This window comes from Sphingobium sp. BYY-5, assembly GCF_022758885.1.
Taxonomy (GTDB): Bacteria; Pseudomonadota; Alphaproteobacteria; order Sphingomonadales; family Sphingomonadaceae; genus Sphingobium.
On record NZ_JALEBH010000002.1, the window covers coordinates 691,439 to 806,781 of the forward strand.

102 protein-coding genes, 8 pseudogenes and 1 other annotated feature (2 of these 111 running past the window's edge) are annotated in these 115,343 nt (G+C 60.5%); of the genes and pseudogenes, 70 read left to right on the plus strand and 40 right to left on the minus strand.

All coding sequences use genetic code 11. The annotated features are described in order from the left end of the window. From MOK15_RS19105 to MOK15_RS19150, 10 genes and pseudogenes are all read left to right on the plus strand, one after another. On the plus strand, positions 1–1,758 hold the 3' portion of the coding sequence (locus MOK15_RS19105; protein WP_242933295.1) for an efflux RND transporter permease subunit. It extends 1,380 nt beyond the left edge of the window; only the last 1,758 of its 3,138 coding nucleotides appear in the window; the start codon falls outside the window, past its left edge; it ends in the stop codon at positions 1,756–1,758. 62 nt (positions 1,759–1,820) lie between these two features. Then, positions 1,821–2,009 (plus strand): hypothetical protein, encoded by a 189-nt coding sequence (locus MOK15_RS19110; RefSeq protein ID WP_242933296.1) that lies wholly within the window; start codon positions 1,821–1,823, stop codon positions 2,007–2,009. Beyond that, on the plus strand, positions 2,006–2,386 hold the full coding sequence (locus MOK15_RS19115; protein WP_242933297.1) for a helix-turn-helix domain-containing protein: 381 nt from the start codon (positions 2,006–2,008) through the stop codon (positions 2,384–2,386). The genes MOK15_RS19110 and MOK15_RS19115 overlap by 4 nt, the downstream gene beginning before the upstream one ends. A gap of 426 nt (positions 2,387–2,812) precedes the next feature. Beyond that, positions 2,813–3,441: pseudogene (locus MOK15_RS19120) on the plus strand (tyrosine-type recombinase/integrase); the annotation flags it as partial. 119 nt (positions 3,442–3,560) lie between these two features. After that, complete coding sequence (locus tag MOK15_RS19125) at positions 3,561–4,283, plus strand: TetR/AcrR family transcriptional regulator (RefSeq protein WP_242933298.1); 723 nt, start codon at positions 3,561–3,563, stop codon at positions 4,281–4,283. Between the two features lie 84 nt (positions 4,284–4,367). Next, a complete protein-coding gene (locus MOK15_RS19130; RefSeq protein ID WP_242933299.1) occupies positions 4,368–5,189 on the plus strand; it encodes a TauD/TfdA family dioxygenase in 822 nt (273 codons plus the stop codon). Between the two features lie 21 nt (positions 5,190–5,210). After that, positions 5,211–6,071 (plus strand): SDR family NAD(P)-dependent oxidoreductase, encoded by an 861-nt coding sequence (locus tag MOK15_RS19135; protein WP_242933300.1) that lies wholly within the window; start codon positions 5,211–5,213, stop codon positions 6,069–6,071. Between the two features lie 37 nt (positions 6,072–6,108). Then, positions 6,109–6,657, plus strand: coding sequence for a nuclear transport factor 2 family protein (locus MOK15_RS19140; RefSeq protein ID WP_242933791.1), 549 nt, complete (start codon positions 6,109–6,111; stop codon positions 6,655–6,657). Between the two features lie 150 nt (positions 6,658–6,807). Further along, positions 6,808–6,948 (plus strand): annotated as a pseudogene (locus MOK15_RS19145) (IS110 family transposase); the annotation flags it as partial. Beyond that, a pseudogene (locus MOK15_RS19150) lies at positions 6,945–7,562 on the plus strand (3'(2'),5'-bisphosphate nucleotidase CysQ); the annotation flags it as partial. The pseudogenes MOK15_RS19145 and MOK15_RS19150, both read left to right, overlap by 4 nt. A gap of 880 nt (positions 7,563–8,442) precedes the next feature. On the opposite strand, the gene MOK15_RS19155 reads toward MOK15_RS19150, so the two are convergent. After that, positions 8,443–10,260: a cupin-like domain-containing protein gene (locus MOK15_RS19155; RefSeq protein WP_242933301.1), complete on the minus strand. Its 1,818-nt coding sequence runs from the start codon at positions 10,258–10,260 to the stop codon at positions 8,443–8,445. 67 nt (positions 10,261–10,327) lie between these two features. Further along, the gene (locus tag MOK15_RS19160) at positions 10,328–13,633 is read right to left on the minus strand and encodes an autotransporter outer membrane beta-barrel domain-containing protein (RefSeq protein WP_242933214.1); all 3,306 of its coding nucleotides are present in this window, start codon (positions 13,631–13,633) and stop codon (positions 10,328–10,330) included. Positions 13,634–14,318: 685 nt separating this feature from the next. Here MOK15_RS19160 and MOK15_RS19165 point away from each other — a divergent pair. The 3 genes from MOK15_RS19165 to MOK15_RS19175 all read left to right on the plus strand — a co-directional run bounded on the left by MOK15_RS19165 (position 14,319) and on the right by MOK15_RS19175 (position 18,490). Then, positions 14,319–14,516: a hypothetical protein gene (locus MOK15_RS19165; protein ID WP_242933302.1), complete on the plus strand. Its 198-nt coding sequence runs from the start codon at positions 14,319–14,321 to the stop codon at positions 14,514–14,516. After that, entirely contained in the window at positions 14,506–16,584 is a 2,079-nt protein-coding gene (locus MOK15_RS19170; protein WP_242933303.1) for a recombinase family protein, read from the plus strand. Before MOK15_RS19165 ends, MOK15_RS19170 begins: the two co-directional genes overlap by 11 nt. A gap of 232 nt (positions 16,585–16,816) precedes the next feature. After that, complete coding sequence (locus MOK15_RS19175; protein WP_242933304.1) at positions 16,817–18,490, plus strand: hybrid sensor histidine kinase/response regulator; 1,674 nt, start codon at positions 16,817–16,819, stop codon at positions 18,488–18,490. Here the strand turns inward: MOK15_RS19175 and MOK15_RS19180 are convergent, their stop codons facing one another. The 5 genes from MOK15_RS19180 to MOK15_RS19200 all read right to left on the minus strand — a co-directional run bounded on the left by MOK15_RS19180 (position 18,491) and on the right by MOK15_RS19200 (position 23,863). After that, positions 18,491–19,120 carry a response regulator transcription factor gene (locus MOK15_RS19180; protein WP_242933305.1) on the minus strand — a complete coding sequence of 210 codons (630 nt, stop codon included), beginning with the start codon at positions 19,118–19,120 and terminating at the stop codon, positions 18,491–18,493. 301 nt (positions 19,121–19,421) lie between these two features. Continuing rightward, positions 19,422–20,368 (minus strand): IS630 family transposase gene (locus tag MOK15_RS19185; RefSeq protein WP_242933306.1). Its coding sequence is split into 2 segments (ribosomal slippage): positions 19,422–20,029 and positions 20,029–20,368, totalling 948 coding nucleotides; the frame shifts between segments, so codons are not numbered across the junction. A gap of 409 nt (positions 20,369–20,777) precedes the next feature. After that, the gene (locus tag MOK15_RS19190) at positions 20,778–21,965 is read right to left on the minus strand and encodes an IS91 family transposase (protein WP_242933307.1); all 1,188 of its coding nucleotides are present in this window, start codon (positions 21,963–21,965) and stop codon (positions 20,778–20,780) included. Positions 21,966–21,974: 9 nt separating this feature from the next. Further along, positions 21,975–22,844 carry a tyrosine-type recombinase/integrase gene (locus tag MOK15_RS19195; protein ID WP_242933308.1) on the minus strand — a complete coding sequence of 290 codons (870 nt, stop codon included), beginning with the start codon at positions 22,842–22,844 and terminating at the stop codon, positions 21,975–21,977. Positions 22,845–22,981: 137 nt separating this feature from the next. Then, a complete protein-coding gene (locus tag MOK15_RS19200; protein ID WP_242933309.1) occupies positions 22,982–23,863 on the minus strand; it encodes a LysR family transcriptional regulator in 882 nt (293 codons plus the stop codon). Positions 23,864–24,003: 140 nt separating this feature from the next. Here MOK15_RS19200 and MOK15_RS19205 point away from each other — a divergent pair, with 140 nt between their 5' ends. The 5 genes from MOK15_RS19205 (at position 24,004) to MOK15_RS19225 (ending at position 30,421) form a co-directional block, all read left to right on the plus strand. Then, on the plus strand, positions 24,004–25,143 hold the full coding sequence (locus MOK15_RS19205; protein ID WP_242933310.1) for a TIGR03364 family FAD-dependent oxidoreductase: 1,140 nt from the start codon (positions 24,004–24,006) through the stop codon (positions 25,141–25,143). Further along, positions 25,140–25,985 carry a phosphonoacetaldehyde hydrolase gene (gene phnX / locus MOK15_RS19210; protein WP_242933311.1) on the plus strand — a complete coding sequence of 282 codons (846 nt, stop codon included), beginning with the start codon at positions 25,140–25,142 and terminating at the stop codon, positions 25,983–25,985. Before MOK15_RS19205 ends, phnX begins: the two co-directional genes overlap by 4 nt. Beyond that, positions 25,982–26,875, plus strand: coding sequence for a DUF5690 family protein (locus tag MOK15_RS19215; protein WP_242933312.1), 894 nt, complete (start codon positions 25,982–25,984; stop codon positions 26,873–26,875). Before phnX ends, MOK15_RS19215 begins: the two co-directional genes overlap by 4 nt. Positions 26,876–27,075: 200 nt before the next feature. After that, positions 27,076–29,655 carry a TonB-dependent receptor gene (locus MOK15_RS19220; RefSeq protein ID WP_242933313.1) on the plus strand — a complete coding sequence of 860 codons (2,580 nt, stop codon included), beginning with the start codon at positions 27,076–27,078 and terminating at the stop codon, positions 29,653–29,655. A 274-nt stretch (positions 29,656–29,929) separates the two neighbouring features. After that, on the plus strand, positions 29,930–30,421 hold the full coding sequence (locus MOK15_RS19225) for a hypothetical protein (protein WP_242933314.1): 492 nt from the start codon (positions 29,930–29,932) through the stop codon (positions 30,419–30,421). Positions 30,422–30,685: 264 nt separating this feature from the next. Here MOK15_RS19225 and MOK15_RS19230 read toward each other — a convergent pair whose 3' ends face one another. Continuing rightward, positions 30,686–31,003 carry a hypothetical protein gene (locus MOK15_RS19230; protein WP_242933315.1) on the minus strand — a complete coding sequence of 106 codons (318 nt, stop codon included), beginning with the start codon at positions 31,001–31,003 and terminating at the stop codon, positions 30,686–30,688. On the opposite strand from MOK15_RS19230, the gene MOK15_RS19235 reads away from it, so the two are divergent. Next, a complete protein-coding gene (locus tag MOK15_RS19235; protein ID WP_242933316.1) occupies positions 31,002–31,277 on the plus strand; it encodes an alpha/beta hydrolase in 276 nt (91 codons plus the stop codon). The genes MOK15_RS19230 and MOK15_RS19235 overlap by 2 nt on opposite strands. Positions 31,278–31,379: 102 nt before the next feature. Further along, positions 31,380–31,910 carry a VOC family protein gene (locus tag MOK15_RS19240; RefSeq protein ID WP_242933317.1) on the plus strand — a complete coding sequence of 177 codons (531 nt, stop codon included), beginning with the start codon at positions 31,380–31,382 and terminating at the stop codon, positions 31,908–31,910. Between the two features lie 98 nt (positions 31,911–32,008). Here the strand turns inward: MOK15_RS19240 and MOK15_RS19245 are convergent, their stop codons facing one another. The 4 genes from MOK15_RS19245 to MOK15_RS19260 form a co-directional block, all read right to left on the minus strand. Then, the gene (locus MOK15_RS19245; RefSeq protein ID WP_242933318.1) at positions 32,009–32,590 is read right to left on the minus strand and encodes a DUF308 domain-containing protein; all 582 of its coding nucleotides are present in this window, start codon (positions 32,588–32,590) and stop codon (positions 32,009–32,011) included. 112 nt (positions 32,591–32,702) lie between these two features. Then, on the minus strand, positions 32,703–33,344 hold the full coding sequence (locus tag MOK15_RS19250; RefSeq protein ID WP_242933319.1) for a DUF1109 domain-containing protein: 642 nt from the start codon (positions 33,342–33,344) through the stop codon (positions 32,703–32,705). Next, positions 33,334–33,837 carry a sigma-70 family RNA polymerase sigma factor gene (locus MOK15_RS19255; protein ID WP_242933320.1) on the minus strand — a complete coding sequence of 168 codons (504 nt, stop codon included), beginning with the start codon at positions 33,835–33,837 and terminating at the stop codon, positions 33,334–33,336. Before MOK15_RS19255 ends, MOK15_RS19250 begins: the two co-directional genes overlap by 11 nt. A 244-nt stretch (positions 33,838–34,081) precedes the next feature. After that, on the minus strand, positions 34,082–34,975 hold the full coding sequence (locus MOK15_RS19260; protein ID WP_242933321.1) for a LysR family transcriptional regulator: 894 nt from the start codon (positions 34,973–34,975) through the stop codon (positions 34,082–34,084). 96 nt (positions 34,976–35,071) lie between these two features. On the opposite strand from MOK15_RS19260, the gene MOK15_RS19265 reads away from it, so the two are divergent. From MOK15_RS19265 to MOK15_RS19275, 3 genes are all read left to right on the plus strand, one after another. Beyond that, on the plus strand, positions 35,072–35,401 hold the full coding sequence (locus MOK15_RS19265) for a nuclear transport factor 2 family protein (protein WP_242933322.1): 330 nt from the start codon (positions 35,072–35,074) through the stop codon (positions 35,399–35,401). Further along, positions 35,398–36,186: an SDR family oxidoreductase gene (locus MOK15_RS19270; protein ID WP_242933323.1), complete on the plus strand. Its 789-nt coding sequence runs from the start codon at positions 35,398–35,400 to the stop codon at positions 36,184–36,186. The genes MOK15_RS19265 and MOK15_RS19270 overlap by 4 nt, the downstream gene beginning before the upstream one ends. A 161-nt stretch (positions 36,187–36,347) precedes the next feature. Then, positions 36,348–36,914, plus strand: a complete 567-nt coding sequence (locus MOK15_RS19275) for a DNA-3-methyladenine glycosylase I (protein ID WP_347567235.1) — start codon at positions 36,348–36,350, stop codon at positions 36,912–36,914. Positions 36,915–36,947: 33 nt separating this feature from the next. Here the strand turns inward: MOK15_RS19275 and MOK15_RS19280 are convergent, their stop codons facing one another. After that, on the minus strand, positions 36,948–37,841 hold the full coding sequence (locus MOK15_RS19280) for a LysR family transcriptional regulator (RefSeq protein WP_242933324.1): 894 nt from the start codon (positions 37,839–37,841) through the stop codon (positions 36,948–36,950). Between the two features lie 108 nt (positions 37,842–37,949). Between MOK15_RS19280 and MOK15_RS19285 the strand changes: the two genes are divergently transcribed. The 10 genes from MOK15_RS19285 (at position 37,950) to treF (ending at position 45,088) form a co-directional block, all read left to right on the plus strand. Continuing rightward, positions 37,950–38,351 (plus strand): heme-binding protein, encoded by a 402-nt coding sequence (locus MOK15_RS19285; protein ID WP_242933325.1) that lies wholly within the window; start codon positions 37,950–37,952, stop codon positions 38,349–38,351. A gap of 41 nt (positions 38,352–38,392) precedes the next feature. Beyond that, positions 38,393–39,205, plus strand: a complete 813-nt coding sequence (locus MOK15_RS19290) for an SDR family oxidoreductase (RefSeq protein WP_242933326.1) — start codon at positions 38,393–38,395, stop codon at positions 39,203–39,205. Positions 39,206–39,265: 60 nt separating this feature from the next. Then, positions 39,266–39,796: a nuclear transport factor 2 family protein gene (locus MOK15_RS19295; protein WP_242933327.1), complete on the plus strand. Its 531-nt coding sequence runs from the start codon at positions 39,266–39,268 to the stop codon at positions 39,794–39,796. Between the two features lie 48 nt (positions 39,797–39,844). Next, positions 39,845–40,306 carry a VOC family protein gene (locus MOK15_RS19300; RefSeq protein WP_242933328.1) on the plus strand — a complete coding sequence of 154 codons (462 nt, stop codon included), beginning with the start codon at positions 39,845–39,847 and terminating at the stop codon, positions 40,304–40,306. A gap of 71 nt (positions 40,307–40,377) precedes the next feature. Continuing rightward, positions 40,378–41,028 carry an SDR family NAD(P)-dependent oxidoreductase gene (locus MOK15_RS19305; RefSeq protein WP_242933329.1) on the plus strand — a complete coding sequence of 217 codons (651 nt, stop codon included), beginning with the start codon at positions 40,378–40,380 and terminating at the stop codon, positions 41,026–41,028. A 27-nt stretch (positions 41,029–41,055) separates the two neighbouring features. Next, positions 41,056–41,817 carry an SDR family NAD(P)-dependent oxidoreductase gene (locus MOK15_RS19310; RefSeq protein ID WP_242933330.1) on the plus strand — a complete coding sequence of 254 codons (762 nt, stop codon included), beginning with the start codon at positions 41,056–41,058 and terminating at the stop codon, positions 41,815–41,817. A gap of 40 nt (positions 41,818–41,857) precedes the next feature. After that, positions 41,858–42,163, plus strand: a complete 306-nt coding sequence (locus tag MOK15_RS19315) for a putative quinol monooxygenase (RefSeq protein ID WP_242933331.1) — start codon at positions 41,858–41,860, stop codon at positions 42,161–42,163. 203 nt (positions 42,164–42,366) lie between these two features. Beyond that, the gene (locus MOK15_RS19320; RefSeq protein ID WP_242933332.1) at positions 42,367–42,786 is read left to right on the plus strand and encodes an SDR family NAD(P)-dependent oxidoreductase; all 420 of its coding nucleotides are present in this window, start codon (positions 42,367–42,369) and stop codon (positions 42,784–42,786) included. 320 nt (positions 42,787–43,106) lie between these two features. Continuing rightward, entirely contained in the window at positions 43,107–43,517 is a 411-nt protein-coding gene (locus tag MOK15_RS19325; RefSeq protein WP_242933333.1) for a hypothetical protein, read from the plus strand. Next, the gene (gene treF, locus MOK15_RS19330) at positions 43,514–45,088 is read left to right on the plus strand and encodes an alpha,alpha-trehalase TreF (protein WP_242933334.1); all 1,575 of its coding nucleotides are present in this window, start codon (positions 43,514–43,516) and stop codon (positions 45,086–45,088) included. The genes MOK15_RS19325 and treF overlap by 4 nt, the downstream gene beginning before the upstream one ends. A 76-nt stretch (positions 45,089–45,164) precedes the next feature. On the opposite strand, the gene MOK15_RS19335 is transcribed toward treF, so the two are convergent. Beyond that, positions 45,165–47,567: a TonB-dependent receptor gene (locus tag MOK15_RS19335; protein ID WP_242933335.1), complete on the minus strand. Its 2,403-nt coding sequence runs from the start codon at positions 47,565–47,567 to the stop codon at positions 45,165–45,167. A 333-nt stretch (positions 47,568–47,900) separates the two neighbouring features. On the opposite strand from MOK15_RS19335, the gene MOK15_RS19340 reads away from it, so the two are divergent. After that, a complete protein-coding gene (locus MOK15_RS19340) occupies positions 47,901–48,269 on the plus strand; it encodes an IS5 family transposase (protein ID WP_242933336.1) in 369 nt (122 codons plus the stop codon). Between the two features lie 31 nt (positions 48,270–48,300). After that, on the plus strand, positions 48,301–48,651 hold the full coding sequence (locus MOK15_RS19345) for an AAA family ATPase (RefSeq protein WP_242933337.1): 351 nt from the start codon (positions 48,301–48,303) through the stop codon (positions 48,649–48,651). A 214-nt stretch (positions 48,652–48,865) separates the two neighbouring features. On the opposite strand, the gene MOK15_RS19350 is transcribed toward MOK15_RS19345, so the two are convergent. Next, positions 48,866–49,549, minus strand: coding sequence for a CDP-alcohol phosphatidyltransferase family protein (locus MOK15_RS19350; RefSeq protein WP_242933338.1), 684 nt, complete (start codon positions 49,547–49,549; stop codon positions 48,866–48,868). A gap of 177 nt (positions 49,550–49,726) precedes the next feature. Here MOK15_RS19350 and MOK15_RS19355 point away from each other — a divergent pair, with 177 nt between their 5' ends. Continuing rightward, positions 49,727–49,942 carry a hypothetical protein gene (locus MOK15_RS19355; protein WP_242933339.1) on the plus strand — a complete coding sequence of 72 codons (216 nt, stop codon included), beginning with the start codon at positions 49,727–49,729 and terminating at the stop codon, positions 49,940–49,942. 331 nt (positions 49,943–50,273) lie between these two features. Here the strand turns inward: MOK15_RS19355 and MOK15_RS19360 are convergent, their stop codons facing one another. Beyond that, positions 50,274–50,645, minus strand: a complete 372-nt coding sequence (locus MOK15_RS19360) for a helix-turn-helix domain-containing protein (protein WP_242933340.1) — start codon at positions 50,643–50,645, stop codon at positions 50,274–50,276. A 167-nt stretch (positions 50,646–50,812) separates the two neighbouring features. Between MOK15_RS19360 and MOK15_RS19365 the strand changes: the two genes are divergently transcribed. From MOK15_RS19365 to MOK15_RS19375, 3 genes are all read left to right on the plus strand, one after another. Next, entirely contained in the window at positions 50,813–51,211 is a 399-nt protein-coding gene (locus MOK15_RS19365; RefSeq protein WP_242933341.1) for a DoxX family protein, read from the plus strand. A 22-nt stretch (positions 51,212–51,233) separates the two neighbouring features. Continuing rightward, entirely contained in the window at positions 51,234–51,971 is a 738-nt protein-coding gene (locus MOK15_RS19370; protein WP_242933342.1) for an SDR family oxidoreductase, read from the plus strand. Positions 51,972–52,106: 135 nt separating this feature from the next. Continuing rightward, the gene (locus MOK15_RS19375; protein ID WP_242933343.1) at positions 52,107–52,493 is read left to right on the plus strand and encodes an MAPEG family protein; all 387 of its coding nucleotides are present in this window, start codon (positions 52,107–52,109) and stop codon (positions 52,491–52,493) included. A 59-nt stretch (positions 52,494–52,552) separates the two neighbouring features. On the opposite strand, the gene MOK15_RS19380 is transcribed toward MOK15_RS19375, so the two are convergent. Then, positions 52,553–53,692, minus strand: a complete 1,140-nt coding sequence (locus MOK15_RS19380; RefSeq protein WP_242933344.1) for an alpha/beta hydrolase — start codon at positions 53,690–53,692, stop codon at positions 52,553–52,555. Between the two features lie 19 nt (positions 53,693–53,711). After that, the gene (locus MOK15_RS19385) at positions 53,712–54,896 is read right to left on the minus strand and encodes an MFS transporter (protein WP_242933345.1); all 1,185 of its coding nucleotides are present in this window, start codon (positions 54,894–54,896) and stop codon (positions 53,712–53,714) included. A gap of 135 nt (positions 54,897–55,031) precedes the next feature. Here MOK15_RS19385 and MOK15_RS19390 point away from each other — a divergent pair, with 135 nt between their 5' ends. The 4 genes from MOK15_RS19390 to MOK15_RS19405 all read left to right on the plus strand — a co-directional run bounded on the left by MOK15_RS19390 (position 55,032) and on the right by MOK15_RS19405 (position 61,387). Continuing rightward, positions 55,032–55,925 carry a LysR family transcriptional regulator gene (locus tag MOK15_RS19390; protein WP_242933346.1) on the plus strand — a complete coding sequence of 298 codons (894 nt, stop codon included), beginning with the start codon at positions 55,032–55,034 and terminating at the stop codon, positions 55,923–55,925. Positions 55,926–56,309: 384 nt separating this feature from the next. Next, positions 56,310–58,325, plus strand: coding sequence for a TonB-dependent receptor (locus MOK15_RS19395; protein WP_242933347.1), 2,016 nt, complete (start codon positions 56,310–56,312; stop codon positions 58,323–58,325). A gap of 2 nt (positions 58,326–58,327) precedes the next feature. Then, positions 58,328–59,512, plus strand: a complete 1,185-nt coding sequence (locus MOK15_RS19400) for a PepSY-associated TM helix domain-containing protein (protein ID WP_242933348.1) — start codon at positions 58,328–58,330, stop codon at positions 59,510–59,512. Positions 59,513–59,812: 300 nt separating this feature from the next. Next, positions 59,813–61,387: a hypothetical protein gene (locus tag MOK15_RS19405; RefSeq protein WP_242933349.1), complete on the plus strand. Its 1,575-nt coding sequence runs from the start codon at positions 59,813–59,815 to the stop codon at positions 61,385–61,387. Between the two features lie 328 nt (positions 61,388–61,715). On the opposite strand, the gene MOK15_RS19410 is transcribed toward MOK15_RS19405, so the two are convergent. The 7 genes and pseudogenes from MOK15_RS19410 to MOK15_RS19435 form a co-directional block, all read right to left on the minus strand. Beyond that, positions 61,716–62,969: a DUF3526 domain-containing protein gene (locus MOK15_RS19410; protein WP_242933350.1), complete on the minus strand. Its 1,254-nt coding sequence runs from the start codon at positions 62,967–62,969 to the stop codon at positions 61,716–61,718. After that, entirely contained in the window at positions 62,966–64,408 is a 1,443-nt protein-coding gene (locus MOK15_RS19415) for a DUF3526 domain-containing protein (protein ID WP_242933351.1), read from the minus strand. The genes MOK15_RS19410 and MOK15_RS19415 overlap by 4 nt, the downstream gene beginning before the upstream one ends. Next, the gene (locus MOK15_RS19420; RefSeq protein WP_242933352.1) at positions 64,405–65,142 is read right to left on the minus strand and encodes an ATP-binding cassette domain-containing protein; all 738 of its coding nucleotides are present in this window, start codon (positions 65,140–65,142) and stop codon (positions 64,405–64,407) included. The genes MOK15_RS19415 and MOK15_RS19420 overlap by 4 nt, the downstream gene beginning before the upstream one ends. A 301-nt stretch (positions 65,143–65,443) precedes the next feature. Then, on the minus strand, positions 65,444–66,088 hold the full coding sequence (locus MOK15_RS19425; protein ID WP_242933353.1) for a hypothetical protein: 645 nt from the start codon (positions 66,086–66,088) through the stop codon (positions 65,444–65,446). After that, positions 66,085–66,966, minus strand: a complete 882-nt coding sequence (locus MOK15_RS19430; protein WP_242933354.1) for a hypothetical protein — start codon at positions 66,964–66,966, stop codon at positions 66,085–66,087. The genes MOK15_RS19425 and MOK15_RS19430 overlap by 4 nt, the downstream gene beginning before the upstream one ends. A 76-nt stretch (positions 66,967–67,042) precedes the next feature. Beyond that, complete coding sequence (locus MOK15_RS21935) at positions 67,043–67,174, minus strand: hypothetical protein (protein WP_278254327.1); 132 nt, start codon at positions 67,172–67,174, stop codon at positions 67,043–67,045. 337 nt (positions 67,175–67,511) lie between these two features. Continuing rightward, positions 67,512–67,667 (minus strand): annotated as a pseudogene (locus MOK15_RS19435) (IS3 family transposase); the annotation flags it as partial. Between the two features lie 109 nt (positions 67,668–67,776). On the opposite strand from MOK15_RS19435, the gene MOK15_RS19440 reads away from it, so the two are divergent. Next, complete coding sequence (locus MOK15_RS19440) at positions 67,777–68,427, plus strand: LysE family translocator (RefSeq protein ID WP_242933355.1); 651 nt, start codon at positions 67,777–67,779, stop codon at positions 68,425–68,427. Between the two features lie 208 nt (positions 68,428–68,635). Here MOK15_RS19440 and MOK15_RS19445 read toward each other — a convergent pair. Then, positions 68,636–69,602, minus strand: a pseudogene (locus MOK15_RS19445) (IS701 family transposase); the annotation flags it as partial. 281 nt (positions 69,603–69,883) lie between these two features. Here MOK15_RS19445 and MOK15_RS19450 point away from each other — a divergent pair. The 4 genes from MOK15_RS19450 (at position 69,884) to MOK15_RS19465 (ending at position 73,045) form a co-directional block, all read left to right on the plus strand. Beyond that, positions 69,884–70,786: a LysR family transcriptional regulator gene (locus tag MOK15_RS19450; RefSeq protein ID WP_242933356.1), complete on the plus strand. Its 903-nt coding sequence runs from the start codon at positions 69,884–69,886 to the stop codon at positions 70,784–70,786. A 124-nt stretch (positions 70,787–70,910) separates the two neighbouring features. Then, on the plus strand, positions 70,911–71,882 hold the full coding sequence (locus MOK15_RS19455) for an alpha/beta hydrolase (RefSeq protein WP_242933357.1): 972 nt from the start codon (positions 70,911–70,913) through the stop codon (positions 71,880–71,882). Between the two features lie 63 nt (positions 71,883–71,945). Then, positions 71,946–72,575, plus strand: a complete 630-nt coding sequence (locus tag MOK15_RS19460; RefSeq protein WP_242933358.1) for a pyridoxamine 5'-phosphate oxidase family protein — start codon at positions 71,946–71,948, stop codon at positions 72,573–72,575. Continuing rightward, positions 72,575–73,045: a nuclear transport factor 2 family protein gene (locus tag MOK15_RS19465; RefSeq protein ID WP_242933793.1), complete on the plus strand. Its 471-nt coding sequence runs from the start codon at positions 72,575–72,577 to the stop codon at positions 73,043–73,045. The genes MOK15_RS19460 and MOK15_RS19465 overlap by 1 nt, the downstream gene beginning before the upstream one ends. A 362-nt stretch (positions 73,046–73,407) precedes the next feature. Here MOK15_RS19465 and MOK15_RS19470 read toward each other — a convergent pair whose 3' ends face one another. Beyond that, positions 73,408–74,259 carry a LysR family transcriptional regulator gene (locus MOK15_RS19470; RefSeq protein ID WP_242933359.1) on the minus strand — a complete coding sequence of 284 codons (852 nt, stop codon included), beginning with the start codon at positions 74,257–74,259 and terminating at the stop codon, positions 73,408–73,410. Between the two features lie 113 nt (positions 74,260–74,372). On the opposite strand from MOK15_RS19470, the gene MOK15_RS19475 reads away from it, so the two are divergent. The 3 genes from MOK15_RS19475 (at position 74,373) to MOK15_RS19485 (ending at position 78,031) form a co-directional block, all read left to right on the plus strand. Beyond that, a complete protein-coding gene (locus MOK15_RS19475; RefSeq protein WP_242933360.1) occupies positions 74,373–75,434 on the plus strand; it encodes an alkene reductase in 1,062 nt (353 codons plus the stop codon). A 27-nt stretch (positions 75,435–75,461) separates the two neighbouring features. Further along, positions 75,462–76,424 carry an NADP-dependent oxidoreductase gene (locus MOK15_RS19480; protein WP_242933361.1) on the plus strand — a complete coding sequence of 321 codons (963 nt, stop codon included), beginning with the start codon at positions 75,462–75,464 and terminating at the stop codon, positions 76,422–76,424. Positions 76,425–76,708: 284 nt separating this feature from the next. Continuing rightward, complete coding sequence (locus tag MOK15_RS19485) at positions 76,709–78,031, plus strand: Gfo/Idh/MocA family oxidoreductase (protein WP_242933362.1); 1,323 nt, start codon at positions 76,709–76,711, stop codon at positions 78,029–78,031. 238 nt (positions 78,032–78,269) lie between these two features. On the opposite strand, the pseudogene MOK15_RS19490 reads toward MOK15_RS19485, so the two are convergent. From MOK15_RS19490 to MOK15_RS19510, 5 genes and pseudogenes are all read right to left on the minus strand, one after another. Then, a pseudogene (locus tag MOK15_RS19490) lies at positions 78,270–78,857 on the minus strand (transposase); the annotation flags it as partial. A gap of 17 nt (positions 78,858–78,874) precedes the next feature. Next, on the minus strand, positions 78,875–80,380 hold the full coding sequence (locus MOK15_RS19495) for an MFS transporter (protein ID WP_242933363.1): 1,506 nt from the start codon (positions 80,378–80,380) through the stop codon (positions 78,875–78,877). Between the two features lie 229 nt (positions 80,381–80,609). After that, positions 80,610–80,789 carry a hypothetical protein gene (locus tag MOK15_RS19500; RefSeq protein ID WP_242933364.1) on the minus strand — a complete coding sequence of 60 codons (180 nt, stop codon included), beginning with the start codon at positions 80,787–80,789 and terminating at the stop codon, positions 80,610–80,612. Positions 80,790–80,799: 10 nt separating this feature from the next. Then, a complete protein-coding gene (locus MOK15_RS19505) occupies positions 80,800–82,401 on the minus strand; it encodes an alpha-glucosidase (protein ID WP_242933365.1) in 1,602 nt (533 codons plus the stop codon). Continuing rightward, positions 82,398–84,164: an alpha-amylase family glycosyl hydrolase gene (locus MOK15_RS19510; RefSeq protein ID WP_242933366.1), complete on the minus strand. Its 1,767-nt coding sequence runs from the start codon at positions 84,162–84,164 to the stop codon at positions 82,398–82,400. The genes MOK15_RS19505 and MOK15_RS19510 overlap by 4 nt, the downstream gene beginning before the upstream one ends. Positions 84,165–84,371: 207 nt before the next feature. On the opposite strand from MOK15_RS19510, the gene MOK15_RS19515 reads away from it, so the two are divergent. Beyond that, positions 84,372–85,394 carry a substrate-binding domain-containing protein gene (locus MOK15_RS19515; RefSeq protein ID WP_242933367.1) on the plus strand — a complete coding sequence of 341 codons (1,023 nt, stop codon included), beginning with the start codon at positions 84,372–84,374 and terminating at the stop codon, positions 85,392–85,394. A gap of 102 nt (positions 85,395–85,496) precedes the next feature. Here MOK15_RS19515 and MOK15_RS19520 read toward each other — a convergent pair whose 3' ends face one another. Beyond that, positions 85,497–88,277, minus strand: a complete 2,781-nt coding sequence (locus tag MOK15_RS19520) for a TonB-dependent receptor (RefSeq protein ID WP_242933368.1) — start codon at positions 88,275–88,277, stop codon at positions 85,497–85,499. A 731-nt stretch (positions 88,278–89,008) separates the two neighbouring features. Here MOK15_RS19520 and MOK15_RS19525 point away from each other — a divergent pair. Then, a complete protein-coding gene (locus MOK15_RS19525; protein WP_242933369.1) occupies positions 89,009–89,464 on the plus strand; it encodes an MFS transporter in 456 nt (151 codons plus the stop codon). 3 nt (positions 89,465–89,467) lie between these two features. Here MOK15_RS19525 and MOK15_RS19530 read toward each other — a convergent pair whose 3' ends face one another. The 3 genes from MOK15_RS19530 to MOK15_RS19540 form a co-directional block, all read right to left on the minus strand. Continuing rightward, positions 89,468–89,608 carry a hypothetical protein gene (locus MOK15_RS19530; RefSeq protein WP_242933370.1) on the minus strand — a complete coding sequence of 47 codons (141 nt, stop codon included), beginning with the start codon at positions 89,606–89,608 and terminating at the stop codon, positions 89,468–89,470. A 68-nt stretch (positions 89,609–89,676) separates the two neighbouring features. After that, the gene (locus tag MOK15_RS19535; RefSeq protein ID WP_242933371.1) at positions 89,677–91,365 is read right to left on the minus strand and encodes a PQQ-dependent sugar dehydrogenase; all 1,689 of its coding nucleotides are present in this window, start codon (positions 91,363–91,365) and stop codon (positions 89,677–89,679) included. Positions 91,366–91,458: 93 nt separating this feature from the next. Next, the gene (locus MOK15_RS19540) at positions 91,459–92,187 is read right to left on the minus strand and encodes a FadR/GntR family transcriptional regulator (RefSeq protein WP_242933372.1); all 729 of its coding nucleotides are present in this window, start codon (positions 92,185–92,187) and stop codon (positions 91,459–91,461) included. A gap of 184 nt (positions 92,188–92,371) precedes the next feature. Between MOK15_RS19540 and MOK15_RS19545 the strand changes: the two genes are divergently transcribed. The 3 genes from MOK15_RS19545 to MOK15_RS19555 are packed head-to-tail and all read left to right on the plus strand — an operon-like array spanning position 92,372 to position 97,018. After that, positions 92,372–95,056 carry a TonB-dependent receptor gene (locus MOK15_RS19545; protein WP_242933373.1) on the plus strand — a complete coding sequence of 895 codons (2,685 nt, stop codon included), beginning with the start codon at positions 92,372–92,374 and terminating at the stop codon, positions 95,054–95,056. A 24-nt stretch (positions 95,057–95,080) separates the two neighbouring features. After that, a complete protein-coding gene (locus tag MOK15_RS19550; protein WP_242933374.1) occupies positions 95,081–96,760 on the plus strand; it encodes a beta-xylosidase in 1,680 nt (559 codons plus the stop codon). Between the two features lie 18 nt (positions 96,761–96,778). After that, entirely contained in the window at positions 96,779–97,018 is a 240-nt protein-coding gene (locus MOK15_RS19555) for a hypothetical protein (protein ID WP_242933375.1), read from the plus strand. Positions 97,019–97,054: 36 nt separating this feature from the next. On the opposite strand, the gene MOK15_RS19560 is transcribed toward MOK15_RS19555, so the two are convergent. Further along, positions 97,055–98,283 (minus strand): IS3 family transposase gene (locus MOK15_RS19560; protein ID WP_242931456.1). Its coding sequence is split into 2 segments (ribosomal slippage): positions 97,055–97,995 and positions 97,995–98,283, totalling 1,230 coding nucleotides; the frame shifts between segments, so codons are not numbered across the junction. Further along, positions 97,888–98,002, minus strand: a sequence feature (AL1L pseudoknot). It overlaps the preceding gene by 115 nt. Before the next feature lie 74 nt (positions 98,284–98,357). Between MOK15_RS19560 and MOK15_RS21940 the strand changes: the two genes are divergently transcribed. The 6 genes and pseudogenes from MOK15_RS21940 to MOK15_RS19585 form a co-directional block, all read left to right on the plus strand. Further along, positions 98,358–98,492 carry a hypothetical protein gene (locus MOK15_RS21940; protein ID WP_278254328.1) on the plus strand — a complete coding sequence of 45 codons (135 nt, stop codon included), beginning with the start codon at positions 98,358–98,360 and terminating at the stop codon, positions 98,490–98,492. Between the two features lie 27 nt (positions 98,493–98,519). Continuing rightward, positions 98,520–98,918, plus strand: a pseudogene (locus tag MOK15_RS19565) (MFS transporter); the annotation flags it as partial. Between the two features lie 16 nt (positions 98,919–98,934). Then, a complete protein-coding gene (locus MOK15_RS19570) occupies positions 98,935–99,372 on the plus strand; it encodes a hypothetical protein (RefSeq protein WP_242933808.1) in 438 nt (145 codons plus the stop codon). Beyond that, positions 99,369–100,547: an L-rhamnonate dehydratase gene (locus MOK15_RS19575; protein WP_242933794.1), complete on the plus strand. Its 1,179-nt coding sequence runs from the start codon at positions 99,369–99,371 to the stop codon at positions 100,545–100,547. The genes MOK15_RS19570 and MOK15_RS19575 overlap by 4 nt, the downstream gene beginning before the upstream one ends. A gap of 5 nt (positions 100,548–100,552) precedes the next feature. Continuing rightward, entirely contained in the window at positions 100,553–101,416 is an 864-nt protein-coding gene (locus MOK15_RS19580; RefSeq protein WP_242933376.1) for an NAD(P)-dependent oxidoreductase, read from the plus strand. A 92-nt stretch (positions 101,417–101,508) separates the two neighbouring features. Next, positions 101,509–101,856 (plus strand): annotated as a pseudogene (locus tag MOK15_RS19585) (transposase); the annotation flags it as partial. Positions 101,857–102,068: 212 nt separating this feature from the next. Here MOK15_RS19585 and MOK15_RS19590 read toward each other — a convergent pair. Beyond that, positions 102,069–103,586 (minus strand): serine hydrolase domain-containing protein, encoded by a 1,518-nt coding sequence (locus MOK15_RS19590; protein ID WP_242933377.1) that lies wholly within the window; start codon positions 103,584–103,586, stop codon positions 102,069–102,071. Between the two features lie 744 nt (positions 103,587–104,330). Between MOK15_RS19590 and MOK15_RS19595 the strand changes: the two genes are divergently transcribed. Then, the gene (locus MOK15_RS19595; protein ID WP_242933378.1) at positions 104,331–104,618 is read left to right on the plus strand and encodes an addiction module antidote protein; all 288 of its coding nucleotides are present in this window, start codon (positions 104,331–104,333) and stop codon (positions 104,616–104,618) included. On the opposite strand, the gene MOK15_RS19600 is transcribed toward MOK15_RS19595, so the two are convergent. Beyond that, positions 104,615–105,508: a phage portal protein gene (locus MOK15_RS19600; protein ID WP_242933379.1), complete on the minus strand. Its 894-nt coding sequence runs from the start codon at positions 105,506–105,508 to the stop codon at positions 104,615–104,617. The two genes, MOK15_RS19595 and MOK15_RS19600, sit on opposite strands and share 4 nt — an antisense overlap. Positions 105,509–105,872: 364 nt before the next feature. Between MOK15_RS19600 and MOK15_RS19605 the strand changes: the two genes are divergently transcribed. Together MOK15_RS19605 and MOK15_RS19610 are read left to right on the plus strand one after the other, a co-directional pair. Beyond that, a complete protein-coding gene (locus MOK15_RS19605) occupies positions 105,873–106,208 on the plus strand; it encodes a DUF6481 family protein (RefSeq protein ID WP_242933380.1) in 336 nt (111 codons plus the stop codon). A gap of 161 nt (positions 106,209–106,369) precedes the next feature. Beyond that, positions 106,370–107,032, plus strand: coding sequence for a spermidine synthase (locus MOK15_RS19610; RefSeq protein WP_347567236.1), 663 nt, complete (start codon positions 106,370–106,372; stop codon positions 107,030–107,032). Positions 107,033–107,206: 174 nt separating this feature from the next. Here MOK15_RS19610 and MOK15_RS19615 read toward each other — a convergent pair whose 3' ends face one another. Beyond that, the gene (locus tag MOK15_RS19615; RefSeq protein WP_242933381.1) at positions 107,207–107,536 is read right to left on the minus strand and encodes a hypothetical protein; all 330 of its coding nucleotides are present in this window, start codon (positions 107,534–107,536) and stop codon (positions 107,207–107,209) included. A gap of 382 nt (positions 107,537–107,918) precedes the next feature. On the opposite strand from MOK15_RS19615, the gene MOK15_RS19620 reads away from it, so the two are divergent. The 5 genes from MOK15_RS19620 to MOK15_RS19640 all read left to right on the plus strand — a co-directional run. Continuing rightward, positions 107,919–110,393: a TonB-dependent receptor gene (locus tag MOK15_RS19620; protein ID WP_242933382.1), complete on the plus strand. Its 2,475-nt coding sequence runs from the start codon at positions 107,919–107,921 to the stop codon at positions 110,391–110,393. Positions 110,394–111,116: 723 nt separating this feature from the next. Next, complete coding sequence (locus tag MOK15_RS19625) at positions 111,117–111,578, plus strand: RNA polymerase sigma factor (protein ID WP_242933383.1); 462 nt, start codon at positions 111,117–111,119, stop codon at positions 111,576–111,578. 7 nt (positions 111,579–111,585) lie between these two features. After that, positions 111,586–112,506 carry a FecR domain-containing protein gene (locus MOK15_RS19630; protein WP_242933384.1) on the plus strand — a complete coding sequence of 307 codons (921 nt, stop codon included), beginning with the start codon at positions 111,586–111,588 and terminating at the stop codon, positions 112,504–112,506. A 111-nt stretch (positions 112,507–112,617) separates the two neighbouring features. Further along, positions 112,618–115,137 (plus strand): TonB-dependent receptor, encoded by a 2,520-nt coding sequence (locus tag MOK15_RS19635; protein WP_242933385.1) that lies wholly within the window; start codon positions 112,618–112,620, stop codon positions 115,135–115,137. 20 nt (positions 115,138–115,157) lie between these two features. Beyond that, positions 115,158–115,343, plus strand: partial view of an alkaline phosphatase D family protein gene (locus MOK15_RS19640; protein ID WP_242933386.1) — the 5' portion only. The gene runs 1,434 nt beyond the window's last position; only the first 186 of its 1,620 coding nucleotides appear in the window; its start codon is at positions 115,158–115,160; its stop codon lies beyond the right edge, outside the window.

Consider the following 115,343-nt stretch of genomic DNA (forward strand, 5'->3'; position numbering starts at 1 on the left):
ATGCCAGTCGGCTTCGCGCAGTCGACGGCCGGCGAATATGCCGGCAACATCTTCTGGGTGGTGGGCTTTGCCCTCATCGCCTCCTGGTTCGTGGCGGTGATCTTCACACCCTATATGGGCGTCAAGCTGCTGCCCAATATCAAGCCGGTCGAGGGCGGCCATGCCGCGATTTACGAAACGCCGCGCTATCAGAAGGTTCGCAGGCTCATAGGCTGGGCGGTGCGGCGCAAGAAGCTGGTGGCGCTGGCGACGCTGGGCGCGTTCTTCGTGGCTGGTGCGGGCATGCCGCTGGTCAAGAAACAGTTCTTCCCGGCGTCCGACCGGCCCGAATTGCTGGTCGAGGTGCAGATGCCCAAGGGTACGGCCATCGCCAATACGAGCGAGTCCGCCCGTCAGATAGAAGACTGGCTCCGCAAGCAACCCGAGGCGAAAATCGTTACGGCCTATATTGGTCAGGGCGCGCCCCGCTTCTTCATGGCCCTGTCGCCCGAACTTCCCGATCCTTCTTTCGCCAAGATCGTCGTGCGCACCGACAAGGAAGACGATCGTGACGCCCTCAAGTGGCGCCTTCGTCAGGCCGTGGCCGACGGTCTCGCACCCGCAGCCCGCGTGCGAGCGACGCAGTTGGTCTTCGGGCCGCCCTCGCCCTTCCCGGTCGCGTTCCGCGTCAACGGACCCGATCTCGCGACGGCTCGCACCATCGCGGCCAGGGTCCAGGACGTCCTGCAAGCCGATCCCATGATGCGCACAGTCAACAGCGACTGGGGCGAACGGGCGCCCGCTCTGCGCTTCGTGCTCGACCAGGACCGCCTGCGCGCATTCGGCCTCACGTCAAGCGATGTAGCGCAGCAGCTTCAGTTCTTCTTGACTGGCGTCACTGTAAGTCAGGCCCGCGAAGACATCCGCACGGTCGATGTGGTCGTGCGCTCAGCAGGAGCCGGTCGGCTCGATCCGGCGCGTATCGGCGATTATACGCTCACCGGCGCGGGCGGGCAGCGCATCTCCATCAGCCAGATCGGCCGGATGGAAGTCCGCATGGAGGACCCGATTCTCCAGCGCCGCGACCGGGTGCCGACAATCACCGTGCGCGGCGACATCGCCGATGGCCTTCAGCCCCCCGACGTATCGACGGCAATGATGAAGAAACTGCAGCCGATCATCGACGATCTGCCTTCAGGCTATCGCATCGACATGGCGGGCTCGATCGAGGAAGCGGGCAAGGCCAATGCCGCGCTGGCGCCGATCTTCCCGATCATGATCGTGCTGATGATGGTCGTCATCATCCTCCAGGTGCGCAGCCTGTCGGCGATGTGGATCGTGCTGCTCACTGCGCCGCTCGGCCTGATCGGTGTCGTGCCGACGCTTCTTGTGACGGGGCAGCCGTTCGGGTTCAACGCGATCCTGGGACTTATCGCACTCGCGGGCATCCTGATGCGCAACACGCTGATCCTAATGGGCCAGATCCACGACAACGAGCATGCCGGTTTGACCCCGTTCGATGCGGTAGTCGAGGCGACGGTCCAGCGATCCCGCCCAGTGATCCTTACGGCGCTCGCCGCTGTGCTTGCGTTCGTGCCGCTTATCAGTTCGGTGTTCTGGGGGTCCATGGCAGTGACGCTCATCGGCGGCACGCTGGGCGGTACGGTCCTCACCCTCCTGTTCCTGCCCGCGCTCTACGCGCTATGGTATCGCATCACGCCACCATCGCATGATGATCGATCTGCAGCGCCGTCCACTACACCCGCTGCAGCGACGTAGGCACGCCCGGCATGAACAGCGGAATCCTCAAGGTTAAGATCCGATCGGTCGGGAGATGGGCCATGGCCATAAGTGAACTGCTGCGCGGAGCATCGATCAAGGCGAAGCGCTATCTCGAAGCGCTCGCCTGGATGGCGGACTATGATCCGATCGAGGAGCAGCGGCGCTGGATAGCGGGACTGGAAGAGCGCATCGAGGCAGGGCTGCCGTCGGCGCAAGAACAGTTTGCGAACCGGCCTACGCAGACATGAGACGCTGGGGCCACACCGATGATCCGCTGCTGATGGCCGTGGGTATTCTATCTGCCAAATGGATCCTGCGCATCATGAGCGTGCTCACGCAGGGACCGGCGCGGTTCTCGGGGAGCAGGGCTGCCATTCCGGCGGTCTCGGCCAACATATTGACAGCGCGCCTGCGCGATCTCGAAGAGGCGGGCATCATCTGCAAGGAGATGCTTCCACCTCCGGCCAACTGCCAGGTCTATGCGCTGACCGATCTTGGCGAAGCGGCACGCCCGGTCCTGGTGGCGATTGAACAATGGGCTTCGTGTTTCGCGGACGCGGAGTACCGGCGGGGTCAAGCGGTCAAGGACTCCGGAGCAGCATCGCACAGCCGCTCTGCATCATGATTACCCAACTTTCGGCCCCGAGGAGCAGGCCATACAAAAGACTATACTAGCCAGGATCACCGAGATACATGTAAGATTCCGCGCCGTCCGGGCTAGCCGCTCAGTCCACCATCCTGTTCCACAGACAAGCTCAAGCACGTCGCCAGTCAGATCGGCTCCTGGCGGCGAAGCTTCCACCTCAGCTACCTTGGTGTGCCAGCGGGCTATTGCCTCAGGCCCTCGATCGAGAAGGTATTCGTGAGTGGCAGCTATTCTGTCATGGGTGCTTCAAGCCGGACGGTCAGCGGCCGGCCAGTCTTGAACGTCCAAGTCGGAAAGCGGGCGGTCAGTTCCTGGGAATCGAAAATCGGAGGCCGAGCGGCCGACTTCGTCGGTTTGCCTTTCGCGCGTTCTTTTCGTGGCCATCATGGCCGTAGGAGAAGTGTCATGGGATTATCTGAGTTTGATCCCGCCGCTCGCGAACGAGTTTCGTGGAATGCGGGACGTAAAGTTGGCGCGAAGAGAGCGCTCAAACCATGTCAAATTTGGGCAATTCGTTTCTTTCTTGATCAACATCGACGGCTTTGAGATCGGGCGTTTTTCGATCTCGCCATCGACAGCAAATTGCGCGGTTGCGATCTAGTGAAAATCCGGATCAGCGACATTGTTTGCGATCGAAAAGTCCGGACGAGGGCTACCGTCGTCCAGCAAAAGACGGGTAGGCCTGTTCAATTTGAGTTGATGGACGATGCTCGTACAAGCCTCCTCAAATGGCTCGAACTGCGAGGCGGCTCCTTGGAGGATTACGCCTTTCCAAGCCGCACCAACCATACAGCCCACATAAGCACCCGACAATATGTCGGTTTGGTAGGTGAATGGGTTACAGGAATTAGTTTGCCTGGCGAGGATTATGGAACCCATTTGCTGAGGCGGTCAAAGGCATCGATCATTTACAAGGCGACCGGCAATCTCCGTGCCGTCCAGATACTGCTCGGACACACGAAAATTGAAAGCACAGTCGATATCTCGGGGTCGATGTAGAGGATGCTTTAACGCTCGCAGAAGGCACAGAAATCAGAGATCGGCTGGCTCCTCACATTCGCGGGGAGCCAGCACCGGAAACGGTGACGAGTCGCTCAATTGGCTGCCGTGCGTGATTGCGCTCCGCCTTTGCGCCGAATAATTTGCGTATGCTGTGAAGCCGCGTGCGGCCTTTGTAGCAACGTTAAATCTGGGATTGGAATATTTTGCTTTGGCCAAGCGCGTTTCAGAAGAAACCACTATAAAGGCGACGCCGCAAAAGCGACGCTTTGGCACGGATAAATCGGCCACCCGCTCGCAGTTGCTCGACGCTGCGCTGGCGCTGATGGTGGAGGAAGGATATGCCGCCGTCAGTGGTCGAAAGGTGGCGGCGCGCGCGGGATTGAATGCCTCGCTCATCCACTATTATTTCCCTACGTCCGATGATCTGCTGGTGGCCGCCTACAGGCGCGGTGCCAAACAGAGCCTCGAACGCCATCAGGCGGCGGCACAGTCGGATGATCCACTGCGTGCTTTATGGACACTCAGCATCGACCCCAGCCGCACGGCCCTCGCCATGGAGTTTATGGCGCTGGCAAATCACCGGAAGGTCATAGGCGAAGAAATTGCGCGCTATGCCGAACATATCCGCGCTGTCCAGATTGCGGCGATTGAACGGTATCTGGAGCATAGCCCCACCAACCTTGGACCATGCACAGCTGCCGCAGCCACCGTCTGGCTGGCCGCGATGGCGCGCTTGCTGGTGATGGAGGAAGGGGTCGGCATCTTGTCGGGCCATGACGATGCACGCCAGCTGATGGATTGGCTCCTCACCAGACTCAGCCACCGCCCCGACGATGAATCGCGCGACGGCGCGGAGCAACCGGCCACTTCTTGACCGATACTGTCATGCGAAGCTAAGCATGTGCTTAGCACGACATGCGTGTGGCGGCGTTACCGCTGCCCAGACGGGAGAGTAAAGATGCCGATTGCGGAACAAGCCGGCTTTGAGGTCAGAAATCTTGCGCCGCGTATCGGCAGTGAAATCGTGACGGACGTGCAGACGCTGCTCAGCGGCGCTTGCTCCGCGCAAATCCGCGCATTGCTGGAGGAGCGTGGCGTGGTGGCCATTCGCAGCCTCAACCTGACGGACGACCAGCAGATAGCCTTCACCAAAACGATCGGCACGATTGTTGAGGAAAAGGCCTTCAAGATCACGATGGACCCCACGGAAAATCCGGTCGCCGAATATATCAAGGGTGCGTTCTACTGGCATATTGATGGGACGATGGGAGACGTTCCGATCTTCGCATCGTTGATGAGCAGCCGCAAATTGTCGGATACGGGCGGCCAGACCGAGTTTTCTAACACCTATGCGGCCTATGACGATTTGCCCGAAGCAGAGAAAGTAGCGCTGGAAAAGCTCAAGGTCGTCCACATGTTCGAAGTGGCGCAGCGCTATGTGCAGCCTGAACCAAGTCACGAATTGTTGAAAGCTTGGCAGACATTCCAGCCCAACGTGTTGCCTTTGGTTTGGACCCATGGCTCAGGTCGTAAATCGCTGGTACTCGGTTCCACAGCATCGCATGTTGAGGGTATGGACCTTCGCGATGGGTGGGCATTGCTGACCCGCCTACGCGATTATGCGACGCAGCCCCAGTTCGTTTATCGACATGAATGGACGCTTGGCGATCTGGTGATCTGGGACAATACAGGGACCATGCACCGCGCGCTGCCTTACGCCATGGACAGCGGGCGAATGATGCATCGCACGACCCTGGCCGGTGAAGAATCCTTCGCCTGACATGATATCGGGGAAAATGTCATGACAGCCCGTCCCGTAGCCATAGTGACCGGCGCCAGTCGCGGCGCAGGGCGCGGCATTGCGATCGCCTTGGGCAGTTACGGCTGCACGGTCTATGTGACTGGTCGGTCCGAGAAAGCAGGCGATCATTCGCTACCGGGTACGATTTGGGAAACAGCCGATGCGGTAACCCAAGCCGGGGGCAAGGGCATTGCCGTGCGCATCGATCATGCCGATGACTCGCAGGTGGAATCGCTTTTCTCCCAGGTTTCGGAAACCGAAGGCCGTCTCGATATCCTCGTCAACAATGCGTGCGCCTTGCATGACGATCTGACCGCCCCCGGCAATTTCTGGGAAAAGCCGCTCGGCATTGTCGAGATGCTCAATGTGGGCTTGCGGAGCGCCTATGTCGCCAGTTTCCATGCGGCCCCCCTGATGGTGGCCAAACGGCACGGCCTCATCACGTTCACATCCGCATCGGGTGCCGCCCATTATTCCTTTGGCCCCGCCTATGGGGCGCACAAGGCGGGACTGGACAAGTTCGCGGCCGACATGGCCGTCGATCTCTGGCCATTCAACGTCGCTGCCCTTTCGATATGGATGGGGGCGCTGCTAACGGATCGCTTGCGCATGGTCATCGCCTCCGACCCGATCAAATATAAGGATCTGGAAGCGGCGACCGAAACGCCCGAATTCACCGGACATGCGATCTGGGCATTGTATTCCGATCCCGGTCTGATGGACATGAGCGGACAGACCGTGATCGGGGCCGAGATGGCCGTGAAATATGGCTTTGCCGATCGAGAGGGCAGACAGCCCCGTTCCTGCCGCGACACGCATCAGGTTGCGCCAAGGCAGCAATATCCGCTCATCTTACGGTAGCGTAGAATATCATCGAAGGAGGATCGCTGTGGACGATATGCAATTGGCGCACCTTGGTCGTGACGTCGCCTATCTCAAGGACAGGCTGGCAATCCAGGATCTTATTGCACTTCATGCGCGCGGCCATGACCGGCATGACGTCGATCTGCTTACCAGCGCCTATCATGAAGATGGCGTCGATGAACATGGCCACGCCATCAACCCCGGTCCGCTTTATGCCCAGTGGTCCAACGCCGTCCATGCCGCCGGTTCGGATCAGCATCTCCATAATATCACAACCCACCTTTGCGATATTGATGGCGATGTCGCGCATTGCGAAAGCTATGTGATGGTGTCGCTGCTTGATCCCGGCGCAAAGACGGCGCGGATCATCAATGGCCGCTATATCGATCGGGTCGAGCGCCGTGATGGCGAATGGAAAATCGCGCTGCGCCGCTCAACCGTGGACACGCTCATCACGGGAGACGCTTCGATCCTCCAGCATCCCAGATTTATCGAACAAGGCTATATTAAGGGCGTCCGAGACAAAACCGACATCTCCTATCAAAAGCCGTTATCGCTCGATACGCCTGTTACCCTATGGTGATGCCGTTTCGTAGCTGGACTGCTGCAGTGTTGTCGCGCCTGCTACCGGCTAGTATTGATCGCACCGTGCTAAAAGCGATGGGGTGGACGCTCCCTGACGGCATCGATGTGCCAGAGTGGAGGTGTTGAAACACCACAGTAGGAGGCGTCCGTGACCGAAGTTAGCACAGTTGGTATCGATTTGGCCAAGTTGGTTTTTCAGGTTCATGGGTCAGACCCGAGCGGTAACATGATGTTTCGCAAGAAGCTGCGGCGCGATCAGGTTCTGGCATTCTTCTCCACATTGCCGCGGGTGACCAGACCGCCATCCAGTTCCTCGTCCACGCCCTGCGCCCCAGCAGCGGCCCGATGATGGGTTGCGGCCCGAGGAGGAAAAGGACAGTGCCGAGCGCCTGAGCCTGAGCTGCGTGTGGATCGTCGACCCGGTCGACGGCACCCGCGAGTACGGCGAGGAGCGTACCGATTGGGCGGTCCACGTCGGCATGGCGGTGAATGGCGAGCCAGTGCTCGGCGCCGTGGCGCTGCCGGGTTGCGACGAGGTTTTGCGCTCGGACAAGTCGGGCTAAGTGCCGCCCGCGCTTGAGACCCTGCGTATGGTCGTCAGCCATACCCGTCCTGCCAGTGAAGCAACCGAAGTGGCGGCCAAGCTGGGCGCCGAACTGGTGCCGATGGGCTCAGCCGGTGCCAAGGCGATAACGATCCTGCGTGGCGAAGCCGACATCTACCTCCGCTCGGGCGGGCAGTATGAATGGGACAGCTGCACTCCCGTTGCGGTGGCGCTGGGCTGAGGACTGCATGCCTCGCGGATCGACGGTTCGCCGCTGGTCTACAACCAGCAGGACGTCTACATGCCCGACCTGCTGGAAGGAACATGCCGAACGGGTCCTGGCCGAGATCGCAGCTTTACCCCCGGGGCTAGCGATACGGCCTCGCCACCACTCGATTACTCGTAGTTCATCAGCCTTCAATATAATAGACGAGGACTGCTGGTTCATCAGCCACGGCCCACGTCCAGGCTCTTCGGGAACGGTGGTGTCAGGCTCAGGACCAGAGCTCCGCTGACGGCACAAGCAATTGCGCCGTAAATCAAGAACGGCCCATAGCCCCGAGTTGATCATAGATCACCCCTGCCATAAGGGGACCGAGACCTGCGGCGAGCGCCATCAGCGCAGACATGAAGCTATACAGGGTACTTGATCGCATGCCTGCATAACCTGCGGTCAAGTACCCTGTGATCTGCGTCTTTGTGCCCTGCGCGTAACCATTCACGATCATGGCGACGATGATGAATGAGTAGGTTCTGATACCGTAGGGGTCACCAAAATCCTCTCCCAGAGGGTTTCAGGAAGTGCCGGGATCGGCGGATTTCTGCGGTTTTTCGTGGTATAGATATCCCATGCGGAGCGGTCTTGGACCACCGGATACCAGCATGTTGATGGTATGTCTGATGGTAGCGCGGCCCTCCCCCAAAAGGAGATCAGAGCTGATCTTCCTCGCGCTGATTTCCATAAACTATTGAAAATGGGTGCTTTAGAAGGCGCAATTGCTGTTCGAATCCGATATGGATGGCGGGAAATTAGGCCGAGTTCTGTACAACTGACCCACGGGGGGAGTGAGATAGCCGCCCTTTATCCACACATGACCCCGAGGACAGATCCCACCTCAGTTGATCTAAAGGCGTCAGCCGGTCAATCATTCAGCCTATCGTGGTCTCCATCGAACCGGCTGAGATGCCACGGGCAAAGTGGCCCATCTACAGATTCGGTGTCGATCGGCTGATCGATCGTCAGAGGACCTGATAGGACTGGTATGTCGAGCAAAAATCGTTGTCGAACAGGAAGTTTGTGAACGTCACGGTCATGCTGAAATCCAGCGCGCGGACATGGTGCCACCATCCGACCGGAATGAACAGCAACTCTCCCGGCGCGAGATCGTGGCAAAAGATATCGACGTTCTGCATCCTTGGGAAACGGTCATAGTCGACCTTCTCAAGATCGACTTCGCTGTAGACATGGAGATGATTATACAGATTGGCGACCTGCAACCCGTCAGCCAGATGCACGCGCTTGCGCCCGGTGATCTGCGCCATGAAATTATTGGTCAGGTCATGATGCGTCGGCGTGACCGTGCCGGGCGGCCCGATCCAGAAGAAACCACGATTAGCCGGATTGCCGCCGTCGAGATATTCGGGGATCTGGACGATCCCGTCCCACAATTCGCTCAGGGCTGATGCATTGGCGCCGCCATTTCTGGCGGTCATGTAGATGTCGTTGCTTTCTCCCATGGCCATGATGCGCGCCATGAACGCATCAAAAGCCATCGTCGTGCCATGGCTGTCGGCCTGCATTTCATAATGCGGGTTGGCGCTGCGATTGACCTGAACCTCGACCTGGCGACCGGCAAAGGTGCAGACAAGCTGCTCAGGCGTCCAGCCGAGCGCCGGCCAGTCCTCCATCATCCCGGTGATGACCACCGGCCGGTTGGCGCTGTAATAGTCGTTGAGGAATGTCGCGCGGTCGAGCTTGTGACGGCGCTCGATCCCGGCGTTGTCGCGCGCGCCCATCGCACGCACTCTTTGCTGCACGTCCAGGGTCCAGTCGCGTTTGGCGACACGGCTGGCCAGACGCCGCGCCGCCTGCAGATAGGGGCTGCGATAGGCCTTGTCGATTTCGCGCCGCGCTTCGCCTGGATGGAAATTATGAGCGACCAGGGCCGGCAGCAGCCCTTCCGGCGAAGCGCCCAGCGCGAGATTCTCGCCGATCCAGGCCCGCCAGCCATCATTGAAAACGTCATGGACGACTTCCTCCGGCAAGGCGGCATCGCAGGACGGCATGATATTCCTGGGCCTTTCCCTTCCCGGATTTGCAACGGGCGACCACCATAGCAGAAGAATATTGTCCATATGGCCCGTGTCGATGAGCCATTTCACCACGGCATGGGGCGCTTCGGGGATTCGTTCGACAGTGACCCCCGCTATGCCGCTGAACCGGCGCGCATGAACCTCATCCATGTTGAGGCCACCCTCCGCCTCCGCGCCTGTACCGAACAGGATGTGGACAGGGGGATGAGGCAGACCGGCAAGCAAGGCGGTCAGGTCGTCATATCGCCTGGCAGGAGGATGACGATCGAGCGTCTCCATGACGCTGAGCCAGCGCAGGTCACCGTCGCGCCGCGCCCAGTCGCTGCGAAGATAGGATAGCGGGCCAAAGGCAAGCACCTGGTCCACGCCCAGCAGCGCGCCAAACAGGATCGCCGCATAGCCACCCATCGATTGCCCCACGGTGCAGATCGAACTGGGGCGCAGATCGGCAATGATATGGCGCAGCGATGCCGCGACCGCATCGACATCCCGTCCCAGTCCGTCCACCCCATGCTGATACCAGAAATTGGCGGTATCGCGGATCAGGATCAGGTTGAGCGGCTGGCCGGTCGTCGCCTCCAGCTTGCGGAGGCGGCCGACGAAATCGAATTTGGGAAGAGCTGCCCAATCGACGAAGCCGAAGGTGATGATGAGCGGCGCCCCTTCATGCGGGGCGTCGATGATATAGCCGATGTCGGGATCGGCTTGCGCATTCGCGAATTGCCTGTTGTCGGATCGTATCATCGTTCGGAACTATCAGCCGGAATGTGCCGGGAATGCGCCATGGACGCATTCCCGGCAGGAACCCCCGTCAGAAGCGGATGCTCAGCCGCCCCGTAACGCCATGGGCCGTTATGCCGGACCCGAAATCCCCATTATAGGAGATCGTGGCCGAAACATTGTCCGATGTCTGGAAACCCAGCCCGGCCCGCACGGTCGCCGCATCCTTGGCAATCGGCGCGCCCGCGATCAGGAACGATCCGGTGGTGTCAGGCAGGGTCATCGTCGCAAACGGCGTGGTGTCCTTGAAGGCATGGCGCCATCCCAGGCCGCCAAATGCGATCGCCTGCACATTGGCCAGGCTGAACTCGCTCGACCCGCGCATACCCAGGGTCGTGAATAGCGTGTTCATGCGCTGCGACTTCACGGCCAACGCGGCGGCCCCGCCATCGGTCACCACACTCTTCTCGGCAAAATCGTCGAGATCGAGCCGCACATAGGCGATATTGGCATAAGGCTCGATCGTGACGTTGCCTGTGCGATGCCGCCATGCAAGCTCGCCGAACGACTGGAAGCTGTTGCCCTTGTAATCCGCCTTCAGGCGATCGCTCAAGCCGGGGAAGGCCACGATCCTGTCGGTCGAAACATCATGCCATGTATAGGACAGGCCCGCGCGCAGCGACACATTGTCCCATTGCGCACCACCGTAAAGGCCAAGGTGGATATTATCGCTCTTGCCCTTCGATAACTGCCGCCGGACGTTGAAATCGTCACGGCTGTAGCCCGCAAACGCGCCCAGCCGCGCATTCGATCCAACTGCGCCATCAAGCCCCAGCAGCAGGCCGCCGGTAGAATTGCGCACACGGGTTCCATTTCCATCCTGGCCCAGGCGGCTCCAATTGCCCAGCCCCTGGCCCCATATGGCGAGTTCGGGCTGCGCTGCCTTGTCGCGCGCATAGTCGTTATAGCCATAGTCGAGCGCGGCGACTTCCTTCGGCTCGGCCTCTTCCAGCGTGCTGTGCAGCCGGTCGAACGCGGCTTCCCGCAGGGACTGGCTTTGCATCAGCAACGTCGATTGCGCCGAGGCATGGACACTGCCCGACAAGCTGTCGAACGCGGCACGCGCTTCGGACGCATCGAGCACAAGTAGGGCATTATACAGCGCAAGTGATGGTCCACTCTGCTTGAGCGTGTTGAGCGCGATGGCCGTGTTGTACTGGTTCGCCGTTTCCGCAACATCCTGGAAAACAAGCGGTGGTGTGGGCGTCGGAGTTGGTGTTGGCGTTGGCGTCGGAGTGGGCGTCGGTGTGGGCGTAGGGGTTGGCGTCGGAGTGGGCGTCGGAGTAGGCGTCGGAGTGGGCGTCGGAGTGGGCGTCGGAGTGGGCGTCGGAGTGGGCGTCGGAGTGGGCGTCGGAGTGGGCGTCGGAGTGGGCGTCGGAGTGGGCGTCGGAGTGGGCGTCGGAGTGGGCGTCGGAGTGGGCGTCGGAGTGGGCGTCGGAGTGGGCGTCGGAGTCACCGCGATTTTCAGGTCGACCTGGTTCGCCTGATGGTCAAGGCTTACGTCGAGAAATGCGGATTTGGACACCGCCTGCGCGAAGCTGCCTTCAATACCCCCCCCAGCCGTCAGGATGGTGTAGGTCTGACCGTTCTGATAGCTGACCGTTGGATCGAGCGCGGTCACTTCGACATTGACGCCGTTGCCGATCCGTACGCCACCCTGCAAGGGGCCAGGCGCGCTGGTGCCGACCGGAAGCACCCGGATGAGGTCGCTGCTGCCGTCGCCCCGAATATCGGCCTCGTAGATCGAATTGTCGCCGAATTCGAGTTGGCCCAGCACGGTCAGAGTGCCGATCCCATTGTCGCCAGGCGAGATGACAGCATGCTTGCTGCTGCCGGAGAACCGCCCGTAGAGCCGTACCGACCCCACGGTCCCGGTTCCCGCCAGACGCCCGAAACCGTTCGGATTCGCGTCGGTCTGGCCACCGACATAGACATGGCTGGTATAGTTCTGGTTGCCCAGGAAATTGCTGAAGACATGCCCGGTCTCGCCCTTGACGACGAGGGTACCGTCGTCGACGAGGATGAGCGAGCTGGGCCCGGTGATGCCATATCTGCCGTCATTGCTGGCGTCAGTTCCGAAATCGCTGTTGAAGACCAACCGGCTGCCGCCCTTCACGACCACGCCGCCGGTCACACTGTCGGTGCCCAGGAACTTGGTCATGTCACCCGACAGGATCGTCTCGCCGGCCAGGCTGACGATCGTTCCGTCGCCAGCGATGGCATTCTTGAATTCATAGCCGGTGGCCGTGTGGTTGAAGAGAAGCTGGCCATCCCGTCCCGCGAAGGTGATGCGCGCATCCTGGTTGAGCGTGCCCGCCGCCTCCGCCGCGACCGAGGTCGCCTCGTCGAAGACGTTGAACGTCACCTTGCCGCCAAAGGTGAGCGCGCCGAGGTTGACGCCGCTGAGCGGGCTGCCACCCAGCACGATCTCCTGCGCCGACAGGCTGGCGCCGTTCGCGATGACAAGATTATGGTTGCTGTCGTCGCCGATCGAAATCTTGCCGCTGGCCGTGAAGGACGAACCAGCGCCGGTGACATAGGTCGTCGCCAGCGACGTGGACATGCCGTGCAGTTCGGCATCCGCCGTGGTCAGCTTGCCGCCGTCCTGGATGGTCATGCTGCGGTAGTTGGTGAAAGTGCCGCTGTTCGCCCACAGCGAGCCTTGTCCGGTGATCAGCGTCTGGTTCGCCGTGCTCGAATCGTCCGCAGGCGCTCCGCCTATATCGACGGTGATCGTAGCGATCTTGCCGCCATTCTCGATCGTGATCGCGCCCGCGTCGTTGACGTCGTTGTCCCACGTGTTGTTGCGCAGCGTGTCGGCTGTGATCACAGAGCCGGCGCCGCTCACCTTGAGGATGCCGCCACTGTTGTCGACCGTCGCGGCGTTCCCCATGACGATGTCGCGCACCGAAACCTGTCCGCCGTTCTCCACGACAAGCGTGCCCAAGCCGCCTCCGCCGAGCACGAGCAGGTTGTTGAGGATGCTGGTGGTGCGCGTCACTTCCAGTTTGGAACCGACACCGGAGACGGTGATCAGGCCCGACGATCCGCCGCGCTCGCCGATCGTGACCGCCTTGGCCACCACGACGTCCGCGCCATCGTTGATCGTGAGCGAGACGTCGGGCTTCGTCTGCCCCACGACGAGCGCTTCGGCAACGCTGTGGTCCGTGGACCAGGTCGTGGAACCACTGTCGAGCACGGTGTTCTGCGCGATCGCATGGTTCGGAACCGCCATCAGAATGACAGGCAGCGGCAGCAGCGCCGCCAACACCAGTTCATTGCCAAGCGCCGTCGAGGCGCCAAGGGCTTGCCTAAAGCCCACGATCGTCCTGATCATTCCGAAATCCCCTGCCACAGTTACAAATAGAGAGCCGCAGCTGGAACGCAGAAGAAATACGCTCAAGCCCGAACCGCCAAACTGCGGGTGCCATTTGATGGGGATGATTGCACTAGAACATATGTACTATGTCGCGATTACAATTCATATTATAATTCTATAGGGCGCTGATATTGGATGCACGGTAGTATTATATGTGGCCTGTCTTGACTCAGTTGGACACCTCGAAGAACCAACGCCTTGCGGAGTGCGGATCAGCCTGCACGCGCGGTCGACGCCGATATGGTTCTTGCAGCCGAACATGACAACCCAAGCTGCTATGCGGCCGCACATGGTTGTACAACTCGACGACAGAACACCCACGGGACCTGCGAGCGTGAACTCCTTTATCCTTGGCATCCTTGGACCGGGTGCCAGATTTACGTCCATGAAGCGATTGAGAAGAATGGCGCGGCGGTCTTTCGCTGTAGCCAGTCAGGCGGTGATTGCGACCGTTTGCTGGAGGTGCCCGGTTGGATGTTCGACCGGGGTACAAGTGGAGGCTGGCTTCTCGCCTCCGCACCCCAGGTTTCTTTGGCTGCGATCGATGCCCTCGCAGTGTTGTTGATCGACGGCGGAGCGACATCGCAATCCGAGAAAATCGGCGCAGCATCGGGCTCTCATGACACGATTCGGGGAGATGCCGATGCCTCGCCAGCCCACAGCCTACCAGTTCGACCTGTTCCTAATTCCAAGCGAAGGACAGACAGCGCCCGTGCCGCCGTGGCAGACCTTGCCGGACGAGACACGCCGGAAGCTGAAGCAATTGATGGCGCGCTTGATCCTCGATTACGTCGCGGGAGAACCGGCAAACTCACAGGAGGGCGTGGGTCATGATGCATGAAAAGATCAGGCCGCATCATCTCGAGCGCAAGGCAATTCTGTATGTCAGGCAGTCATCTGCCCACCAGGTTCTACACAACCGGAAGAGCAGCGCTCTGCAATATGCCATGCGCGATCGCCTGACCTCACTGGGTTGGTCCCGCGTCGAGATCATCGATGACGATCTCGGTCGCTCGGCCGCCGGGACGGTGACACGCGCCGGCTTCGAACGGATGGTCGCCGAGGTTTGCCTTGGCAAGATCGGTGCTGTAGCCGCGCGGGAGGTGTCTCGATTTGCCCGCAACAGCCGGGACTGGCAGCAGCTCATCGAGATGTCCCGCGTCGTCGATACCGTTTTGATTGATCAGGAGACCGTCTACGCCCCGCGACAGGGTAACGACCGCCTCCTGCTCGGCCTGAAGGGGAGCCTCAACGAATATGAGCTGGACTTGCTGCGCCAGCGCTCGCTCTCAGCCCGCTATGAGAAAGCGCGGCGCGGCGAACTTGTAGTTGCCGCCCCTATCGGTTTTGTGAAGGTTGGAGATCGGCTCGAGAAGGATCCTGACCGCCGTGTGCAGGAAGCCATCACGCTGGTATTCGATAAGGTCGTTGAATTTGGCAGCGCTCGTCAGGCCCTCATGTGGTTTCTGGAGCACGAGTTGGACTTGCCTACCAAGTGCAACGGCGGCGATACGGTCTGGCGCAGGCCAAATTATGCGACGATCCACCGAATGATCGAGAACCCAGTTTACGGCGGCACCTACGCTTATGGTAAGACAAGCGCGACGCCAGGATTTGGTCGGTCCGCCACGATCCGGCGCAATGCGCGGGAGGAATGGTTGGCACTCATTCCTGACGCGCACGAAGGCTATGTCAGTTGGGAGCGGGCCGAGGCAATTCGCAAGATGGTAAGCGACAATGCAGTCACGAGCCGTCATCACGGCGCACCCAAGCATGGCGATGCCCTTCTGGCCGGACTTTTTCGTTGCCGGCGTTGCGGCCGCAAGCTCACAGTTCGCTACACAGGCGCAAAGCACAACATTCCGCGCTATTCGTGCTGGAGAGGCCATTTGGACAATGGCGAGCCGCGATGCATCGCCTTTGGCGGGCTGCGCGTAGATGATGCAATCGAGGGGGCGATCCTGCGCGTCGTCGAACCGGGGGCGATCGCTGCAGCGGCCGAAGCTGAAGTCCAGGCCTCCAGTCGTCGTGATCAGGTGCGTGACGCGCTTGGCCGTGATCTGGAAGCTGCTCGTTATGCTGCCAATCGAGCCTTCCGGCAATTTGATGCTGCAGACCCTGAGAACCGGCTTGTTGCAGCGGAACTTGAGGGACGTTGGAATCGCGCCCTTGAACTGGTGGGCGAAATTGAGAGCAAAATCAGCGCGCACGATAGGACGGCACCGAAACCCTCACTGCTGATGCAAATCGGCATCGCTTCACTCGCCCAGGATCTACGTACAGTTTGGGCGGCACCCACGACAGATGCTCGGCTCAAGAAGCGCATCGTGCGAACCGTTATTCAGGAAGTCGTCGCAGATATCGATGATGCGACTTCCGAGATCGTCCTGATGGTGCAATGGATTGGTGGCATCCATACCGAAATGCGCCGGCCGAAGCGACGGCCAGGCCAACGCAACAGCACTTCTGGCGACATCCTCGCGGCCATCCGGCAACTCGTGTTGATTGCCAGCGACGATCTGATTGCCGGGATTCTCAACCGCAATGGACTATTGACCGGTCATGGCAATCGCTGGACCAGGGAGCGCGTTACAGCGCACAGGTCACATCACAAGATCGCGGCCTTCCGACCCGCACCGGATGGAAACGAGCCATGGCTCAACCTAAACAAAGCCGCTCGGTTCATCGGTGTCGCCCCAAAGACATTGCGCCTCGCTACCGAGGCTGGGGAAATCAAAAGCCAGCACCCATTGCCTGACGGCCCCTGGATATTCAGCCGGTCAGATCTCGCAGAACCCAAAGCCCAGAACCTTCTTTACCGGGCGCGGCAGAACCCCAGACACCCCGCGGGACCGCATCCCGATCAGAATTCCATTCCCTACAACAACATAGACAGGTGGGTGTTATGAAACAGGATTGTAATGCCGCCGCCAGGCTTCGTTCAATTGTGGTGAACAGCAAGACAAAGCACTTCTTACCGCTGCGTGCAGCGGCAAAATCAGTGCGACGCCTTGCGGTTCCATCAAAACCGAGACGTGAGCCGCTCAATCGTGGCGGTAATGTCAGAGATTATCGCTTCAGGGACATGCTGCCGCAACGCGTGTAACACCCCTGAGCGAACTGCCTACGAGGATAGGGCTCATGGATTACCGTGAAATTGCGAGAAAAATACTGCCAATCCCTGTAGATAACAAGAATTACGATTTCTTTGAAATTTCTCAAGCTACGATACGAATTTTTACTACAATATCGGCACTTATTTGCTTTATATATGTTCATTTCATTCCGGAAAATTTTAATATTCTATATATGTTCCGCCTAAATTCCTTTTATGCGATTTTATGTTCATTATTTTATCTTATAGTTTCAATAACAATATATCTTGATATATTACTGCGTCGCCATGTAAATAACTTCAGACGCCATGCAGCACTCATGGCAGATTGCATTTGTATTACTTATTTTTTAGCCATTGATGGCATTTGGCCGATGTACATATTGTTATTTTGGATAACTATAGGAAACTGGTTAAGATATGATTACAAAAAGATGGCTATATGCGTGATTTTATCATCAGTAATTATTGTATTATTAATTTGGATTTTTCCTTATCGTTTAACAGGACCTTTTCTGCCATTCACACTTATATTGACAACAATTCTCGCTCCAGCATATTTATGTAGCCTCTTAGTGCAAATCCGACGTGCAACAGATGCAGCAACAGCCGCCACCCTTGCGAAATCACGCCTCCTTGCGCAAGCCAGCCATGATCTGCGCCAGCCGATCCATGCGATAGGCCTATTCACCGACAGTTTGCTGGACGCGCAGCTTGGTCAGGAAGAGCGGCGCATGGTCGAGAATATCGATAAATCCTTATCGAGTGTGACGCGCCTGTTCCAATCGCTGCTCGATGTTTCGATTATCGACAGCGGTCAGATAAATCCTCGAATGGAAACGATCTCCATTAACCAACTATTACGCGAGATTGTCCAGAGAAACTCAAAGGCGGCCGAATGGGCGAAATCCGATATCCATCTCGTCCAATGCTCGCACTATGTCCGAATCGATCCGAATCTCCTTACGACAATGGTACAAAATATTATCTCCAACGCGATCAAATATGCGCCGGGTCAGCCCATATTGATCGGGTGCCGGCATCGCAAAGGCAAGCTTGCGATTGAAATATGGGATCGGGGCAATGGCATATCAGAAGAGCATTTGCCGAAAGTGTTCGATGAATTCTATAGGGTTAAGGAACTTGGTCTTGATATAGAAGGTGTCGGCCTTGGCCTCGCAATCGTGAAACGGCTGGCAACACTACTGAGCCTTGAAATTGCCATACGTTCCAGAAAAGGGCGAGGAACAATGGTCGCAATCTCCGGAATCACCCTTATCGCCGGTCCGGCCGGTAGCGTATTGCCACTGCCCATACGATCATCCATGCCATTGACCGACCTCAGAGTCTTGTTGATCGACGATGATCCTGCAGTTTTGACAGCGACGTCATCATTGATGGAACGATGGGGTTGCATCGTCGAGACGAGCGCTACACTGCCTACTAGGATCAGGCACTGTGATGTAATTATAGCGGATTATGATCTTGCGTCCGCCGTAACGGGCGACGAATGCATCGCTTATGTTCGTAACCGACTTGGTTACTTCATTCCTGCTGCCATTATCACGGGGCATAATGTCACCGAAATCATAGCAAAACTAAAGGCTGATTCGATAGAAATTCTGTCTAAACCAGTTCATCCTAATATCTTGCGTGCAACCCTTGTCGCGCTCAAGATGAAAATATCTCATTATAAATAACTATAAACCTAGGTCAACTGCCTTGGATGCGGCAGCCGCTCGTGTTTTTACATTTAGCGAACGAAACAAATCCGAAACATGAATGCGAACTGTATTAGGAGAAATTTGAAGTGACCTTCCAATTTCTTTATTTGTTCTTCCAGCAATAATATATTGCAAAACCTCAATCTGCCTTGGAGTCAGTACAACAAGGAGATTGTCTCGCTCTTGCCATTGCAGGCTTGTCGGAGAACGGCGTACCACAAATTCGCCGTCCAGGATCGCTTGGATCACACAGCTTATTTCCTGCGGCGGGACAGCTTTCCCAATAAATCCATCCGCACCAGCCGCAAGAATGGTTTCAATCATTTTCTCATCATCCATCATTGAGATAACGATGATAGAGGCGGCTTCGAACTCCCGGCGTAAGGCAGCAATAGAATGCGCACCATCAAATCCTGGAAATATCAAATCAAGAACAAATACAGAAGGAGCATCACCGTTATGCGCCATATTTAGCACCGCATCCCAAGACCCAGCTTCTATTATTGTCGCATCAGGATATCGACGCTGCAGAATGCGACGAATTCCATCTCTAAACATAGGATGATCATCTGCAACAATGATACGACCGATATTTATTTGTACCATTGAGACACAATACCTGTGATCCGCTCCATTATGTGGAGCAACCGGATAGTTAGAGTTCCGGCGGTTGTGACCGCTGGTGGACCGCTTGGAATATAGCATAGGACAAATCGCCAAAGCGAGAAAGAATAGTTTGCCTGGTGACGTGCTCCCCCTGAAACTCCTCCAGTTTGATGTAAAGTCGGAACAATATCTGCCGCAACTCGCTTCAGCGCACTCATCGTTCCGAAAACGATCAGGGAAACGAGAAGGCATACTGGTCAGCCACGATTGGCGATAGCCTGCACCTTAGAGCATTTTCCTTTCAGTCTGGATCATAGCCGCAGGAGCTGAAGTAGTTTGCGCATTCCTGTGGTTGGAACAGGTCGACCAGCTTGCCGATGAGGGCCCACAGCCCGGATACGGTGTGCTCGCCTGCTTTGCGGAGCATGGCCTTGAGGCGGGCGAAGGCTTTCTCGATCGGGTTGAAGGCCGGGCTGTAGGGCGGAAGGAACAACAGGCGGGCACCTGCCGCCTCGATAAGCGCACGGACGCTGGCACGCTTGTGGCTGGAGAGATTGTCCATGATTACGATGTCGCCGGGGCCAAGCTCGGGTGCGAGGACCTGTTCGACATAGGCCTCGAACCAGTCGCCGTTGATCGGACCGTCAAGCACCATCGGCGCGACCATGCCGGTCATGCGCAGCCCGGCGACGAGCGTAGTCGTCTTGCGATGGCCATGCGGGAAGCCCATCCGCAGTCGCTCGCCCCGGCGGCAACGACCATGGCTGCGCGCCATGTTGGTTGCGGTCCAGGTCTCGTCGATGAACACCAGCCGGTGCGGATCAAGGTCGAGTTGGCCGTCGAAACAGGCTTCGCGCTGGCTCAGGACGTCGGTGCGCTCCTGCTCGCTGGCATGCCCGGTCTTTTTTTACGACTGATCCCATGGCGAGCGAAGAAGCGGTGCAGCGTCGAGACCGCCACCGTCAGCCCGGTCCGGCCAAGCTCCTGGCGCAGCTCTTCCAGCGTGATGTCGCGGCGGGCTTCGTGGAGCGCGAGAACCTTGCCCGCATATGCCTCGATCCGGCGCGACCGTGTGTCGCCGCCCTGCGGCTTGGCGTCGTAGCCACCGGTATGCCGCCGCTGGTCCCGCCACCGGATCGCTGTCGAGGCCGACACCCCGAACCGAACCGCCGCGCCCCGGCAACTCATACCCGCGTCAACCGCCGCCAGCACGCGCGATTGCAGGTCCATCGATAACGGCTTGCCCATCCATGCCGGCCTCCAATCCCAGCCCGCACCGTGAATCAGATCGGCGCGCCTTTGGGGATCTGGAGGGTTCTGTGAGGTTGCGCGTCGCAACGCTGGCGTCGTGGTGCGGCGCGACCTCATTGAAGCCGGATTGAACGAGCCCGCTGACGCGCGCGCGACCTATGGGATTAGTGCCGCGGCATTGGTTGTGGGCGAGCGGTTCTGGGCGAACGAATGCCACCATGCTCGATAGGATGATGGCGTATTGGCGGCATAGGACGAGGTAATCGACGGACCAAACGGATATTTGAGCGGGCTGCAGGTTGGCACATCTGCGCTGCCAGTGGATTTGCAAGATGGCAGATATGGGGGATCGTCGGCGCAAATGCGGCGCTGCTTTCACGTCTTATGTTCGATCGAAATCCTGTGGTCATGACGTATCGGGCCATGGTCTGAGTTGCCCAGTGTGCCATCGCGGCAGCGTGGCGGTGACGCGCAGAATGCCGCCGCAGCAAGGGCACTGGGTTGGATCAAAGTGCGGGAGCGGCCTGATGGGCTCGCCGACCTCGGCCGCGACGGTCGCAATCGGCTCCGTCGGGATCAGGATCTGCCGTATGGTGGCGAGCCGTGCCCGACGGCAGCCGTTAGCGAGGAAACCATAGTGCCGGATGCGATGAAAGCCGTCCGGCAGGCTGTGGATGAGGAAGCGGCGAATGAACTCGTGCGGATCAAGCGACATCAGCCTGGGCGCGTTGCCATGACGGTAATCACGCCAGTGGAAGGTCACGCTGGTCTCGTCAGCACTGACCAGGCGACTGTTGGCGATGGCGACCCGGTGTGTATAGCGGCCGAGATAGGCGAGGACATGCTCGGGCGATCCGAACGGCGGCTTGGCATAGACAATCCAGTTCTTGCGACGCAGCTTACCGATCGCTGCGGTGAAGACGTCCCCGTTATTAAACCCATCCAGCTTGCCGGAGAAGCGTAGCCGCCCGGCTGCCCGTGCCGCCTGGAGCCTTTCGAGGAATAGTCGTCGGAACAGGCGTGAGAGGACATGGACGGGCAAGAAGAAGTTCGGTCGGCAGCCGCGCCACCGTCCATCCGAAGAAAGCGCGCCGCCCGGGACGAGACAGTGAATGTGCGGATGATGCGTGAGCGCCTGCCCCCATGTGTGAAGAATGGCCAGGAATCCGATCTCGCCACGAAGGTGCCTGGGATCGGCTGCGATGGCCTTGAGCGTCGCTGCGACGGCGTCGAACAAGATCGCATAAACCACCGCCTTATTGTGGAACGCGATCTCGGCGACTGCGCTCGGCACCGTGAATACGACGTGGAAATAGGGTACTGGCAACAGATCGGCTTGCCGGTCAGCGAGCCATCGTTCGCGCGTCGCGCTCTGGCACTTCGGGCAGTGCCGGTTGCGGCAAGAGTTGTAGGCGACGCGGACATGCGCGCAGTCCTCACAGGCCTCGACATGACCACCAAGCGCAGCGGTTCGGCAGAGCTCGATCGCAGACATGACGCGCCGCTCGACGCGGCCAAGATGGCCGTCGTTGGTGTGGCGATAGGCATGACCATGGCGGCGGAAAATATCCGCCACCTCCAGATCGGAACGCATGGTCCCGGCTCAGGCGGGCGGCACCACCTCAAGCGTCAAACGGTCGAGCGGGCTCTGCGCCGCAGCGATCGTAGTCGTGGCAACCTGCGTATAGCGCGCCGTCGTCGAGAGACTGTTATGCCCCAACAACACCTGGATAATGCGGATATCGACGCCGCTCTCGAGCAAATGGGTGGCAAAGCTGTGGCGCAGCGTGTGCACACTGACCTTCTTGGTCAATCCCGCCGCCTTGGTGGCTGACCGGCAAGCCGAATGGAGGACCGTCACGTCGATCGGCCTCTCGCCCCGACCAGGGAATAACCAGTCGGTCGGACGGGTCAGCCGCCAATACGTCCTCAGGATATCGAGCAACTGAGCCGAAAGCATCACTGTGCGATCCTTGGCACCCTTGCCGTGGCGAACCTGCAGCAGCATCCGGTCGCTGTCGATATCGCCAATCTTCAGGCTCACCGCCTCCGATACGCGCAGTCCCGCAGCATAAGCAGTGGTCAGCGCGGCACGGGACTTCAACGACGGCACCGCCTCAAGAAAGCGTACCACCTCATCAGGGCTCAAGATCGCCGGCAGCTTGCGAGGCGTGCGCGCATAGGCGATCCGCTCCGGTATCTCGCCCCGGTTCAACGTCACCCCATAGAAAAAGCGCAATGCGCACACGGTCTGGTTCAGCGATGGCCAGGAAATCCCCTGCGACACGAGATAGACCTGAAATGCCCGGACATCCTCGAGCCCAAGCCGATCCGGTGAGCGTCCAAAGTGACGACTGAACTTCGCGACGGCGTGAAGGTAGGAACGCTGGGTAGCCGGCGACAAGTTGCGCAACATCATGTCGTCGATCATACGACGGCGCAGCGGACTCACCGCTGTTGTGGTATCAGCCATGGGGTGGTCTCCTGGTCAGGGGTTGGTCTCAGCAACCAAACCTTCTCATCAGGAGGCCATTCCAGCCAATACGCGCACCTCTCCCGCGTCAGCGGGTTTGTTCAATCCCCATCGACTCTCATCGGAAGGAAACCGCTCTAGCGTTCTGCCAACCTCTTGGCGATTGCCAGCGACTGGCGGATCAACGGCATGCGCTTGCGTTCAGTCCGCACAGCCAGATAACCTTTCACCTCGATCAGGGACGAGCGCGTATCGAGTGATAGCACCCGTATGCGGTTGTCGGGCGGGCATTCCTTCTCGAACATCAGGCTCATGCCGATGCCCTGAGCGACGCCCTCCCTGATCATTTCGCGCGTGTGCAGTTCCATCGTCTGACCCGGCGCGATTTCTGCGTCGGCCAGGAGCCGGTTCATGGCCGCCAGCGTGCGCGACGTGGCTTCACGGACCAGTATCACTTCCTGCGCCAGCCGCGCGACCGGGAACAGCTTCAATCCATCGTCCGGCCATGACGCCGGCAGAATCGCCACCAGCCGATCGGCATAAAGTGGCGTGTAAGTATAGTCCGTCTCGATCGGTGGCTCGCAGATGATGCCGATGTCCACCTGCGCTTTCAGCAACAGTTCGTTGGTCTGCATGGCGTTGGCGATCGTCACGCGAAAATGGGCGTTGGGAACTTCCGCCTTGAACGCGGCCATGAACTCGGCGGCATAGGGCGGACTGTCGGTGCCCAGGCGCAGCAGCGCGCTGCTGTCGATATTGTCTTCGCCGAGCAGCGCGCCGATCTCGTCGGCGATCCCGAACAGTTTCTGCGCCTTGTCGAACAGTTCGTGCCCAGCAGTGGTCAGCGTCAGCGGCGGGCGCACCCCCTCGATCAGCTTGACCTTGTAGCGATCCTCCAGTGCCTTCAACTGCTTGGACAAGGTCGGCTGGGAGATGTTGAGCCGCCGCGCTGCCTTGCTGACGCTGCGTTCGCTGGCGACCGCATAAAAGCTGCGCAGATGCAGGAAATTGACGCTCAACCCAGTACCTTTCCCTGACCGAAGGCCATGCGCGTCTATGGTCGCCATGCCTCAGATGCATTGGCCTTGAACGCGCCTCTGCAGCACACAGTCTGTGACGCAAGATTGTTACAAGTTGGTCACAGGCGAGCAAGAGCAGCATGAACAGGGAATTTGACGTTGCGGTGATCGGCCGTGGCATAGTGGGGCTGGCCCATGCGCTGGCGGCAGCGCGAACCGGCAAGAGCGTGGTCGTGATCGACCGCCACGCCCGCGCGACAGGCGCCAGCATCCGCAATTTCGGCTTCGTCACGGTGATGGGACAGGAGCGGCATGAGATGTGGCCCCTCGCCCGGCAGGCGCGCGACGTGTGGGCGGACGTTGCGCCGCGTGCGGGAATTCCTATCGAGCAGACCGGCCTTGTCCTGCCCGTGCGGCGTCAGGCCGCCGCCGCCGTGCTGAAGGCCTTTATGGCGACCGAAATGGGCGAGGACTGTCAGCTTCTCACCGACCGGCAGTTGCGCGCGCTCGACGCCGAGACGCCGTTTCAACCGTGCGAGGCGGCCTTGGTCAGCCCGCATGAACTGCGCGTGGAAGCGCGCGAGGCCGTGCCACGAATCGCGGCCTGGCTGGAACGAGAAATGGGCGTCACCTTCGCGCCGCCCGCCACGGTGATCGCCTGCGAGAACGGGCATGTCGTCACCAACGCAGGCGACTACCGCGCCGCCGCCACATTCGTGTGTCCCGGCGACGATCTGAACGCGCTGTTCCCTGAGGTCATGGCGGCGCATGCGGTCACGCGCTGCAAGCTGCAGATGCTGCGCCTCGCCGCGCCCGGCTATCGACTCGCGCGGCCGGTAATGAGTGACCTCGGCCTCACCCGATACGAAGGCTATTCCGCCCTGCCAGAAGCCGCACCGCTCGCGACCCAGTTGCGGGCGGAGCAAGGTGCCTTTCTCGATGCGGGTATCCATCTGATCGCCGTCCAGTCAGCCGACGGGTCGCTGGTCGTGGGCGACAGCCATGACTATGGCGACGCCCCCGACCCCTTCCATCATGCGCGCATCGACGCCCTCATGCTGGAAGAGTTTGCCGCCGTGCTGGGCAATGTCCCGCCGGTCATCGAACGCTGGGTGGGTATCTACGCCTCATCCCCCAGGCAGAACTGGTTCACCAAGGCCATTGCGCCCGGCGTCCATGTCACCGTCGTGACATGCGGCGCGGGCATGTCCACCGCCTTCGCCATTGGCGAACGGGTGGTCGGCGCGGCACTCAATGCCCCGATCAAGGAGATTGCATGATGTCGGATATTGTCGCGGTCCTGTTCGACTGGGCTGGCACTATGATCGATTTCGGATCACGCGCCCCCGTGATGGCCATGCGCCAGGTCTTCGAACAAGCCGGCGTTCCCGCCGACGAGGCCACCATCCGCCGCTATATGGGCATGGCCAAGCGCGAGCATGTGGTCGCCATCCTATCCGAGGACGTCATGGCGACACGCTGGACGGCGGCGAAGGGTAGCGCGTGGACCGAGGCCGATGTCGACGCGATCATGGTCGATCTGGAACCTGCGATGGCACACAGCGCGGGTCTCTGCCGTGATCTCATTCCGGGCGCGGCCACGGCCGCCTCCGCCTTGGGTCACAAGGGGATCAAGGTCGGGTCGACCACCGGCTACACCCGCACGATGATGGCAGACATCATCCCCGTCGCCGCCGCGCAGGGCTATGCGCCCGATGCGATCGTGTGCGCCGGCGAAACCGCACTGGGCCGCCCTGCGCCGCTGATGCTGTGGCAGGCGATGACGCAATTGTCCGCTTGGCCTGCGGGGCGCTGCGTTGCCGTCGATGACGCGCCGGTCGGGATCGCCGCCGGCCGAAACGCGGGGCTGTGGACCATCGGCCTTGCCGGATCGGGCAATGGCGTGGGCCTGGCCTATGATGATTTCATGGGCTTCTCCGCCGACGGCCGGGCCGCGCGCATGGCGCCGGTGATGGCCGAGTTCGCGGCTGCGGGAGCGGATTTCGTAATCGAAAGCGTCGCCGACCTGTGCGTCGCGATCCGACTGATCGAGGAAGCGCTGGTCAAGGGCGAGCAGCCCGGCGGTGCGCCGACCCGGATGCTAGTCGGCCAGAGCGCGTGACCAGTCTGGCGGCAAATGGGGCGACGGTGACGCCGTGCCAGACGTTTACGCAACGTCTGGCGCAGGCGCAGTCGGGTATCGTGAAGTCGGTCGGCATGTGGTTGATGATCGATATGAGCGTCAGTGAATATTGGATGCCAGCGATGACCGGCGCCTTGTTCATGCCGCTGCTGATCGTCGCAGTGATCGGCCTGGCGCAAATGCCGCCCCCGACGCCGGAGGAGCAGGCCGAGCGGATGGCGCGGCCGCCCATGCCAGCCGCGGCGCGCCGTGCCTTCCTGCGCGACTATGGTCCGGGCGTCGGCTTTCTGGTCCTCGCCTACACATTTTTCACGGCAATCCGCGATTTTCGCGACAATTTCTCAGCGGAGATATGGATCGACCTTGGCTATGCGGGCGTGTCGAGCGTCTTTACCGCCAGCGAGGCGCCCATCGCGCTGGTGACGCTGGTGATCCTGGCCAGCCTCGTTTTCATCCGAGACAATCTACGCGCGCTGATCGTCATCCACGTCATCGTCATGCTGGGCGCGGCCCTGATCGGGCTATCGACATTGGCCTTTCAGCTTGGCTGGCTCGCGCCACTCCCCTGGATGATCCTGTCGGGGCTCGGACTGTATCTGGGTTATACGCCGTTCAACGCGATGCTATTCGACCGGCTAGTCGCTGCGACGCGACGGGCGGGAACGGCGGGTTTCCTCATCTATGTCGCCGACGCGACCGGCTATGGCGCCAGCGTCGTGCTGACGTTGTTGCGCAACCTGCCGGGCGTCATGCTCGACTGGCTCCATTTCTTCATCTGGCTTGCCTATGCAGGCGCGGTTCTGTGTCTCGCCATGGCTTCGATCTCCATCCTCTATTTCAGACGAAAATTGGGACAGCCAAATAGATAGGGACGCAATTTCACCAACTCTCAGAGATCATGCCTCGCACGGCCAAGCTGTGCGAGGCGATTTTCGTCTGAATTGATGTGCTATCCGGCTATTACTGCGATGCACTCAATGAATTGGATGAGCCAGAGCAAGTCATGGCAACCCCAGGATCGAGATCAGAGGCGCCGCGATAGCGCTGCTATCAATCAAGGGGTGATATCATGACCAGATTCTTTCTTAAATCCGCTGTTAGTCTGGGGCCACTTGTCCTCGCCACAACCGCGCATGCGCAAGTCGCCCCAGCGGCCGAGGATGCGCCGTCCAGCGACATCGTCATCACCGGCACCATCGTCAGCGGCGAGATGAAGTCCATCGAGGCGCAGCGTCGCGCCGACAATATCGTCAACGTCCTGACCGCCGACGGCATCGGTCGCCTGCCGGATCGCAACGCCGCCGAAGCTGTGCAGCGTCTGCCCGGCGTCGCCATCGAGCGGGATCAGGGCGAGGGCCGCTTCGTCGCCGTGCGCGGCCTTCCCTCCCAGTGGAACTCGACCCTCATCAACGGCAATCGCCTGCCGACCGCTGAGGAAGAAACGACTAGCCGCGCGACCGCCTTCGACTTCTTTCCGTCCGAGCTGATCGAACAGGTCGTCGTCGCCAAGGCGATCACGCCCGACATGGAGGGCGACGCGATCGGCGGCTCGGTCAATTTCATCACCAAGACCGCGCCCGACGAGCGCACAATGCAACTGACCGCCGGCGGCAATTATTCGGAGAAAGCGGGCAAGGGCGGCTTTCTCGTCAACGGCGTTTATGGCGACCGTTTCGGTGACGGCAAATTCGGCTTCGTCCTGTCGGGCAGCTATTACAAGCGCCACTGGGCGACCGACAATTACGAACCGCGCCGGGGCGGCGACGGCATCGGCATCACCCGTCTGGAGCTGCGCGATTATGCCGGCGAGCGTGAGACTATCGGCATCAACGGCGCGCTGGAATATAAATTCGACGATGGCGGCAAGCTCTATGCGCGCGGCATCTATGGATCGCTCGCGGACGATGAGACGCACTACAAGCACCGGCTGAACTTCGCGTCCAATCGGGTCGAGGTGCAACATATCTTCAACACGCTCATCACAGAACTGGCCGGTGGCGAGGTCGGCGGTGTCCATATGCTGGGCGACGGCGGCGCCAAGTTCGACTGGAAGGCCGCGCACTATGAGAATCTGTTCCGCTATGGCGATACGCCCGACGGGCGCGATAACAGCTATTTCGTGGTTCGCTTTGACCAGCGCAATATCAGCTATCAGGGCCTGCAAAATCGTGGGGCCGGCAATCTGGCCTATAACAGCATCGACGGCGGCAACGATCCGGCGGACGCGATCAGCAACCATCTGCCGTCAAGCTTCCAGATGGACCCGTCGCAGACCCGCCTCGCCAATGTCGAACTTTACAAGATCCGCGTGAAGGAAACCGACCGGATCGTTCTGGAAGGCAATGTGACCCTGCCAGTAGGCGATACGCTGGCCCTCAAGGCCGGCGCCAAATATCGCGACAAGCTGCGCGACGCCTTCTTCGAGGACCTGTTTTACACCTGGAACCCGGCGGCGGGCCCGGTGCCGACGCTGGCCAATTTCCCCCTGATGAACCAGCCGGGCCGGGGCCAGTTCCTGGACGAGCTTCCCATCGGGTCGCAATATAGCGGGCAATTCTCGCAGGTCGTGTCGGAGAAGGATCTGGTGAACTGGTATGTCGCCAATCGCGGCAACCTGCTGTTCGACTCCGCGGGATCGGCGACGGCGGCCAACGGCGGCGCGCTCGGCCGAACCTTCCGCCTCGTCGAGAAACAGACGGCCGGCTATGCGATGGCGACTTGGAACCCTAGCGATGCGGTGACGCTGCTGAGCGGGGTGCGACTGGAGCATACCAAGACCACCCTGTCCGGGCAGGTTCTGGTCAACGGCGGGCTGGAGAATGAGCGGCGCTCAAACAACTATCTATCCATCCTGCCGTCGCTGCACCTGACCTATCGCTTTGATCGCGACACCAATTTGCGCGCAGCGATCACCCGCAGCTTTGCGCGGCCCGATTTCGGCGACCTCGCCCCCGGCGGCGCGTTCAGCGAAGCGGATCTGGAATTTTCCGGCGGCAATCCCGACCTGAAGCCGACCTATGCGTGGAATGCCGATCTGCTGTTCGAACATTATTTCGGCAATGACGGCGTGATCTCAGGCGGCGCATTCTACAAGCGGATCAACAACCCCATCTATGACTCGCGCCGCATAGGCGCCTATCGAGGTATCGACGGCGTCGCCTTCCTGACCCCGGCCAATGGCGCGGCGGGCGATCTTTACGGCCTGGAGTTCAACGTGCAGCGCCGGCTGATCTTCCTGCCCGGCCTGCTGTCCAATTTCGGCGTCAATGCAAACTACACGCTTATCCGCTCCAAGTTCACGCTGCCTGACGGACGCGAGGTGCGGGTGCCGCGACAGGCCAATAATCTGGCGAACGTCGCAGTCTACTATGACGACGGCCGTTTCTCCAGCCGCCTGGCGATGAACTACAAGGGCGCGTTCATCGAGGAATATGGCGCCAGCGCTAACCTCGACAGCTATTATGGCGCCTATACCAGCCTCGACCTTACGGTGAACTGGCAAGTGACGCCGAAAGTGACGCTGTTTGGTGAGGCGAGCAACCTGACCAACCAGAAGCTGCATTATTATCTGGGGAACAAGGAGCGGCCGACCCAGGTCGAATATTATGGCCCCCGCTTCGTGCTGGGCGTGAAGGCCGCGATTTTCTGATACCTATGCAGGTTCAGCATGGTCCTCACGCAAATGCGTCGTGCGCCCGCATCGATCAGAGGGGCATGGTTCCATCCCTTTGCAGAATTCAGTGCCGCCAGCGCGGTCAAGTTCGGCGATTGCCGAAGTCAACGCTTGGCGGCTTCTGACGGCGTATATCCTGACGACCCTATCTACTTTCTGCATCGAGTCGATGCTAGGGCACGAATATCACAAGCTAGTCGGATGTCGTCGATCCTGACATCATCCCGCTCAGGCAAGCAGGAGAACAGGGATGATGAAACTTGCTATATTGACGATGGCGGGGGCCATATTGCTAGCTGACCCGGCATCGGCTCAGAGCGGAGGCGATGAAGCCATCAACCTGGTGTGTTCGGGTCAGGGTGAAAAGCTCGGTTCGGGTTACGCCAACACGCTGGAATGGGACCGCTATGATCACAAATATCGATCACGCAGCGGTGTGCAGACCGAGATGCAGAGCTTCGCATCCGCAGTCACGCTGCAGATCTATGGCAATGACGGCCGCATCCGCCCGCCGGAAAAGCTGATCCCGCCGCTCAATTCGGGTGGTGACCATCAGCATTGGTGGCAGCTTGAGGACGTCATCGTCGGGAGCGACGAAATCCGCGCGAGCTATCGCCTGAACGGCCTCAACAAGCCCAAGCTCAGGATCGACCGACAAACCGGCGTGATCACCATTAAGGGCACCGGGCAGGACTTTTCCGGCACCTGCGACAAGGTCGATGCCGGTCGGAGGCGCTTCTGAGAACTTTCCGCAGGGCGATCGGCATCAGGTGATGCACACCAAGCCGAGTTGGCAGGCCGCCGTGCTGATCTACCTCGCCTATAACGGACCATCTTTGCCACATGAGCTGCCAGTGGCAGACGCTATGCCAGCATAGTGTCTGCCACTGGCCGTCGATACGATCCCGGTCATGCTTAGCGGTTCAGGAGAATGCCGAGGCTCAGCAGCACCATGCTGGCCTGTAGCGTGACCAGCCCCGTAGCTCCCGCCGCGCGCAGGTGACCGCTAGGCCCTTGCGCCGCGAACCAGCGGGTTTCCAATGCGATATAATAGATAAGGCTCAGCCCCGATCAGCACCCTGCCGGCGATCACGACGCTGGGGGCGTGTAAAGTCATGAGGCTCACCCCCAAGCTGAGCCCAAGCGCGAAGACAGCGACCGGATAGCATTGGGCGTAAAATGGCAGGCGCAGCGAGGCGCGCCCCAGCGGGAGGTCGATCTCCTCCAGGGGCTGGTTGGGAAATGAGCCCGGGAGAAGAACGCCGGCATTGTTGACGAGGATGCCCTCGCGGAATTCACTCGGAATGACAGAAGATGACATCATGCAGATCGGCTTCATCGGTCTCAGCAGCATGGAATGGTATCGCACGCTTGCCGCCGACCATGCCGCAGCGCTCGAATACAAGAAGCGGCCTCTCGAGATTCCGGTCCTCGGTCTCAGAGGGGACCAGCGCTTCGGCGAACGCATGGTCCCGATGATCGAGGAGTTCGCCCATAACGTGACCGGCGGATCGATAAAGCGGTGCAGCCACTATGTCGCGGACGAACGGCCGGACGAGGTCGCCGCAGGCCTGATCACGTTTCTCGCGGCCAACTGATCATCCTGCCCTTCTGCCGAGGCGGCGCAGAGCACGCTCAGCCTCGATCGAGGCAAACCAAAGCTGGTCTTCCACAGAACCCTCACTGAAAGGAGAACTCCCATGACCGCACCCGAAATCCGCGGCGTCAATCACATCGGTATCACGGTGCCAGATATCGAGGCCGCCAAGTCCTTCCTCGTCGCCGCATTCGGCGGACAGGTGATCTACCAGTCCTTCGGGCCGCAGGATCCGCCTCGACAGGGATCCGAGTTCGAGAAGGCGGTCGGCGCCTTTCCAGGAACGGTCGTTCGCGCCCAGGCGATGGTGAAGATTGGGACGGGGCCGGACATCGAAATCTTCGAGATGCATGGGCCCGAACAGGCCCAGCCGATCCGGGCGAGCGACGTCGGCATCACGCACTTCGCGCTCTACACCGACAACATCGATGCCTCGGTCGAGCGCTTCGAGAAGGCCGGCGGCACCCCGTTGACGGCACCCCGAGCCATTCCCTACGCAACGGAGAAGGGGCTGGGAAACAAGGTCTGCTACTGCAGGATGCCCTGGGGCACGACGATGGAATTCATCACGACACCCGATCGTATGGCCTACCATGATCAGACCGAACTGCGCCGGTGGCAGGACGAAGGCTGAGCTGGGATCAGGAGAGCCGCAGCGATACCGCCGCGGTCGAAAGGGTCACGGGTTGTGCAGCCGCGACGGCTGTTGCAACGGATCGACCGCGACGGCGATCAGGCCGCAACGGCCTTCGAGCGCCGGCGCGCGTCGCTGATGGTCAGCGAGACCGCCGAGATGAGGAAGTAGAAGGCGCCGAACGCTGCGTAGGGCACGATGTCGGCGATGCTGACCGGCGCTACCCCCCCGGCCTTGCTGAGCATGTGCGTCCCGGCGAGTCCCGACTGGGCGCCGCTCAGGATCATCGCCCACTGAGCGCCGTATGACTTCCAGCGGCGCACGCCGGTGAGGAGCTGGAACAGGCCGGACAGGACGGCCCAGACGCCGAAGATCTGGAGCACGGCGTGCATACCGTGCGGCAGTGTTGCTGCCACGGCGACCGCGGTCACGACGCTGACGACGAAGTTCAGCATCTGGCTCTTATTGTTCGCCAGGCCGCCGGACCGGCTGGCATCGATGTAGTTCGCGAGAGCGTCCCAAGCGGGATAGGCCACGAGCATCACCGCAGCCAGCGGCGGCGCGGTCTTCGCCACCGTAAAGGCCAGCGCGACCCAGATCGCGGAGACCACGAAGCGCAGATAGTAGTATGTCTTAAGCCAGTCCCAGTCAGGAGCTTTCGTGTCGGTGATGGAATTCATGGTGGGGTTCCTTTCTGTGATGCAGGCGCACGTCTCCCATCCCGAAAGCCGAGTGGGTTGGTGGTCGGTGGTTCAGTCGATGCGCGGCCTAGGTCGGCCGCTTCGGATCAGGTCAGAGACGGAAGCGTCGCGGCAGGCGCCATCGTGCAGCAGCCGCGACGGCGGTGCACCCGACGGAATACCAGACCACGACGTAGAGCGGATCGTTGAAGGGACAGCAGAAGGCGAACACGAAGGCTCCGCAGGCCCCCGCGGCGATGCCGGAGGCAAGCGCGCTGAGCCTGGGCTGGGTCGGCGCGGCTCTCCGCATCAGGGCACCGAGCAACGCCACGATCGGAAGCGAAAGCACGAAGATCGAGGTGGCGCACATGATGCCGCTTGCAGGATTGATGCGATCGAGCAACGCACGGTCTGCGATGCCTTCGGGCGCGACGAACGCACCGCTGACGATGGCCAGGGCAGAAAGAGCGCCGGCCAGCATCACTCCTCGGCGCGTTTGTGCGGTCGGCGAGTAGGATCTGATCGCCAGGGTGCAGGCGGCGATGGCGAGAAGGCCGAGGCTTCCCACGCGCCACATCAGGAATGGCGACCCACCCATATGATGCATGTCCGGCCGCATCACTCCCAGGGCGAGGAACAGCGCGAGCTCCACCGCGCCGAGCGCGAAGACCAGCCCACCTTCACGCAGCATGCTGCGGCGCTGGACGGGAGCAAGATCAGAGGACAGATCTGCGATCAGGGATTCACTCGACATCGGGTGTCTTCTCAATGATAGCCGTTAAGCGCGCGAGTCCACGGTGGATGTTCATCTTCACTGCCGAAGGGGAGAGGCCGATCTGGCCCGACGCCTCCTCGATGCTGTAGCCTTGCAACTTGACCAGCAGGATCGCTTGGGATTGCACGGGGCGGAGCTCGTCGAGCAGGCTGGCCAGCACGGAACTGCTGATCACGGCGGTCTCGTGGTCCCCGACCGCCATCTCGTTGGGAAGCTCGTCCATCGGTCGGCGCGCCAGGCTGCGAAGCTGGTCGACCCATTTGTTCTTCGCAATCGCTGCCAGCCACGGCCCTAGCGGATATTGCGGATCGTATGTGTGGCGACGCCGATGGATGGCGAGAAGCGTCTCCTGAACAGCGTCGTCCACCTCACCTGGCGGCAGCCGCCGCTGAAAGTAGCGCGCGAGCCACTCCGACATCTCGGCGAGCAGCCGCCGATAGGCGCCGCCATGCCCATCCTGGGCAGCGACCATGAGACTGCTCCAGCTATCCGGTGCTGTCCGCGACGGGTGCTCACGGCTGACCGGCTTTGAGATTAATCTCGAGAGGAAGTCCGAGCGCATGATCCCTTATTCGCGTACGAAGCTGTGCCGGTCACTCTACGCTGATAATTTATTTGGGCGCGCCCTGCACTGACCAGGGTCGATCAGATACCGCCATTTCGACATTGAGCGGCCAATGGCCGCTGTTGTGGAAAAAGCAGTCGCCACAAAATGATCATTCGGCTGATTGCCGCGCCATGTCGATCAAAGCCTTGAAAGCAGCTGAAGGATTTCGTCTGCTTGGATAATAAAGGCACAAGGGTGCGAGTGGCGGCGTCCAGTCTTCCAGAACCCGGGTCAGGCGCCCCGCTTGGATATCATCCCGGACATCAGCTTCCATGAAATAGCCAATGCCGACATGATCGAGGACGGCGATGCGCGACAGGCTCGCCTCGTCCAGAGTTATAGGGCCGGCAACGTCGATCTGAACGGACTGGCCGTTCTTCTCGAAATGCCAGCGATGGAGCGCACCGTTTGGCAGCCGGATGCGAAGGCAGGAGTGACGAAGCAGGTCCGGCGGTGTGCGCGGCTTGTCGTTAGCTTTGAAGTACGCAGGCGATGCAACGACGGCAAAGCTGCGAGCAGGTCCGACCGGGACGGCAATCATATCGGTCGGCACGAGGTTCGCAGTCCGTAAGCCAAGATCGAACCCTTCGGCGACGATGTCCACAATTCGGCCTTCAGTGACAAGGTCGATGTGCACCTTGGGATAGTGTCGCAGGAACTTCAGCAGAAGTGGGCCGAGAATCTCCCGTGCTCCGGTGGCGAATGCATTGATCCGCAGAGTTCCGGAAGGCGTATCCTGCTGTGACCGAGCGGCTCCCATCGCTTCGTGAAGTGTGCTCACGGCAGGGCTCACCTGCTCGACGAAATTCCGACCGGCATCGGTGAGCGATACGCTCCGGGTCGTGCGATTGAACAGTCGCACCCCAAGCTGCCCTTCCAGCTTGGCTATGGCATTACTCAGCGCAGTGGTTGAAAGCCCCAACTCTAGGGCCGCCGCGCGAAACGATGCCCGCCGCGCTATGGCAAGGACAGCATCAAATTCGATTAAGCCGTGCTTAGACATTGTCCCGCCTTTCGCGACGTCACATGCCAGTTTAGCCCGATTATCACAAGTATTGCACGACGCTAGATTTCCCTTGTCACCGCAAGGAGCTGAGCAATGTCGATCGAACTACCTAAGCCCATCGCCGATTATGTCGCGGCCAACGCAAGGCTCAATGCCGACGCAATGCTCAAGCCGTTCGCTGCCGACGCGATTTTTCTGGATAACGGGAAACGCTTTGAAGGCCATGATCAGCTGCGGACGCTGTTTGAAGAGGAGGTCATCGCCGTGAAGGCCATCTTCACGCCGGATGCGATCCGCCGCGAGGATGATCAGGTCGTCGTCGAAGGGCCCGCCCATGGTGACTTCCCGGGTAGCCCGCTCCGCTTCACCTATCGATTCACGCTCGAAGCCAATGCCATCAAAGCACTGGAGGTCACGATATGACAATCAAGTCTGATCCGACCGAGTTCGCGGGAAAGCGCGTTCTCGTAAGCGGTGGCACCAAGGGTCTGGGCCGCGCCACGGTCGAGCGCTTCCTGGCTGGCGGAGCGCGTGTCGTCACCGCTGCCCGCGCGATCAAGGATCCCATACGAGGCGTCGAGTATGTGCAGGCGGACCTGACGACTGCGCAGGGAGGCGAAGCGCTGGCCAAGGCGGCGCTCGAGCGGCTGGGCGGCATAGACATTCTCGCCCATGTCATCGGCGGTTCGGCTTCGCCGGCAGGCGGCTTCGTCGCGCTGACCGATGAGCACTGGCTCGCGGAGCTGAATCTCAATCTGCTGGCGACGGTCCGGCTCGATCGGCTGCTGATCCCGCAGATGCTTGAGCGGGGCGAGGGCATTGTAGTGCACATCACCTCGATCCAGTCCGTCCTGCCGCTGCCCGAATCCACGACTGGTTATGCCGCCGCCAAGGCCGCGCTCAGGACCTACAGCAAGTCGATCTCGAAGGAGCTCGGTCCCACGGGGGTGCGGGTCAACTCCGTCTCGCCCGGCTGGATCATGACGGATGCCACCGGAGACTTTCTCGAAATGCTTCGGACTGCCAATGGCGGCACGATCGAGGACGCGCGGCAGTCCGTGCTTGATGCCCTAGGCGGCATTCCTATCGGGCGCGGGGCCGAGCCTCACGAGGTTGCGGACCTCATCGCCTATCTGGCCTCGGATCGCGCCGGGGCGATCCACGGCGCTGAATTCGTCATCGACGGCGGCACGGTTAGCACGGTATGAAATCGCGAGCCGGCAATGACGCAAAAACCAACGTCGGGAAGCCGGAGCTACTCAGCTGAATGCCCATAACCGGCTCCGGCCAATTTTGCCGATAGATAAGAGGCGCGGCTACCATGATACGAACAAATCGCAACGGTCTGCGTCGATTGAAAGATTAGCCTGTGTCGGACACTCCATCTCTCGAGCGCTGCAGTTGGGCACAAAGTGATCCGCTGATGCGGGATTATCATGATGCCGAATGGGGCGTGCCACAGCGTGACCCGCGGATGCTATGGGAAATGCTGATGCTCGAGGGATTCCAGGCAGGCCTCGCTTGGATCATCATCCTGCGCAAACGCGAGGCATTTCGCCAGGCGTTTGCGGACTTTGATCCGGTGAAGGTTGCCGCCTTCGATGAGGCGGATGTGGCGCGGCTGATGTCCGATCCTGGCATCGTCCGCGCCCAGGCCAAAATCCGTGCGACGATCGCAGGCGCCCGAATCTACTGTGAGATGGCCGAACGCGGCGAGAGCTTCGCAGAGTTCTGCTGGTCATTCACGGACGGCAAGACGATCAAGAATCCCGGTCGCGAGTGGATCGCCAAATCTCCTCTATCTGAAACCATCTCAAAGGAGATGAAGCGGCGGGGCTTCAAGTTCGTCGGGCCGACTATCGTCTACGCTTGGATGCAGGCTGTCGGCATCGTCAACGATCATGAAGTGAGCTGTTTCCATCGCGGCATCACGTGAACCGAAAACGGCAGCTACGGCCGCTTTCATGTATCATCTGCTCGCAGCCTTGAGGGCGTCGATGACAGCACGCAGGCCCGCCGAGATATACCGGCGAGTGGGATAATAGAGATAGAGCCAGTCCTCCGGCACAATCCAGTCGGCAAGGCAGGACACCAGCCGTCCGCTTTCGACATAGGGCCGCGCCCGGTCCTCCCAGACGTAGGTGAGCGCTACCCCGGCGAGTGCGGTCTCGATCATCAACTCGTGGTCATGCAGCGCAATGGGGCCTTTGACCTCGACGTCGATCTCCTCGCCGTTGCGCCCGAACGACCAAGGATAGCCGACGCCGCTCGGATACATGTTGCGAATGCAGATATGATCGGACAAGTCGGCCGGCGTCTTGGGCAATGAGCGCCCCTCGAAATAGCCCGGCGAACCCACCACCGCGAACTTCAGACGTGGCTTGATCTTCACTGCCGTCATTCCGTCACGCAGGCTTTCGCCCAGCCGGATGCCGGCGTCGAACCCTTCCTCGACGATATCGACCAGCCGATCGGTGGCGACGATCTCGAGTTCGAGATTGGGATTGGCGGCGATCAGTGGACCGATCATCGGCCCCAGCACGAAGGGTGCGATCGAATTGGGGGCGTTAATGCGTACCTTGCCGAACGGCGTGTCGCGAAACTGGTTGAGTGCATCGAGCGCAGAGCCGATGTCGCCGAACGCCGGCGACAGCTGCGATAGGAGCATCGCGCCTGCATCGGTCAGCGACACGCTGCGCGTGGTACGATTGAGCAGGCGGATGCCGACCCGCGCCTCAAGATTGCTGACCGCATGACTGATGGCCGAGGCGGTGACACCGCGCTCTTCGCTCGCACGGCGGAAGCTGCGATGGCGCGCGACCGCGTCGAAGGCGGCAAGCTCGGACAGATCGGTCGTGCGCATTACTGATTCTCGCTCAGCACTGATCGGAATACTCATCGTCTAATCGCGGCGATCAAACCAGCGCAAATAGCTCCTGTCAGCCGGACACCGGCAAACAGGAGCAAGACGATGAGCATCTCGATCGACCAGGCCAATGCGATGATCGCCGCCGGCGCCGCCCATGCCCGCGAGCTCGGCATCGCCGCCAACATCGCGGTCCTCGATGCCACCGCCCACCTCAAGGCCTTCGCCCGGATGGATGGCGCGGTGCTCGGCTCCATCGACTTGTCGATCGGCAAGGCGCGCACCTCGGCGCTGTTCCAGATCAGCAGCGAGGCGGTCTGGGATTACTGCAAGCCCGGCGCGCCGGCCCACAATCTCGAAGCCAGCAATGGCGGTCTGATGCCCTTCCCCGGCGGCCTCCCGGTCACCCTCGACGGCACCATCATCGGCGCGATCGGCGTGTCCGGCGGCGCGCCCTCCCAGGATCTCGACATCGCCGAAGCCGCGGTCGCCGCGCTTCTCCGCTGATCAACCCTCGCGACCAACCTCAGCCACGAAAGGACCGTATCATGACCAAGACCATCCTCATCACCGGCGCCGGCTCGGGCTTCGCCGAGGCCGCCGCAATCGGCATGGCGCAGGCCGGCCACAACATTATCGCGACGGCACAGATCTCGCCCCAGGTGGCAGCGCTGCGCGAAAAGGCCGCCAAGCTCGGCCTCGACAATCTGCGCGTCGAGAAGCTCGACCTGACCGATCCCTATGACATGGCGTTCATCGCCAAGCTGGATGTTGACATACTGTGGAACAACGCCGGCTATGGCGAGAGCGGTCCGGTCAGCGAGATCCCGCTCGATCTGGTCCGCAAGAATTACGAGATCAACGTCTTTAAGCCGTTAGAGCTGACCCAGGCGTTCATCAAGCGCTGGGTCGCTGAGGGCGACGCTGCCCGTGGCAAGAAGATCGTGTTCACCTCGTCGATGGGCGGGCTGTTCACGCCGGCCGGCTGGGGCACCTATGTCTCGACCAAGCACGCGCTGGAATCGATCTCCGAAGCCATCGCCCAGGAAGTCGCGCCGTTCGGAATTAAGGTGCAGACGATCAACCCGGGCGCCTATTATACCGGCTTCAACGAGACGATGGCGGACACCGCATTCCGCTGGCTCGATGCAGAGAAGAACTTCACCAACCCGGATGATCTTCGCGCCACCTTCGACGCCCTGCTCGCCAGCCCGATGGGCCATATGAACGCGCAGGAGCAGATCGACCGCATGATCGCGATCGTGCCCGCCGATACCGGCAAGGTCCGCAACGTCAGCCCAAAGGCGGTCGAAGATATGCTGAAGGAAGCACAGGCCGCCGCCTGGGACGCTGAAATCTAAGGCCAACCCCCGGAGCGGCGGCGCCACCTTCGCCGCTCCAATCATCATCGGAGAAAGACAATGACCAGCAACACCCGTTTCTGGGCGCCCTTTGCCGCGCGCTTCACCCTTGGTTTCGCAGCGGCCAGCGTCACCATCCTCGCCCTCACCCCCCGCGCCGAAGCCCAAGTCCTCCAACGAGGCACCCCGGCGCAGAACAAGGCGGCGGTCGAAGCCAAGTTCGAAGCCTGGAAGGCCAGCACCGGCAACCCGTTCGAACTGCTCGCCGACGAGGCCAGCTGGACGATCGAAGGCAACTCGGTCGCCTCGAAGCGCTATCCGACCAAGGAGGATTTCCTCCGCGACGTCATCCGCCCGTTCAACGCCCGCATGTCGGTCGGCATCAAGCCAGAAGTCCGCAGCATCACCGCCGAGTCCGACCGCGTCGTCATCCTGTTCGACGCCGCCGGAGCTGCGAAGGACGGCCAGCCCTACACCAACACCTACGCCTGGTTCTTCCGCATGAAGTTCGGCCGCGTGGTCGAGGCCAACGCCTTCTTCGACTCCATCGCATTCAACGACCTCTGGGCGCGCGTCACGCCCACCGAGTGATCCCCCCGACGCACCCCAACACCCTCAGACACACGAAAGGATATCATCATGGCTGACTTCATTCCTCCCGCGCCGAACAGCGCTTCGCCCTTCGCCGATATGCGCGGCCACCATGTCGCGGTCCGCACGCCCGACCTTCAGACCGCGCTCGATTTCTATGTCGGCACGCTCGATTTCCGCGTCGTCGCCAAATGGGACTATGCCGACGAGCAGCTCGCCTATGTGGCGCCTGCGACCGATGACCATTTCTGTGTCGAGATCTTGGGCGGCGGCGATCCGCAGCCGCAGGATGTCCGCCCCTATACCGATCTGGGCAGCAGCTTGGGCTGGGCGGGCTATCATCATTTCTGTCTGAACGTCGACAGCGTCGAGGAGACGGTCGAGAAGCTGCGGAGCCGCGGCGTCACCATCGTGACCGAGCCGTTCGTGCTCGAGGCGATCAGCCGCAAGCTCGCCTTCTTCTGCGACCCCTTCGGCAATCTGATCGAGCTGGCCGAGGTACTCGCCTGATCTCCCCCACACGCTGACCGGCCGTCCCTCGCGCGAGGGGCGGCCAGCCCCTTCACGCAAAGGAATACCCCATGTCCAAGTCCATCATGATCATCGGCGCTGGCCCCGGCATCGGCCAGGCTGTCGCTCGCAAGTTCGGCCGCGAAGGCTGGCAGATCGTCCTGACCGGCCGCAACGCCGACCGGCTGGCCGAGCTGACCGCCGAGCTCACCGCAGACGGCATTACCGCGCATGCGGTGCCGGCCGACGCCACCGATCCGGTGGCGCTCCGCGCCGCCGTCGCCAAGGCAGAAGCGCTGACCGGCGGTCTCTCCGCCGTCCACTTCAACGCCGGCGTCGTGCGCAATCAGGATCTGTTCTCGATGACCGACGCCGAGATCGCCAACGACCTCGCGATCGACGTCACCGCCGGGTTCAACACCATCCGCGCGGCAACTGAGTTGTTCGGAACGCGCGGCGGCACCATCCTCATCACGGGCGGCGGCCTGGGCATCCACCCCAGCGCCGACTGGGCCGTTCTCGGCGCCGGCAAGGCCGCTTTGCGCAACATGGTGCAGGGCCTCGCTGAACCGCTTGGACAGCAGGGCATAAACATCCGCATCGCGACCGTGGCGACGTTGGTCAGTCCCGCCTCCGACCAAGCCAGCGGCGCCGCCGATGTCTTCTGGACCCTTACCACCGATCCGAACGCCGCCTGGGAGGCGGTCTATCCGGCCGTCTGACCGGCGACCCGCAACAGAGTAACACCCATGACCAAGACCATCGTCATCACCGGCGCGACCTCGGGCATCGGCTATGCCACCGCGCTCGCCTTCGCCCGCACCGGCACAAATGTCGCCATCTCGGGCCGCCGCGCCGATCGCGGCGCTGACGCCGTCGCCGAGATCGACCGGCTCGGCGGGATCGGCTGGTTCAATACCACCGATGTCCAGGAGGCCGCGCAGATCGAGGCATTCATCGCGGGCGCGGTCGAGCGGTTCGGCCCAATCGACACGCTGATCACCAATGCCGGGATCGAGCCGCCGCATGTGCTGCCGCTCGCCGAGCTCAGCATCGAGGATGTCGACGCGGTGCTCGCAACCAATTTGCGCGGCACGCTTCTCACCGCCAAATATGCGATCCCGCATATGCGGCGGCCAGGCGGGTCGATCATCACGGTCTCGTCGCTCTGGGGACGGCAGGGTGGCGCGCTGCTGCCAGTCTATTCGGCGACGAAAGGCGGCTCGGAATCGCTGACCCGCGCGCTCGCGGTCGAGCTCGGCGGCGACGGCATCCGGGTTAACGGCATCGCGCCGGGCTTCATCAAGACCGAGATGTCGGACCGCTTCACCCAAGGGCGCGACATGCGGCCCTTCTACGAAGCCAATGTGCCGCTCGGCCGGATCGGTGAGGCGGACGAGATCGCCGACGCCATGGTCTGGCTCGCCTCGGACCAGGCCTCCTACGTCTCCGGCCAGACCATCACCGTCGATGGCGGCCACAACATCAAGATGTCGGTCGCCAATCTCTAACCTGGCCTCCCCTCCATCACCTCAACCAAAGGAAACCATCATGACTTCGCAACTGACCCTCATCGCCCGCCTCACCGGCAAGCCCGAGACCTCGGAAGACCTCGGCAACGGCCTCAAGGCGCTCATCGCCTCGACCCTCGAGGAAGAAGGTGCGATCGGCTATATGCTCCACCGCGACAATGACGATCCCAATGTCTGGGTGCTGTACGAGACCTGGCGCTCGCGCGCCGACCTCGATGCGCATTTCGAGCAGCCCTACACCAAGGCGATGATGGACCGGTTTCCGGAGCTTCTCGCCAAGGAGATGGAACTGACCTTCGCCACCGCGATCGATCCTCGCGGCTGATCGCCGCCTCCTCGCGATCGAACACCGACGGGCCGTGCAGTCAGACTGCACGGCCCTTCTCTTTGCCCACCATCCCGATTGATGAACCTCACTCAGCACGGATCGGAATATTCGTCGGATTATCCCGCCAATCGCTCGGGGCTATTTCAGCATTCAAGCCGAACGGACTTCCCGGCACCGGCCAAGCTGAAAGGAAATTCCCCATGAAGACCTGGTTCATCACTGGTGCCTCGCGCGGCTTCGGCGCCCTCGTCACTAACCTCGCCCTCCAGCAGGGCGATGCAGTCGTCGCCACCGCCCGCAATCCGCAGCAGATCGTCGATCGCTTCGGCGACCACCCCAACCTCCTCGCAGTTGCGCTCGACGTGACCGATGAGCCCAAGGCCAAGGCCGCCGCCGATGCCGCCATCGCTAGGTTCGGCAAAATCGACGTACTGCTCAACAATGCTGGCTTCGGGCTGATGGGCGCGGTCGAGCCCGGCTATTTCCGGACCGACTTCCTCGATGCGACCTCGCCCAGCGTCAGCCCGACGATCATCGAGGACTACGTCACGACCGCCGGCCGCGTTCGCAATGTCGCGACCGGGCCTTGCTCAAACATGTGGATCGCATCGTGGAACTAAGCGCTGTCGGCGTTCGCATCGTTGGTGGCGGCTAGTCGACCTTTGCCGCTGCGCGCGACGCCGAGCGGGCGCGGATCGAAACAGAACGCGATAGGGCGGATGCCGCGCTGCGCTCTACCCGTCGCGCCGCACAGGAAGCACGGGAAGCCAAAGACCGACGCGATAAAGCGGGCCGAGCTTTTGCTGCCACGGGATCAGAACCGAAGATACTGCTCGGTGCGCGGGCCCAACGGGCGGAAAACAGCGGCGGCCAAACCCGGCGTATTGCCGAACGGCAGATAGAAAGCGCCATCGATGCCAGTGACGCCGCACGTGCGCGGATGGAAATCCTCACCCCACTGATCATCACTTTGCCGGCGATCGATCTGCCGTCGCACGCCGAGGTACTGGCGATGGAGGACGCAACTATTAACCTGGGTGGCCGCCGCCTCGGTCCATGGACGTTCACCATCCATGGTCCCGAGCGGGTAGCGATCGACGGCGCAAATGGGGCCCCGTTGCGCCGCGCGACCTTACAGAACCCTCCAGATTCAATCAAAGCCATCGACATGATTATCCTTCTGATGCCTTCAATCGGGACGCATGGTTGGACGCAGATCGGCGCCACCACTGATCCATCGGATCGCGCGCGCCTGCCCATGGCGACGCTGCGGTGCTGCGCCATAGTACCGGCCGATCATCCGATTTTGCCGTTGCAAAGGCTCGCGGGGCGACCGAAAGAAGGGGCATGAAAAATTGGCGATCCTTCGTTGCTGCCGGCCTTGCTTCCCTCCTCGTGTTGGGAAATTCGGGGTGGGCGCAATCCTCCCCTGCCGAACTGTACGGCGATCTGTTCCAACGCGTTCAGCTTGAAAAGCTGTTCCCCGATGGCAAGACCTTCGTCGACGCGACACCCCGGTCGGCCCCTGCCGCAATCATGGCGGCCTATCGCCAGCAGCCGCCCCAGGGCAAGGACGCACTCAAGGCTTTCGTGCTGCGCCACTTCCGGGTGCCGGGCGTCAACGATCATGGCGCATCCAACCTGCGCACCCATGTGCGCACCTTGTGGCCCACGCTGGTCCGCCAGCCGATCGAGCGGCAGGCGGGCAGTTCCGCACTGGGGCTACCGGCACCCTTCGTCGTGCCGGGCGGGCGCTTTCGCGAAATCTATTATTGGGACAGCTATTTCACCATGCTGGGCCTGGCGGTCGATGGTCAGCAGCCGCTGATCGAAAACATGCTGGTGGATTTCACCTCTACCATCGAGATTTACGGCCATATCCCCAACGGGATGCGAAGCTATTATCTCAGCCGGTCGCAGCCGCCCTTCTACGCGCTGATGCTGGACCTGTCGAAGGATGACAGCGTCGACACCGCCACCCGTCAATTGGCAGCGCTGCGTGCCGAACATGCTTATTGGATGAAGGGCGCGTCCTGCGTGCAGCCCAGCGGCGTGTGCGAACGGGTCGTGCGGATGCCCGACGGCACCCTGCTCAACCGCTATTGGGACGACAAGGATACGCCACGCGACGAATCCTATGCGGAAGATGTGGCAACCGCGGCGGAGGCGAAGGGAGACAAGGCGATCACCTATCGCCATCTGCGTGCTGGCGCGGAAAGCGGATGGGACTTCACGTCGCGCTGGTTCGGCGACGGGCGCACGATCGCAACGATCCACACGACCGACATCGTGCCGGTGGACCTCAACAGCCTGATGCTGGCGATGGAACAGCGGATCGAGGTGCGTTGCCGCAAGGCAGGCGACAGCGCCTGCGCCACCGAATTTGCAGGGCTGGCGCGCAAGCGCAAGGCCGCGATCGACCGCTATCTGTGGGTAGCCAAGGAAGGCCGCTATGCCGATTGGGATAGCAAGGCGAAGAAGCCGACGGTAGTGCTGTCCGCCGCGACGCTCTATCCACTGTTCGTCGGCGCTGCGTCGCCTTCGCAGGCCATTGCCGTTGCGACCACCATCCGCGCCAAGCTGCTGGGCAGCGGCGGCCTGCGCACCACCCCCAACCGGACCGGCCAGCAATGGGATACGCCCAATGGCTGGGCGCCGCTGCAATGGGTGGCGATCGACGGGTTGGCGCGCAATGGGCAGGAAAAGCTGGCGCGCGATATCGCCGGACGCTGGATCGGCACGGTCGCGGCGGCCTATGCGGAGACCGGCAAGATGCTGGAAAAATATGACGTCGAAGAACGCAAGCCCGGCGGGGGCGGCGAATATCCGCTTCAGGACGGGTTCGGATGGACCAACGGCGTCACCAGCGCGTTGCTGGACCGCTATCCCGATATAGCCGCCGATCTGGAAAAAGCCGAATAAACGAAAAGGGGCCGGGCGATGAAATCGCCCGGCCCCTTTTCTGTGGCGAGGTGCCAATGGGCACCCCGCATATTCTTTAGAAGCTGTATGCCGCGCTGAAGCGGAAGGACCGGCCCAGGATCGGGCGGGCCAGGATCGTGCCTGCACCCTGCGATCCGATGATGCGCGGATTGCCTTCGGTCAGGCCCAGTTCGTCGGTCAGGTTGTTGCCCGTCACCGCCAGCTTTAATCGCTGGTTGACGTCCACCGATACGCCGGCGTCCAGCTGATAATAGTTGGGCAGTAGCTGTGCGTTCTCCGGGTCGGAGAAGCGATCGCCCGTATATTGCAGCGTGGCGAAGATGGACGGACGGAAATCGCCCACCGTCAGTTCGTAGCTGGGCGTCACGCGCCACATCCACTTGGGCTGACGCTGCACGCGGTTGCCGGTATTGTCGATGGTGCCGTTTCCGCTGAAGAAGCCGCGATAGGAGCCATCCAGATAGGTGCCCGCCGCCGCGATGCTGAAGCCCGCAAACGGACGGATCACGCCTTCCAGCTCGACGCCGGTCGCCTTTGCGCCGCCGACCGATTCATTGGGCACGCCGTTGATGATCTGCGTCGTGGCCAGACCGTCGAACTTGTTATGGAACACAGTCGCGTAGAGGTTCAGCATCGGGGTCGACACCTTCAGCCCGCCTTCATAGGTGTCCACCTTCGAGATGATGGTTAGCCCTTCGCGCAGATTGTCGAACTGCGGGAAGCTGTTGCCGCGGCTATACCGGGCAAAGACACCGATCTGGCTGGTGAAGTCGTAATTGGCGCCCGCCGTCCAAGACCAGCGCGACGCGCCATAGTCGATGCGGCTGGCTCCGCCCAACTGCACGGTCCGGTCGTACAGGGTGGCGATGCTGCCATCCTGATCGAAGGCCGCGCCGGAGGTGGCGACATCGCCCACGACTTCGTGACGCTGCCAGCGCACGCCGCCGTCGACGCGCAGCTTGTCGGTGATCCGGAGTTCGTCCACCGCATAGAAAGCGATGTCGCGCCCTTCATAACGGCCGTTCACCAGGAAGCTGGCGCCGGAGGTGAAGCCGTCGCGGGTCGCGAGCCGGCCATCGCCCAGCGTCAGGTTCAGGCGACGGGCATTGGGTTCGGCGGTCAGCAGAACGTCATTGCCCAGCGCCCAATTGTCGCGAGTGGTGTAGTTGGCAAGGTAGAAACCGCCGGTCAGCTTGTTGCCGCCAGCCTTGAACTCCAGCGCTATGTCGTTGACGAAGGCGTCTATCCGCTTACGCACGTCCCAGATGCCCGCGCGCATGACCTGTGTACCAGCCGCTGCTGCGCCGCCGCCCGATGCGTAGGTTAGGCTGCCCACGGTCGAACCCGCGCCGCCCAGCGTTGTTGCCATGGCCGCCGCACTCATCGGCGCGTCGGTCGGGACCAGGCCGATGGTGTTGGCCGTGCCCCACAAATAGCTGGCGCGTTCGCGGATGTTGAGGCCATCGACCAGTTCATAGTCGAAGCTCAGGCCAAAATTGCCCAGATTCGCGCCGCGACCATCGGCCAGATCGACGGTGCGACCGGCATTGTTGGTGGTGACGCGCACATCGCGACCGGCGAGCGCGCCTGTGCCATGGTCGAAATTGGCATATTGGCTGATCTTGCTGCCGTCCTGATTGACGGGAATGGGCAGCAGCCACTGGCCATGATCGTTTAGATACCGACCATAGATCAGCAACGAGCCACGACCGCCGAAATCATGACGGATGTTCGCGGTGATCTGACCGCCCTTTTCGGCGCGGAACTGCGGATCACGGATGCCGTTACCCTGCGCATAATAGCCGCCAACCATGAAGGTCGTGTCTTCGCTGATCGGGCCCGAAATCCAGGCATCGCCACGGATTTCGTCATAACTGGTGTAGGACAGCTTCGCAAAGCCCTTGAGCGTCTGGCTGCCTTCGCGCTGCTGCACGTTGACGGTCAGGCCCGGCTGACCGTTTGAAAAGAGCGAACCGGTGCCGCCGCGCACGGCTTCTACGCGATCGACTGTTTCGTCGAGGCGGATCAGCTGCGAATTTTCAAGGAAGGACAGGGTCGAAGGCGGGAAGAAAGGCACGCCGCCCAGTTGGAAGGTGACGAACTGCGCGTCGCCGCCCGACGGATAGCCGCGCACGAAGATATTGGCGCCGTTCTGGCCGCCGGAGCTTTCGGCGCTGACGCCCGGAATGGTGCGCAGCAGGTCGGCCGTGCTGTTGGGCGCGGCGCGGGCGATGGCATCGCTGGACAGGCTGGTGACGGCGAAGGCCGCGTCCTGACGACGCGTGCCGCCGCCTGCGGTGCCGACGACGACGATGTCGGCTTGATTCTCATCGGCCGCTACGTCGGGCGCAGCCTGCGTGGCAGGGGCGGTCTGGGCCATCGCGCTCCCGACGAGTAAGGCGAGCGGTGCAGCGCCGGCCAGAAGCAGCCTGGACGCGGATGAACGGATAATGTGCATTATGATATTCCTCCTGAGCTTCCGGCATTCTCAAAGGAGCCGGATCGCAATCATGTTTGGGAAGCCGCCTGAAACGATATCTTCCACCGCCCGCATCGGAACGCGGGCGCAACGGCGCCCTGATCGCTTAATCGCGCGCTCGCAAGAAAGTTTCGCACCTGTTGCAATTGGATAATTCGGTGTGACATTAGTGCACCACAGCGCTGGGATGGTTATGACGCGCGCGAGCCTTCTGGCGAAGATCTTCTCAGACGCGAGGATAATCAGCGGTCATACTAGGTGCTGTTGGGATTTAGGATTTCCCTGCGCGCGCAGATGTGATTCACACTGTGGATGGATCGCTTTGTACTGACCGACGCCCAATGGGCGAAGATGGAACCGCATTGTCTGGGTAAGCCAACGGAGCCAGGGCGCAGTGGCAGGAACAACCGCTTGTTTTTAGAAGCGGTGCTTTGGATTGTGCGAACGGGCAGCCCTTGGCGCGATTTGCCTGTCATGTTTGGCAACTGGAGTACAGCGTTCCGGCGCTTTCGCGATTGGCGTGAAGCCGATGTTTTCAAGCAGATTTTTGATGCCTTATCTGAGCAATCCGACATGGAATACGCCATGGTGGATGCTACCATCGTTAAGGTTCACCGGCACGGTCAGGGCGCAAAAGGGGGACTTCGAGCCAGGCCATCGGTCGTTCGAAAGGCGGTATGACAACCAAGATTCTGGCACTGACGGACGCCATATGGCCTCGCGGGGGCTCACATTCTTCGACCGCGGCGTCGTCGATGCAAGTGTTGCGATCACCGCGCGAGGTGGTAAGCTTCCGACGGACGCCTTAGCGCATTACCGCTATGATCTGGTCTTCCTCGCCCCTCCTTGGCCGGAGATATACGAGGTCAACGAAGATCGACGCCACTGCCTCGAAAAAGCTTTGCGCGACTATGAGCGGGTTCGAATGGCTTATCTGCAGGCTGGATACGATCCCGTCGTACTGCCTCGCGAAACCGTGGCCGCTCGTGCAGATTTCATATTGACGAACCTGTCATTGATGGCACTCGATCTGGAGCAGTCGCCTCCAACTCGGTCTTGCTAACGTCAGCTTCTGCCGTTGGCGTTACAATAGCCGTCGAGCAGGAAACCACCCTCTGCGGCGCTCTCGTCGTATCAGCATCGTCACCGTCAAGACCGAGCGGCTGTTGCAATTTCGGCGGCCGCCTCATCGCCAAACAACGCCGTTTGTCGAGTCGGGCACGTGTTCGCCTGCGTTACCAAGCAACTATCCGCCATCGCCCCCAAAACACTAATTTTCACTCTTCGCCGCGTTCGGATCGCGCTAGTCGCCGGCCGGTGGCCAAAGTCTGAATGACGAAAAGGAGAATAAGGATAAATCCGACTGTGCCAACAAACAGGTCGAAGCCTGACAGCCGTCCGAAATATCCTGGACCAGAACCCAGAGCCATCATCATCAGCGTCAGCGCGATGAGCATCAATCGCAATTCGGTCGGGCCTGCTGCGAGATAGGACAGCTTGAACTCTCCCAGCACGCGCGCCGAAAGGTAGGCGTGGATCGAGAGCAGCAGATATCCAGCGAGCGCCACCATGGCGACGTCCATGGTGACGAACGGACTAAGGCCAATGCCGGCAAGGATGAACAGTGTCGCAAGCCCATCGCAGCTATGATCGATGAAATAGCCATAGGAAGGACGTTCGATGCGGCGGAAGCGAGCTATGCTCCCATCCATTGAATCCCCAAACCATTGGACGACATAACCGACGATGGCGAGCAACAGCCAGGAGGAATGTAGATTGCTCCCCAAGTAGCCTAGAAAAATCATGCAGGCGCCGATCATGCCCAAGGCCGTCAGGCGATCAGGCGTGACGTACGGCGGCATTTGAGCGCACAGCCAGTTCAGTAATTTCCGCTCTTTCGTTGCAAGCCAATTTTCTTGAATACGGGAAAGGGCGGCTGAATTCTGTAAAGGAATTGTCATAGTCCCTTATGAAGCCGTCGGTCTCAATGGGCAATGTGGGAATGGCATTGCCTCCAATTGCTTCCAAGGCATTTGTCTGATGGCGGTTTCCGACCAGAAAATGCTGCTCAAACCAGCATTGCAATTTCCAATTAGCAGACGTTGCTTCGATGACGGCGGCTCGGCATAACCTCACTCATGAGCGACTACGAATGGGTTAAGCGACCTCCGAATATGTTTGAACGCATCATCGCTGGGGTGTTTGTCGCAGTGCTTCTTTTGGCGTTGGCAAGTTCATATTCCGGATGGCGTATTTTTGGAGAACATGATGCGACTGTTGCCGCAGGAGCTACCTTTTTCGGAGTGATCCTGATAAAGCTTTTGCCGCAAGCGAGGCGAAAGCCGCCAGCCTGATAACGACCCAAATCAGATACTCAGCCGCGATTATGCGGTGCCCAGCTGCGGAACGGCGGCTTTTCGATCCTTGACCCTCAAAACTGGCCGATTGTTGAATAACAGTTTTTGGATCGCACGCGACGGTCACTACCGCAATACTGCCAGCGGGGAGGCCCCCATATGTGAACTGCGTTGGGTTGCATGTTGTGCAGTTTGACACCGCGCTGCACTGCGAGACGATCAGCAGGCCTTGAATCAGTCGGGTACAACCGGCGGCAGATTTCGTTGCTGTTTTGCTGGGGCCTGACTTCTCGAACACGAGCGCAGATATTCTGAACTCGCGCTGCCGTTACCCTCTTTCACTTGCCTTACGGCCACTCGAATCCGAACGCTTCTGCGGTACGCTGCTTCCGTGCTCGCTCCACCAAGCCGTCAGGGCCTCCATCATTGGCCCGAGTGCGCGCGCCTTTGGCGTTATTGCATATTCGACGCGCGGAGGCACCTCCGCAAACACCGTGCGCGATATCAAGCCGTCGGCCTCAAGCTCGCGTAGCTGTGCGGTCAGCATGTGCTGCGTGATCCCCGGAATGCCTTTTCGCAGTTCCCCGAAGCGATAGATCCGCTGGTGGAGCAGCCACATGATCTCCAGCTTCCACTTGCCCGAGAGCATCCCGAACGCGCGGCGCATCTCATTCTGCATGGTGAAATCACGCTCATCCATTAGTGTGATTTTCCATACTTAGAGTCATAATTTCATCCTACTTGCGTAAATTCATCATAAGATACAAATTCAATACATGCTCTTGGGCGATGTAGCAATCAGCTGGCACGCAGACCGCATATTGTATCGAACAGTCTCGCCAGGACGTTGGCGCTGGGAAAGATTTTATGGCCGCCATTTATACATATTGGATCAGCACGGCGTTGTTGTCGGCACTGTATCTGTCATCCGCATTTTTGTACCTGACCAGAAAGGACTTCGTCCAAAAGGCACAAGCCGATCTGGGTTATCATGCTGCACATCTGGTGCCGCTGATGATCGTGGTGAAGATCCTTGGACCGGCCGCAGTCCTGACGCGCATCAGCGTGCCGCTCAGCGATCTCGCCTATGCGGGCATCTTCTATCACCTGATCCTGTCCGGAATGGCCCATCTGGGGGTGCGCAGCCTGAAGAACGCTGCTCCTGCGGCCATTGGCTTCGTGCTTCTGGCCGCATCGTTCGCAACGCAGAACTACGCGCGCGAACTACCCTCGCCCTACGCGCCCGCAACAGTGGCGCACCACTAAACCTGTCGAAATGGAGATGAACATGGGCCGACTTGACGGCAAAATTGCCATTGTAGCCGGCGCAGGCCGCGGCATCGGTCGCGCCACCGCCAAACTGTTCGCGGCGGAGGGAGCGAAGGTCGCCGTCCTGTCCCTGACGCCTGCGAATATCGATGCTGTCGTGGCCGATATCGAAGCCGTGGGCGGTTCTGCCCTCGCGGTTCAGTGCGACCTTAGTGACGGTGAGCAGATCAAAGCTGCGGTGGACAAGGTAGTAGCCGCTTATGGCGGTATCGACATCCTCGTCAACAACGCCTTCGATCCCTCTGCGGCACTATCCTCGGTCATCGATCTGTCGGTCGAGCAGCTACAGCGCAATTTCGATATGGGGCCGATCGCCTATCTGCGCATGATGCAGGCTGCCTATCCGCACCTCAAGGCCAGTGGAGCCGGTCGTATCATCAACCTTGGCTCCGCCAGCGGCCTCCTCGGCATGGTGGGGTACGCTCCCTACGGCATGGCCAAGGAGGCCGTCCGCGCGCTCACTCGGGTCGCCGCCCGAGAGTGGGGCGCCGATGGGATCACCGTGAACAACGTCATGCCGATTGCCGATACCTTCGGCAGTGACAGGCCGCCCTTGCCCAATGTGTTCGATCGCAATGGATCGCCCGAACAGGACATCGCGCCGGTCATCCTGTTTCTCGCCACCAAGGATGCGCAGTTCATCACCGGCTACAGCCTCACGCCCGATGGCGGGATGATTATCGACAGTGCGCGCTGATCCGGCGAAGTGACGGCACCCCTACACCAGGGGGGCTTTCACGCAGATCAATCGAAGGGACATTACATTGGTACATGCGAGGTCCGGTCGCTCCCTTCATCAAAAAACCTTCCGGTTGAGACTTGAGACATCCATATGGCCATACTGCCCATCACATCGATCTTGGCGGCAGCTTTCGCGGTCGCGCTTGTCGCTCTTTCATTCCCGATTTCGCTCCGACGGCTAAAGGTCGGGGATATGGTCGGTGGCAGCGCTGACGAAGTTCTGCACCGACGTATCCGCGCGCAGGGCAATTTCATCGAATATGTTCCGCTTGGCTTAGTGAGCCTTGGGCTGGTCGAGGCTCACGCTGCGCCAATATGGATCATATTGGCTATCGGGACGATGCTTGTCCTTGGGCGGGCCTTGCACGCGTTCGGCATGCTGGCGGATTCAGGACCAGTGCGTGGCTTCGGCATGATCTTCACCTATTTGGCGCTGCTTGGCGCCGCGGGACGGCTGATCGTGGACGTGGTGATATGACGGCGGAGAATGGAGCAGTATAGATGGAGCCTGCCAGCAGGCGGGCCCCATCTTGCAGTTCACACGGAAAGATGCTGATTGAAGAAGCTGATCAGCCTGTCGAACGGGATCACGTCTATCTTGTCGTAAAGATCGGTATGGTTGGCGCCGGGGACGATCACGAATTCCTTCGGTTCGGCTGCTGCCGCGAAGGCGGTTTCGCTGAAGTAACGCGAATGGGCCTTTTCGCCATGGATGAACAGGACCGGCCGCGGCGAGATTTCCGCTATGTAGGTCAGGATCGGCATGTTCATAAACGACAGCGGCGTGGTCAGGCTCCAGGATGCGTTCGAATTGACTGCTCGCGGGTGGAAGCCTCGAGGCGTTTTATAATAGTCAGCATATTCCACCATGAACTGCGGTTCGCCGCCCTTAAGTTCGAGGGAGACCGGACCATAGGCAGGATAGCCATTCTCTGCATCCGCCCAACGCTGTTGACCCAGTTGCTCCAGCGTCTGTGCGCGCTGCTGCAGGGTCACCGCGTCGTTATAGCCCTTCGACATCACGCGGGTCATGTCATACATGGTGCTGGCAACTACGGCCTTGATCCGCTTGTCTGATGCGACCGCGTTCAATGCCATACCACCCCAGCCGCAAATGCCGATTACGCCGATCCGTTCGCGGTCGACTTCGGGTCGCAGGCCAATGAAGTCCACCGCTGCGCTGAAATCCTCTGTATTGATGTCCGGCGAGGCGACATTGCGCGGTTCGCCACCGCTTTCGCCGGTGTAGGAAGGATCAAAAGCCAGCGCGACGAAGCCGCGCTCCGCCATGCTTTGGGCATAGATACCCGATGACTGTTCCTTGACCGCACCGAACGGTCCGCCGACGGCCAATGCCGACAGGCGCTGGTCGGCACGGTCCTTCGGCAGATAGAGATCGCCCGACAGGGTGATGCCATAGCGATTTTTGAACGTGACCTTCTCATGATCGACCTTCTGGCTGCGCGGGAAGACCTTATCCCATTCGTTTGACATAGTCTGAGCCTCTGCTGTGGGGACGTTGAACATTGAAGCTGCGCCGAAGGCGGCGAGGCTTGCGCCGGTCAGCTTCAGAAGTGCGCGCCGCTGGATGTCATAGGCTGACGGTTTCGTGTTAGAGCGGTGCATAGACATTGGTGATCTCCTGTGCGTTTGCGTTGGGATCGACCCGATCCGCAAAAATGGGTGAGTTTCCCGGTCATTCGGGCTTCAGCAGATGCCGACCACTGCCGATGAGCGCGATTGCAAAACCGGCCAGAACCACGCTGCCGATGAAGGTCGCGATGACCGTCAGACCGTCCAGAAGCAGCCCGCCGACGACCGCGCCCAGCAGGATCGAGACCTGGATCGCCGCAACCATCAGGCTGCCTGCGGCCTCAGGCGCGTCGGCGGCATTCTGTGACATCCATGTCATCCAGATGACCGACATGGCGGTATTCATCATACCCCAGAGGGCGAGAAACAAGCCTGCCGCCACCACGGAGCCTCCCAGGAGCAGCAGGCCTAACGTACAGCCGCCCATGAGCAGCGCCGGCAGTCGCAACAGAGGCGCGACGTTACCGCGGAGGAAGCGGCCAGACGCCCAGGTGCCAGCGAAGCCAGCACAGCCTAATATAAGCAGCAGGATCGAGAGCATCGTCACGTCCACATCCGTCACCTGCTCCAGAAATGGGCGCAGATAGGTGAACATGGTGAAGGCCGACCCCCATGACAGCATTGCCGCGATCAGGCCGCGCAGGAAATAGGGACGCTTCAGCAGACCAAGCATGGTCCGGAAGTCCTGGCGCTGACGTGCGGGCAGCGAGGGAAGAGCGATCATATGCCAGACGAGATTGCCGGCGACGATGGGTGTCAGCGCCCAGAACACTGCGCGCCAGCCGAACATGCCGCCCAGGTAGCTGCCGATCGGCGCAGCGAAGGCGGCCGCGATAGCCTGCCCACCGTACATCAGAGCGAGCGCACGCGGAACGTCGCGTTCGGGAACCAGTCGCATGATGACGGCGGTGGCCAGCGCCCAGAAGCCGCCGATGCAAATGCCGAGCAGAGCGCGGCCGATCATGAGTACCGCGAAATTCGGCACCGCCGCGACCAGCACCAATGACAGCAACATGACGGCGGTCATCGCGACCAAAACCCATTTCCGATTGAGCGTCCCGGCGGCAGTGGTGACAATCATGCTGGCCGCCACCGCGAAGAGGCAGCTAATCGAAATCGCCTGTCCGGTCTGCCCGGTGGTTGCGCGCAACCCTTCCGCCATCGGCGTGAGTAAACTGACCGGCATGAATTCCGAAGCGATCAGCATCGCCACGCAGAGCGCCATGGAGAGCACCGCCCCCCAGGCGGCGACCGGTTCGCTTCCATTGGATGTGGTCGCAACCACCATTCGCCTGGCTCCTGTAAAATTTCTCGCAGTGCCCATCTAGTGCTTAACCGATAATGCGATTACCCATAGAAATTGGCATGAACTTATCGACTACAACGAATAATCTGTTGTACATGTGAAAGAGGAAGGCACCTGATGGCCAAAACCGACCTCAACCAACTGACCTGGTTCCAAGCCGTCGCGGAGGAGCGCAGTTTCACCAAGGCGGCGGCAAAGCTCGGCGTTGCGCAATCGACACTCAGCCACACGATCAAGCAGCTTGAAGAGCGCATGGGGATACGTCTCCTGACGCGCACGACACGCAATGTCGCGGCAACCGTTGCAGGCGAACGGCTGCTCCAGACGATCGCGCCACGCATCGCAGAAATCGAAGACGAGATCGCGGCCCTGATGACGTTCCGCGAGAGGCCGTCAGGCTCGATCAGGCTGACCTTATCCGATCACGCATTGGAAAGTGTCGTATGGCCAAAGCTGAGGCCGGTTCTCAGCGCCTATCCAGATATCGGCGTCGAACTGATCCTGGACAGCAGCTTCCGCAATATTGTCGAGGAAGGGTTCGACGCCGGTGTCCGGTTGGGAGAAAGCGTCGAGAAAGATATGATCGCGGTCCGCATCGGTCCGGACTGGCGCCTGGTGGCCGTCGCGTCACCCACCTATCTCGATGCGCATGATGCGCCGGTGCATCCGCAGGATCTGGTCCGGCATATCTGCATCAACATGCGTCACGAGACCGCCGGGGGTCTTTATGCCTGGGAATTCGAGAAGGACGGGCAGGCGCTGCGTGTCCGGGTGAAAGGGCAACTGACCTTCAACAATTCCTACGCCATGATCGACGCGGCGGTGAACGGCTACGGCATCGCCTATGTCCCCGAAAATATCGTGGAACAGCATATCGCGTCAGGTTTGCTGGTGCAGATCCTGGACGATTGGTCCCCCTTATTCGATGGCTATTTCCTCTATTATCCGAGCCGCCGGCAAAACCTTCCTGCTTTTAAGGTCATCATCGACGCGCTCCGATTTCGAGGATGATCGGGATCGTAACACTTTCAGTTTCATGCCCCGGCAGGCGCTGGGGCAAGCTCCTCCGAAATGTCCTTTCGAAACTCCGCCCCTTCTTTGCCGTTCAGCGTCGAAATGAACGATCCCGCGTGCGGAAGGTCCGCTCTTAAGCGGGTCGCAAGCTTAGCGCCGTGTCGGTGGTCAGATCGACTGTCCTCCCTGTTATGAGCTGCGAGAATGGAATTGGCGGCTTGCCCTGACCGTCCAAACTTCGTATCGCGAATCATTATCATTCGCGATACTGATGCGGGGGTTTTCTTGTCTATATTCCGCGCGGCGCTGTTTGCGTCTATTTCCTTCTGCGCGTCAGTGGCTTCCGCGCAGGAAGCGCCTGCGTCGTCACCAGATGCGGCCATGGACGAAGGCGATCAGATCATCGTGACAGGCCGCGCCCAACGCCTCTACCGCACCGAAACCACAACCGTGGGCAAAAGCGCTGAGGACCCGCTCGACATTCCGCAGGCTTTGCAGGTGATCAACAAGGATCTTTTCGCTGACCAAGGGGCACGCGACGCGACCGACATCTATCGCAATATTTCCGGCGTCAGTTTCTTCAGCTATGCTGGCGTCACCTTCCGCGGATTTCGCCAGGACCAGTCTTTCTACGACGGCATGCGGGGCAACCCGTTCATCGGCTTTTCGGTGCCTCAGCTTTTCAATATCGAACGGGTGGAGGTGCTGAAAGGACCGGCGGGGCTTTTCTTCGGTCCAGGCTCCCCCGGCGGCATCATCAACTATGTGTCGAAGGTTCCCGGCGACATCAGCGCCATGCGCCTGGTGGCGACGGCGGGCAATTATGACCGGCGTGGCATATCCGCCGAAGCGACCGGCCCGATCGACAAGGACGGGATCGTCACCTACCGCCTCGGCGGCTTTTACGAGGCGATGAACCCCTATCGGCGCAATACGAAGAATGTGTCGCTGATCGGCGACGGCGGTCTTGCCATCAAGACCAACGAGGGCGGCAAGCTGACGCTCCAGGCGACGGTCTACGACAATGATCTTCAGGCAAACCGCTTGCGCGGCATATTGACCGACAATGACGGCAATTTCCTGACGGACATTCGCTGGAACGCGAACGAACCGACCGATTTCCTGCATCTGAAGTCTCAGGCCTATCAGGCGCGTTATGCGACCGCGATCGGGGACCGGTTCACGTTCGACGCCGGGGTCCGCTACTTCAAGGCGACCGAAACGCAGCAATATCATGAGCCGCGCGGGTTGGTCGCTGGCAGCACCGATCTGGTCGCGCGCGAGTTTCGTGACCAGATCCGCGATGTCGATGGCCTGTCTTTTTCCGCCAACCTGACAGCGCGGGTCGACATATTGGGCATGGAGCATAAATTCCAGACCGGTACGGACTGGTATGACGAGACGAGTGTGCTCAATTCGCGCATCCTGCGAGCGGGCGTTACGCCGCTTAGCCTCAGCAATCCCGTCTATACCAACAGCGCGCGCGATGTGGCGCGGGCCGCACTGCTGCCGTTCACCGTCACGGATACGCGCACGAAGCGTCAGGGCGCTTATCTTCAGGACCAGATCAGCCTCAGCGATGCCTTCAAGCTGGTCGGTGGCGTGCGCTACGACAAGTTCGAGGATCGCGTGGTCAATACTGCCTCTTATGAGGATGACGACATTACCTTCCGCACCGGCGCGATCTACAAGCCGCGCAAGGATGTCTCCATCTATCTAAGCTGGTCGCAAAGCTTCGAACCGCAGACGGCCGCCAGCCAGAATGGCGACGTCGGCGGTCCCTTTGCGCCTGTTACCGGCGACCAGTTCGAAGGCGGCATCAAGACCGACCTGTTCGATGGCAGGCTCCAGGCCAATCTGGCCGCCTACCGCATCGTGCGAAAGAATATCCTCCAGGCCGATACCAGCCTCCCACCCGTGAATGGCCAGGACCAGTTACGCCCGATCGGCGAGGTGACGAGCAAGGGGTTCGAGATCGACCTGTCGACCGACATTACCGCCAATTGGGTGGCACTGGTCAACTATGGTTATAACGACACGAAGATCACCGGCACGATCGCGGGACAAGCGATAACCAATGCGGTGGGCAACCGCTTCGCCAATGCGCCCAAGCACAAGGTCGGCTTCTGGACCCGCTATCAGGTGCCAGCGATCGATGCGGCCTTTGCAGTTGGCGGCGAACATGTGTCGAAGCGCATCAGCCTGTCAGGGCAGACCGTAAAGCCCTACACGATCTTTGACGCATCGATCACCAAGGGGCTTGGCTTTGCCGAACTGATGCTGCGTGTCGATAATATATTCGACAAAGTCTATGCCGCTTCGGGCTTTTCGGCGCAGAGCGGCCACTTTCCGGGCGAGCCGCGCACATTTCTGGCCGAACTCCGCTTCCAGTTCTGACCATGGATCGGGTTCGGACGAGAAAGGGCCGATCGCTCTGGTGGGTGGTGCATAGCTGGATCGGCCTGAAACTGTCGATCTTCCTGACCTTCATCCTGGCGACGGGCACCTTTGCCGTGTTCGCGCATGAAATCGACTGGTTGGCGACGCCCGCGATGCGGGTATTGCCCCGGTCTGAACCGGTCGCGTCATGGGGGGCGTTGGCGCAGGCGGCGGCCCGCGCTGCACCCGATGCCCGGCTCCAGACCCTGTACGCACCGATCGACTCCTGGTTTACGGTCGAGGCCTGGGTCAGTCGCGGCAAAGGCGCGCCCGAGCGCGTCTATGTCGATCCCTGGACGGCTAAGGTCACCGGCAGGCATGGCTGGGCCAATGTCCACCGTTTCCTGCGCCAGACCCATCGCCACCTGATGCTGCCGACGAAGATCGGCATACCGATCGTCTGTTCGCTGGCCTTGTTGCTGGCGGCATCGCTGGTGTCGGGCATCGTCACCTACAAGAAATGGTGGCGCGGCTTCTTCCGGACGCCGCGCGGCGGCGATGGCCGACGGATGACCGGCGATCTCCATCGCCTGATGGGCTTGTGGAGCCTGTGGTTCATGGCGCTGATCGCGCTGACAGGCCTGTGGTATTTGGTGGAGACATTGGGAGGTAACGCCAAGGTGCCCAAATTGCCGGAGGTGGTGGCTAGTGCGATGCCGACCGGGGCCTCGCTGGACCGGCTGGTTGCCAAAGCGCGCAGAGCCGATCCTGCGCTCGATATTCGGGAAATCCGCTTCACGCCCGACAATGGCGTCATCTTCCTGGGCCAGTCATCCGCCTGGCTGGTGCGCGATCGCGCCAATGCCGTGGTCGTCGATCCGGCTACGTCGCAGGTCGTGGCGCGGCTGGACGGACGTGCATTAAGCGCGCATCAGCGCATTTCCGAAATGGCCGATCCGCTGCATTTCGGCACGTTCGGCGGCATGTGGACGAAAGCCATCTGGTTCCTGTTCGGCGCGTTGCTGACGGCGATGGCCGTCACCGGCACGATGATCTACGCGATGCGGCTGGTCCGATCGTCGCGATCCGACGCTGGCAGCTTGAAACGCGCCTGGCAGGGGATGGGCGCCTGGGGATATGTCGGCTTTGCCCTCATTCTCCTCACCCTGATCCTGACCCCAGGGGCGATTGGGGGAGCGAGTTGATGGAAGTTCGACCATTTCATGCCATTCAAGGGCCGATTTCCTCTGCCTAGGTGCGGACCTACTGCTTTCCCTTCCGGTTGTCGCAGACAGGCCCCTTCAGGGCATTCCATAGAAGGAAGCGGAAATCACCTGCGGATCTTTCGGAAGGTCCGCCCTGGCCGCTGAAGGGCAATCGGATTTTGACGAGGTAGCCTGCAGATCGAGTGCTATAATATCCCACGGCGGCACTCTGGGATTGTCGCCGCGCCGCTGCTAGTTGTACCGGCCACGCAATCGCCGTGCGAGAAAGGAACATCAATCGTGACGCCACGTGCCGCCATCCAGCAGATTGCACGCATGGTTCGGGACGATATCCGCTCGGGTGAACTGTCGCCCGGGGCCCACAGCGTCGGAGATATGCTAGCGGCGCAACCCGAAGCCTTACTGCTGATCGTCGACCTCACCGGTGCCGAAGGGCGCAAGAAGCGGCCTGACGCAACGATGCATCACGCATATTCGTTCATGCTTGGTCAGACTCTGGAGCAACTACGTCAGCGAAGCGAAGCCGGCAACGGCCATGCGACCATGGCCATGGAGAATGTCAGGGCCGCGATCGCTCAGCAAATGCGTATTGGCAAGCTCGTGCCGACGGCAGCGATGGCCCTTGTCTCGGCGTTTTCGCGGGCTGGGATCGAGGTGGGGGAGGATATACGCAGCGCAATGGATCACGCGATGATCCAGACCGGAGCCGGCCAGCTGAATCTCCCGACGCCCGATGTTGACCAGATGTTGAAGGACTTGGTGAAAGCCTGTGAGGGCGACCCGTTCCTGATCCAGAGCCAGTTCGCCGAATTGACGGCAGCCATGCCTGCCGGGCTGCAACTCAGTCTGTTGAAAGGACTCGTCCTCGCCGACGATTCCAGTCTGCGCGAGGCCGCTATCGGTTGGCTTCTTGCAGAACCTGCGATCGCTATGCCGTTAGCCTCCATGATCGAAGAGACTGCCAGACAAGGGCTTGTATCAGCAACGTCGGTTACGAACCTCATGCTGATCCGCAACTGGGTGTCGGAAGATCGGCGCCGTGCGATTGACGCCATCATCAGAGCCGCGCGAGCTGTCGGGTCGGTGCCGGAGAAGCGCCCCGCAATTCAGGTCAGGGAACTTCTGATATCCGAGCGCGATGGGGCGGGAGCGCAAAGCATATTCGCATCGATCAAGCAGGGTAGAAAGAACGCGCTGGTATCGATTCTGATCAAGCAGGGCCATGGTGTGCGGGACGCCTGGGTAGCGGGCTCACTAAGCAGGCCTGAGATCGAAGACATGCTTGACCATATTGCGTCCGAGATGTCGGTTCATGAAACGACAGCCGAGGACACGGCCTTGATCCTGAGCAGCGCCCTGGCGGACGGCCCGGCTAGCTCGCTACCCCCGTTTGGCCTCATTCAGGCTATCACGCTTATGGGGCTTTCGGATGTCGCGTCCAAGTTTGTATCGGTGGATGATCTCGTTGCCTTGATGCTCTCGGACGCCGACGCTGCGGTAACCGATGCCAAGGCGGTAGAAAGGGCAGTGCGCGGGTCAGGACGGTGGCTGGCGACCAACCCTCAGCTCGATTCCTGGTTTGAGAATGGCGACGACGTCGCCGCAGCGATTAAACGCAAGCGCAAGATCGAGGACCGGATCGCCGCGATTATTGAGACGGTGCTGGAACCGAAGCGGGCCTATTGGGCCGGCGTCGTCGCTTGGAGTGCATTCGCACAGCGAGGTGACGGCCACGGTTCAGACTGGATCGAAATGGCGCTCGTCGCTCGTGAGATGGCTTCGGAACGACCTCTGACCGAGATTCCACTAGCGCGCTTCATCGCCGTGCAAACGGCGGAGGCTGCCCGCGCCTGATCAGCGAACTAACTGGGCGCCGGATGCGCAATGCGGAGCCTGCCGGTCGGCTATCGGAAATCTCCCGCAACCGGCTCGACGACCGGCTAGGCGCGCGTAGCTGCCGTCCCGCCGTCAACCCTTTGTCGCCATTCATGCGCGCATTTTCGATCGCTAGGTGCGGACGAGCAGCTTTTCCATCCGAGATAGGCCAATTTCGGAGTGTCAACTTATCGCTGGGTAGATAGCGATAACTGATGTCGAGGCTCCAGTCCCACAGCCCACAGTAGGCTAGACGCCAGAAGCATGTCATGGCGCGCATGGTAGGCCTGCATATGAGCGACTGTCCTTAGCTGTCCTCAAAGCGCGGCGCGCGGTCGAAATCCTCCTTGCCGAATGGCCGGTCGGTAAACAGATAGCCATAATAGAAGCGGCGCAGCGCGGCATGATAGGCCCTGATCCGGTCTTGATAGGCAAGCTGCGCCTGCACATCGCTGTTGGCGAGACGCGCCAGCAGCCCCTGCACGCCGACGGACGGCAGTACCCAGCCGACAGCATGGGCCACCCGGTCGCGGGCCTTCAACCCGTTTCGATAGGCGGCAACCTGCGGCGCGACCTTCTCGTCGCCGACCTGATGGAAGGCGAAATACCATTTATAATGGAAGGATTGCGGCAGCGGCGGGCTGCTGGCCCAGTCGGGATTGGTTGCATAAAATGCCCGCATCGTATCCTCGCGGGGAATATCCCAGGCGCGATTGACCGCTTCGCGTTGCGCAAGGGTAAGCTCGACACCTTCGCCTACCGGAATCGCCTGGTTAATCGCGACATGGGCGATGGTCGGCAATACCAGCGTGATGACCAGCCACAGTCCCGCCAGCGTCGCGGCATTGGCAACCGAACTCCAGGCGAACCGGCCAATGAGCAAAGTCACGCCGATCCAGAAGGCAAGATAGCCGATCATGAGCCCCAAAACGGTAAGAGTCGACAGGAAAGCGACGCCTGACATGAGTGCGCCAACCAGTAGCGGAGAGGCAATCGCGAGATACAGCAGGCCAAAACGCAATGCCACGCGGCGCAGCCACAGGTGCTGCCCTCTCGCCGGCAGCGCATTCAGCATGCGCAGCCGTCCTGCTTCCCGCTCGCCCGAGACCAGATCATGGAACAGCGCGATCACGAAAAGCGGCGCGAGATAGACTAGCACGAACGCAAAATCGAAGCGGCCGGGCAAAGCCAGTTCGGGATTGAAGGCTTCCCCGTCATAGAGTTGGGCCTCAAGCCCAAGGGCACGCACGCGCAGGATATAGGGCGATACGTCCCGCAACCCGATCGCCGCGAAGGCCAGCGGGGCTGGCGAGTCCCAGGTCGGATGAAAGCTGTAATAGGCCGCGCTGCCCGCATCCTTTTCATGATCCACCCATTTGGCGATGGCCGCGATATCCTCTGCCTGCTGCGGCGCGATGCGGGCGATCACGGCGCGTTGATGCGCAATCTCGATCATGCCCGCGACTACACTGGCGGCCGAGAGCAGCAGAACGAGTCCCAGCGCGACAAGCGCCATTCGCGCGCGCAGCAGCAGGCGCAATTCCTGACGAATGAGATTCATTTCTGGATCCTCTGAAGACGTCGTGCGGCGGGGATCAGGGCGAGGGCCGCGATCAACAGCCAGACCAGCAGCATGACCAAGCCAGGCACGCCCGCACTTACCATTTCCCCCGCCGGGGCAGGTTTGAACCTGAACACCGACATGGATTGCCAATTGTGTGAAGAGATCCGCTTTCGTTCATCGGCGCCAGCGTCCTGCGCGGTGTCGTCCGAGTATCTGACGGCGTCCGCCTGGAGCCTGTTCAGCCGCTGGATGAGGCCGTAGCGATAGGCCTCCGCCTGGCCGAGAAAACGGCGATGTCCTCTAAGGTCGGTGCCCGCTGCCGCCATCGACAGGCGTCGTAGCGCAAGGGTCGGGCTGGCGATGCCGAAACCGTCCATCAGCCCGCTCTGCGCAGCCTGCGTCGCAAAACTCCTAACTGCATAATCGTCGAACAGGCCAGAGGTCAGCTTCTCGCCTTCCATGCCCAGCAGGCCCTTGTAGTTGACCGGCAGATCCTCGACCCGTGCTACGCCATATTGACGCAGAACCTTCTGCTTGAAGGCCGAGAAGAACGGATCGTCCGGGTTGTGGCTGTCGCCCAACTGCCGCAGATCGCGCTGGATCGCGATATCGGTTTCCAGCTTTGTGGCGAGCGGATGCGCCTGCGCCGCGACATCGGGCGCGACGCGCGGCAGGAGGATGACAACCACCGCCCAAAGCGCAATCAGCGCCAGCAGCGCATCGCGGCTGCGGGCGGCAAGCGCGGAACCCAGGATGACGATGACGGCCCAGAGCGCCAGATAGGCGGCATAGCCGCACGCGATCAGCGCCATCGGTCCGGCAAGTGCGCCCGGCTGTCCCGCGATGAGGATGAAGCCGATCATGCCGGGCAGGCCGATCAGAACGGCGACCGATCCCAGGGCCAGCAACTTGCCCCCCAGAAGCCGGCGCGCAGACACGCCCTGCACCAGCAATTGCCGCAACGTGCCCTGCTGTCGCTCACGCGCCACCACGCCATAGCCCAGGAAGATGAGCAGGAGTGGTGCGATCACCTGTAACACGAAGGCAGGCGTCAACTGGCCGAAGCGGACCAGCAGCGATGATTGGCGCACATCCCCGAAATTGGCGGTATTCTGCCGATGCCCCTCCAGAAACATGCTGTTGCCCGTGAAGGCATCGACACCGGGGTCGAAGGCCGCAAGTGGCCCCAGCGGACGAAAGATGAAATGGCCATAATGGACCACGCGATGGGGATGTCGGTCGGGCTGCGCGTCAAAAGCCTGGCTCGCCTGCGCCTGGAAACGGGCACGCTGTTGCGCGATCCCGCGCTGGTGGGCCCAGCTGACAAAAGCGGCCACCAGCGCCAGCACTATCAGCAGCGCGAACGCGACGACAGCGACGCGGTTGCGACGCATCAGCCGCAGTTCGTCGCGCGCGATCAGGATGACCGGACTCATGCGGCCGCCGCCTCGCGCGCGAATTTGCGATGCAGTTCGCGCACGTCGAAGCGTTCCTCACCCTGTGCGCTGGCTTCATCGACGATGCGACCAGCCTCCAGAAAGCCGATCCGGTCGGCGATGTCGGTGGCGCTCAGCAGGTCATGCGTGACCATCAACACCGCCGCGCCCCTGCGCGCCACGCCATGGACCAAAGCGTTGAAATCGGCCGTTGCGCGCGGGTCCAGCCCCGATGACGGCTCATCGAGCAGCAGCACCGGCACTTCACGCAGCAAAGCGATCGCGATCGCCACTTTCTGGCGCATGCCCTTGGAAAAGCCGCCCAGTCGCTTGTCCCAGGCCGATGGCTGGAGGCCTGTCGCCGCGAAGGCTGTATCGATCGCGGCAGGCTCTGGCTGCCGCCCGGAGAGAGCAAGTAGATAGGCGGCATTCTCCCGCGCGCTCAGATGTTCGTAGAGCGCTACATTTTCGGGAACATAGGCGATCTGTTCGCGTGCCTTGTCCGCTTCATCCACGGGATCGAAGCCATCGATCCGCACTGTGCCGCTGTCGGGCCGGGCAAAACCCAGCAGTGCCGAAAGCGTGGTCGATTTCCCCGCGCCATTGCCGCCGAGCAGTGCGTAAATCTCCCCCGCCGCGACATGCAGCGTCAGGCCGCGCAATACGCTGTGGCTCCCGTAGGACAGTTGGACGTCGGATAAGGCGATGCGCTGGCCGTTGGCGGTCAGGGACATGAATCAGGCTCCTTGGCTAGTCGCTTAAACATTCCCAAGCAGACGAGATATGTCAATGACATGTTATAACATTATAGATTAACCATCTTGTAATGCCCTTCGTAAAGGACCGCGATCCGATATGTGACATTGCCTCATGAAGCGTGGCGGGCAAATCCGGGGGATTATTCACCACCCGGGACGCTTCAGTTTCCACTCATTCTGGTTCATAGGCGCACCGCTGGGAATGTACGTCGGTCATCACGGCCTGATGTCGCAAACATTTGTGTGCGTTCTGTTTCGCGCCACCACTCTGCCGGATTCACTGTGACGATGCGATGATAGAGGAGACGCGGTGGGCGTCGTCGAGCACATATTGCACGCTCCATTCGTCCACACGCGGACGGGGCATCACGTTGAGCGTCACGCTAAAATCGGAGGGCCAGTGCTGCGAATGATAGTCGGCTCCCTTTTCGACGAACCACACCGCAGCGTCAGAAAGTGAGTGCTCCGAACCTTGAAGCAAAGCGACCGGATCACCGATCCCGCGATCGGGATGGTGCGCCGGATCGCGCCAGAAAGTCGATGTATAGCCCGGCCCAAGCAGGCAGGTCGTAAAAAATTCGAAATAGTGGTTGTGGATCACATCAACCGACAGAAACCGCCTGTAGCTGTCGGGCGCGGTGTTGACGTAAGGCATCCACAAATTGATGCGCGCAAAGAAAGCTGGCCTGCTGCAGATCGTAAACGACTGCGCTCCACTGAGCCGCGGCCAAGTCTTGGCGAGAGCGTTGCCATGAACGAACGTGCGCAGCAGGGCGTGATCGTCACGCAGCACTGCGATTTCCTGGGCGATAAGGTCCATCTGCGACGCCCAATCGCCAGCAAAGATTGTGTCGAGTCGGTCCAGCGTTTCGGCGACCGATGACGAGCCCGATGCGCTGCACGTGTCAGAAAAGGCGATCATGACACCTTTAGTCGTGAAAGGGCGGCACTGGCAGCAGTTCGCGCTGCAGGTAGGGGTGCGGCAGCGATACGCTCAAGCAACGCCAAGCCGGCGGCCGGCCGGATACGGCCGAGCGTCTGTGCCATCTTCCACTGTGTGAACATATGTGGTTCTTCGCCTTCGGGCGCCAGGAACATGGTCGCAAGGCAATCCGCTTCGTCGCCGCGCAACAAGCCGGGCGTTCTGGTTAATTCACTGGCCAATGTAGCGAAGAAATAATGCGCGGTGCTGACAGGATTATTGAACGAAACGGAACGCACGGTCCTGCTGTGCTCATCGAATGCCACGTCGATCTCATGACGGAGCTCACCGTTGAAGCGCAACAGCATTACTCGCTCGCTCGGCGTATTGAGTTGAACCGCGATAAGTCCGGCGGGAACAACCAACGTGTCGCCTTCGCGAAGTGGAATCGCATGGATCTGTCCGAGCCTTGCGCCAGCCGGAATGTCCTGAAGTGTCGTTAAACCATCGACCGCAGCCCAGCGTAGCGCGAACGGTGCCTTACATTCGACGATATGAATCACCGCCGCACTCGCCAGGACCGAAAACGACCGATACTCGGTCTCCGTGCGAATAATGACCGAACTCCAGCGGTCTTGTGTTTCCGCCACGACGAACTTGTCGCTGCCAGACAGCGAGCTCACCGTTTCTTCATCATGTCTATCACTGCGAACGCGCGATAGCGCAGCGTGGTATTGGGTTGTCCGCTTATATTCCGCGATCCAATCGGCATCACCGTCGCCCAAAAGGTGTGGCGCGCGCCCTTCCGCAAACAACTGCTCTAAAATATCATACAAATACAGTGTTTCCAGCAGTTTGACTGGTTGCAGCTTTTGCAAGATAGCAGGCCGGAAGCGCTGCTTTTGGCAGACAATCCGGCCTGTCGATCAAGATATCAAATAAAAAAATGCCCCATTACGCGGGGAACATCCAGTAGAAAATAACCGCAACCGCCGGCAAGTGAATTACGGGTTCCGTGCTGCCGCCAGGCAGGATCGTGGTATCGAGATCTTCGAGTTCAAACGAATCGATGGTTTCATCAGTCATGACCTACTTCTCCTTTGGCAAATTCGATGCGCTACCGACCGGCTGCCATACTTTCTAAAAGATTAAATTCTGCCGAAACAAAATGATCGCTTCGTTTAATGGTGTCAAGGGTATCAGTCTCCCATGGGATCAAACAGCTCGAGAAGTGAGAATCGGGTGACGAGATGGCAGTAACTGACCTGCTCCCTGTAAACTGGTCCGACTTTATTGAGAAATTCCGGTTAGGTTTGGCTGATGCCGGACAAGCGAGTTTGCGTATGAAGACGTCGAGATTTAGTGAGCAGCAGATCGCGTCCACTGAACCGCCCCGGGTTTGCCGGAGGTTGTTTGGTTTAAGTTACGCAGCCATGGAGACGTCGTCCAGCATGGCGTAATATTGTGCTTCGGCTTCAGCGGGTGGGATGTTGCCTATGGGTTCGAGCAGGCGGCGGTTGTTGAACCAGTCCACCCATTCGAGCGTGGCATATTCGACGGCTTCAAAGGAACGCCACGGGCGGTTCAGCGCGATGTGAAAGCATAATTGCAGACAAGCAGAAAACGACCTCGCATTGGAGGCATCTTAATGTTATTGCTAGTGCAATAGAAAATGGGGCAAGACAATCATGGGTTTGGCAATTCCCAGCGCAACGAATCTCAGTCTGTTCATCAGCGCCACTCTGGTGTTGCTTCTCGTGCCGGGACCGGCAGTTCTTTACATCTTCGCGCGCTCGGTCGCGCAGGGTCGCTCTGCCGGGCTCGTTTCGATCTTTGGCATCCATACGGCCACGCTTGTTCATGTCGCCGCCGCCGCTGTGGGATTGTCGGCGCTCCTGGCATCGTCCGCGCTCGCCTTCAACATAGTGAAGTATGCGGGCGCGGCCTACCTGATCTGGCTTGGCCTCAAGAAGCTCGTCGGCCCCTCGGACATTCCCAACGTCGAGGGCGGTTTACCGCCGCGAAGCCGCATGCGTCTCTTTTGTGAGGGCTTTCTCGTTAACCTCCTCAATCCCAAGACAGCGCTGTTCTTTCTGGCTTTCTTGCCACAGTTCGTTGAGGTTAACCGTGGCCATGTCGCAACGCAGATCGCTTTTCTCGGGCTTGTTTACACAGCGATTGGCGTTCTGACGGACAGCTCCTACGCACTTGCTGCCGGCACGGCCGGCAGGTGGCTGAAGCGCAGTCCCATGTATCTGAAGGCTGAACGCTGGGTCAGTGGTTTCGTGTATGTCGGCCTTGGCTTGACGGCCGCTTTTGCTGGCAATCAAAAGAAATAGACCATCCGTCTTCCCCCGGAAGCCCGCCCTAAACGGCTAGCCCGTCGGTGACGATTTGGAAGCGACGGCACGTCATCGCAAAAATCAAATAGCCGTTCGCGTTTATGGGTTCACGACCTAACACTACTTTGGCAAAAATGTGTTGGGATGTCTGGTGAGGCTGCCCCCGCAGTGAGGGCAACGCCTTGGCGGTGAGCGAGACAAGCGGTCAAGGATGGCTTGGCGCACTGCAGGCAGGTTGGGCTGAGGGGGTGGGCCGAGGACTCTTTTTTCCGTCCCGCCTGAGCGAGCCTCCGGGATTGTAAGAAGGCGTAGGCAATCATCGACATCAAGGCATGGCGGTGAAGTCCGCTCCAGGATCGTCCCTCGAAGTGATCCAGTCCCAGTTCTTCCTTGAGTTGCTGATGGGCGTGTTCACAGATCCAGCGCGCCTTGATCGCGCCAGCGAGAGCCTTGATCGGGGTATCAGCGGGCAGATTGGAGAGATAATATTTGCGCTCACCATTCGAGCGATGCTCACCCACCAACCAGGCTTCCTCGCCCGGCATGTGCTGGGCTCCGGCAGAGCCGATCCGCTGGGGCGCGCCATCGGCAATGTGCACGCGCATGGCAGCAAAGCGGGCCGTCAGGCGTCCCTTCGTTCCCTTGCGCCAACTGACCTGTTGCCACTTCGCGCCTTCGAGCATGGCGTGCGCAGCCATGGATTTGACGTTCAGCACATGACGCACCCGTGGGCGACCGCGGCCTGCGACCGGGAAGATCAGTTGCACATCCGCCGGATAGACTTTCTGATGCCGGGGGATACCCAGGCTACGCGCACTCAGTGCCTGTCGGAACGGAGCGGACAGCCCGTAACCGGCATCGTCCAGCACACAGCCAAAGCGCACACCGGCAGCGATGAACGATCGATCTCCTCAATCGCGACCTCCGGTTTCGTGCGGTATTCCTGCAAAGAGGCAGGCACGCCCGCCTTGTCCATGCGCGCGGTATCGCTCGTCCAGCTGTCCGGCAGGAACAGCCGCAAGCTCAGCATTGAGGGGAACTTCGCCTGAGGCCAGTGTCACCGACACCGGTGTCTGGCAGTTCGCATTCTTGCCCAGCGCCGTGGCGTATTGGGGCGCGACGCCAACGGAGGCCTTGCCCTTCTTGGGCAGGGCGGTGTCCTCGATGATCAGCCAGAGTCCTATATGCTGATCCACGGCTATCCTTCATCTGATGCTGGGGCCGGTCCAAAATCGAGAGCCCATTCTTCATCTTATCGGGGGGTAACCAACCTTCCAGTGATCTCGACCATGTGGTCCATTGCCTGCATCGCCAATGCTCCCGCGATTACGTCATGTTCGTGCATGGGTCGGAAATCGACGAGATATCGATTCGGAACATTCCTATGTACGGATTGACCGGCCTATGGCATTTCGCGCACATCTCGGTCGCAGAACTGATATCGGGAAATGTTTTGGACCGCTGGCAGGCCATCAAGATATTCGTCCGCGTGGCGGAAACCGGTGGTTTCGCCGAAGCCGCGCGGCAACTGCATATGAGCCCGCCCGCGGTCACCCGGGCGATCTCGGCGCTTGAGGATCAGATCGGCGTGCGGCTGCTGACCAGGACGACGCGGTCGGTGAAGCTAACCGAAGCAGGCCGTGGCTATCTGGACGATTGTCGCCGCATATTGGCCGACATGGCGGATGCGGACGCAGCGGCGGCGGGGACCCATGGCAATCCCACGGGAACGCTGACCGTTACCGGATCGGTGATCTTCGGCCACATATACGTGCTGCCGATCCTGCTCGACTATCTGGATCGCTATCCGGCCGTGACCGGGCGCAGCCTGTTCGTCGATCGGCTGGTCAACATCGTCGAGGAAGGCATCGATGTCGCGGTGCGGATCGGGCACCTGCCGGATTCGGGGTTGAGCGCCATTCGTGTCGGGGCGGTGCGGCGCGTCATCTGCGGCGCGCCGGCCTATTTCGAGCAGCATGATATCCCCCGGACACCGACCGACCTTGTTCACCATCGCATCATCGCGCCGACCGGGGCATGGGCCTCACCCGAATGGCATTTCGGCCCGGAGGGCAAAAACAGTGTCACCGTTCATCCGGGGCTGTTGTGCAACACCAATGAAGCGGCCATCGTCGCTGCCGAGCAAGGCTGGGGGCTGACCCGTGTGCTGTCTTATCAGGTCGAACCGGCGCTTGCGGCCGGACGGTTGCTGACCATAATCGACGAACATATGGAAAAGCCGCTGCCGATCCATGTCATCCATGCCGAAGGGCGTCGGGCGGCCGCCAAGGTGCGCAGTTTCGTCGATCTGGCGGTCGACCGGCTGCGGGCCAATCCGCTGTTTCAGTCAGCATGATTATAATTCCACTTTCAGAAATAATGAGTTCCAGATTTCTCGAATTATCAGGAATGAGTGGAACGATTATTTCCGCCTCCAGAAGCTGAAGCCATTGCTCAGCGCCCTCAACAGGGTGGAGGACATGATGAAGAGACTAGTGATTTCGATGCTGCTGGCCACCGCCGGCATTGCTTCCACGGCCAACGCGATCGCCGCGCCCGCCAACCCCACCGCACAGGCTGCGCCCGCCACAATCCATTATCGTGACGCCACGATCTATGGCGTGAAGATGTTCTATCGCGAGGCGGGGCCCGCCGACGGCCCGGTGGTGCTGCTGCTCCACGGCTTTCCGACATCGTCGCACATGTTCCGCAATCTGATCCCGCTGCTCGCCGACCGCTATCATGTGATCGCCCCGGACTATCCGGGTTTCGGCCAGAGCGATGCTCCCGATCATCGGCAGTTCAACCACAGCTTCGCCCATTATGCCGACATGGTCGATGCCCTGATGGGCAAGATCGGGGCCGAGCGCTATGCCATGTATGTCATGGATTATGGCGCTCCGGTCGGCTACCGGCTGGCACTCAAGCATCCCGAGCGGGTCAGCGGCCTCATCGTCCAGAACGGTAATGCCTATGAGGAAGGGCTCGGTGCCTTTTGGGATCCAATCAAGGTCTATTGGAAGAGCGGGTCGGCAAAGGACCGGGAGGCGCAGGGCTGGCTTGTCGGCCTCGACGCCACCAAGTTCCAATATACCGATGGCGTGCGGGACGTGTCGCGCATCAGCCCCGACAACTGGGTCCAGGACCAGGCGCTGCTCGACCGGCCGGGCAACAAGGATATCCAGCTCGACCTGTTTTACGACTATCGCACCAATGTACCGCTCTATCCGGCGTTCCAGGCTTTCTTCCGCGAACGCAAGCCGCCGACGCTGATCCTCTGGGGCAAGAATGACAAGATCTTCCCCGAGCCCGGCGCGTATCCCTATCGGCGTGACCTGCCCGACGCGGAGATGCATATTCTCGACACCGGCCATTTCGCCCTGGAAGACAGACTGGACGAGATGGCACCGCTGATCCGCGACTTCTTGGATCGCAAGGTGGCAGTGCGCTGAACGCCGGTCCGGGATCATCCTTCGAGGATGGTCCCGGACCCGACGGATGATGGGAAATAGACCATGTCCCACGGTTTTTTGGATATCGCGATGACGCCGAGCGTGCGCGCGGCGCAGGCTGAGATGGGCGCGGACGCCCAATGGGCGACGTTGAGCGGCAATCGCGCCTTTGATCGCTTCACCGCGAATGAGGCCAATTTCCTGGCGGCGAGGGACAGTTTCTACATGGCGAGCGTATCGGAAGAGGGCTGGCCCTATGTCCAGCATCGCGGTGGGCCAGCGGGCTTCCTCAAGATGGTCGATGACAGGACACTGGCCTTTGCTGATTATCGCGGCAATCGCCAATATATCAGCACCGGCAATCTGGCCGCGAACGATCGCGCTTGCCTGATCCTGATGGATTATCCCCGGCGCGCCAGGCTGAAGATCTACGCTCATGTCGAGAAGCTGGCACTCGATGCCGATCCTGTGCTCTCTGATCTTGTCATGGACAAGGATTACAAGGCGCGCGCCGAGCGCATCTTCCGGCTGCGGCTGGCGGCGTTCGACTGGAACTGCCCGCAGCATATCACGCCGCGCTTCACGGAGCGCGAGATCGAACAGGCTGTTCGGCCGCTGCACGCGCGATTGGCAGAGCTGGAAGCTGAGAACAGGGCGATGCAGGATCGCCTTGCCAAATTGGGAGACATATGATGGAAAGCCTGAGGCCGCCCCCGCCGCCCTTCACCCTGGACAGCGCGATCGAGAAGGTGCGCCTGGCCGAGGATGGATGGAACAGCCGCGATCCGGCGAAGGTCGCCCTGGCCTATACGCCGCTGAGCCAGTGGCGGAATCGGGCCGAGTTCATCGAAGGCCGTTCCGCGATCATCGCCTTCCTGACCCGTAAATGGCAGCGCGAACTGGATTATCGGCTGATCAAGGAATTATGGGCCTTTCGCGACAACCGCATTGCGGTGCGTTTTGCCTATGAGTGGCATGACGACAGCGGCAACTGGTTCCGATCCTATGGCAACGAGAATTGGGAGTTTGACGAAAGCGGCCTGATGAGCCGGCGCCTCGCCTGTATCAACGATGCGCCGATCAGCGCGGCGGAGCGGAAATTCCACTGGACGCAGGGGCGCCGGCCCGACGATCATCCGGAACTGAGTGAACTCGGGCTATAGATAGCAATCTACGGCGGAACTTTCCTGCCGGAAGCAGTCCTTCTGCTGCTGAGAGGAAGGTTTAAGCAGTTTAGCGACCGCAATTGGTCCAGACTGTCCTCTTGTCTTATGACTTTCTCGCCTGCTTTGGCATCATGAGATGCCCGATCCGGGGTGGCCACCGCAGATCGGGCGGAAGGGGTTGGATCGAAGTTGTCTCGGTCGTGGAGGACCGTCGATTAGTGTGATCACCCCTTTCTTTTCCAACAGGCCTAGACGGAAACCAGGGCTTCGGGGGCGGAAGCGGTATGGGCAATGACGCGCCCCTTTTCGCGCCTGTCGAGCAGAGTGGACATCGCAAATGCCCAAGAGAGCGATCGAGGTCACATAAGTTTTGCGGACAGGAATTCTATGAAGCGCTGGGTCTTGGCTGGAATAAGTCGCGTTTCGGTGACGGCATAGATGTTGACTGCCGATCCCTGCCAATCGGGCAGGATGCGCCGGAGCCGGCCCTCGGCCAGGTCATGGGCGACGATCTTCTCGGGCAGCAGCGCGATCCCCTGATGATTGACCGCGAGCGCGCTGATCATCCCGACGCTGTTGAGTGTGAAACGGCCGCTAACGCCGACATCGATGGTCTCGATGCCCCGGTGCAGGGGCCAACTCGAGCTTCGCGGCATACAGATACATTCATGCGCCGCCAGATCCGCCGGTGTGGCGGGCTCGCCTGACGCTTCGATATAGTCAGGGGAGGCATAGAGGTGGCGCGAATGCCGCCCGATCAGGCGCGCGATCAGGCCGGAATCCTCGAGCTTGCCGATGCGGATCGCCACATCGAAAGGCTCCGTCACCAGATCGACGCGGCGCGGGGTCAGGTCGAATTCGAACGTGATGCCGGGATAGTGCCGCGCGAAATCGGCGATGATTGGCGTGAGGTAAAGGGTGGCCAGATCGACCGGGAGCGAAACGCGCAGGACACCGCTCGGCTGCTCCAGCATCGCGCCGAGCTGCTCATGCGCGAGCCGGGCCTCGTCGACGATACGCTTGCTCCGTTCATAATAGAGCTGGCCGGCCTCGGTGAGCTCGATCTTGCGCGTCGTGCGATGCAGCAGTCTCAGGCCGATGGCCTTCTCCAGCGCGCTGATACGCCGCGATAGCGTGGAGTTTGGCACGCCGAGAGCCTCTGCGGCTTTTCGAAAGCTCCTGGCTCGAGCGACCTCCACGAACAGCGCCATGTCATTCAGATGGTTCACGCAATTGATCCATTAATGGAATACTTATTTCAACTATACGGGATTTATCCTGAAATCGGAATAATGGATAATGTTCCCACAAATGGAGAATCCAAATGAATCCAATATTCACACCAGTTCGTGTCGGCCGCTACACGCTTCCCAACCGCCTCGTCATGGCACCGATGACCCGCAGCCGTGCCGCTTTCGACGGTACGCCCGGCGAGCTAGCCATCCAATATTATGCCCAGCGCGCCAGTCTCGGCCTGATTGTCACCGAAGGCACTCAGCCCTCCGATGACGGACAGGGCTACCTGACGACCCCGGGCATCTACACGCCCGCACATGTCGTCGGCTGGCGGAAGATCACCTCCGCCGTACACGACAAAGGCGGCCGCATCTTCGTCCAACTCATGCATGCCGGGCGCATGTCGCATCCCGACAACACGCCGCATCACCGCCAGAGCGTCGCACCATCCGCGATCATGCCAGGAACCGGTATGTTCACCATGACGGGGATGCAGAACATTCCCGCGCCGCGTGCGCTGGCGACCGATGAAATGCGTCAGACCGTCGCCGATTTCCGCCATGCGGCCCGCTCGGCGATCGAGGCAGGTGCCGATGGCGTCGAAATCCACGGCGCAAATGCCTACCTGGTCCAGCAGTTCTTCGCGCCGAGCGCCAATACGCGCACGGACGAATATGGCGGTTCGATCGAGAACCGCGCCCGCTTCGCCATCGAGGTAGCTTCAGCGATCGCCGAGGAGATCGGTGCGGACCGCACCGCGATCCGCCTGTCCCCCGGCACAAAGATATGGGGGATCGATGAAGGCGCCGAAGGACCAGATCTCTATCGCTATCTCGTCGCCGAACTCGACAAGCTCGGGCTTGCCTACCTGCACATCATGCACCAAGGCAATGAGCCGCTGCTCGCCGACATCCGCGAGCTCTGGCATCAATCATTGATCCTCAACCGTCCGGGTCGTCCGCGTGACCAGATCGGCACCGACGTGGCGTCGAGGCTCGCCGATTTGGAAGCCTATGGCCAAATCGTCCTGGCCAATCCTGACTTCGTAGCACGACTGAAGACGAATGCCGCGATGAACGAGGCAGATCTCAAAACTTACTACGGCGGCGCAGCAGAGGGCTACACCGATTATCCTGCCCTGAACCCCTGAACCGATATCATGACCGGAGATTAGATAATGGCTCAATCACCGCAACCTCCGAAACCGCCATTGCAAGGCCGGGCTTTGCGTCTGCACGCCTATGGCGGCACTGGCAGCTTAAAAGTCGATACGGTTTATGCCTCCGAGCCGGGGCCGGATCAGGTTCTGGTCCAGGTCAAAGCCGCTGGCATCAACGGAATGGATTGGAAAATCCGTGAAGGCTATTTACGTGAAAAGTTCAATTTGGTGTTGCCCGCCGCCCTTGGCATCGAAATGTCGGGCGTCGTGCTTAAGGTCGGCTCGAACGTCAAAGACGTGAGCGTGGGAGAACGGGTCATGGCTGCGCTCGGTGGCCTCGGCGCTTATGCCGACCATTTGGTGATAAACGCCGAAAAGCTCATCAAGACACCTGCAAACTTGTCAGACATTGACGCCGCAGCGGTGCCGGTGGCGGCGATGACGGCATGGCAAGTCCTCCATGTCGCCGCATTCGACCTTCGGGGGAAACGGGTGCTCATCCACGGCGCGGCTGGTGGGGTAGGCAGCTTCGCGGTTCAATTCGCCAAGGCGGCAGGTGCGACCGTTTATGCCACGGCCTCGACAAAGAGCGTGGCTCATGTCCAGGCCCTCGGTGCTGACGAGGTGATCGATTACCAAAAGCAGAAGTTTGAGCTTGTTGCGAGCAACATCGATCTCGTTGCCGATCTCGTTGGCGGTCCGGTCGTAGACAAGTCGTGGGCTATCCTGTCGCACAATGGTATCTTGGTGAGTATCGCTGCAACAGACGTGGTTGCCCGGGCACCGGAAGGCCGCCGGGGCGTTTGGTTCTCGGTCAAGCCTGACACGGCTCGGTTGGCCGTCATCGCTCAACAAGTCGCCGATGGCTCTCTACGCGCAATGATCGCCCAAGTCGTTGCCTTCGAGGATCTGGCAGAGGCTATCGAGTGCAACCGTACCGGTCATGCCCCCGGAAAGACCGTTGCAGACTTCACCCGCTAATTTTTTTGGCTGCTGTCTGCACACGGAATTTCTCGCGACCACTTGTAGGTAATTGGAAGCCAGGCGCCACGGTTACATATGAAAACCCATTAACGGAGGAATCGTCATGTGAGGCAGGGCAGAAGTCTGCCCCCGATCAACCGCCAGATTATCGATTTTGTGCTTGCAACGCGGGAGCCATCCACAAAGGTCATTCAGCCTGTCCGGCAACACGCTCTTTGCGCCCTTGCGAGGAGATATGTTTGCGCTATCAACGTCGGAACAATAATCGGGAGGAGACCAATATGACCGCCAGCTTCGATCGCCGCACCCTCCTCGTTGGTGGCCTCGCCGCCTCAGCTACCCTGACGCCCCTCAGCGAGGCCTTCGCCCAGCGCCGCCGCGTGTCCGCCAACGACAAGGTCCAGGTGGGCCTGATCGGCTGCAAAGGCATGGGGTGGGCGAACCTCACGGCGATGACCAAGGGGGCCGACGTCACGCCCATCGCTCTCTGCGACGTGGATGCCAGGGTCCTCGCCGACCGCGGCGGCGAGTTGCAGAAAGCCTCCGGCCGCACGCCGCGGCTTTACGACGACTACCGCCGAATGCTGGATGACAAGTCGGTGGACGCGGTGATCATCGCCACCCCCGACCATTGGCACGCACTCCAGCTCACCGACACCATGTCGGCGGGCAAGGACGCCTATTGCGAAAAACCACTCGGCAACTCGATCGCCGAATGTCGCGCTATGGTCGTCGCCAAGGAGCGCCACAACCGTGTGGTCCAAGTCGGCCAGTGGCAGCGCAGCAACCAGCACTGGGCTGATGCCATTGCCCATGTCCATTCCGGCGGCATCGGCCGGGTGCGGAAGGTCAAGGCCTGGGCCTACCAGGGCTGGATGAAGAACATTGCTCCCCAGCCGGACCAGCCGCCGCCTCCGGACGTCAATTATGACCGCTGGCTCGGCCCGGCGCAACAACGCGCCTTCAACCCCAACCGCTTCCACTTCAACTGGCGCTGGTACTGGGACTATGCGGGCGGCCTGATGACCGACTGGGGCGTCCACCTGATGGACATCGCCCTGCTGGGCATGAAAGCCCAGACGCCGAACTCCGTCAGCGCGCTGGGCGGCGCCTATGGGTATCCGGGTTCGGCCATGGAGACCCCGGACACCCAGACCGCCATCTTCGACTTCGGCAATTATTCGGTGGAATGGGAACATGCGGTCGGCATCAGTCGCGGTCCCTTTGGCGGCCATGACCATGGCGTGGCCTTCGTTGGCGAGACCGGGACGCTGGTGGTGGACCGCAGCAAATGGTGGGTCTCGCCGGAGATGAGCGACGGCAAGGCCCTGACCCAGGAAATTCCTGTCATCCCAGCTAGGGACAACGGGCTTGATCTGCATACGGCGGACTTCATCGCCTGTGTGAAGGACCGCGCACGCTCGCCAGCATGTCCCATCGAGTCGGCCGCCAACACGGCCATCGTCTGTCAGATGGGCAACATCGCCTGGCGCACCGGCCGCAAAGTCCATTGGGATGCAGCGGCGAGCCAGTTTAAGGATGACGTCGAAGCAAACGCCCTAAGCACTCCCCGCTACCGCGCACCTTATCGCCTGCCGGCGTAAGCGGCGTGAACGGATGCGGTCGTCTTGCGGTGGGTAAAGCAAGCATTTCGCTATCGTATGCCGGGTGCATGGTCGTCTACGCGGCCGACAGAGGTCGCCGCATGATGGAGCTAGGCGGGAGGAGCCTTCCAATGCGGATGACGCACTATGCTGGATCCAGCGCAGCCCCATACCACGGAATGGCTCGGCCCACGCCCCGGCAGGGACGTAGCTAAGCGTTCAAAGCGAACGCTATTCTTTAGGCGGCAGGAGCGGGAGCACCTGCTGCCCGATCAAAAAGTTCTCCGGATTTTACCATGGCGTGCATGGTAACAGAGAGTTTGCGCGCCAAGGCGACGGCAGCTCTTTTGAACCCAATGCGCTTCCTCAGTTTTAAACCCCATGTCCGCAAGCTGCTTTCTGCCGAACTGCGGGTCAGGATGACGGTCGCAGCTTCGTACAGAAGACCGCGAAGATGATTGGCACCTCGGCGAGATATACCACCTCCATAATCGACTTCCCCTGATTGGTAACGGCGCGTAGTTAAACCAAGCCATGCTCCAACTGAACGTGACTGTCCGAAGTTAGCCGGATCTTCGATTGCGGTAGTGAACGAGGTAGCGGTGATCGCGCCGACGCCAGGGATTGACATAAGAATTTAGCACGCCTGGCTTCGGCGTGCGCCAGTGACCAGCTGCCCTTCAAACTCGGATGTGCGTGAGCGAACACTGTGCCGCACTTCCAGAAGAGGAAGCACAATGCTATCTTGATCGATCATAAGTTCACGAACATGTTTTTCAAATGTGCTTCCCTTTCCTGGAGGAACAACCAGGCCGAAAGTCTTCAACCGAGCATGGCAACCTTTCAGAATCGGCAGCGCAGAGTTGCACCGGCGGCCAGCAGCATGACGCCGCCGGCGAAGGCCATGGTCCAGATCGGTTCGGTCGGAAAGAAATGGCGCATGATAGTGCCCATGACGGTCGCCACCAGCAATTGCGGGATGACGACGAATGCGTTGAACAGGCCCATATAGATGCCGAGCTTCTCCTGCGGCACGCTGGAGGCGAGCATGGCGTAGGGCATGGCGAGGGTCGAGGCCCAGGCGATGCCGATCGCGACTTCCGACAAGAGCAGCAACTGGGCGTCGCGCAGAACGAGGAAGGACAGGAAGCCGATCGCACCCAGCACCAGAGCCAGCGCATGGGTCTGGGCCTGGCCGATGCGACGGGCGAGCGGCTGGAGCAGGAAGGGCGCAGCGAAGGCCGCAACGCCATTATAGGTGGCGAACAGGATGCCGACCCAGTTGCCGCCTTCATTATAGGCAGCGCTGGTCGGATCGGCCGATCCGAAGACATATTGGGCGACGACCGGTGTGGTGTAGATCCACATGATGAAGAGCGCCGACCAGGTGAAGAACTGGACCAGAGCAAGCTTCTTCATCATCGCTGGCATGGTGGCGAAATTGCCGACGACATGGCTCAGCAGATTGTCGGTCCGCCCCCAGGCATGAAGGCTGCGCGCGACGATGCGGGCGATGCCATAGGCGGCGAGCAGGCCGCCCAGTAGATAGAGTTCCTTTTCCAGCGCCCAGCCCCAGACGGCGGCGATGATGGCGAGGCCGGCGACGATCCAGAGCAGGCCGCCGGCGGGCACCGGCGGCGCTTCCTGTTCGATGGTCACCTCGGTCGCGCTGGCAAAGCTGGCCATCTGTTCGGGGGAATATTCGCGGGTGGTGAGCACCGTCCACAGTACCGCGAGGAAAAGCGCCGCGCCGCCGATATAGAAGCTGAGCCGCACCGTGTCGGGAACGGCGCCGGCCGGCGCGACATTGGAGACGCCAAACTGGTCGAGCAGCCAGGGGGTGGAAGAACCGATCACCGCACCGGTACCGATGAAGGCGGTCTGGATCGCATAGCCGGCCATATGCTGTTCCTTCGCCAGCATGTCGCCGACAAAGGCGCGGAACGGCTCCATCGAAACATTGAGCGAGGCATCGAGAATCCAGAGCATCAGCGCGGCGCCCATCAGGCCGGACGCATTGGGCATACCGAACAGGGCGAGCGCAGCGAACAGCGCGCCAGCGAAGAAATAGGGCCGACGCCGGCCGAGGCGGCACCAGGTCCGATCGCTATAATGGCCGATCACCGGCTGGACCAACAGGCCGGTCAGCGGCGCGGCGATCCACAGCAGGGCGAGATTGTCGAGATTTTCCCCCAGCGACTGGAAAATGCGCGACATGTTGGCATTTTGCAGCGCGAAGCCGATCTGGATGCCGAAAAAACCGAAGCTGATGTTCCACAGGCCCCAAAAGTCCTGGCGCGGGCGGCCGTCGGACGTCGATGCGTTACCGTTCTGCGTCAGGCCAACCATCCCCACTCCTCGCTTAGCTTCGCACATTTTGACATTTTGGGGCGAGCGCCCGATCCTATCGAAAAATCCGCGTTCAGGCTGGCTCCCAGCCTATCGAGCGAAACCAAATTAGAATAGCCTGGCGCCATCCGCCGCACCATTGGCTTGATATCCGTCATCCCGGATCAAGTCCGAAATGACGGCTATATTTTGAGGCGCCGCTATCCCAGTGTCGAATGTGGCTCCACCCTCAGCGCTTGCCGCCGCTGGCGACGAAGCGCATCGCCTGACCGCCGCCGGGCGCGAAGCTGATGGTCAGCGTGATATGGCCGTTGGGCGAGGCGGCCTTGGCCACGACATCGGCATGTGCGGCTATGGGCATGGGACCAAGCGCAATGAGCGGAAGAGCGAGCGCGGTCAGTCGCGACATAATTTTGTCCTCAAACTTGGAAGGCGGCGACGAGGCCGGAGGCGGGAGCGAAGGTCCAGTCGGTGACATCGCCGGTCGCTAGTTGCGCCTGCCAGCGGTCGGCATCGGCGGGACACCAAGCGATCGGCACGAAACCGAGGTTGAAGACGCAGAGCATCTGCTGCCCATCCTGGCTGCGTTCGAAGGCGAGCAGGTCATCTGGCGTATCGAGAAAATCGATCGTGCCGCTGCGCAGTGCAGGCGTGGCGTTGCGCAGGGCCAGCACGACGCGCGTCCAGTGGAGCAGTGAGCCCGGATCGGCTTCCTGTACATCCACCGCGAGCGGACGATGTGCTTCACCGATCGGCAGCCAGGGCTTTACGTCTGAGAAACCAAGCCAGGGAGCAGCCCCGATCCAGGGCATGGGCGTGCGGGCACCGTCGCGCGAGAGGGTCAGTGGCCAGTTGGCGATCGCCTCGAGGTCTTGCAGATCCTCGAACCTGATATCGACCTGGGGCAGGCCCAGTTCCTCGCCATAATAGAGGAAGATATTGCCGCGCAGACAGGCGAGCAGCAGCATCTTCATCCGGCAATAGGCCTGTGGGTCGATGTCGCCCGCCCAGCGCGAGACGGCACGCGGCGCGTCATGATTTTCGAACGCCCAGCTCGGCCAGCCGATCCCCTGCTCCGCCGGCCAGCGTGACAGTGCGGCCTTGAGGAAAGACGCGGTCAGCCGGGGGGCGTAGAGGAAATCGAAGCCATAGGCGGTGTTGAGGCGGTGATTGCCCTGGGTAAACGCCTTCATCTCTGCATCGCTGTCATCGCCGCCTACTTCCGCGACAGTGAAGCGATCGGGATATTCGTCGAACACCGACCGCACCTTTTCGAGGAAGAGCGGAATGTCCGGATGGCTCTGGCTGTAGCACCTGATCTGGAAATCATAGGGGCGCGTGCGGATACGGCCATCCTCCGGCGCAGGCGGATTGTCGCGCAGTTGCGGGTCGGGCATCGAATGGTTGATCGCGTCGATGCGGAAACCATCGACGCCGCGGTCGAGCCAGAAGCGGACAATGTCCAGCACTGCGGCCTGCACCTGCCCATTGTGCAGGTTGATCTGCGGCTGCTCCTTCAGGAAATTATGCATATAATACTGGCCGCGCCGCGCATCCCAGGTCCAGGCCGGACCGCCGAACACGGACTGCCAGTTGTTAGGTGGGGAACCGTCCGCCTTGGCATCGGCCCAGACATACCAGTCGGTATACGCATTGGCACGGCTGGAGCGGCTTTCGATGAACCAGGGATGTTCATCGGACGTATGCGCCCAGACCTGATCGACGATGATGCGCAGGCCAAGGTCATGGGCCTTTGCAATCAGCCTATCGAAATCGGCGAGCGTGCCAAAGATCGGATCGACATCGCAATAGTCCGACACGTCATAGCCGAAGTCGCGCATGGGGCTCTTGAAGAAGGGCGAGAGCCAGATCGCATCGACGCCAAGCGACGCGACATAGGGAAGATGGGCGGTGATGCCGTTGAGGTCGCCTATACCGTCATTGTTGGAATCGGCGAAGCTGCGCGGATAGATTTGATAGATGGTCGCACCGCGCCACCATGGAGCTTTGATGTCAGTCATTGCGGGGCATTGCTCCGTGCAGCACAAACGCTGTAGCCGAGGGGAGGAAGAGTAAGGGCGAGACTGCCGGGGACAGCGGCCCGCGGCGCGCAGGCGGCACCCGCGAGTGTATCGAAGGCGACAGAAGCGACATCGACCTGAACCTGCGCCGTGACCGGCACGGTCGATGTGTTGAAGGCGATCAGCGTTTCGGCGCCGGTTCCCGGATCAAAACGCGATACGGCAAAGAGGCCAGGTGCGTCGCCACGCGCATGGATCAGCTCTTGCCCCCGACGCAGCGCGGTATGAGCTGTACGCAGCCGGGCCAGCTTCGCAATGTCGCGATAGAGCGGATGAGCAGGGTCGAAGCGTGATGTGGTTGTGGTCGCGTCGGTGGCGAGCAGGCGATTGTCGTTATAGCTGGCGACCTTGCTGCCAAACATGTCTTCCCGCGCATCCTGATCGCCACCGTCGCCGACGAAGCCCTGTTCGTCGCCATAATAGATGGTCGGCACGCCGCGCAGCGTCAGCAACATGGCATTGGCCAGCATCACCCGACTCAGCACTTCGTCCTCGCCCGCCTGTGGAAAGGCACGACGGACGAAGGTCGCGAAACGGCCAGCATCATGATTGCTGACGAAGGTCGGCAACTGACGCGCGGTAGCAGCACCGTCGCGATAGAGAGCGTCCCCAGTCAGCATCCGTTCCCACGTAGCGGTCGCCGCCTTGCCCGCCACGGTTTCAAGCACCGCCTGGCGGAAGGCGAAGTCGAGCACGGCAGGAAAGCCGCCCTCGCGCGTGTGCCAGGCGAGCGGGCCGGCATCGACGGTTTCCACATAGACCTCGCCGAAAATGTGGAAATTGGGGATGCCCTGCGCCCTCGCTCGCGCTTGCATTGCGGGGACGAACTGCTGCCAGAAATGCGGATCGACATGGCGGGCGGTGTCGATACGGAAACCGTCTATGCCGAAGCGGTCGATCCAGCCGCCGAAAATATCGATCATGCCCGCGACCACCCGGGGATGCTCTGTCCTCAGATCGTCCAGCCCGGCAAAATCACCCATGGTCGCGCTCTCGCCCGAATAGGTCGTCTCGCCACGATTGTGATAATAGCGGACATCGTTGAGCCAGCCGGGGTTCTTCACCTGCTCTTCTCCCTTCGGCACGAAGGGCGTGTAAGCATAGGAAGGATCGGTCAGCTTCGCGAAATTCGCTTCGCTATGGTCGGCATCGCCTGAGAAACCCGAATTGATCGCCGCGCCGTTGACGCCGCCGCGCCGCTGATAAGGATAGTCAGCGCGAGAACGATAGGTGCAGGGTTGCCCCACGCATTCGCGATACTGGATGACATCCGCCGTATGGTTGGCGATGATATCCATATAGACTTTCATCCCCCGCCCATGGGCGGCCTTCACCAGCGCCGCGAAATCGGCGTCGGTGCCGAAATGCGGATCGACATGCTCGAAATCCGTAATCCAATAGCCATGATAGCCCGCGCTTTCCTGGCCCTTCGGTCCTTGCACCGGCTTGTTGCGGAAAATCGGCCCGACCCAAATGGCAGTCGCGCCCAATCCCTGAATATAGTCCAGCCGCCGGATCAGCCCTTTGAGATCGCCGCCATGGTAGAAGCCCTTGGACGCGGGGTCGAATCCGGTCTGCAATCGGTCCCCTTTCAATCCCCCCTTGTCATTGCTCGGGTCCGCATTGTCGAACCGGTCGGGCAGGACGAAATAGATCACCTCATCTTCAGGCAGGCGAACGCGATAATCGGGCTGCTGCGCCATCAGCGGAGCGGAAAGACCGCAGAGCATAATTGAAAGCCTGGCCGTCCATTTGCGCATCCGTTCCGCCCTCCCCCTTTTGCCGCTTGTGCCTGATTGCCGCAGCTTGATGTTCCTCTTAGTCGGCGGGGACCGGCTGGGCCAAGGGAGCGGCATACGTATTCAAAGGCCGTGCTTTCAAAGCTGCATGCGCGGGCGTAGGGTCAAACGATGGCCGTCAACGACAAACCGACATCCTTCGATATCGCCACGCTGGCCGGTGTGTCCCAGCCGACCGTATCGCGAGCGCTACGCGGCGACAAGACAGTGAGCGAGGCGACCCGCAAGCGGATCGAGGCGATCGCGCGTCAGCTCAACTATACGGTGGACAAGAATGCGTCTTCGCTGCGTCGGGGCAAGAGCAATACGCTGGCCCTGCTCTTCTTCGAAGATCTGCTACCCGACGAAAGCTGGATCAACCCATTCTTCCTGTCGATGCTGGGGTCGATCCTGCAAACCTGCGCCCAGCGGGGTTATGACCTGCTTACGTCCTTCCAGCAGCTATCGACCGACTGGCATGTCGATTATGAGGATAGCCGCAAGGCCGATGGCATCATCCTGCTGGGCTATGGCGATTATGAAATCTATCGCACCCGATTGGAGCAACTGGTGACGCAGGGCACGCATTTCGTGCGCTGGGGATCAATGGACCAACATGCGCTGGGGATGACGATCGGCTGCGACAACCGTCGCGGCGGACGCGATGCAGGCGCACATCTGGTCGCGCGGGGATGCAGCAGAATCGCCTTTCTGGGTGACGCATCAAGCCATTATCCGGAATTTCGCGACCGCTATGCCGGCCTGAACGAAATCCTGCGCGAATCCGGACATGCGATCGATCCGGGACTGCATGTCGATGCACTGTCCAGCGAACAGTCGGGCTATGAGGCGGCAAGGCGGCTGATCGCGCGCGATGTGAAATTCGATGCGATTTTCGCCGGATCGGACCTGATCGCGATTGGTGCGATGCGGGCGCTGGACGAACATGGCCTCTCGGTGCCTGGCGATATTCCGCTGATCGGCTTCGACGATATTCCTGCCGCCAGCTTGACCCGGCCGCCGCTGACAACGATTGCACAGGATTATCTGCGCGCGGGCGAAGTGCTGGTCGATGCGCTGGTCGGTCAGATCGACCGGAAGCCGGTGACGCCTACGCTCCTGGCACCGCGGCTGGTCACACGGATGACAGCCTGACCGGCGTCTCGCCCTCAACAAAAAGGACCGCCTCCCCTCAAAGGGGCGGCGGTCCCGGGGGAGTGAGCAACCCGCGTGCAGTCGGGCAGCCCAAAGGGGTGATCAGAATTTGTAGGTCAAGCCGAGATAATAATCGCGACCATAGCGCTGATAATCGATGACCTGACGCGGATCGTCATTCTGATAGGTGACGAAGGGTTGATCAGTCAGGTTCTTGCCCTGCAACAGGATCGACAAGCCGGTGAGCGGACCCGACTGGAATTCATAGCCGATCTGGGCATCGAGAATCCCTTCCGCCTTGGCAGTGCGGAAGGTCGGTGCCGCCGACAAGCCAGCCACTTCGCCCAGGAAAGACGAGCGGTAGCGATAGTTCACGCGAGCCTGAAAGCCGTTCTTTTCGAAATAGGCCGTGCCGCTGGCAACCCATTTCGACAGACCTGGCAAGGTGACGATATCGGTCGGATTGCTGCCATATTCGATTTCGCTGTGGGTGTAGGACCCGCTGGCGAAGACGCCGAAGCCGTCAAGCGCCTCGCTGAACAGCTTGAAGGGCAGCGACGCGGTCGCTTCGACACCCATGATCGTGCCCTTGCCGGTGTTGGCCGGTGCTTTCAGCAGGCCGACATAACTGCCGTCGGCCATGATCTGGTTGCGGATTGCTTCAGGCAGCGAGGGAAGCACGGCCGAGAAGTCATAAGCAATATTATTGTTGGGATCGACAAAATCGGTCAGATTCTTGAAATAGCCGGCCACCGACACATAGCCGCCCTTGTCGAAATATTTCTCGACAGAAAGGTCGATGTTGGTCGACTGATAGGGGCGCAGATTGATGTTGCCACCGTTTGAACTGAACGGGCTATATTGCGGGTCGGAACCAAGCCCGATATTGGCCAGGTTGAAGCTATATTCCTGATTGACCCGTTCCTGGTCCATGCGCGGACGAACCATCGTCTGCGCCGCGCCCATCTTGACGAACAGGCCAGGCTCCAGCTCGACCGAAAGCTGCGCGCTCGGCAGGACATTGGTGTAGCTGTCCTTGCCGGAGGCCGGAACGACGGTGACGACGCCATCGGCAAAGTTGGAGATGGTGCCGACCGACGACTGACGGGTGTGGATCACCTGCACGCCGATCGCGCCTTTGAGCGGCTTGCCGCCCAGCGTGCCGTCCAGGGTCAGCTTGGCATAACCGGTGAAGACATCTTCCTTGACATGATTGTCACGCACCAGCGACGAAGGGCGGTTATCATACACCGCGTCGAGCGTGTTGTTGTAGAGATAGAGCGGGTCGAGCGTCAGCATCGCCGGCACGCCCAGATAGTTGAGCGAGACGTTCGAGCCGAGCAGCGCTTCCTGCGGCACAGGGGCCGAGCCGGGCGTGCCGCCCGCAATGGTGCAGTCCGTACCTCCGGTTGGGCAGAGGAAGTAGCTGGTATAGGCGCTGGTCTTCTTGCGACGGCTATAATTGCCGCCGATTTCCCAGTTGCTGAAGATACTGCCCGAAATATCGCCGACCAGATTGGCGCGGAACGATTTCATATCGTCGATAAATTTGGGCCGGTTGAGGAAGCCGGCCTGCACGACGGCGGTGGTGCCGTTAAAGCCCCAACCATTGGGGTCGGTCAGGCCGATCGTGTTGGTATCGGTATAGTCGAGCGTCGGTACGATGCTGAACAGGCCGTTCGACTGACGCTCCACGCGCACCGTGTCGGCAACGCCCGAACGCAGATAGCCGGTGCCCGAATAGGTTTCGAGCAGGAAGTCGGTGCGTTTTGCGCGCGACCAACTAGCATCGACATTCAGCTTTAGTCGGTCGTTGAGTTGGATATCGTTGTTCCAGCCAAGCGAAATGGTATCGGCCTTGCGCTTGTTATAGTCGTTGCGCTGGACGCCGTAGACGTTGCTGAAAGTCGCGCTGGTGACCAAGCCATTTTCGACCGTCACATCGCTGACGCCGACGTTGCTGCCCCAGACCAGCGGAAATTCGATACCACGCAACCGCTGCTCTTCTTCGAAATGCGATAGGAGTATATCGAAGGTTGAATGGAAATTGTCGCTCGGCCGCCATTCCAGCGTGCCGACCGCGCCATAGCGCTTGAGCAGATTGGACTGCACATAGGGCTTGGCGCCACCGATGATCAGGTTGCCGTCGGTGTCGATGGGATAGCCCCAGCTATTGAAGCGCTCATTTTGCGACGGTGTCTGCGAGGCGGAAAGGCCCAGGGAGAAGCCCAGAGTATCGTCGGCGAATTGGTCGATATAGGTAGCCGAAGCACGATAGCCATAGCGCTCACCATCGGGATTGAGCTTATCCATGCTGTTCATCTGGCCGCGCAGCGACACGGTGACGAGGCGATCGTTGCGATCGAGCGGACGCAGCATCCGCAGATCAACCGTGCCCGAGATACCAGCCGCGATCAGGGCCGCGTCGGCGCTCTTGTAGACATTGACGTTCTGGAAAAATTCCGACGGATATTGGTCATATTCAACACCGCGATTGTCGCCGACCGTGACCTGTTCGCGACCGTTGAGCAGGGTGGTCGAAAAGTCGGGACCCATGCCACGGATCGACAGGCGCTGATCGCGGCCTTCGAGGCGCTGGGCGGTGACGCCGGGCAGGCGGGCCAGCGAGTCCGCGATCGACACGTCGGGCAGCTTGCCAACATCTTCGGACGAGATGGAATCGACGATTAGGACGGAATCGCGCTTGATCTTCGCAGCCGATGCCAGCGAAGCGCGGATGCCGGTGACGACGATGGCATCGCCTTCTCCCGCAGTCGGCGCGGCCGTTTCAGCCTCAGTCTGCGCATGAGCAACCGTCGCGACGGAAAGGGAAGCCCCTGCCAGCAGAACGGCACGCAGGACAGGATGGCGGAATTGATGCATGACAGAAATCCTCCCCAGGACGCATCTTGAGCTTTTCTTGCCGGCATCGCCGGTCTTCCTGAAATAGCCCCGCCCCGGTCCTCCTGCACAGAATCCAGCATACGTATTCACTCTTTTGCGATCATCACGCCTGTGTGCGGGAGGCGTGCTGGCATCCCAAAGCCTTTGGCGATGTTCGGGCTAGGCGCGGTATCGGCGGGCATAAGCAAGCTCGCTGGCAGCCCGCTCCGCTCCTTCAACTCATCATCTGTGGTGGTCCGCCTCGCCTCGTAGGAAGATGTATGCCCGCTTCTCTATCGCGGCCCTCGTCAAGGGGATCCTAAAAGCTTCATGGCATCACTCCTTCGTTGGTGATCTATGGTCTAGATAATCCTCACGGACCTCGTGCTTCTCTTCGAGGTCGGCGTACGGCCGCCTCATGATGGGGTAGCAGGTCAATCTTTCCGGCGCCCATGGCTCGCCATCAAGCTCTTCTTCCTGCCGCCCTACAGCCCCGACTTCAACCCGATCGAGAAAGCATGGCGTTGGAACCTCTGAGTCACAGGTTCATTTAGTGCCGCAGGTGGGCCATGGCGCGTTTCTGAACCTGGCTCTTGGATTGCGAGGCATGGCGATGTCATATCGGATGAACATCCATTGGACGGATCTGTCGACGGATCGACGTCGGCGGCTTGTGGTCATTTTAGGGGAACTGGTCCAGCGACGGCTATCGCTCCTGCGGGAGGCAAGCCATGACGATGGAACTCACCAGAGCGCTGCCTGAAAAGATCCTGCCGCGCCATCAAGAGTGGCAGGCCGTCGTTTACGTCCGTCAGTCGACTATGCGGCAGGTAGTAGAAAACAGACCCGCTTGCGCTGATCGAGCATGTGGTCTCGCCTGGAGCCTCCTCGCAGGATATGCGCGACTCATGGTATCCGTGCGCCAGCAGGCCAAGGCGATGGCGATCGCCATGGTGGGAACACCCATCGCACTGTCTTTGGACGTTCCGCTCGGCACATGGTTCGGGTCTCTGATCGGCTGGCGAACAGCCTTCTGGATCATGTCCCTCCTGACGCTGATTCTGATCATCTGGATTCTGGTGAAGGCGGCTAACTATCCGGGCCAGAAAAAGGGCGAACGAATGCCTCTACTGCGGATATTTTCGACACCGGGGGTCCGGCCGGTTCTCAACATGGTTGTTGCATAGATGCTAGCCCACAACATTCTCTACACCTATGTCGCACCATTTGTTCAACCGGCCGGGTTGGAGGATCGGGTCGACGTTGTGGTGCTGGTCTTTGGATTGGCTGCGCTCATTGGAATCTGGATTACCGGCAAGCTTGTCGATCATTTCCTTCGAGCGACCGTGCTGGCAAGCCTTGCGGCTTTCGCGATCGCATCGACATCACCGAAGGTCATCTATCCTCCGTCTGCCAGCGACACGATATAAGCCGCGATGGCATCTGCCTGATCGTTCGTCAGCGATGCACCACCGCTTGGCGGCATTGGCGCAGGGAACCGTTTGGGCCGGGCCACTCCTTTGATGACGGTTGCGCGAATGTCGAATATGCTACCATTGCCCCACAGCCATTCCCGATCGGCAAGGTTTGGGCCTACGGGCGTTCCTTCACCTGCCGGGCCATGGCATCCGGCACAGGGCGCGCCGGCAATCTCCCCCTCATAAAGGCGTCGACCAAGCGCAATCTTTGCAGAGTCAGCGGTCTTTACCTGCTCGGTTTTCTTACCATCGCTCGCTGGCAGCCGTCCACCCTCTGCCGCCCTGGCCGCGATCAGGGCCGCAGCCTTGTCGCCCCGATAACGGATGCGCCAGATACGTCCCTGCTTGTCGTCCGAGACATAGAGCGATCCATCCGGGCCGATCGCCAGGCCGGTCGGCCGATAATCTGCCTTGCCGCTGGCGCGTTCCGGTCCCGCAAAACCGTCCGCAAACAGGATGGAGTTGCCTGATGCGTGGCCATCCTTCATCGGCTGGAACATGATGTTGAAGCCCTGTTGCGGTCCCGGAGCGCGGTTCCAGGAACCATGGAAGGCGATAAAGGCGCCGTCACGATAAGCCGTAGGGAAAAGCGTCCCGGTATAGAATGCGATGGCGTTGGGCGCCCAATGGGCGGGAAAAGAGGCTACCGGCCCGCGTCGCCCGGCGCAAGGACCGATCGCCGTTCCGCCATCGCCGCCATATTCGGGGGCAAGCACCAAGCGCCTGGCATTGGGGTCGAAATAGCATTCCGGCCATCCATAGTCGGCGCCCGCGATAACTTCGATCAGTTCTTCCGCCGGCAGTTCCTGCCCTTGGGTGGCCGAATAGAGATGGCTCCAATTTTCATGCAGTTGATCGCGCCCATGCTGGGTCACGAACAAGCGGCCCCTGCCATCGACCGCGAGGCCGACGGCGTTGCGAATGCCCGATGCAAAGCGCGCGGCGGGGGCTAAGGGCTGTCCCGTTCCGGCCGCAGCGAAGCGCCATATGCCCGCGCGCAGAGCCTTTTCGGCGCAGGGCGTCTGGCCCGGCGATCCGCTCTGTCGATTGTCGACCTGACAGGCATTGGTGGCGCTGCCGCTGTTGACGAACAGGCTACCATCGGCGCGCAGGGCGATGCTGTGGCTGTCATGATCACCATCGGTGGGCAATTCGATGACCACCCGTTCGGCTGCACCCATGGGCCGGTGGGTGGCGCCATCCAGTCGATAGCGCAGGATATGATCGCCATCCTCCATAAACAGCCTGTCGCGATCTATGGCGATACCGGTACCGCCGGTCTGGCCAGGGAAAGGACGCTCCACATGCTCGGCGCGGCCGTCGCCATCCCGGTCCTGCAGCAGGATCAAGCCGGATGCGATATGACCATCCTCCCGGTCGGGCGCGCTATTAGCATACACGGTGCCGTCCTGCCCCACCGCCAGATGGCGGATATGACCCAGTCTGTCCGCGAAAATCTCGGCGCAAAAGCCCGGCGGCAGCGTCAATCCACTGGAGGGGCCGGCGCAGCCGGCATCGGCCTGGCCGCTTGGCGCCGAATGGCCGGAGCAGCCAGCAGCGAAGGCGAGCACGCACAGGGCGCCGGCGGAAAAAAGGCTTTTGAGCGTCATGCAAATCCCATTCCGCTAAAGCAGGGGCGATGGCGGGTTTGCCGCCGGGTTGCTGATGGCTCTAATCTAGTATGAGAAATAGATCAACGCTGCTTATAACATGCCGGCATCGGTCAACGCATTGCGGATCAATGCCAGCATCTTCAACCGGGCTTCCTCGCCTTCGCCGCGCATGATCGCGTCGAATACGGCGTCATGATCGGGCATGGGGTCGCGCGATTCCTTGCGCTCATCGCGCGCAAATCGAGTGGTCCAGGCGACTACTGCCGTGACCGACGTGGCCAGCGTGATGAGCGATTCGTTGCGTGTGGCGTGCAGGATAAGACGATGGAAACTCTGATCCGCGGCGCGCCCCTCCGGCGTTTGCAGGCCGAAACGGCGCATTTCCTCCAGGGCATGGCCCATGCGGGAAATATCCTGCCCGTCGCGACGCAAGGCCGCGAACTCCGCGGCCGCCGGCTCCACCACGATGCGCAGTTCGAAGATGTCGCGCAGGAATTCCGACGTCGGCCCCGCCTCGAACATCCAGGCGAGTACGTCCAGATCCAGCATATTCCACCGCAGCCTGTCGTTGATGCGGGTGCCGCTCTTGGTCCGGCTATAGACCAGCCCCTTGGCGGACAGGACACGGACGGCCTCGCGATAGGCGGTGCGCGACACGCCCTGTTCGGCGCTGTAGCGCTCCTCGCCCGGCAATATGTCGCCCGGCTGATAGCGGCCGCCGACGATCGCTATGCCCAGATCATGGGCGATCCGGTCATGCACAGCGCGCTGTGCCGGGCTGGAAGGACGGTAAAGCGGGTGATCGTCTGCTTGCATCATGCGCCTTCGTCCGCCCTGCCGCCTCGGTCGTCAAGCCTGATCCCGCCAAATTACGACAATTGGTATGAGAAAAATTGGCGATATGGCACTCAATCTCATTTCTCCGTCAAATTATGGCTTGAATCGGTTTAGAACACGCGCCATCTAGTATGAGAAATAAAAATGACTCGGAGGGGATATCATAATGATAAACGGAATAAGGCTGTCCATATCGCTGTTCGCGCTGTTGGTGGCGCAATCGGCCTTGGCACAGCCTGGCGAAGACAAGGGAGCCAAGGAGGTGGGCGATGGCGACATCATCGTCACCGGTATGCGCGCCAGCCTGTCGTCGGCGCAGAATATCAAGCGCAATGCCCAACAACTGGTCGACTCGGTCGTGGCCGAGGATATCGGCAAGCTGCCCGACAATAATGTAGTGGAGGCGCTTCAGCGAGTGCCGGGCATCCAGGTGTCGCCTCGCGCGCGTGGCGAATCCGCCACCGTGCTGATCCGCGGCCTTCCTGACGTGGTGACACTGATCAACGGCCGCAACATCTTCAGCACCACCGGCCGCTCGCTCTCACTGGCGGATGTCCCTGCGGACCTCGTCGCGGGCGTGGACGTCTACAAGTCGCGCTCCGCCGATCAGTTGGAGGGCGGCATCGCTGGACTCATTAACGTTCGCACTCGGCGGCCCTTCGACTTCAAGGGCTTCGAATTCGCGCTGGCGGGCCGCGAAGTCTATAGCGAGCAGCCCGACACGATCGATCCCTATGCCAGCGCGCTGATCAGCAACCGCTGGTCGACCAGCCTCGGCGAAATCGGCGCCTTGATCAGCCTCTCCTACCACAAGACCCGCTATCGCGACGAAACCATCTATAGCGGCGGCTATTTCGGCTATAATCTCGACAATAGTCGCGCGCCCTACACGCCAGGCGTCCCGCTCGACCCGCGCGGCACCAACCCGACCGATCCCAAGGTTTTCCGCACCGACGTGATCGGCGCCTTCGACCGGATCGGCACCCGCACCCGGCCTGCGGTCAATGCCACGCTGCAATGGGCGCCGGACGACCGGCTGACCATCCACGCCGACGGCCTCTTCTATGGCTATCGCGAACGCGGCAACAGCAATCAGAATTTCACGTCGATGAACGGCGCTCTGCTGTCGCCGCTGGTCTTTGTAGACAATACCAAGCTGGTCCAGTCGCTCAGCATCGCCAATGGCCGCGTCGCCAATTTCGGCGGCGGCTACCAGAATAAGGCGGACCGCTGGCAAGGCGCGTTGGGCACCGACTGGACCAGCGGGGATTGGAAGGCATCGACGGAATTCTCCTACACCCGGTCGAAGGCCACCGATGTCGGCAATAATCTGGATGTGGATTTCATCGCGTCGCGCACCGACGCGGTGTTCAACGACGGATCGGGCGCGCCCCATTTCACCCTGCCCAACGACGATATGGCCGTTCCGTCGCGCTATTATCTGTCGCGCCTGTCCACCACCCGCACCGTCGGTGACGGCAAGGAGCTGGCCTGGCGCGGCGACCTGTCCTACCGCTCGCCCTTCCTCATCTTCTCAGGCCTCGACGCAGGCGTCCGCCTCAGCAAGCGCGATGCCAAGTCGGACAGCTTTACCCAGACCATGAACTGTTCGGCCACCGGCGCGGTTCAGTGCTACAACATCAAGGCAGCGAGCCTGCCCGGCCTCATGACGGTAACGCCGGGCGACTTCTACAGCGGGACGCGCCAGTATGTGCGCCAATGGGCGACGCCCACCACCGATTATCTGCTGAACAATATCGGAACCTTGCGCCAATTGTTCGGCCTCGCTTCCGGTGATCCGGCCTTTCAGGACACCCAGCATTTCGACATCGAAGAGAAGAATTACGCAGGCTATGGCCAGGCCAATGTCGAGGTCGGCCGACTGGACGGCCAGATCGGCGTGCGCGTCATCCGTACCGACATCACCTCCAACGCCTTCCTGGTCCTGCGCGGTGCGACATCGCCTGTTACCATCCGCAACAAGAGCACCGACATCCTCCCCAGCCTGGCGCTGCGCTACAAGCTTAAGGACAATCTCTTCCTGCGCTTCGCTGCCAGCAAGACGATTACCCGGCCCAGCTTCGCCCAGCTCAATCCGGCGCTCACCCTGACTCCGCCCGTGCCGGGGCAGCAGCCCTTCGGACGCGGCTCCAGCGGCAATGCCGACCTTAAACCCGTCCGGTCGGACAATTACGACCTGTCGCTCGAATGGTATATCGACCGCTCCAGCTCGATCACCGCGACGCTCTTCCGCCGCGACGTCACCGGCTTCATCCAGTCGGTGACCAGCAATTTCGATATCGACTATCTAGGCGCGGACAATGGCGTCTATCAGATCACCCGGCCGGAAAATTCCGGCTCGGGCAAGCTGCAAGGGATCGAGGGCGGCTTCACCTTCTTCCCCAAAGGACTGCCAACCTGGCTGGACGGTATCGGCATCAGCGCCAACGGCACCTATATCGATGGCAAGAACAGGGCGCTCTCGCCCCTGCCCGGCGTCACCGGCTATATGAACATCCCGTTCCAGAACGTGTCCAAATATTCCGCCACCGGCACCTTCATCTATGAAAAAGGCGGCTTCTCCGCCCGTGCCTCCTATGTCTGGCGCGACACCTATAATGCCGGGCTGCACTTCACCGGTGTCAATCCCAACTTCATCACCAACGGTCAGATCAGCAATCTCGACCTGTCCTTCTCCTATGAGATCAATCCTAACTTCACCATCGTCGCCGACGCGACCAACATACTCAAGAATCTCTACCAGACATCGTTCAACGACCCCGACCTCTACCCGCGCGATACCGTTCTCTACACGCGCACCTTCGCCGTCGGGTTCCGGGCGAAGATCTAAATGTTCCTATCGAGAGGATGCCATATGATGATTCCCAGGGTGATCGCTTCGCTGTCCGTGCTGATGGCGCTGCCTCACGCGGCCCAGGCGCAGGAAGTGAGACAGGTCGCGATCAGCGTGGACGCGGGCAAGTCGGCCGGCAAGCTGCCGCCGGTCTGGCGCTTCTTCGGCGCGGACGAACCCAATTATGCGACCATGAAGGACGGTCGCAAATTGCTCGTCGAACTGGGCGAATTGAAGAAGGGTCAGGTCTATTTCCGCGCGCATAATCTGCTCAGCAGCGGGGACGGCACCGCCGCCTTCAAATGGGGTAGCACCAACGCCTATACCGAAACCCGGGACGGCAAACCCGTCTATAACTGGGCCATCGTCGACGGCATCATCGACGCCTATCTGGCAGAGGGCATCCGCCCCTATCTCCAGATCGGCTTCACCCCCGAAGCGATGGCGAACGCCCCGACGGGCACTCCCTACCGCCATAGCTGGCGTCCCGGCTTCGCCTATAACCTGATCGCCACAGGCTGGACCTATCCGCCCAAGGATTATGAGAAATGGGCGGAACTGATCCATCAATGGACGCTCCACAATATCGAACGCTATGGCCGAGCCGAGGTCGAGAAATGGTATTTCGAGGTCTGGAACGAGCCGAACTCGCCCTTCTATTGGAGCGCAAGTCCCGAAGAATTCTACAAGCTGCACGATTATGCCATCGCTGCGGTGCGCGAGGCGCTGCCCACCGCGCGTGTCGGTGGTCCCGATGTCGCCGGCCCCGGTGGCACCTTCATGGATGGCTTCCTGAAACATGTGTCGTCAGGCAAAAACTATGTGACAGGCCAGACCGGAACGCCGACCGACTTCCTGTCCTTTCACGCCAAGGGCAAGCCGATCTTCATCGATGGCCATGTCCGTATGGGCATCGCCACCCATCTGCGTGAAACCGATGGCGGCTTTACGAAGATACTGTCGATCCCCTCGCTCGCCAGCAAGCCGATCGTCATCGGCGAAAGCGATCCCGAAGGCTGCGCCGCCTGTCCAGGACCGGCCAACGCCTATCGCAACGGCACCATGTATTCCAGCTACACCGCCGCCAGCTTCGCGCGCATCTGGGAACTGGCCGAAAAGCGAAAGGTCAATCTGGAAGGGGTTGTATCCTGGTCCTTCGAGTTCGAGGATCAGCCTTGGTTCGCGGGCTATCGCCAGCTCTCGACCAACGGCGTCGACCTGCCAGTGCTGAACGTCTTCCGCCTGTTCGCGCAACTGGGCGAAACGAAGCTGGCCACCAACAACAACGCACAGGTGCCGCTGGACAGGCTGATGAAGAATGGCGTGCAGGGGGATGCCGACATCGGCTCCATCGCCACCCGCACCGCCGACGGCAAGATCGCGTTGCTCATCTGGCACTATCATGACGACGATGTCGCCGGGCCGGACGCCCAGATCAGGCTCAGCCTGAACGGGATCAGGGGCAAGCCCGTGCAGGCAACGCTGTGGCGCGTCGATGGCGATCATGCCAACGCCTTTAGCGCCTGGAAAAAGATGGGATCGCCCCAGTCGCCCAATCAGGACCAGTATAAGCAACTGGAGGCCGCATCAGTCATGCAGGCGGAAACGCTGCCTGTCGCGAAAGGCCAGCGCGATGCCGTCAGCATTGACCTGCGCGTGCCGCGTCAGGGCGTCGCCCTGATCGTCCTCGACGGCCAGTAAGGGCAAAAGGTGGAGGCCATGACACAGGCGCGGGCGACGGCTCTCCGGGGACGCTGGGCGATTGCGGTGATGATTACCGTCGCCATCGCCATCAGCTATCTCGATCGCCAGACCCTGCCCTGGGCGATCAAATATATCGAGGCTGATATCCCGATCGGCAACCAGACCAAGGCCTTCCTCGATTCCGCCTTCCTCGCCACCTACGGCCTCATGTATCTGGGTGGCGGCTGGCTGCTCGATCGGATCGGCACGCGGTGAAGCGTCCCGGGTTTTCTGGAGGCTGTGCAGTTTGACTCAGGCAGCCATATCGAGGGTCTCAATGGCCGCATAGTAGTTAGCTTCGGCCTCGGCGGGTGGGATGTAGCCGAGCGGGCCGAAAAGGCGATGGTTGTTGTACCAGTCGACCCAGCTCAGCGTCGCCATTTCCACCGCCGATGCGCTTGGCCAGGACCGCTGGCGCCAGATGACCTCGGCCTTGTAAAGGCCATTGATCGTCTCGGCCAAAGCATTGTCGTAACTGTCGCCGACGCTGCCGACCGAGGGCACGAGGTTGGCCTCCGCCAGGCGCTGGGTGTAGTTCATGGCGAGGTATTGCACGCCCCTGTCGCTGTGGTGGATCAAGCCGTCATCCGGGCCGGGTCTGCGCGCATGGATCGCCTGCTCAAGGGCATCCAGAACGAACCCGGCCGTGGCTGAAGTACTGACCTTCCAGCCCACGATGCGCCGCGCATAGGCATCGATCACGAAGGCCACGTAAACGAACCCTGCCCAGGTGTGGACATAGGTGAAATCGACTACCCACAGGGCGTTCGGCCGGTCCACACGAAACTCCCGGTTCACCTTGTCGAGCGGGCATGGCGCCTTGGGATTGCTGACGGTCGTGGTCGTCTTCTTCCCTCGACGAATACCGGCCAGCCGCATGCTACGCATCAGTCGCTCGACCGTGCACTTGGCGACATCAAGGCCCTCGCGCCGCAACTGATGCCAGACCTTGCGCGAGCCGTAGAGTCCGAAGCTGGCCTCGTGAACGCGCCGGATCTGCTCGCACATGTCGTCATCCCGGCGCGCACGGGCGGAACGCTTCGCCGGATCGGCAAGACGGGCCGCGTGTTCGTGATAGGAGGACGGGGCGATCGCCAGTTCGCGGCAGATCGGCTCGATACCCAGGTCCTCGCGATGGACGTCGATGAACGACATCATCATCTCTCGCGGCGGTCGAGCTCCGCCATCGCAAAATATGCCGACGCCTTGCGAAGGATCTCGTTGGCTCGACGGAGCTCCTTGACCTCGCGCTCCAGCAGCTTGAGCCGGGCCTTATCATCAACACCCTGCGCCGCTGGTGCCGCCCGTCGGCCTGCCTCCGTGCGGCACCAGCGGCGCAGCGTCTCGGCCGTGCAGCCGATCTTCGAGGCAATCGAACTCATCGCCTCCCATTCCGAGCCGTAATCCGCACGGTGCTCGCCAACCATTCGCACCGCTCGATCACGGACCTCAGGCGAAAATCTGTTTCCCATCTTGCTCATACCGGATGCTCCTTCTCACAGTTCGGAGCCTCCGGAAAACCCGGGACGCTTCACGGCGAGGCTTTCTGGCGATCATGATCTTCTGGTCGCTCGCCTGCGCCAGCCACGGACTCGCCGGCGGCATAGCGGCGCTGGTGGTGAGCCGGTTGCTGCTGGGCGTGGGCGAAGGGGGGGGCTTTCCGGCCGCGACCCGCGCCATCGCCGAATAGTTCCCGGCGCAGCGCCGCGCCGCCGCCATGGGTCTCGTCAATGCCGGGACCGCAATCGGCGCGATCATCGCCCCACCGCTGATCGCGGGCATATTGGCCTATGGCGACTGGTTCGGCCTGTCGAGCTGGCGCTGGGTCTTCTTTGTCACCGGTGGCTTTGGGCTTGCCTGGGCGCTCTGGTGGTTCGCAAGCTATCACACGCCACCGGCTCCCGACACCGACACGCGCGGAGCCGATGGCCCGGCCCCGACCATCGCGATGCTGTTGGCGCGCCGCGAAGTGCGTGGCCTGGTCGCCGCCAAATTCCTGAGCGACGGCGCCTGGTATTTCTACCTCTTCTGGCTGCCCAAATATCTGTTCGAAGCGCACGGCTTCGCTCTGAAACAGGCCGCGACCATCGGCTGGATTCCCTATGCCGCCTCCGGCGTGGGCAGCCTGTGCGGTGGCTGGCTCTCCAGCCGCCTCCTCTCGTCCGGTCGGTCGGTCGGTCGACGCCGCGCGCAAGATCGCCCTGGGCCTCAGCGCCGCCTGTATGCCCTGGGTTATGCTCGCGCCATCGACCGCATCTGTCGCGGCGATCATCGCAATTTTCAGCCTCGCCTTCTTCGGGCAGCAAAGCTGGTCGACGCTGGTCATGATCCTGCCGACCGACCTCGCCCCGCGCAGCGCGCTCGGCCGCCTCGCTGGCCTCGTCGGTCTGGGCGGCGCCTTCGGTGGCATCGTCATGGGGCAGGCGGCTGGTTGGGCGCTCGACGCCGGACTTGGCTACACCCCTGTCCTGACCGTGGCTGCAACCCTGCACCTAATCGCCTTCGCGCTGATCTGCTTGTCCATCCCCCGCGTTTCACGTCTCACCTTCACTCGAAAGGCCGTTCCTTGAAAATCACCGAAATCCGCACCCGCGTCGTCCAATGGGAAGGCGAGACCGTGCCGCTGCCACCGCATTTCTGCACCAATCCGATGGACCTGGTGTCGCCTCTCCTGTCGCCGGAGACGATGGGCACCTTCACCTTCCACGGCTGGCTGATCGTGGAGATATTCACCGATGAAGGGCTGGTCGGCATCGGCAATGCCGCGCTCGCGCCGCTGGTGACGAAGCAGTTGATCGACCACTATCTTGCCCCGCTGCTGATAGGCCAGAACCCGTGGGACAGCGAATTTCTGTGGCAGCATATGTATCGCAAGACCATGGCGTTCGGGCGCAAGGGCGTGGCGCTGGTCGCCATTTCCGCGCTCGACATCGCGATCTGGGACTTGATGGGCAAGGCCGCGAAACAGCCGGTCTTCCGTCTGCTGGGTGGTCGGACAAAGGCGAAGATCCCGGTCTATGCCAGCCGTCTCTATTCGATTCCGCTGGACGAACTGGCGCGGGAAGCCGCTGCCTACAAGGCGCAGGGCTACAAAGCGATGAAGCTGCGCTTCGGCTGGGGACCGATCGACGGCGCGGCGGGCATGGCGCGCAACGTCGAACTGATCCGCACGGTGCGCGAAACCGTGGGTAACGAGATCGACATCATGGCCGACGCCTATATGGGCTGGAGCCTTGACTATGCGAAACGGATGATGCGCCTCATCGAACCCTTCAACCTGCGCTGGCTGGAAGAAGCGATCATTCCCGACGACATCAACGGTTATCATGAACTGCGCCGCTTTGGCACCACGCCGATCGCCGCGGGCGAGCACGAGTTCACCAGCTACGGCTTCCGCCAGATGATCGAGGCCAAGGCGCTGGACTATTTCCAGTTCGACACCAACCGAGTCGGCGGCATCACCGCCGCCCGTAAGATCCAGGCACTGGCCGAAGCCTACTCAATCCCCGTCGTCCCCCATGCCGGGCAGATGCACAATTATCATGTCGTGATGGCCAGCTTGAACTCGGCCATCGCGGAATATTTCCCGATGGTCGATGTGGAGGTCGGCAACGAACTCTTCTGGTATATCTTCAAGGGCGAGCCACAGGCGGTGGACGGCCATATCGACCTGGACGACAACCTCCCCGGTCTGGGCCTCGAAATCGACGAGGCCGCTCTCTCTCGCTTCAAGGTGATCGGATGACGAACATGAAAGTAGCCGTTTTGGGGCTAGGCCTGATGGGCGGCGGCATGGCACGCCAATTGCTCGCTGCCGGGTTCGACGTGGCGGTGTGGAACCGCAGCCGCGAAAAGGCCGAGGCATTGGGCGAAGCCGGTGCGCGGATTACGGAGACGCCGGCCGAGGCGGCGATCGATGCGGCAATCGTCGTCGCCATGCTGGCCGACGACAATGTGTCGCGGGAAATCTGGACCGGCGATAATGGTGCGCTCGCTGCCATGGAGCAGGGCGCGATCGCGATCGAATCCAGTACGCTGACCAATGACTGGGTGTTCGAACTCGCGCGTGAAGCCGTCACGCATGGCGTGCGCTTCATCGAAGCCCCGGTTACCGGCAGCCGCGATCAGGCGGCGCAGGGTATGCTCCGATTCCTCGTCGGTGGCGAGGCCAACGTGATCGAGGCCGCCCGCCCGGCCTTCGACGCCATGGGCAACGCACTCGTCCATCTCGGTCCGATCGGCAGCGCAGCGACGGTCAAGCTCGCCAACAACTTCCTGTGCGGCGTACAGGCGGCCAGCCTGGCCGAAGTCATTGCCCTGTTCGAAAAACATGGCCTCAACGTGGAGCAGGCCATGGCCGTCCTCTTCGACGGCGCGCCCGCCAGCCCGATGGTGAAGGGCGTTGGCCGCCGGATGCTCGACCGCGACTATGCGCCTCATTTCCTCGTGCCGTTGATGGCCAAAGATTTGGGCTATGCCGCGCAGGCGCTTGCCGACGTCGGTATTACCTCCGCCATAGCCCAGGCCGCGCGGCAACGTTTCATGGAGGCGGACGTGGCAGGCGAAGGACATCGTGACATAGCGGCGATCGTGGAGCCGCTTAGAAAAGCCTGAAAAACAAGAGGGAGGAGCGAATGAAAAATCGCCACGATCATGACTCCTCTGTCACCCATATCGGCGCAGACCAACGCGCCCGCCGCCACGGCCTTGCGTATCTGGGACTCGTGCCCTCAGAGAGTTCGACGGGGGAACGGGTGAGACGCGGTGGTATCACTAAGGCCGGCAACATGCGGGCACGCCGGGTGCTGATCGAGGGCGCGTGGATCTATCGCTTTCCGGCCAGAGTGAGCCACACGCTTCAAGTCCGTTTGGAAGATCTCCCGATCCCTGTGCGTGAGATCGCCTGGAAGGCGCAAGTCAGGCTATGCGCTCGCTATCGAAAGCTTATGGCGGCCGGAAAGCGAAAGGCCGTCGCCGTGACCGCGATAGCACGCGAGATGGCGGCATTTCTCTGGGCCATTGGGTACGAAGTCTCACCAGCCGTGCAGGGCTGAGGCAGGCGCCTGTAACCATAGCGAGGAGCAAATCGAAGCCGATATCATCTGTTGATGTACGAAGTGGGGGATAAGGCCACGGTGGGGAACCCTCGCGTCCGCTTTGTGGCGGACTGTTACAGTCTATGCCCGACTGAATGATTTTTCTGGACACCCACGGTCGTTAGATAATTGGAGCCTTCGTGCAAGCTGCCTCAAGTGACAAAGCGGCCCTAAATCCTGTCGAAAAACATCGTGTCATTGCCCGCTTTCACTCTCAAGGCCTTGACGCGGCGATCGGCGCTGCGATCGAACCTGAACAACAATGTGGCTGCCGGAACATATGCATCGGGCATCGCATAAGTTGATGTGTCGACGGGGACCAGGCTTCGGTTTCGGCCTCTTGCCAGAAGCTCGAGTTTCTTGCCGGAGCGGAGTACCTCCAGCGTTTCGGGGCTGAAGCCCGTATCAAGAAAGCCGGTGACAGAAGGAGCCTGGCCGTCCCGGCGACGATACTGGCCGACATAATCGTCAATCCAGGCCGTTTCCGGGACGGGATTGACTCTGACGGACCAGTCGCCGGGCCAATTCAGCGCATCGGAAACGGCGTTGCGGATCTCGTCGCCCAGAACGTCACCGTGGGTGCCGTTGGTCAATATGACCAAGCCATCGCCCTCCGCCAGATTGCCCTCTATATAAGCTTTGTAGCTGTCATTTGCCCCGGCATGATGGAATATCCGGGCCGCGCCTTCGCCTGCAAGGCGAAAGCCCAAGCCATTGAAGCCTGGGGTTACAGTCGTCATCATTTCGGTAGACAGGTCCTGCGGCAAAAACCCGTCAGATCGACGATAACTTGCGCCAATGGCGATGACCATGCGTGCAAGATCTTCAGCGGTTGTCCAAAGTCCCGACGCGGCGAGTTCCGGGAAGCTCTGCCAACCCCGCGGCAGTGCGGCTGGCTGCCCCTTTCCGTCATGGGCATGGGCAATATTGACAATATCGTCGGCGGGAGATGCTGCGAATTGGCTACGCCTCATGTCGAGCGGGCCGAAAATCTCCCGCTGCGCGACCGTAGCGAAGGGATCACCGGTGACATCCTCGATCACGGCCTGCACGATCATGTAACCACCGCCGGAATAGCGTGATCGGGTACCTGCAGTGTCCGTCCTCACAAGTGGCCTGTTCATCGCCGGGCTGTCTCCGCGCAATGTCTGGACGAGGGTCGGCAGGGCGGCGCCGGGCAGATAGTCCTCAAAACCATGGACATTGAAGCCGCTGGTATGAGACAGGAGCATCCGCAGCGTCACGGCCCCCAGATCCCCCGGCGGGCCGGCAGGAACGCGCCATCGCTTCAACCATCGATTCACGTCGGTATCGAGATCGAGAATGCCGCGCGAAACCAGCCTGAGGCATAGTAGCGCCGTCGCGACCTTGCTGATTGAACCTACAGAGAAGAGCGTGTTCGGGCCTATCGGCGCCTTTTTTCCGGCAATCCGGGTACCAAAGCCCTCAATGGAATCTACACGCCCCTGACGGATCACCCCTATGGCGACACCCGGCACAGCATGGTGCTTCATCCGTTCGGACATCGACCATCGGTCAGTGTCGGAATATATGGTCGGACGCAGTTGCCAATGCGAAATGTCGCCAGGCTTGGCCGCCTCGGCCGAGGAGATTGCGATAAAAGGCGCGCTGAGGCTTCCAGCCAGAAGGCTTCGTCTGTCGATATGCGGCATGAGGAACTGGCCCATAAATCGGCAGCGCCCGCCATATAGATGCAAAGCTGGTCCGGTGCCCTAACCAACCCGTTAGATCGATGCCAACTACCCTAGCCAGATCGCTTAAGTCGTCAACAGGCCACTCGCGATGCCGTTAAGCGCCCTTAACAGACCGTGGTCCAGCTATCATGGTCTCTGGGCCACTCCGCAGGGGGCAGATCAGTAGCTCATCCTCGCATGCATCAATCCAGCGAAAAGGAGGCAGGCGGAAAGCGGTATCCTCGCCACCGCCGCGATGATGACATGTGACGAGGACGATGCAGCCGCTTGCGCGTCTCCGGGGGCTTCCCAGGGGGAGCCCAGGTGATAACGAGGGCATTTCACGACGGTCGCGCAAGCGGCGCTGTAGCTGCATCAAAATGCATCAGCGTAGCTCAGCATTCGAGCCGACTTCGGCCTAGGACTTAGGCCGTCTCGCGGCGATAGCCGCCACTGCATCAAAACCGACATAAAAAGAGCGCGGGCGAGGCGGGGGAATAAGCGCGCGAAATGGGGGCGCAGCCCCGCCGTCCCACCGATGGTCCGGTTCGCCCTGGTCAACCGCGCGTCGGGCCAGCCCTTCGCACCATATGTCACTTAAATGTTGATACATCGCCCATCGTCACATATAAGTGACGACATAGAAACGATGCAGACTCCCGCCTTTGCCGAATGGTTCAGCGGCCCAGATACCCTAAACCGCCCTAGCGTTGATTGTACCAATTGGAGGAAATGGAGATGACTATCGAACTGACCCGCTCCGATGCGACAGAACATATCTCAGAGCCAGAGGATCAGGCCGCACTACTGGCCGACGCCCTTGCGTCCGGCGATGTTCATACGATCGCTGCCGCCATCGGCATCGTGGCCCGCGCACGCGGCATGACGGAATTGGCGAAGGAAACGGGCATCAAGCGCCAGGCTCTCTATCGCGCACTGAGCGTTGACGGAAATCCGACCCTGGAAACGATGCTAAAGGTGCTGCCCGCCCTGGGCCTGCGGATGAAGTTCGAAGCGGCGGCCTAAGCCGCCGCCTTCACCCGCTCGGCAAAGCGCACCACCTCGAACCCCAGCGCCTCGTTGAGTTCGAGGAAGACGGACTGCAACGGGCCGATCTCCAGTTCGAAGAAAGCGTCCGTGGCCTTGGTCACATCGCCAAAGCCGCCCGTATTGGCTGGGACGATGCCCAACAACTGCGGCGGCACTCTATGCGCGGCCAACACATCATCGCGCGTGGTATTCTTGATCCCCAGAAATTCGTCATTCGCGCCCACCTGGGCGATCGGCAACAACTTGATGCCATTTTCCTTGCCGTTAGGCGAATGGACGAACAGGTTACGGAAATTCCCTGGCCCCTTGGACTTTCTCAGCGCATTGCGCATCCCGTCCACGTCGCCGTCGGCAAACTCGCCGGTGGCATAGAGGATGTAGCCGGCATGGCTCCCATTCTCGAAATAGCGGCGGCGGAACAGGGTGGCGTTCTCATTGAGCAGCGCGGATTGCAGCGCTGAGAGATATTCGGGCAGACCATAGATTTCCTGATTGACGTCCGGGGCCATCAGATGATGGACCGTGCCCCGGTCAAATTCGCTTTCATTCTGGAACCCCGGCACCCACCAGAAACGGCCCGGCTCGACGCCGCGCCGCATATATTTGGCCAGGACATGGTCAAGCCGCATCACCCCGCCAAGCCGGTTGGAGATCGCCTGCACATAGGCATTTCCCATCACCAGATAGTCCTGCACCAATCCCGCAAAGGCTTTACGCGACAAATAGGGCGTTGGGTCCAGACTGGCCGCCAGCATGTTGCGTTTGAGGATGATCGCACTCGAATGATGGGGGGACGCGCGATAGGCGCGGGAGAGGCCACCGTCGCGCTCGCACGCCGATTGATGCGATGTCCCTGTTGTGCACAAACAAACGTCATATCTATGACACAGTAAGATTAGCTGTCTGGTTGCGATACATCATCCGCTTATCGTCCGACATCATCGGCCGCTTCGCACCGATCCCTTTGCTCGCAACAATCAAGGAAGGCTTCGGATTTTGAAATGCGGCCTTTGCTTTGATGATGAGCATCGACGGTATCCAGTTTAAGTAGGGTGGCGGTTTGAACGCACAAACGCTATGAGCGGTGCAATTCCTGAAACAGGAACGGGAGTGACCCGCATGTGCTCATTCGGCCTAGCCGGAGCGACGGGCTATTTTACGCAGCATTTATGGGTCGCCTTTTCACCATATCGATGGAGGCACCCCAGACAGAAGGGTTAGAAGACATTCATGCGAGGATATAAAGCGCCGGGCTTTCAGGACAGAACGACTGCGGCCCGCGACGCCAAGCAGAAAGCGCTGGACCAACTGCGCGACAAGCCTCCAATCGATCAAGCCGAGCAGGCGAAGCGCCAGGCAAACCGCCTCGCTAAGGAAACGGCTGCTCGGGAAAGACGGGAAGCCACCCTTCGTGACCGGGAAGCCGCAAAGCTGGCCAAGCGCGCAGAGACCCTGCAGCATACAACTGCGGTAGCCGAGGCGGCCCCCAAGACTGTTGCGCTCACCGATGCCGAACGCAAGGCCGCGCGTGACGCCCGTTATGCGGCTCGCAAAGCCCGCAAATGAGGCAGGTGACTATTCTCCTATAATGACGCCCGGCATTATCGACCGACAATTAAGGAACATTTCTGGACCAGATATACAATGCCGATAGGCAGGTAGAGCGCGCCAATCCAGGTCCATCCTTTTCCACCGATCCAAGTCAGGCAGACATCGCTGCTTCTGGCGTGTTGATCGACACCGCAGATATTCCCGGCGGCGGACAATTGCGCCTGTTGCAATATGGCGGCAATTTCTCGATCGAATTCGGTTTTGAAGAACTCATGGGCAGTTGCGACCATGTTTCAGAAGAAGCCTTGGCGAAGCTAACATGCGAACGCCTTTCCAACCGAGACGGCGACGTGCTGATCGGGGGGCTGGGAATGGGCTTCACCCTGGGCGCGGCGCTGGCGGCATGGTCACCTCGGTCATCCATCACGGTCGTGGAACTGGTGCCCAAGATACTGACCTGGGCGAAGGGTCCATTAGCGCACATCTTCCGCGATCATCTCGCAGATCCTCGCGTCATCATAGAAATCGATGACGTGCATGATGTAATTGCAAACTCAAAGGATCGCTTCGATGCCATCCTTCTTGACGTGGATAATGGGCCGGATGGGCTGATCCAGCTGGAGAATGAACGGCTTTATTCCGGTTGGGGGCTACGCTCTGCCCATACGGCTCTTCGGTGTGGAGGCATATTGGCAATCTGGTCCGCTTATCCGGCGGCTGATTTCGATCGCAGGCTGGAAGCAGTTGGGTTCGTTGTTGAAACACTGGAAATACCCGCCTTCATCGGCAGTAACGATGATGTCCACCATATTTGGTTCGCAACAAAACAAACCGAATGACGGCGGATTGGATCACGCCAGTACCGAAGAAAACGGTCATGCACGATCCATGTACGGCATTTAGCTGCTAATTTGTCGTTCCTAAGTGCTGACGGTCAGCTACTTGCTGTATGGGCTTTCCATCCATCGCTCGGCGCTTCGGCTTTATAGTGAAAGGCGGAAGAGAACTGCACCCTAAAGCCCTGCGACACCTTTCCGGCAAGTTACAGCCGGTCGGCCAGATGCCGTCAGGCAGTTCATGAATGCTGAACAATCGGTCGTGGAAAGGGAATAGATGGCAAAATTCTTGTCGACCGCGAGGGCCTCGATACTGTAATCTTCATGATACGTCGTCGCCATGAAGCGGCCGAACCGGTGGAGATAGCCACCCAGATTGGCGTGCAGCAGAGAGGAATAGATATAGACGAAACCGATACAGGCCTGCATCACCGAAGAGTAGAAGCCGAAGGTCAACAGCGGCGGCGATGTGAGGCTGCGCAGGGCGATGATTCCGAAGAAAGACATCTGCGCTCTCGCCGGCCAGTCCATTGATTTGGCCGAATGATGCTCGGCATGGAAACCCAGCGCAGACTAAGATTTACGGCCGTGACGCGCCAAACGCGTGGCGACCCCAGCCTGTGCTGGGTGACAATAGAATGGCAGGCAAACGAGGGCATTCCGCAACCCTCACAACCTATAGAACTTGGTAACGCGAGCTTAGATTTGCGTTTGGCCATGGTGTCCCGAAAGACGTCAGCCACTCCGTCCGGTGGGGGAAGGCTGTTGCGATTCCGTCACAAGTCCAACCTCAATTTGTATCCCTGGCGAACTTTTAATGGTTACGGCGCGTCGTCTTATGTAGAAGGGAGACGCCGGCCCGCGCCGGCGATAAAACAGGGGGAGAGAGATGATGCCTACATTGCGCAAGCGTGTAACCTTTTCCGCATCCGTCATTGCTCTTGCGGTTACGCAGCAGGTCTTCGCACAAGATAATAATGCAGCGACCAATAATAACGGGTTCGACGAAATCATCGTGACGGCGCAGAAGCGGGCGCAATCGCTTCAGGATGTCAGCGTGGCGGTTTCCGCCATCGGTGGTGAAGCCCTGGCCAATGCCGGGATCAACAATCTACAGGATATGCAGCAACTGGTGCCGGCGGTTACGTTCGGCAATGATTTCAACCAGGCCAAGATCTTCATTCGCGGCGTGGGTGCCAATACATCAACCACCGGCAGCAGTACCGGCGTGGCGCTGCATGTTGATGGCGCCTATGTCGCGCGGGCCGAAGCGCAACTGACGTCGCTGTTCGATGTCGAGCGCGTGGAAGTGCTGCGCGGGCCGCAAGGCAGTCTTTACGGCCGCAACGCCGTTGGCGGCTCTATCAACATCATCACCGCCAAGCCGACCGATGCTCTTACTGGTTATGTGCGCGCGAGTTACGGCAATTATGAAGCGCTGACCACCGAAGCCGCCATATCCGGCCCGATCGCTGACTGGCTGCGCCTGCGCGTCGCGGCCAAGAGCGAACTGCGCGATGGCTATGGCCGCGACCCCTTCAACGGCTGGGACGTTGACGACCTCAACCGCAAGATGGTGCGCGGGCAGGCGCATATCCTGTTTTCGGAGAAAGCGGACCTGTTGTTGTCGGCTGAATATTTCCGCCAGCGCGACAATAGCGGCGCGGTGCATTATTATGGAGACGCCTTTCCCGGCGTCGCCCGCCTGGCCCCGCTCGGCCCAGCCGGGATCGCCACCAACCCGCGCGATCTGGGCAGCGACGAGCCGCCATCGGTCAACACCAAGAGCCAGTCCTACACTGCGACTTTCAACTGGGAATTGAACGATGCCTTTTCCATCACCAACATCGCCAATTATCGCGATTTCAAGACGCAGCTAATTCAGGATCTGGATATTTCGGCGGTGGTGAACCAGTTGCCGACGGCTACCACCGTTCAGACGCGCACCATCAATGCCAAACAATGGAGCAATGAATTCCAGGTCAAATATGACAGCGACATCGTCAACGGCGTCGTCGGCCTTTATTATTTCGGCGAGCATCAGCGCCCGCGCGATCAGGTCGGACTGACATCCTCATACGGCATGGCGAGCAATATCGGCTTCCTTGCCACGCGGCCCACCATCATCGACGGCACGCCCGCAGCACCGGGATCGATCGACCTGGCCTATGCCGATTATCTGTGCGGCTTTGCCGATGGCGTTGCGCCCAATCGCGTCTGCCTGCGTTCGCGGTTGAATACGGAAGCATGGGCCGCCTTCGGCCAGCTCAATTTCGATCTGGAAAAGGCGATCGGCCTCAATAACCTGACCCTGAAACTGGGCGGCCGCTTCAGCCATGAGAAAGTGTCGACGGCCAATATGTCGGTCGTCATGACCGCCAACGCCAATCCGGCCACGGGGTCCGTCCTGGCCTATACCGATGCGCCCTATACGCAAGGCGGGACCTATCGGGAAAAGACGTTCAAGGATTTCACACCCGAAATCGGCCTGAACTGGCAGCCTAATGGCAACACCCTGCTTTATTACACCTATTCCGAAGGGTTCAAGGCGGGGTCAGGCGAAAATGCGGCGGGCAGTTCGACCATCGTGAAGCCGGAAAAGATGAAAAACCACGAAGTCGGCGCGAAGCTGGAATTGTTCGACCGCGTGCTGACCTTCAACGTTGCGGGCTATTGGTACAAGCTCAAGGATTTGCAGATCAACAAGACGATCGGCGGCGGTCCCACCGGTTACACGACGATCTTCGAAAATGCAGCGCGAACGGAGGCCAAGGGCGTCGAGATCGAATGGATGCTGCGGCCGATGCGCCGCGTTCGCCTCTCGGGCGGCGTCTCCTATACCGACAGCAAATATAAGGATTTCCTGACGCTCGATCCGTTGGATCCGCGCAACGTCGCACAGCCTGGGCAGCCGGCCTACAACCCGGTCACCAATCCCGACCCGACGGCCTATGGCGCACCCTGTCTGGACGGCAGCGCGAACGTCGGCGGTTGCCAGATCCAATTGGCCGGGAACCGGACCCGCAACTCGCCCAAATGGTCGTACAACCTCCATGGCGAAATAGATGTGATGGACGATAGCGGTTCGGGCACGCTGACCCTGACCGGCGATATGTCGGGCAAGAGCACCGTCTATTTCACCGAATTCAACCGTCTAAGCGAAGGCGCAAAAGCCTTTACCCTGTTCGATGCGGCGCTGCGATGGACCTCCGCTAAAGAGAATGTCACCGCTTCGTTGTGGATCAAGAATATAGCCGATACGCTGCGCGCCAGTTCAACTTTTGCCATTTCAACGGGCCGCGTCATCGGCGCGACCTGGCTGCCGCCGCGTACATATGGCGTGTCGCTGGGCTATCGCTACTAGGTAGAACGGAACGGATCTCGGCCCGATACTTGCCGAATGTTTTTTGGCAGGAGGCGGCCGGGATTTCGGTTTGGCAGGCGTTTTGTAAAGGAAAGGACACGCTGCTGGATGCTGGGGTGGTGAGGCAACATCCACCCCAGTGGATCTCATGGTCCACCCGAAGGCGCCTCTGGCGGAGGCAACCGGTCGGACGTAGCTGAGAGGAAGTAATGTGCCTACGGGACTTATAAATTTACCTTATTTCATTGATTTTATTTGAACAATTTGCTCACTTCCTACATGTACAGCTCAAGGAGATCCCGCGGGGAAAGTTTTCACTGCAATTCAGTACAAGTTCGAGTCTGGCAGACCATTTGGACGATGATTTTCGACCTGAAATGGCTATAGCGCCCAGAACATGTCTCGGCTTGGGTCGATCCATCATTGCCGCTGAGAGGCGACATTCTATTGCCAAGAGCAGACAGTTCACTCTCTCCTCAGAGCGTACATTCGACCCAATGTGTGGCCCAGAAAGTCGAACATCTCGTCCGGTACCTTGCAGAGATAAATCCTCCCCTCGCTCACGGTCAGCTCCTCCATGATCCTGCACATATGATCGGGCACCGCTTCAGCCGCCTCTGCCTCTGCTGTCGTACAACTGAAGCAATAGATGCCTAGTAGCCTGCGCCGCGACAGCAACGCAGCGGGGGACGGCGAGTGGCGAACTGGATGCCGGATGGATCTATGTGGAAGCGGCTGCGGCGGCAGGTTGGCAGGACTGTCGCTGCCCAGGATGTGGATGATCACCTCCAGTCGGCCTTCCTGAAATTTCAAAGCTATCAGGCCCGAAAGACGGTGCATAATCCGGAGGCATTCCTCGTGCGGGCGGCCGCCAACGATGCCATGGACGCCTATCGTTATAATCGCCGACGACCGACCGACAGCCATTATGAAGAGGTGGTGGCGATGCTGGCGGATACCACCCCGCTTGCTGACGAGGACCTGGTTATACGGCAGCGACTGGATCGTGTCCGTGAGGGAGTGGCCAAGTTGACGCCGCGTACTCGCGAGGTCTTTTTGTTGCACCGTCTTGAAGGTTTGAAATATCACGAGATTGCAAAGCGTCTTGCAATCAGCGAAAGCGCCGTCGAAAAACATGTTGCAAAGGCGGCCTTGTTCCTCGCCCAATGGGCGAAAGGCTGGTGAGGATGTAATGAAGGCTTCTCCATCGCAGCAAAAAGCCGAGGCGGAGGCAGCCGCGTGGCTGGCCCGATTGCATGGCAAACACGGAGCAGCCGATCTTGAAGCTTTCCAGTCATGGCGGGCCGATCCCGAACATGCAGCCGCCTTCGACCAGCTGACTGAGGTCTGGGACATGGCCGGCGGCTTGCGTCATGTGGATCTGGAGGTGGCCACCGCGGCCGAGAAGCAGATCAACCGCCGCACCGTTCTGCTTGGCGCGCTGGGCGGGTGCGTAGCGCTGGGCGGTTTTGCCGCGTGGCAATCGGCGCAGGCGACCGTCTATCGCACCGCGATTGGCGAGCAGCGCCGGATTCGACTACCGGATGGAAGCCGTCTGATCCTCGACACCGACAGCGAGGTACGAGCGCATGTCAGTGAGAGTCAGCGCCACATGGAGCTTCGCCGGGGGCAGGCCTATTTCGCCATCGTGCGGTCGAACCTGCCCTTCGTGGTGGAAGCGGGAGGACATGATATTTCGGCGAACGTGAGCGCCCTGAATATCCGGTGCGATGCGACCCAGGTTTCAATCACTCTGTTCGATGGCAAGGCGACCGTGCTGTCGCCGCAGGTCGCTCCCACGCAGCTGGAAGCGGGCGAGCGCCTCATTGCAAACGGGGAGAGGGCGCACCTCGATCGGCCAGACCTTGGCGATGCCGCCGCCTGGCAATCGGGCCGCGTGATCTTTCATGGTGACACGCTGGCCGCCGCAGTGGCGGAAATGAACCGCTATGGTTCCACGGAAATGCTGTTGGAGCCGGCCGTTGCGGGGCTTCAGATCAGCGGTTCCTATCGCACCGGCGACAGCCAGGCTTTTGCGCGATCAATCGCGACCCTCCTGCCTGTACGCGTGACCGCGCGGGCCGATAAACTGCTGCTGGGAACCAAAGGCTAAAAATTGAAAAAAGGGGTGGGGAAGAATCCACTCCAGGCGTCGGCATGATGGGGCGGTGATTGCGCCTGCAGTGTCGAGGTCTGTTTCATGTCTTCCAATTTGTTCGCAAAAATGCAGCGCACAGTGCTTTACAGCGGTATCTGCCTTGCGGCCTGTGCCGCCAGCAGCATGGCAAATGCTCGTACCGCCGCCGCCGCCATTCACCTTCCGGCTCAGTCGCTTGCCACCTCGCTGGAAGCGATTTCCAGCCAGATGGATATCAATATCCTCTTCACTCCCGATGTCGTGGCCGGTCGTCATGCTCCGGCGGTCGACGGCAGCATGACGGTGCAGGAGGCCGTGCGGCGCCTGCTCGTTGGCACCGGGCTGACCGCGATCCCGGATGCGGACGGTGGCTTCGTCATCCGCAAGGAGGAGGGGCGATCTTCCGACGTTTGGCAAGGGGCTGGCGGAGACATTATCGTGACCGCCCAGAAAGTCCAGCAGCGCGCCATGGATGTGCCAATCACGATCAGCGTCATGACGAAGGAGCGTATGGAACAGGTCGGCGTGTCCGACCTCGATGAGCTGTCCAACTATATTCCCGGACTTAACATTCAGGAGCAGAGCGCCAATAATCCGGGCATCGTGATCCGAGGCATCACGTCCGACAGCGGCTCCTCTCAGCAGGCCGCGCGTGTGACGCTTTATTATAATGGCGTCGACATCTCCCGCTCGCGCTCTGCCTATCAGGGCATTTACGACATGGAGCGGATCGAGGTGGTGAAGGGACCGCAGGCGACCCTGTTCGGCACCGCCTCCACTATCGGCGCGATCAGCATGATCTCCGCCAAGCCCAAGCCCGGTCTCTCCGGCGAAATGGGCGCTGGATATGGCAATTATGGCGCCTACAAACTGGGCGGATTCCTGAATGCCGGTTCGGATATATTGGCGGCGCGCGTCGCCTTTTCATGGGAAAAACGCGACGGTTACGTCCATAATCTCGACCCGGCGCAAGGGGATCTGTACGCGAAGAACCAATTGGGCGTTCGTGCCTCATTGCACTTCACGCCCAGCACGGACTTCACGGCCGATCTGGTCCTGACTTATGACCGTCAGCGCAACAGTGGCACGCCCTTCACCAACCTCCGCCTGCCGCCCGCGTCGATCCCCGGCAATCCCTACGGTAATGTGTGGCTGGGCGGTTCCCCCCTCGCCAGCCAGCGTCTGGAAGGCGACAAACTGGGCCTGACCCGCAATATCTATGACGTGAATTTCACCGCCAACTGGAAGTTCGCGGATGACTGGAACTTTACTACGGTCAACGGCTTCCGCCAGTTCGATTCCAACGAACTGTTTGATGCGGACGGATCGCGCGCCTGGTATCTGGAATTTGGCGAGAATGCCCGTGGCTGGCAGTTTAGCCATGAGGGTCGCTTCGCTTATCGCACCGACACGATCCGCGCGTCCTTCGGCTGGAATTATTTCTATGAGAAGAGCAACCAATATGTGCCCTTTTCCTCGGAAGAAGGCACGTTCATTCAGTGCTCGACGGGCCGTATCGCCGGTCTGGGCTGCATTAACAGCAATAATGTGGTGACGGCATCGCAGGCGACCAGCATCCTGACCGGCGGCCTCGCGACCAGCATCCCCTATTTCAGCTGGTTCAACAATCGCGGCATCAATCAGAGCTGGTCGGTCTTCGGCGAAACGACGTGGTTGCCAACCCCGGCCCTTGAACTGACGGCGGGTGTGCGTTTGCTAATCGAGAAGCGACGTTCCGGCTTTGGCGCCTATGCACCCAACAGCGTCTTGACCGGACGTCCGCTGATCCCCAGTCAAGTCAACACAAACGGTAATTATTTCTGGGCGGAAGATAGCTATCAGGCCACGCTTCCTCGCTTCAATGCGCTGTATCGCATCGATCCCAATATCAATCTCTATGCCACCATCTCCAAGGGTCGCCGTTCGCCCACGGTGAACGTCGATGCCGCCAGTGCGACGACCGCTCGCATCAATCCGATCGCGGCCGAGAATGTCTGGAACTATGAAGGCGGCATCAAGGGACGCGCGGGCATCATCTCCGGCTCGTTGGGCGTCTATTATCAGAAATATGATAATTTCCAGGTGAGCGTGCAGGACGGAACCGTCACCCGGACGGTCAGCGCCGGCACCGCCAGCAATCTGGGCGTCGAGGCCGAAGTACAGGTCACGCCGACCAGTTGGTTCAACCTGTTCGGCAATGTCGGCTATATCGACGGCGGCGTCGACAAAAAGGCCGCCAATGGCCGTTTTGCGGGCATGAAATTTCGTCTCCAGCCCGAATGGCAGGCAGCGGCAGGCTTTACCCTGAACGTGCCGGTGACGGAAGGCGTCAAGGCGTTCCTGACGCCCAGCGTGACCTATCGCAGCAAGATCTACTTCGAGATCCCGAATACCGAACTCATCAGCCAGGACAAGGTGACGCTGGTCAATGTGCGCGGCGGTGTCTCGCTGGCCGATGGACGTTACGAGGTCGCGGCCTACGCCCGCAACCTGTTCAACAAGCGCTATCTGCTCGACGCGGGCAATACGGGGGGCGCTTTCGGTTATCCGACCTTCATCCCTGCCGAGCCGCGCTTCTACGGCGTCCAGCTCACCGGCCGCTTCTAATCAGGCGAGGAACGCAAGACATGACCATCATTATGGACCGGCGCCTGCTGCTGAAAGCAGGTGCCTTCGGGCTGGCCGCGCTGGCGACGCCCGGCGTGGCGCAACTTCTGACGGCGCGGGGCTTTACCCATGGCGTCGCCAGCGGGGAGCCTTCCGCGAACTCGGTGCTGTTGTGGACGCGCTATGTCGGCAATGGCGATGTGCGC

Excerpts from the sequence above, each read along its gene's own strand:
- MOK15_RS19475 (WP_242933360.1), top strand. The coding sequence starts at position 74,373 with ATGAATCCAATATTCACACCAGTTCGTGTCGGCCGCTACACGCTTCCC.
- MOK15_RS19335 (WP_242933335.1), bottom strand. The coding sequence starts at position 47,567 with ATGCACATTATCCGTTCATCCGCGTCCAGGCTGCTTCTGGCCGGCGCT.
- MOK15_RS19615 (WP_242933381.1), bottom strand. The coding sequence starts at position 107,536 with ATGTCTTTCTTCGGAATCATCGCCCTGCGCAGCCTCACATCGCCGCCG.
- MOK15_RS19595 (WP_242933378.1), top strand. The coding sequence starts at position 104,331 with ATGACTATCGAACTGACCCGCTCCGATGCGACAGAACATATCTCAGAG.
- MOK15_RS19170 (WP_242933303.1), top strand. The coding sequence starts at position 14,506 with ATGATGCATGAAAAGATCAGGCCGCATCATCTCGAGCGCAAGGCAATT.
- MOK15_RS19220 (WP_242933313.1), top strand. The coding sequence starts at position 27,076 with ATGACCAGATTCTTTCTTAAATCCGCTGTTAGTCTGGGGCCACTTGTC.
- MOK15_RS19630 (WP_242933384.1), top strand. The coding sequence starts at position 111,586 with ATGAAGGCTTCTCCATCGCAGCAAAAAGCCGAGGCGGAGGCAGCCGCG.
- MOK15_RS19360 (WP_242933340.1), bottom strand. The coding sequence starts at position 50,645 with ATGGATGAGCGTGATTTCACCATGCAGAATGAGATGCGCCGCGCGTTC.
- phnX (WP_242933311.1), top strand. The coding sequence starts at position 25,140 with ATGATGTCGGATATTGTCGCGGTCCTGTTCGACTGGGCTGGCACTATG.
- MOK15_RS19550 (WP_242933374.1), top strand. The coding sequence starts at position 95,081 with ATGATGATTCCCAGGGTGATCGCTTCGCTGTCCGTGCTGATGGCGCTG.
- MOK15_RS19160 (WP_242933214.1), bottom strand. The coding sequence starts at position 13,633 with ATGATCAGGACGATCGTGGGCTTTAGGCAAGCCCTTGGCGCCTCGACG.
- MOK15_RS19420 (WP_242933352.1), bottom strand. The coding sequence starts at position 65,142 with ATGTCCCTGACCGCCAACGGCCAGCGCATCGCCTTATCCGACGTCCAA.
- MOK15_RS19625 (WP_242933383.1), top strand. The coding sequence starts at position 111,117 with ATGTGGAAGCGGCTGCGGCGGCAGGTTGGCAGGACTGTCGCTGCCCAG.
- MOK15_RS19480 (WP_242933361.1), top strand. The coding sequence starts at position 75,462 with ATGGCTCAATCACCGCAACCTCCGAAACCGCCATTGCAAGGCCGGGCT.
- MOK15_RS19165 (WP_242933302.1), top strand. The coding sequence starts at position 14,319 with ATGCCTCGCCAGCCCACAGCCTACCAGTTCGACCTGTTCCTAATTCCA.
- MOK15_RS19400 (WP_242933348.1), top strand. The coding sequence starts at position 58,328 with ATGGATCGGGTTCGGACGAGAAAGGGCCGATCGCTCTGGTGGGTGGTG.
- MOK15_RS19235 (WP_242933316.1), top strand. The coding sequence starts at position 31,002 with ATGCAGATCGGCTTCATCGGTCTCAGCAGCATGGAATGGTATCGCACG.
- MOK15_RS19525 (WP_242933369.1), top strand. The coding sequence starts at position 89,009 with ATGACGATGGAACTCACCAGAGCGCTGCCTGAAAAGATCCTGCCGCGC.
- MOK15_RS19620 (WP_242933382.1), top strand. The coding sequence starts at position 107,919 with ATGATGCCTACATTGCGCAAGCGTGTAACCTTTTCCGCATCCGTCATT.
- MOK15_RS19320 (WP_242933332.1), top strand. The coding sequence starts at position 42,367 with ATGAAGACCTGGTTCATCACTGGTGCCTCGCGCGGCTTCGGCGCCCTC.
- treF (WP_242933334.1), top strand. The coding sequence starts at position 43,514 with ATGAAAAATTGGCGATCCTTCGTTGCTGCCGGCCTTGCTTCCCTCCTC.
- MOK15_RS19555 (WP_242933375.1), top strand. The coding sequence starts at position 96,779 with ATGACACAGGCGCGGGCGACGGCTCTCCGGGGACGCTGGGCGATTGCG.
- MOK15_RS19440 (WP_242933355.1), top strand. The coding sequence starts at position 67,777 with ATGGGTTTGGCAATTCCCAGCGCAACGAATCTCAGTCTGTTCATCAGC.
- MOK15_RS19295 (WP_242933327.1), top strand. The coding sequence starts at position 39,266 with ATGACCAGCAACACCCGTTTCTGGGCGCCCTTTGCCGCGCGCTTCACC.
- MOK15_RS19245 (WP_242933318.1), bottom strand. The coding sequence starts at position 32,590 with ATGAATTCCATCACCGACACGAAAGCTCCTGACTGGGACTGGCTTAAG.
- MOK15_RS19390 (WP_242933346.1), top strand. The coding sequence starts at position 55,032 with ATGGCCAAAACCGACCTCAACCAACTGACCTGGTTCCAAGCCGTCGCG.
- MOK15_RS19310 (WP_242933330.1), top strand. The coding sequence starts at position 41,056 with ATGACCAAGACCATCGTCATCACCGGCGCGACCTCGGGCATCGGCTAT.
- MOK15_RS19370 (WP_242933342.1), top strand. The coding sequence starts at position 51,234 with ATGGGCCGACTTGACGGCAAAATTGCCATTGTAGCCGGCGCAGGCCGC.
- MOK15_RS19230 (WP_242933315.1), bottom strand. The coding sequence starts at position 31,003 with ATGATGTCATCTTCTGTCATTCCGAGTGAATTCCGCGAGGGCATCCTC.
- MOK15_RS19135 (WP_242933300.1), top strand. The coding sequence starts at position 5,211 with ATGACAGCCCGTCCCGTAGCCATAGTGACCGGCGCCAGTCGCGGCGCA.
- MOK15_RS19530 (WP_242933370.1), bottom strand. The coding sequence starts at position 89,608 with ATGATCGACAAGCTTGCCGGTAATCCAGATTCCAATGAGCGCAGCCAA.
- MOK15_RS19355 (WP_242933339.1), top strand. The coding sequence starts at position 49,727 with ATGAGCGACTACGAATGGGTTAAGCGACCTCCGAATATGTTTGAACGC.
- MOK15_RS19290 (WP_242933326.1), top strand. The coding sequence starts at position 38,393 with ATGACCAAGACCATCCTCATCACCGGCGCCGGCTCGGGCTTCGCCGAG.
- MOK15_RS19195 (WP_242933308.1), bottom strand. The coding sequence starts at position 22,844 with ATGGCTGATACCACAACAGCGGTGAGTCCGCTGCGCCGTCGTATGATC.
- MOK15_RS19510 (WP_242933366.1), bottom strand. The coding sequence starts at position 84,164 with ATGGCGCAGCAGCCCGATTATCGCGTTCGCCTGCCTGAAGATGAGGTG.
- MOK15_RS19410 (WP_242933350.1), bottom strand. The coding sequence starts at position 62,969 with ATGAATCTCATTCGTCAGGAATTGCGCCTGCTGCTGCGCGCGCGAATG.
- MOK15_RS19635 (WP_242933385.1), top strand. The coding sequence starts at position 112,618 with ATGCAGCGCACAGTGCTTTACAGCGGTATCTGCCTTGCGGCCTGTGCC.
- MOK15_RS19255 (WP_242933320.1), bottom strand. The coding sequence starts at position 33,837 with ATGGTCGCTGCCCAGGATGGGCATGGCGGCGCCTATCGGCGGCTGCTC.
- MOK15_RS19225 (WP_242933314.1), top strand. The coding sequence starts at position 29,930 with ATGATGAAACTTGCTATATTGACGATGGCGGGGGCCATATTGCTAGCT.
- MOK15_RS19465 (WP_242933793.1), top strand. The coding sequence starts at position 72,575 with ATGGAAAGCCTGAGGCCGCCCCCGCCGCCCTTCACCCTGGACAGCGCG.
- MOK15_RS19485 (WP_242933362.1), top strand. The coding sequence starts at position 76,709 with ATGACCGCCAGCTTCGATCGCCGCACCCTCCTCGTTGGTGGCCTCGCC.
- MOK15_RS19495 (WP_242933363.1), bottom strand. The coding sequence starts at position 80,380 with ATGGTTGGCCTGACGCAGAACGGTAACGCATCGACGTCCGACGGCCGC.
- MOK15_RS19365 (WP_242933341.1), top strand. The coding sequence starts at position 50,813 with ATGGCCGCCATTTATACATATTGGATCAGCACGGCGTTGTTGTCGGCA.
- MOK15_RS19140 (WP_242933791.1), top strand. The coding sequence starts at position 6,109 with ATGCAATTGGCGCACCTTGGTCGTGACGTCGCCTATCTCAAGGACAGG.
- MOK15_RS19415 (WP_242933351.1), bottom strand. The coding sequence starts at position 64,408 with ATGAGTCCGGTCATCCTGATCGCGCGCGACGAACTGCGGCTGATGCGT.
- MOK15_RS19460 (WP_242933358.1), top strand. The coding sequence starts at position 71,946 with ATGTCCCACGGTTTTTTGGATATCGCGATGACGCCGAGCGTGCGCGCG.
- MOK15_RS19605 (WP_242933380.1), top strand. The coding sequence starts at position 105,873 with ATGCGAGGATATAAAGCGCCGGGCTTTCAGGACAGAACGACTGCGGCC.
- MOK15_RS19285 (WP_242933325.1), top strand. The coding sequence starts at position 37,950 with ATGAGCATCTCGATCGACCAGGCCAATGCGATGATCGCCGCCGGCGCC.
- MOK15_RS19505 (WP_242933365.1), bottom strand. The coding sequence starts at position 82,401 with ATGACTGACATCAAAGCTCCATGGTGGCGCGGTGCGACCATCTATCAA.
- MOK15_RS19540 (WP_242933372.1), bottom strand. The coding sequence starts at position 92,187 with ATGATGCAAGCAGACGATCACCCGCTTTACCGTCCTTCCAGCCCGGCA.
- MOK15_RS19470 (WP_242933359.1), bottom strand. The coding sequence starts at position 74,259 with ATGGCGCTGTTCGTGGAGGTCGCTCGAGCCAGGAGCTTTCGAAAAGCC.
- MOK15_RS19115 (WP_242933297.1), top strand. The coding sequence starts at position 2,006 with ATGAGACGCTGGGGCCACACCGATGATCCGCTGCTGATGGCCGTGGGT.
- MOK15_RS19270 (WP_242933323.1), top strand. The coding sequence starts at position 35,398 with ATGACAATCAAGTCTGATCCGACCGAGTTCGCGGGAAAGCGCGTTCTC.
- MOK15_RS19340 (WP_242933336.1), top strand. The coding sequence starts at position 47,901 with ATGGATCGCTTTGTACTGACCGACGCCCAATGGGCGAAGATGGAACCG.
- MOK15_RS19515 (WP_242933367.1), top strand. The coding sequence starts at position 84,372 with ATGGCCGTCAACGACAAACCGACATCCTTCGATATCGCCACGCTGGCC.
- MOK15_RS19580 (WP_242933376.1), top strand. The coding sequence starts at position 100,553 with ATGAAAGTAGCCGTTTTGGGGCTAGGCCTGATGGGCGGCGGCATGGCA.
- MOK15_RS19385 (WP_242933345.1), bottom strand. The coding sequence starts at position 54,896 with ATGGTGGTTGCGACCACATCCAATGGAAGCGAACCGGTCGCCGCCTGG.
- MOK15_RS19535 (WP_242933371.1), bottom strand. The coding sequence starts at position 91,365 with ATGACGCTCAAAAGCCTTTTTTCCGCCGGCGCCCTGTGCGTGCTCGCC.
- MOK15_RS19545 (WP_242933373.1), top strand. The coding sequence starts at position 92,372 with ATGATAAACGGAATAAGGCTGTCCATATCGCTGTTCGCGCTGTTGGTG.
- MOK15_RS19250 (WP_242933319.1), bottom strand. The coding sequence starts at position 33,344 with ATGTCGAGTGAATCCCTGATCGCAGATCTGTCCTCTGATCTTGCTCCC.
- MOK15_RS19345 (WP_242933337.1), top strand. The coding sequence starts at position 48,301 with ATGGCCTCGCGGGGGCTCACATTCTTCGACCGCGGCGTCGTCGATGCA.
- MOK15_RS19350 (WP_242933338.1), bottom strand. The coding sequence starts at position 49,549 with ATGACAATTCCTTTACAGAATTCAGCCGCCCTTTCCCGTATTCAAGAA.
- MOK15_RS19180 (WP_242933305.1), bottom strand. The coding sequence starts at position 19,120 with ATGGTACAAATAAATATCGGTCGTATCATTGTTGCAGATGATCATCCT.
- MOK15_RS19190 (WP_242933307.1), bottom strand. The coding sequence starts at position 21,965 with ATGCGTTCCGATCTGGAGGTGGCGGATATTTTCCGCCGCCATGGTCAT.
- MOK15_RS19240 (WP_242933317.1), top strand. The coding sequence starts at position 31,380 with ATGACCGCACCCGAAATCCGCGGCGTCAATCACATCGGTATCACGGTG.
- MOK15_RS19110 (WP_242933296.1), top strand. The coding sequence starts at position 1,821 with ATGGCCATAAGTGAACTGCTGCGCGGAGCATCGATCAAGGCGAAGCGC.
- MOK15_RS21935 (WP_278254327.1), bottom strand. The coding sequence starts at position 67,174 with ATGACTGATGAAACCATCGATTCGTTTGAACTCGAAGATCTCGATACC.
- MOK15_RS19520 (WP_242933368.1), bottom strand. The coding sequence starts at position 88,277 with ATGCATCAATTCCGCCATCCTGTCCTGCGTGCCGTTCTGCTGGCAGGG.
- MOK15_RS19395 (WP_242933347.1), top strand. The coding sequence starts at position 56,310 with ATGGACGAAGGCGATCAGATCATCGTGACAGGCCGCGCCCAACGCCTC.
- MOK15_RS19175 (WP_242933304.1), top strand. The coding sequence starts at position 16,817 with ATGGATTACCGTGAAATTGCGAGAAAAATACTGCCAATCCCTGTAGAT.
- MOK15_RS19130 (WP_242933299.1), top strand. The coding sequence starts at position 4,368 with ATGCCGATTGCGGAACAAGCCGGCTTTGAGGTCAGAAATCTTGCGCCG.
- MOK15_RS19425 (WP_242933353.1), bottom strand. The coding sequence starts at position 66,088 with ATGATCGCCTTTTCTGACACGTGCAGCGCATCGGGCTCGTCATCGGTC.
- MOK15_RS19500 (WP_242933364.1), bottom strand. The coding sequence starts at position 80,789 with ATGTCGCGACTGACCGCGCTCGCTCTTCCGCTCATTGCGCTTGGTCCC.
- MOK15_RS19315 (WP_242933331.1), top strand. The coding sequence starts at position 41,858 with ATGACTTCGCAACTGACCCTCATCGCCCGCCTCACCGGCAAGCCCGAG.
- MOK15_RS19260 (WP_242933321.1), bottom strand. The coding sequence starts at position 34,975 with ATGTCTAAGCACGGCTTAATCGAATTTGATGCTGTCCTTGCCATAGCG.
- MOK15_RS21940 (WP_278254328.1), top strand. The coding sequence starts at position 98,358 with ATGATCTTCTGGTCGCTCGCCTGCGCCAGCCACGGACTCGCCGGCGGC.
- MOK15_RS19455 (WP_242933357.1), top strand. The coding sequence starts at position 70,911 with ATGATGAAGAGACTAGTGATTTCGATGCTGCTGGCCACCGCCGGCATT.
- MOK15_RS19325 (WP_242933333.1), top strand. The coding sequence starts at position 43,107 with ATGGAAATCCTCACCCCACTGATCATCACTTTGCCGGCGATCGATCTG.
- MOK15_RS19300 (WP_242933328.1), top strand. The coding sequence starts at position 39,845 with ATGGCTGACTTCATTCCTCCCGCGCCGAACAGCGCTTCGCCCTTCGCC.
- MOK15_RS19305 (WP_242933329.1), top strand. The coding sequence starts at position 40,378 with ATGTCCAAGTCCATCATGATCATCGGCGCTGGCCCCGGCATCGGCCAG.
- MOK15_RS19375 (WP_242933343.1), top strand. The coding sequence starts at position 52,107 with ATGGCCATACTGCCCATCACATCGATCTTGGCGGCAGCTTTCGCGGTC.
- MOK15_RS19205 (WP_242933310.1), top strand. The coding sequence starts at position 24,004 with ATGAACAGGGAATTTGACGTTGCGGTGATCGGCCGTGGCATAGTGGGG.
- MOK15_RS19590 (WP_242933377.1), bottom strand. The coding sequence starts at position 103,586 with ATGGGCCAGTTCCTCATGCCGCATATCGACAGACGAAGCCTTCTGGCT.
- MOK15_RS19280 (WP_242933324.1), bottom strand. The coding sequence starts at position 37,841 with ATGCGCACGACCGATCTGTCCGAGCTTGCCGCCTTCGACGCGGTCGCG.
- MOK15_RS19265 (WP_242933322.1), top strand. The coding sequence starts at position 35,072 with ATGTCGATCGAACTACCTAAGCCCATCGCCGATTATGTCGCGGCCAAC.
- MOK15_RS19155 (WP_242933301.1), bottom strand. The coding sequence starts at position 10,260 with ATGATACGATCCGACAACAGGCAATTCGCGAATGCGCAAGCCGATCCC.